We start from the raw sequence: 115343 nt of genomic DNA, 5'->3' as shown, positions 1-115343 counted from the left end.
CCGGTATCGCATCTCAACCTGCCGGGTTCCAACCGCCGCGTTGAATTCACCGGCTTCTGGCATGTTCCCACCCATGTGCAGCGCTGGCTGAAAGGCACCTTCCGCAGCGATGCGGCAAGGCAGGCGCATTTGCGGCTTCGCACCTGCGGCGGCGTGCGCATCTGGGTGAACGGCGTCGAACAGCTGCGCTTCGAACCCTTCATCCGTAATGTCGAAAGCAGCCGCGATATCACACTTGATCTGGCGGCCGGCGACAATGAGGTGCTGCTGCTCTGCGAAGATCTTGCGGAGCGCGACATCATCTGGTTCTTCGAGCTTGAGGTCATCGATGCCGTGCCGCTGACCGTGGTGCTGCCGGTCCCTCTCAATCGCGAGGAGACGAAACGTCTGGCCGCACTGGTGCGTGACGTGCACCCCGCCCGCGACGTATTTTCCGGCAGCGCCCTCGAGCTTGTCTTCGGCGCAGCACCCACGAGCGACTTGCCGGTGCATATCGCAGTCAAAAGCCATGGCCATGAGCGCGCCGCACTTGCGGATGTCGAGACCGTGCTGAAGGCCGGCCAATCCTCGTTGACGATCCCCGAGACGATTGGCATTGCCGACGGGTATCACGGCGTCAGGATCACCCTCGGATCGGGAGCCGGCACTGTCACCCGCGTCATCGACGCCGCCTTCATGCGCGATATCGCGCCGGAAGCGTCCGCTGGCGACATAAGCGCGCGAAAAAAGGCGGCCCTCTCCTTCAGCGCCCGTTTCGGCGCCTGGCGCATCGGACGCGCGCTCGCCATGGTCGCGACCGGCAGCGATGACATCAAGACGATCGGTGGCATCGTTGACGCGACGCTGCACTCCATCGACCGGCGCGAAGACTGCTCCGACTTCATCATGATCCCGCTGCTCTGGCTGGTGCGCGCCTATGGTGACCGGCTGCCGGCGGATATGCGGGCGCGCATCGATGCCTCGATCCTCGGCTATCGCTACTGGGTGGACGAGCCGGGCAATGACGTCATGTGGTTCTGGAGCGAAAACCACGTCCTCTGCTTCCATACCAGCCAGTTGCTCGCCGGCGACTATCTGCCGGACGCCACCTTCACCGCCTCTGGCCGTACTGGACGCGAACAGGCGGCGCTGGCGGCGGACCGGCTGGGGCGCTGGTTCGACAGCGTCGAGGCGCATGGCCTCGCGGAGTGGAATTCGGCCGCCTATTACCCCGTGGATTTCATCGGCCTGCTGGCCATCGAACATTGGGCAGGGCCGGAACTTGCCGCCCGCGCGCGCCACCAGCTTGATCTCATTTTCGAAATGATCGCGCTGCATACACTCGGCGGCGTTCCCTCGGGTTCTCAAGGGCGAGCCTATGACAAGGAGTTGCGCGCCGGGCCGCTGACGGAGCTGGCGCCCTTTGCCGAGGTCGCCTTCGGCAAGGGCTGGCTCAACAACGGCGTCGCCTCGCTACCGATGTTCTGTTGCGGTGATTACCTGCCGCCGGTGCATCTCGCCGCCCTTTCCCAGCTGACAAGCGGCCGCATGGTGGAGGCGCGGTATGCGCAGGGGCTGGAGCCCGGCAAGCTCGTGCTGTTCAAGAACGAAGCCGCCCAGCTTTCCACCGTTGTCGATCACAAAACCGGTCGCGGGGGGCACCAGCAGCATGTCATGGACATCAAGCTTGCCGGCCACCCGATGGCTCGGCTCTGGGTCAATCATCCCGGTGAAGACGATCCATGGGGTACACAGCGCCCTTCCTATTGGGCCGGCAGCGGCATCCTGCCACGCGTGGCGCAGCACCGCGATATCGCAATGCTGATTTTCGATACCGGGGATCACCGCAATGACTGGACCCATGCCTATCTCGGCCGCGACGGGCTGGACGAGGTGGTGATGCAGGGCAACTGGCTCATCACCCGTTCGGGCCGCGGTTTCGCGGCGCTTTACGCCACGAACGGACTTGAACCCGTCACCTCTGGCGCCACTGCCAACCGCGAGATCAGATCGCCCGGACGCCGGGCCGGCTGGATCGGCGTCATTGGCTGCGGCGACGGGCAGGCCTTCGGCGGTTTCCGCGAGAAAATCCTCGCCACGCAGGTGGCCTTCGATGCCGAAAGCCGGCTGCTCAAAGTCACGCCGCCCGGCGGGCCGGAACTCACTCTCAACTGGGACGGCAGCTTCACCATCGGCGGACAGGCCATGGCCTTTGACCATGACCAACCGCAACCGAAAATCACCTTCGACAGCGCCGATCCCACCTCGGACAGCACGTCACGCTCCTTTTACTCCTAAGCGGAATTCACAGATGACCCAGCCAAGCATGGAAAAAGACACTCTCAGAACGACCATCGACAATGTCGCCGCCGCCTTCAGCCGCCTCAAGGGCATTCAGGAAGGTCTGGTCAGCGACGGTTCCGATGGCAAGATCCAGTTCGACGAATGGGACTGGGAAGTGGGCGTGGGCCTTTACGGCTTCCTGCGCCGGGCGCTCGCCGCCAATGACCAGAAGGCATTGGACGACCTCGTGACATGGTACGGCTGGCAGATCGACCGTGGCCTGCCGCCGCGCCAGATCAACAGTTCCGCGCCGATGCTGCCGCTCGTCATCTTGACGGAACATGTCGACCGGCCGGATTTCCGCGCACTGGTGGAAGACTGGGCCGACTGGCTGGTGCATGAATTGCCCAAAACCGAAGATGGCGGCTTCCAGCATGTCGTCAAGGAGCGGCTGAATGAGGGCGAATTATGGGACGACACGCTGTTCATGGCCTGTCTGTTCCTCGCCCGCGCCGGTGTGGTCTGCAAACGGCAGGACTGGATCGACGAGGCCGTCTACCAGTTCATGATCCATGCGCGGTATCTCTCCGACCCCGTCACCGGGCTCTGGTATCACGGCTGGACCTTCAACGGCCGCCACAATTTCGCGGACGCCTTCTGGGCGCGCGGCAATTCCTGGATCACCGTCGCCATTCCCGAGCTCTTCGAGCTGGTGCCCACACTTGCCGGAAAGGACAAACGTTTCCTCGCCAATGTGCTTTCAAGCCAGGTTCGGTCGCTGAGAAAATATCAGCGCGAAGACGGCATGTTCCATACGCTGCTCGATGACCCGACCTCGCCGGTCGAAACATCGGCAACCGCCGGCATCGCCTATGGCATTCTGCGCGGCATCGAGGCCGGCATTCTCGGCGAGGAGAACCGGCCCCATGCGGAGCGCGCGCTGAAGGCGGTGCTCGGCAATATCGATGACGAAGGCGTCGTTCACGGGGTCTCCGACGGCACGCCGATGGGACACGACCTCGATTTCTACCGCCGCATCCCCAATCTGCCCACGCCCTATGGGCAGGCGCTGACGATGCTGCTTCTGATCGACGTTTTTTTGAAAAGGCCAAAGGCATCGTGACTATCATGAACACCAGTCAGGACATCACAGTTGCAGCAGGTGGCCTTGACGCCACGGCGGCGATTCAGCAGGCTATCGATGCCGTGTCATCAGCAGGCGGCGGGCGCGTGTCTCTCTCGGCCGGGCGTCATGTCAGCGCCGGTCTCCATCTCAAAAGCGGCGTGGAACTGCACCTCGCCGAAGATGCCGTGCTTGCGCCGGTTTCCGATTACGACGCTTACGCGCTGACCCGGGTTTCGGTGATTGCCGAAGACTCCGATCGCGGCATGATCATCGCGAACGGCGCAAGCAATATTGCCGTTACCGGTCCCGGCCGTATCGAGGCCGGCGGTGAAAACTTCATCATCGGCGATGACGCGGCCATGGGAACCTATGTCCCGGCGAAAAAACGCCCGCGCGTGATGGTGCTGGAAGCCTGCCGCAACGTGCGCCTCGAAAACCTGAACGTCAGCGCCTCACCCATGTGGACGCTGCATATGGTAAATTGCGAGGACCTCCATTTCCGCAATCTCCGCATCGAAAACGACCGCCGCCTGCCCAATACGGACGGCATCGTGCTGGACGCCTGCCGGCGCGCGCTGATAGAGGACTGCTTTATCTCAACTGCCGATGACGGCATCTGCCTCAAAACCAGCGCCGGGCCGGATGGCAAGGCGGTGGGGGTCTGCGCCGACATCACCGTGCGCGGCTGCACCGTCTCCAGCATGAGCTGCGCGCTGAAACTCGGCACGGAGTCCTTCGGTGATTTCACCAATGTGGTGTTCGAGGATTGCAAGGTCGTGCAGTCCAATCGCGGCATCGGTCTTTTCTCCCGCGATGGCGGCGCGATGCGCAACATCCGCTTTTCGCGGATCGAGACCGAGTGCCACGAGACACCGGGCGGATTCTGGGGCTCGGGCGAAGCGGTCACCGTCACCGTCGTCGACCGCCGTCCCGAACGGCAGGCCGGCCGGGTGGAAAACCTCGTGGTGGAAGATCTGGGCGGCTCCATGGAAGGGGCGATCAACCTCGTCTCCACCTCAAAGGCGGGCATTCATAATGTCAGGCTGGAGCGCATCACGCTTGCGCAGCAGCCCGGTAAGCTCGGCACCGGCCTGCAATATGACCTGCGCCCCACCAATGCCGACATAGCGCCAAGCGCCGAGGCGGCCGGCCGCGCCAATGCCTGGACACAGGATGCTGAGGGCCGGATTGTCGGCATGGAGGATTATCCCGGCGGCATGCCGGCGATCTATCTTTCCGGCGTTCACAGATTTTCGGCTGATAATGTCGCCATCAAAAGAGCGATGCCCTTGCCCGAGGGCTGGAATATCAAAGAGATCGTCGCGACGACGGGCTCTGATGAAGGGAGCATGTGATGGGAAGTCTGAAACTCGAAAACCTCAACAAGGCGTTCGGCGCCGTTCATGTGCTGCATGATATCGATCTTCAGATCGAAAACGGTGAATTCGTCGTTTTCGTCGGCCCCTCCGGCTGCGGAAAATCGACGCTGCTGCGCATCATCGCAGGGCTTGAGGACGTCTCCTCCGGCACCATCGGCATTGGCGGGCGCGATGTCAGCGCGTTGTCGCCGGCCGAGCGCAAGATCGCTATGGTGTTCCAGTCCTATGCGCTTTATCCACATATGAGCGTGCGCAAGAACCTTGCCTTCGGTCTGGAAAATCTGCGCTTCAAGCGGGCGGAAATCGAAAGCCGCATCAACGAGGCGGCGCGTATGCTCGCCATCGAGCCCTATCTCGACCGCAAGCCGAAACAGCTTTCCGGCGGCCAGCGCCAGCGTGTCGCCATCGGCCGCGCGATCGTGCGCGAGCCTGACATCTTTCTGTTCGACGAGCCGTTGTCGAACCTCGATGCGGCACTGCGCGTGCAGACCCGCGCCGAAATCACGCGGCTGCACCGCGATATCAAGACAACGATGATCTATGTCACCCACGATCAGGTGGAAGCCATGACCATGGCCGACAAGATCGTGGTGCTGCGTGCAGGACGCATCGAGCAGGTGGGCAGCCCGCTTGAGCTTTTCGACAATCCGCGCAACCTCTTCGTTGCCGGTTTCCTCGGTTCACCGCGCATGAACATGCTGAAGGGCACCATCACCAAGGGCGAGGACGGCAACATCGCCATCGACGCCGGCTACGGCGTGTCGCTCCCCTGCCTCGTCGACCCCGCAACCGTCAGTCCCGGACAGCCGGTTCTGGCGGGCATCCGCCCCTCGCATTTCGCCATCGCGGATGCCGGCCTGCCCTTCGAGGTGCAATATCACGAAAGCCTCGGCACCGAGACCTATCTCTACGGCAATCTTCAGGGTGAAAAAGAGCAGATCATCGTGCATCAGGCGGGCCATTTCGCGCCCGCCTCCGGCTCCGTTCTGAAGATCATGCCGGCACGGGAAAAGGTGCATGTCTTCGATCCCGCCACCGAACTGGCGCTGCCGCGCGCCGCGAGCGAAGGGAGAGGTTAGCATGGCCAATCCGACGCTTGCGAGACTGTCCGACCGTGCGCTCGATGCCGTGATGGCGATTGCCGAAGTGCCGCTCAACTTCATCGAGCGGCTGATCGGCAAAAGGCGCATGCCCTATATCTTTCTGATGCCGAACCTCGTTCTGTTCGGCATCTTCACCTTCCTGCCGATTGCGATTGCCGTCGGTTACGCCTTTACCGGCGGCACCGAACTTCTGATCTCCGACCGCCCCTTTGTCGGCCTGGAGAACTTCGGCAAGCTGCTGGATTGCCAGAGCTATATGGACCCCGGAAGCTGCCGGGAATCGCTTTTCTGGACGGCAATCTGGAACACGCTGTGGTTCGTCGCCTTCAATGTCGTCGCCACGCTGCTGGTGGCACTCATCACCGCGCTCATCCTCAACAGGGCGATCGCCGCGCGCGGTTTCTTCCGCGCCATGTTCTTTTACCCCGTGCTGCTGTCGCCCGTCGTCATCGGCCTCATCTGGAAATGGTTTCTGGACCGCAACGGCCTGCTCAACGCCTTCTTCCAGATGCTGGGCGTGCCGCCGGAAATCTTCCTGTTGGATGTCGGCTGGTCGCGCTTTTTCGTGGTCGTCGTTTCGGTCTGGTTCCATATGGGCTTTTATACGCTCATCCTGCTCGCCGGCCTTCAGGCCATCCCCAAGGACCTTTATGAAGCCGCGGCCATCGATGCCGCATCACCCCGGCGCACGCTGTTGCGCATCACCCTCCCGCTTCTCGGTCCCAACCTGCTCGTCGTGCTCATCCTCCTGATGATCCGCTCCGTGCAGATCTTCGACGAGGCATGGGTTCTGACCAATGGCGGTGGACCGGGCACGGCCAATACATTCGTCGTGCAATATATCTACCAGATGGCCTTCGGCAGCGATCTGAGGCTATTCGGCCTTGCATCCGCCGCATCGGTTCTCATGGGGCTTGTGCTTCTTGCGCTCACCCTCGTGCAGTTGCGCCTCGGCAAAAAGATGGAGTCCTGAGCATGTCCAACGCCGTCGCGTTCCTCACACGCACCCGCCGCCCCGGCCGGATCGGCCTCACCGATATCCTCTCCTGGGTCTGGCTCATCGGCGGCACGCTCGCCGTCCTCATTCCGGTCGTCTGGGCCGCCATGTCATCGCTGAAACCGGAAGCCGAAATTACCAGGTTTCCGCCGAGCCTTCTGCCGCGCGCCGCCGTGCAGGTGGAAGTGCAGGGTTACGACAAGCCGCTCAGCCTGTGGAAAGCCACCATCAATGACGTGGAGCGGGAAATGGCCATGGTCCGCCGCGTCGGCCTGAAAGCCCAGATGGTCGATCCGGCCAATCCCGGTCCGCCCGTCAGCGTCGATACCCGCGAAATAACGCCGGTTCAGAAACTGACCATCGCAACGGAGAACTTCACCGATCCCCTGACCCAGTTCAGCTTCCTGACCTTCCTCAAGAACTCTGTCTTCGTCACCTTCGTCGCAACGGTCCTGACGCTGATCGTCAACGCCATGGCGGCCTTTGCGCTCTCGAAATACCGTTTCCGCGGCGAAAAGGCGATCTTCGTGCTGATCATCTCCACCCTGATGATCCCGCTCACCGTCGTTATGGTGCCGGCCTATCTCGTCATCGTCGGCGTCGGCCTCGTCGACAATCTTTGGGGCGTCATCATCCCCACCGTCGCAACACCGACGGGCGTGTTCCTGCTCAGGCAATATATGCTGACCATCCCGGATGAGCTGATCGAGGCGGCGCGTGTGGATGCCGCCAGCGAATTCCGCATCTTCTGGCGCATCATCCTGCCGCTGACGGCACCCGCACTTGCGGTCCTCGCGATCTTCTCTGTGCTGTGGCGCTGGAATGACTTCCTCTGGCCGCTGATCGTTCTCAGCAGCCGCGAAAACTTCACGCTGCAGGTGGGCCTCAACGCCTTCCAGGGCGAGTTCTCGGTGCAATGGCACTATATTCTCGCCATGACCTTCCTCAGCCTGGCGCCCGTCACCGTCGTGTTCCTGTTCCTGCAGCGTTACATCACGACAGGCATTGCCGGCACGGGGATGAAGTAATCCCGGACATCACCTGGGGGGCGGCGCGATGCTGCCCCTCAACACCAGCCGACAACCAAGTTCCAGCCGATGCGCCGGACGTGTCGGATCGGCTGCCACCAGCCGCTGCTCCAGCAGCGCAAGGGCCGCACCGCCCAGCCGGTCGGCTGGCAACTGGATGGTGCTGAGCGGCGGCGCGCTGAAGGCCGCCGGCATGATATCGTCGAAACCCAGCACTGACACATCGTCCGGCACCCGGATTCCAGCCTCCGTCAGCGCCTTCAGGCAGCCGAGCGCCAGATTGTCGGCGGCACAGAAGATCGCCGTCGCTTTTCGAAGCGGGCGTTCCTCGGCCAATAGCCGGCGAATGGCGGCCTCGCCCCATTGCGGCTCATAGCTTTCCACCTCGACAACCATATCCGAAGGCACGGCAAGGCCCGCCGCGAGATAGGCGTCGCTATAACCGTCATAACGACGCCGGATCGTCGTGCGCCCCTTCCAGGTGATATGCAGGATATTGCGATGCCCGAGCGACAGCAGATGCTCGATGCCGAGCCGCGCACCAAAACGGTTTTCCGCCGTCACCGTATCGACGATCATCGCCGGGTCTTCGCCATTGATGAGCACCACCGGCCGCCCGAGCGCCGACAGCGCCTCGACCAGTTGCGGTCTGTCATCATTGAGAACCACGATCCCATCGACATTGTCGCCATCCGCTGCCGCCGCCACGGCAACCGGATCAATCCGGCTCGTTGTGCTGACATAGGGAACGATGCGAATGCCGCGCCGCTCGCATTCGCGCCGAAAACCGTTCAGCATCGTCCAGCTGACCATGTTGAGGTCGCTCTGCGGGGCGGCGTCATTGGTCATCGCCAGCAGCACGACACGCAGAGTGGCGATGGTCGCCTTCTGCCGGCGGTTTTCGAGATAACCGAGCGTGCGGGCCGCCTCCAGCACCCTCTCGCGAACCTGCGTGGTCAAGGGCGCGGTGCCATTAATGGCGTGCGAAGCCGTGCTCAGCGAAACATTCGCCTCCCGGGCCACGTCCTTAAGCGTCGTTTTCCTGTCCGCTTTCATATAGGGAGAATTCAACCACTCTTCTTCGCACAGTGCGGGCAGAAAGCCTGCGCCGCGCAGTCGATCTGAAGAATACCCGTGCCTGTTCGCTGCACTCTCGTTACCGGAAGACTACAGCAACATCTGTAAATGCGGAATTGATTTCTTTGGGTTTTTATCCCCGCCCATAAAGCGCCGCCCGCAGTGAACCGCGGGCGGCAAAGCGGTCAGAGCGCCCGGGAGATATGGTCTATGCTGTCCTTGACGACGACAGCAGGATCTTTCAGCTCGTGCACCTCCGTCGCAAAAGGCTCGAAGCTGTAAGGACCCTTGTAACCGGCAGCCTCCAGCGTCTTGATCTGCGCGATATTCTCCAGCCGGTCGTCGCCATCCACCAGAACACGGTGGGCGTCCAGCATGTCGGCGACGGAGACGGCGGGGTCGGTAACACCGGAAATGTGGACGAGGCCGGTGCGTTCGGGGAATAACTCGGTCTCGCCCGCAAGGTGATGGTGGAAGGTGTCATGCACCAGCTTATAGACATCGCCGCCGCCGGCCGCATCGATTGCCCTCACGGCCTCGGCCTTGGTGCGCAGCGAGGAGACCGGGAAGCCGAGCGGCTCGACAAGGCCGGTCAGGCCGCGTTCCTCGAGGATCAGCTTCATGGCCTTCAGCGCCGTGACTAGATTATCAAAAGAGACGGCCGTGCCGTCATTGAGCGGGCACATGACGAGCGCATTCGCGCCGCTTGCCGCCGCATAATCAGCCATGGCGACAGCCCGCGCAGGCAGGTCGCCCGACCAGACGTTAAAGGGATAAAGCGCGTTGATCGAGATGATCGTCACGCCGGCCTTTTCGGCCGCGGCCTTCACCGCAGCAGGGTCAACCGTTCCGACGATATCGGGCAGGTCGTTGCGGATTTCGACTTCAGCGAGACCGAGTTCGCGGGCGGTTGCGAAGAACTGCTCGAGGGAGAGCTTTGGCGCGGTAATGTGGTTGATGGCAAAACGCATGAAAGACCTCATTGGTAAAGTGCGGGACGGGCCGGCAGATCGATGGCGACGGCCGCCCCTTGTGTCTCCTGCGCGGCCACGCAGGCGTCGGAGCTGATGGCGGCCACGTAGCCGTCCCAGGAATTGGGGCCCGAGGCCGTCCCCTTTGCCGCCGCGTGGATGAAATCCTGCAATTCCACATCATAGCTGGCGATGAAGCGGTCTTTCCAGTCGGTCAGAATGTCGTTCTGCAGCCTGGCGCCAAGGCGCGTCTGCACCGACATTGGCTCCGGCAGGCTGGCAATGCCGTCCTCACCCACCACCTGGCACTGGATATCATAACCATAATGGCAATTGACGAAGATTTCGACGTCGATGATCGTGCCCTTGGCGGTTTCCAGAATGACGATCTGCGGGTCCTTCAGCTTCGCGTGGCTGCGGGCGGCGGAGCGGGGGAAGAGGACGCGAGCCGAAACATAGTCGTCGTCAAGCAGCCACCGCAACACGTCGATCTCGTGGATCATTGTGTCGTGGATCGCCATCGGCGTCACATATTGCTCCGGCACTGACGGGTTGCGGTGGGCGGCATGCACCATGATCGGCGCGCCGATCCTGTTGTCCACGGCCTGTTTCAACGCTACGTAACCGGCGTCGTAGCGGCGCATGAAGCCCACTTGAACCAGCCGTTTGCCATGCGCCACCTCGGCATCGACGATGCGTCTTGCGCCTTCGGCCGTCGTCGCCAGCGGCTTTTCGCAGAAGCACGGCTTGCCGGCGGCGATGGCGGCCAGCACATATTGTTCATGGGTCGCGCCCCATGAGGTGACGAGCACGGCCTCCACGTCAGGCGATGCGATCAGCTCCTCACCCGTGGCGAACAAGACGGCATCCGGGGCGATGTCATTTTTGACCGCCTCTGCCGAGGCGCGGTTGACGTCACTCAGCGCAACGATCTTGGCGCCGCCCAGAACCTTGTTGATACGGCGGGCGTGATCACGCCCGATTGCGCCGGTGCCGACGACACCAATTCTCACAGTCATCTGAAAAACCTCATTTCCAGTATTTGGCGACGTATCGCCGGGTTTCGCTGAGCATGAAACGCGCGCTTTCATCGACGCGGTCTTCCCAGGCAAAGACGCAGTTCGACAGCACGCCATCGAATTTCATGCCGGCAAGCGTCGCAAAGAAGGTCTCCCAGTCGATCTCGCCCTGGCCGAAATCGGTGTGCTGATGCACCCTCACCTTGGAGCCGGGGGGATTGACGATGTAACGCAGCTGCGACGACTTGTTATGGTCGTAGGTATCGGCAAGGCGCACATGCACCAGATGACCCTCGGTCGCGCGCAGGTTCGCCACCATGTCCGGCCCGTAAAAGAACGTGTGCGGTGCGATGAAGGAGGCCTTTACCGCCTTGGAATTGATGGTCTTGATGATGTCGATGGCCGGCGCGATCTCCTCGATCCAGTCTTCGGGATGGGCCTCCAGTGACAGCACCAGCCCTTCCCGCTCGAGGATCGGCACCAGAATATCCATGGCGCGGAAGAACTGCGCCTCGCAGGTTTCCGGGCGATGCAGGCCGGAACGGTCGTTGAGGCTGCGCTCCGGCGAGCCGCCACGGCCGAATTCCGAAACGAACATCGGGCATTCCATCTCAATGGCAATCTCGATGGCGCGTTTCCAGTTATCTATCGCCACGTCCCATTCGTCCGGATAGGGGCTTGCCCAGCGATACATCGGCTGCAGCGTGGCAAGGCCGACACCATGGTCCTTCAACGCCTTTTTGAATTCGGCGACCCGTTCGGGATAGACCTTCGGCCGTGTCCACCAGGAAAGGAAATCCGGGCGCGGCGAAAGTTCGACGTAATCATAACCGAGGTCTGCGACCTTGCGGCAGGTCTCAGACAAGGAGAGGTGCCGGAACATGTGGGGATCGAGCGTATGTTTCATGGCTATTTCCAGTGGAGTGATAAACGGACCGGGGCCGAGGCCCCGGGGCTTATTTCGCGTAAGCGGACATGTTTTCCGGGGTGACGAGTTCGAAAGGCACCCAGAGCGTCTTTTCCGTGCTTTGCCCGGCAGCGGCCTTCACCGCCGTCTGGACGGAGACCTCACCCTGCTTCGTCGCATTCTGGTAGACGGTGATATCGAGATCGCCGGCCTGCATGGCGGCAAGACCGTCCGGTGTGGCGTCGATGCCGGCAATGACGACATCCTTCATGGACACGCCCGCTGCTTTGAGCGCCTGCGCTGCACCTATCGCCATTTCATCATTATTGGCGATGACGGCATCGAACTGAATACCCGCCGTCAGCCAGGATGAAACGAGGTCCTGCGCCTGCGTGCGGCTCCAGTTCGCCGTCTGCTTTTCGAGGATTTCGATCTTGCATTCCGGTTTAGAAAATACCGTTTCGACATCCTTGGTACGCACCAGCGCCGCGTGATTTTCCAATGGCCCCATCAGGATGACGGCCTTGCCCTTGCCGCCCATCAGCTTGCAGGCGGCTTCGGCTTCCATGGTGCCGGAATCGAGTTCGTTGGAACCGACAAAGGCCGTGCCATCAGGCAGGCCGGTCTCCAGTTCGGCCGGCGGATGGTTCACATAAACCAACGGAATTTTCGCAGCAGAGGCGGCTTTGGTGATTGCGGCAGTCGCATCGCCATCCACGGCATTGACGATGATCGCATCGACACCATTGGCGATGAAATTCTGCACCTGATTGAGCTGCTTTGACGGATCAAGCTGGGCATCCTCAACCAGAAGCTCGATGTTTTTATCGCGCCCGGCCTCGGCCCTGATGCCGTTCAGCAGGATCGTCAGAAAGGGATTGTCGAAAGACGTCATCGAGACTGCGATGCGGGTTTCGGCAAGAGCCGGTGTCGCGAAAATGCAGAGTGCCGTCGCCATCAATAGTTTTTTCAAGGTTTCCTCCCACGGAAATCGCCGCTGGTTGCTTCATGTTGTGTCGCCGGAGCCGGCCATCCTGCCGGCTCCGGCGCGTCGGCCCGCCCGGCGGCACTCCCCGGGAGCGGAGAAGCAGCCTGGGCATGGCCATGGCTCAGTTCTTGGCCTGATAGTTCTTGAGGTTGTCAGGCGTCACCAGTTCGAAGGGCACGAAGACCTTCTTGTCGATGGTCTCGCCCTTGGCGAGTTTCAGCGCCGCGTCCAGCGCACCCTTGCCCTGGCCTGCGGCATTCTGGAAAACGCTCACATCCAGATCACCCGCCGCCATGGCGGCAAGCGCGTCCTGCGTGGCGTCGATGCCGGCGATGATGACACTATCCATCGACCGGCCTGCCGCCTTCAGCGACTGGATGGCGCCGATGGCCATCTCGTCATTGTTGGAAATGACGGCATCGAACTCGACGCCGGCTGAAAGCCAGTTTGTCATCAGATCCGAGCCCTGCGTGCGCGACCAGTTGGCGGACTGTTCCTCCACTAGCTTGATGAAGCTGCAATCGGGCGTCGCGACCACATCCTTGATATCCTGCGTGCGCATGCGCGCCGCCTGGTTGGAAAGCTCGCCCATCATCACCACGGCCTTGGCGTCCGTCTTGCCCGCTTGCTTCAAAAGCCGGCAGACTTCCTGCGTCTGCAGGGTGCCCGACTGCTTTTCATCGGAGGCGACGAAGGCCTGTTTGTCCGGCAGGCTGTCGAGATTGACCGGCTGGCGGTTGACATAGACAAGCGGAATGCCGGCAGCGGCAGCGGCCTGCGAAAGTGCTACGGTCGCGTCCGTATCGACCGGATTGACGATGATGGCGTCGACGCCGGCTGCGACGAAATTCTGCACCTGGCTCAGTTGCTTGCCGACATCGTTCTGCGCATCCTCAACCTGCAGCGAAACACCGTTCATACCCTTGGAATAATCGATCATGCCGTTGCGCAGTACCGTCAGGAAATTATCGTCGAACAGCGCCATCGAAACCCCGACGGTCTGGGCCGAAGCACCCGTTGCCAGCATGGCGGCGAAAGCTGCAATTGCGAAATGTCTTTTCATGTCGTTCTCCTCCAAAAACCTTTTGAAAAGAACCGGTTGCGCCCTCTCGCGCATTTCGCGCTGTCATGGCTTTCCGGCAAAAAGCTACCCCTTCGCCGCAAAGGAAAATCCGCGGCGTCAAGCAACCCTGAAATAATCTAGTGTCGTGAAGGTCGGCCTCCTGCCCGCTCCACAGGCGGCCAAGATTTCCTAGTCCGGGCGCGGCGTCAACGCGTCAACAGCACGCAAAACCATCAAGCATGATAGAAACAGGCGCCGGGTTTATGATGGAATCTATCAAACCATCACAGGCTCTCAGGAACCCATAAATGCGCGGGCACGAAACGCTGCCCCGGCGTTTCCGCCATGCCGTGTTCGATGGTGTGCACCATGGTGGTCAGAAGGTCAGTGCAGAGTTCGCGCAACGGGGTCTGGAAGACGCCGCTGATACGCCGTTCCAGCAGTGCCTGACGGGATTCGGGGGTGAGTTCGTTGACCAGACAGACGATGTCTTCCTGCCGGTTTTCCTGCTGCAGGGCCTCGATCACGCCCTCCATGCCGCCGCCAATGCAATAGATGCCGACGAGATCCCGGTGCTTGGCGATGGTGTCCATGACCAATTCATAGCTCAGCCGGCGTGTTTCCAGTGTGATCAACGCGTCCATCACCTCGAATTCCGGCGCATATTCGCGCATATAGCTGCGAAAGCCGGTTTCGCGCAGCGAATGGCCGTGGAAACGGTGACCGCCCAGCAGCAGAAGCACCTTGCCCTTGCCGCGCGCCAGCCGGGAGATCATCCACGCCGCCGTACGCCCGACCTTCATGTTGTTGGCACCGAGATAAGCTTCCCGCACACCCTGGGCAAAATCGGAAAGCAGCGAAAACGTCGGTATGCCCTTGGCCTTCAGGGCCTCGACGGCGGCCGTGACATCGTGATGGTCGGGCCCGGTTGCGGCCACAGCCTGCACGCGGCCCTTCATGCCGGTCAGCAGCCCTGCCAGCTCGCCCGGTTCGCCGGACTGGGCGAATTCGATGCGCAGGTTGAGATGGCGATCCCGGATGTTGCGCGCCGCAAGCTCCAGCTCGTCGGCAAAGGTCTGATAGAAGGCATGTCGTTCCTTGCGCAGGATGATGCCGAGACTATAGGACGGCATATCGGCCAGCATGCGCTGGCGAATGATGTTGGCGGCATGAAAACCGATCTTCTCCGCCGCCTCGAACACCCGCCGCGCGGTTTCCTCCCGCACCGGCAGGCGGCCGTTCAAAACCCGGTCGACGGTGGCGACGCTGACGCCGGCGGCTTTTGCGACATCTGTGATGGTCGGACGCTTCATGTTGGCTCCCGCAGGTGGAAAGATTTCCGTCATATCTCGCAAAACATGTCACGGATGATGATGGAATCCAACATAGCCAAGGCATATGGCGGGGAACGTCGTGGCGAAAATGCTGAGGCGGCGCTTCTTGGGTGGCACCTGCTTTACCATCCACCACGACTAATCCACCACGCCTCCCGCCTCATCCCTGTGCTTGTCACAGGGATCCAGCCAGCCCAAGTCCTTGGGCTGAGAGGGGTCTTTCCGCCGCGCATCGACTGGATTCCTGTGACAAGCATAGGAATGGGGTGGGCCAAGAGTGAGAAATCATCGCCAAGTGGCCTGAATAGCCACAACCACACGTATTGAAACTGTGGCAGTGGCATTGATAACGTTTTACATCAGTATCCGCACCGCCACACGAAGGCATTCGCCCCGTATCCCGATACCGAATGCCGCTTTTCCCGTCAGACCCGCTCCAGCGCCACGGCAATACCCTGCCCGACACCGATGCACATGGTGGCGAGCGCAAGCCGTTTGCCGCTCAGCGAGAGTTCGAGCGCCGCCGTGCCGGCAATGCGGGCACCTGACATGCCGAGCGGATGGCCGAGCGCGATCGCGCCGCCATTGGCATTCACCCGCTCATCGTCATCGGCAATACCGAGTTGGCGCAGTGTGGCAAGGCCCTGGCTGGCGAAGGCCTCGTTCAGTTCGATCACGTCGAGCTGTTCCTGATTCAAGCCGAGCCGTGCCAGAAGCTTGGCCGAGGCCGGCGCTGGGCCGATGCCCATGACGCGCGGCGGCACGCCGGCGGCGGCACCGCCGAGAATGCGGGCAATCGGTGTCAGACCGTATTTTCTCGCCGCTTCCGCTGAAGCGATGATGAGGGCGGCCGCGCCGTCATTGACGCCCGACGCGTTACCCGCCGTCACCGTTGCGCCATCGCGCTTGTTGACCGGCTTCAGCTTCGCCAGCGCTTCGAGACTGGTCGCGCGCGGATGTTCGTCTTTGGCGACAACAAGCGGGTCGCCCTTACGCTGCGGGATCGTCACCGGGACGATTTCCCTGGCGAGACGGCCGTTGGTCTGCGCATCCGCCGCCTTTTGCTGGCTGCGCACGGCAAATGCATCCTGATCCTCACGCGAGACCTGATAATCGACCGCGACATTGTCGCCCGTCTCCGGCATGGAATCGACGCCATATTGCGCCTTCATCAGCGGGTTGACGAAACGCCAGCCGATGGTGGTATCGTAGATTTCGGCATTGCGCGAAAAGGCGCTTTCGGCCTTCGGCAAAACGAAGGGCGCGCGGCTCATGCTTTCCACACCACCGGCAATCATCAGTTCCGCCTCGCCCGATTTGATGGCGCGCGCAGCCGCGATAACCGCATCCATGCCCGAGCCGCACAGCCGGTTGATGGTCGTCCCGGTCACGGAAACCGGCAGGCCGGCGAGCAGCAGCGACATGCGCGCGACGTTGCGGTTGTCCTCGCCCGCCTGGTTGGCGCAGCCGAAGATCACATCCTCGACGGCCTCCCAATCGACGGAAGCGTTGCGCTCCATCAGCGCCTTCAACGGCAGCGCGCCGAGATCGTCGGCCCGCACCGGGGACAACGCGCCACCGAAGCGGCCGATGGGCGTGCGGATATAATCGCAGATATAGGCTTCGGTCATCGATGTTTCCTCAAAGTTCCGGTGCGACGAGATCGGCAACCGTGCCCTCGACATGCAGCGGCGCGCCGGTCATGGCCTGCAATTCCTCAAATGTCATCGCCGGCAGTTTTTCGCGCAGCACGAAACGGCCGTCCACCACGTCGATCACCGCATGGCTGGTATAGATGCGGGTGATGCAGCCGACGCCGGTCAGCGGGAACGCGCATTTCTCAACCAGCTTCGGTTCGCCGTTCTTGGTAACATGTTCGGTGATGACGAAGACCTGTTTGGCGCCATGCACCAGATCCATGGCCCCGCCGACGGCCGGCACGCCCTTGGAACCGACGCGCCAATTGGCGAGATCGCCGTTCTGCGCCACCTGATAGGCCCCGAGGATCGCCACATCCAGATGCCCGCCGCGCACCATGGCGAAGCTGTCGGCATGGTGGAAGAAGGCCGCACCGGGCTTCAATGTCACGGCCTTTTTGCCGGCATTAATGAGGTTCCAGTCCTCTTCACCTTCCGGCGGGGCTTCGCCGAAATTCAGGATACCGTTTTCGGTGTGGAAGATCGCCTGACGGCCGGGCGGCTGGTAACGCGCCACCATTTCGGGAAAGCCGATGCCGAGATTGACGTAAGCGCCGTCCTCGATGTCCTGCGCCGCGCGCCAGGCGATCTGGGCGTTGGAAAGCTTGATGTCTTCGCGGGTGTCGATGGTTTGGGTCATGCGTAGGCTACTCCGGCGCGAATGAGGACTTCTTCCTGTTGCGGATCGGGGATTTCCACGACGCCGTTAACGAAAATGCCTGGCGTCACGACATGCTCCGGGTCGATCTCGCCGGCAGCGACGATCCTGGAGACCTGCGCGATGGTGGTCTTTGCGGCCATGCACATCAGCGGGTTAAAATTGCGACCCGCCTTGTTGTAGGTGAGGTTGCCATAGGTATCGCCAAGCTCAGCCTTGACGATGGCGAAATCCGCCTTCAGCCAGCGTTCCTGCACATAGGAGCGGCCGTCGAATTCTGCGATGACCTTGCCATTGGCCAATTCGGTGCCGAAGCCCGTCGGGGTGTAGAAGGCGGGAATGCCAGCACCGCCGGCGCGGATGCGCTCGGCGAGCGTGCCTTGCGGCACCAGTTCCAGCTCGATTTCGCCGGCCAGATACCGGTCTGTAAAGGCGCGCGGATCGGAGGAGCGCGGGAAGGAGCAGATCATCTTTTTGACCATGCCGGCGTCGATCATCGCGGCGATGCCAATGCGGCCATTGCCGGCATTGTTGTTGATAACAGTCAGGTTCTTCGGTCCCTTGTCGATCAGCGCGTGGATCAGCTCGATCGGCGCGCCGGAGCCACCAAAACCGCCGATCATGATCGTCGCACCGTCGCCGATGCTGGAAAGCGCCTCTTCGGCGCTCTTGATTGTCTTGTCCATTCTCAAAACCTCCATCCAGCCGAGCGGATGGACCTGCAAGGCTGCGTGGCGATGAGGTAAAGCCGAAATTGCCTCGACGGCAAGGATTTTGTGCGTTATATGATTTTTGTTCGTATATCGCACAAATGGAGCTTGAGCATGGCTGTCAGTGAAAGAGACATGATGGGCGGTCTCGCCAAGGGTTTGCGGGTCATCGAGGCCTTCAGCGCCGAGCGGCCGCGGCTTTCCATCTCTGACGCCGCCGAGATTGCCGGGCTGGACCGCGCAACGACGCGGCGTTGTCTGCTGACGCTTTCGGAGCTTGGTTATGCGGCCTATGACGGCAAGTTCTTCACCGTGACGCCCAAAGTGCTGCGGCTCGGCACCGGCTGTCTGGCCACAATGCCGCTGCCGAAGATCGTGCAGCCGCTGCTAGACCGCCTCTCGGAGGAGATCGGCCAGAGCACTTCCGTTTCTATTCTGGATGAGGCCGAAATCGTTTATGTGGCGCGTGCCGCCCAGCAGCGGGTGATGTCGATTGCGCTGATGCCGGGGTCACGCCTGCCTGCCTATTGCACCTCGATGGGCAGGGTTCTTCTTGCCGCACAACCGGCTGAGCGGCGGCGCGACATTCTCGAAGCCTCCCGGCTGGTCGCCCGCACGGAAAAAACCATCACCGATATGGACGCCCTGCTCGCCGAAATCGAGGTGACCGGCCATCGCGGTTATGCGCTGATCGATCAGGAAGTCGAAATCGGCCTTCGCTCCATCGCCGTGCCGCTGAAAACCGTGCGCGGCCAGACGGTCGCCGCGCTTAATGTCGGGCTTGCCGCCTCGGTCGCCTCGATGGAGGAACTGGTGGAGCGATATTTGCCGGCGCTTCTTGCCGTTCAGCGGGAACTGGCGAGAATGCTGGTCTGAGGCGGTGTCAACCGCGCGCCCGTATCGCCCATTTTGCGCTGCTCGGCGAGACGCCAGGCGCGCGGCGTCATGCCGGTCTCCCGCTTGAAGAAGCGGTTGAAATAAGCGGGATCGGCAAACCCAAGCCCTTCCGCAATCATCTGTACGCTGGAGACCGTGAAGATCAGCTCCTGCTGGGCGATCTCGATCTGACGTTTGGCGATCAGCCGTTGCAGGCTGAGGCCGGACACCGAACGGACCAGACGGTTGAGATGCGTCTCGGAAAGGCCGAGCTTCCCTGCATAAAACCCGGCTTTCTGCGGCTCGCGAATATGGCGGGCAATCAGCGACAGCAATCGTTCGAAACGCTGCTCGGCAAGGCCTTCGCCGCTCGTTTCCAGAAGCGGCCGCGCCGCCCGTGACAGAAGCGTGACGACGGTGGCGAGCTGGCCTTCGATCATCGCGTCGCGACCGATCTCGCGGGCCTCGTATTCCGCCGATATCCGTTCGAAACCACTGCGAAGGCCGTCTTTCTCGGCAAAATCCCGTAAACGTAGAAGCACCGGCTGCTGGAAATTCCGCAGCAACAACGCCTGCACCGATGCCGGCAGCGCGCCCGGCAGCATCGTGACGATCACTCCACCGATATCGCGTGAAAAGCGGAAGCCATGTTCGAAACCCGGTGGCACGATGATGGCGACCGGCGGGCGGATCGGCTCGATGCGGCCTTCCAGCAACGCATCGCCCTCACCACCGAAAATGTACAAGATCTGCAGAAAGGCGGAATGACGGTGCAGGCCGATTTCAAAGCGGTGCAGGCTGCTTCGCGAAAAAAGCGTCTCGCAATGAAAGCGAAATTCTGTGCCCTGCGTGGCTTCCTCTCCGTAAAGACCTTCATCGGCAGTCACCCGCATCTCACCATCACTCCTCCGTGCGATGGTCGGATTGTGCAATTTACAGACAGAAAAGTCCATTGAGCTTGTGGCCGGTCTTGGTCAATTTCTTGACCGGAGACAAGTTCGGGAGGACATCATGCGTACACAGGTCGTCATCATCGGCTCCGGCCCATCGGGGCTTCTGCTTGGCCAGCTTCTGGCGGGAGCGGGTGTCGAGACCGTCATTCTCGACCGGGTCAGCAAGGATTATATCCTCGGCCGCGTTCGCGCCGGCGTGCTGGAAGAAGGCACCGTGCAGCTGATGGAAAAGGTCGGCGCGGATAAGCGTTTGCACCGGGAAGGCCTGCCGCATGACGGTTTTTCGCTGACCTTCGATGGCCGCGACCACCGTATCGATCTGTTCGATCTGACCGCCGGCAAACGCGTGATGGTTTACGGCCAGACCGAGGTGACGCATGATCTGATGGATGTGCGCGAGGCGGCAAACCTCGTGACGATCTATGACGCCGGCAATGTCGAGCCGCATGATTTTGATGGCGCAGGCCCCTATGTCACCTATCAGAAAGATGGCGTAAACCACCGGATCGATTGTGATTTCATCGCCGGTTGCGATGGCTTCCACGGGGTCAGCCGCAAATCCGTGCCTGATGGAGCGATCAAGGAGTTCGAGAAGGTCTACCCCTTCGGCTGGCTCGGCATTCTGGCCGATGTGCCGCCGGTCAACCACGAACTCATCTACGCCAACCACCCGCGCGGCTTTGCTCTCTGTTCCATGCGCTCGCACACGCGCAGCCGGTATTACATTCAATGTTCGCTGGATGACCGGCCCGAGGACTGGAGCGACGAGCGCTTCTTTGATGAAATCCGCCGCCGCCTGCCGGAAAACCATGCGGATGCCATGGTCACCGGTCCATCCTTCGAAAAATCCATCGCGCCGCTTCGGTCCTTCGTCAGCGAGCCGATGCGGTTCGGACGACTGTTTCTGGCCGGAGACGCCGCCCATATCGTGCCGCCGACGGGCGCCAAGGGCCTCAATCTCGCCGCCAGCGATGTGCATTATCTGAGCGAGGCGCTGATCGAGTTTTATCGCGACAGATCTGAAGCCGGCATTGATGCCTATTCGCAAAAAGCGCTTTCCCGCGTCTGGAAGGCCGTGCGCTTCTCCTGGTGGATGACGACGATGATGCACCGTTTTCCCGATACGGGAGATTTCGGCCAGCGCATACAGGAAGCGGAACTGGACTACCTCGTGCAATCGCGCGCCGCTTCCACGGCGCTCGCGGAGAATTATGTGGGGCTTCCTTATTGAGCGTTTTGAGGAAAAGTGTGAAGCGGTTTTCCATCCTCGGCACAAGGCCGAGGATGACGTCGAGAGTGTATTCACCCTTCAGTCCTCCCATCAAACAGCTCACCGGCTGCCTCGCGAATAGCCTGCATCAAAAGCGACAGCGGCAGCGAGGGCTGCGTATCGGCCCTGACCGTCAGCCCCACCGGGCCGCTGGTATCGCCGGTCTCGACCGGCAGGATCGCCAGAATGCCATCCGCCACATCCGCTGCCACCACGCCCTCCGAGATGATCCAGATTGCATCGCTGGTGCGCAGGAAGGCGCGGCCGAAGGCATCCGAGACGGTTTCGATGCGGATCGGCAGAGCCGGAACGCCGTTGGCGATCAAAAACTGCTCAACGACAGGGCCAATGACGGATTGCCGCGTCGGCATCAGCACCGGATATTCATGCAGGTGGTCGAACACTGAAAGGCCGGGCGATAAAAGCGGATGGCCGGCGCGCACCACGAAGCGCACCTTTTCCGAATAGAGGTGCTCGAAGGAAAAACCCGCCATTTTCTGTGGCGCGGCGAGACGCCCGACGACGAGATCGAGATCACCGACACGCAGCTGCTCCAGAAGCACGGCGTTTTCGCCTGTCACGATCTTCACCGGGCTGCCGGTCTTCTCCGCCAGAAATCCGGACATCGCCTTCGGCATGATGCGGACGGAAACCGTGGGCAGAGCCCCAACCCGCACCGGTGGGCCGGCGCGCGCCGCTTCCTGCGATACCGAATCGACCGCCTGGCGCAGCGCCGTCATCGTCGCGCCGGCATGGCGCAGGAAGACCTCGCCGTAGCGGCTGATGCGAATGCCGCGCCCCTCCCGCTCCAGCAGCGACACGCCGAGGACGTCTTCCAGCTCGCGAATGGTCTTCGTCACCGCCGGCTGGCTGACATGCAGGATTTCCGCAGCGCGGATGACGCTTTTCTGTCGCGCCACTTCCACAAAGGTCTGCAGATGCCGGAACTTGATACGCTGATCGACCATCGCTCATATAATCCACAGGTTATGATTTCCATCAATAATGTCATTTTACTTAACCGGAACAGGCTTGCAATAGTCTTCGCAGGGAGGAGCATGCCATGCATTTTCTGCGCTGCGGCGAGACTGTGATCCATTATCGCGCCAAGGGATTGGACAGCGGCAAGCCTGTGATTGCCTTCATCAATTCGCTCGGCACCGATTTCCGCATCTGGGATGCGGTTATCGAGGCGCTCGGCGATGACTATGCCTATGTCCTGCACGACAAGCGCGGCCACGGCCTTTCCGATGTCGGGCGTGCTCCCTATTCGATTGACGATCACGCCGGTGATCTGATTGCGCTTCTCGATCATCTCGAGATCAAAAGCGCCGTCATCTGGGGCCTCTCGGTCGGTGGTCTCATTGCGCAGGGACTTTATGCGCGACGGCCCGATCTCGTCCGCGCTTTGCTGCTCAGCAATACCGCTCACAGGATCGGCACGACTGAGATGTGGAATGCCCGGATCGACAAGATCGCCGCCGATGGCCTCGCCTCGCTAGTCGATCCCGTCATGGAGCGCTGGTTCACGCCCGCCTTCCGCCAGCGTGAGAATGCCGCCTATGCCGGCGCGCGCAACATGCTCTCGCAACAGCCTGAAGCGGGTTATAGCGGCACCTGCGCCGCCATCCGTGATGCGGATTTTACCGAACAGGCCGGGCGTATCGCCGTGCCGGCGCTCTGTATTGCGGGTGATCAGGACGGTTCCACACCACCGGAACTGGTGCAATCGCTGGCGGGTCTCATCCCCAAGAGCCGTTTCGTCACCATCGCCGGCTGTGGCCACATTCCCTGCCTTGAACAGCCGCTGGTCTATGCACAGGCGGCCTCCATTTTTCTGAAGACCTTGCCGGAGCATTGACCGATGGCGGACCATATCGACAAGAACGAACGTTTCGAACAGGGCATGAAAACCCGCCGCGCGGTGCTGGGCGACGCCCATGTCAACCGCGCGCAGACCATGACGTCCGACTTCGACCAGCCTTTCCAGCAGCTCATCACCGAAGGTGCATGGGGCACGGTCTGGTCCGGCAACCACTTCACGAAGCGCGAACGCTCGATCGTCACCATCGCCCTGCTGGCGGCGCTGGGGCAGGATGAGGAACTGGCCATGCATGTGCGCGCCACCGTCAATACCGGCGCCACGGAAGCGGATATTCGCGAGGCGCTGCTGCATGTGGCGATCTATGCCGGCGTGCCCGCCGCCAACCACGCTTTCAAGATCGCCAAGCTTGCCCTGGTCAGCATGAAGACCGATAGTTCCACTGATAATTCTGGCAATGGGGAGGAGACGAAATGAGCAACCAACCGCCTGAAACCGGGCCGTTCTTCGCGCGCAACCGCGATATTCACCCGCTGGCCTATGCGCCCGGCTACAAGACGTCGATCCTTCGCTCACCGCAGCGCGCGCTGATTTCGCTTGAGGGCACCAAGAGCGAGATTACCGGCCCCGTTTTCGGCCATGGCGTGCTCAACCCGCTGGATAACGACCTCATCCTCAACTATGCCCGCCCCGGCGAAATGCCCGTCGGCCCGCGTATTCTGGTCCATGGCCGGGTGCTGGACGAGCGTGGCCGCGGCGTGGATGGCGCATTGGTGGAGTTCTGGCAGGCCAATGCCGGCGGCCGTTATCGTCACAAGAAGGAAAGTTATCTCGCCGCCATCGATCCGAATTTCGGCGGCGTCGGCCGCACGATTACGGATGAGAACGGCTACTACTGGTTCAAGACCATCCAGCCGGGCGCTTACCCCTGGCCAAACGGCGTCAATGACTGGCGCCCGGCCCATATCCATTTCTCGGTCTTCGGCCATGGCTTTGCCCAGCGGCTGATCACCCAGATGTATTTCGAAGGCGATCCGCTGATCTGGAAATGTCCGATCGTCAAGACCATTCCAGACGAGGATGCGATCAAAAGACTGATAGCGCCGCTGGACATGAATGCGGCGCTGCCGATGGATATGCTGGCCTATAAGTTCGATATCGTTCTGCGCGGCCGCCGCTCGACCCTTTTCGAAAACCGCATGGAGGGCAACTGACCATGGTTCAGCCGCTCAACTATTTCAAAGAGACCGCCTCGCAGACGGCAGGCCCCTATGTGCATATCGGCTGCACACCGAATTTCGTCGGCATCGAAGGCGTGTTCGAAAAGGATCTCGGCTCCGGTCCGCTTTATAACGACAAGGCCCGTGGCGAACGCATCAGCGTGCGCGGCACGGTCTATGACGGTGCGGGCATGGCGCTGAAGGACGCGCTGATCGAGATCTGGCAGGCCGATACCGACGGCTATTACAACAGCCCCAGCGAAACCCGCGGCAAGGCCGATCCGAACTTCATCGGCTGGGGCCGCTCGCCGGGCGACATGGATACGGGCGAATTCATTTTCGAGACGATCAAGCCGGGTACCGTGCCATTCCGCGATGGCCGCCCGATGGCGCCGCACATCACCTTCTGGATTGTTGCCCGCGGCATCAATATCGGCCTACAGACCCGCATGTATTTCCCGGAAGAACAGGAAGCCAATGCGGCCGACCCGGTTCTTGCCCGTGTCGAGCAGAAAAGCCGCATCGCCACGCTTGTCGCCCAAAAGGAGGAAGGCAACGTCTATCGTTTCGATATCCGCCTTCAGGGCGAAGGCGAAACCGTGTTTTTCGATATCTGAGCGAGACGGAAGATGAGCCTTTCCCCCTTCGAGCACCCGTTCCTGTCAGGCCTTTTCGGCGATAGCGAAATTGTCGAGCTGTTTTCGGCAAGGGCGGATATCGACGCCATGATCCGTTTCGAAACGGCGCTGGCGCAGGCGCAGGTGGGAACAGGCATCATCTCCGAGGACGTCGCGAAGGCAATCGTCTCGGGGCTTTCGGAGTTTGCCGCCGATATGACCGCCCTTCGCCATGGCGTCGCCAAAGACGGCGTGGTGGTGCCTGAACTCGTGCGGCAGATGCGGGCAGCCGTCGCCGGCAAGGCGGCGGAAAAGGTGCATTTCGGCGCAACCAGCCAGGATGTCATCGATACCAGCCTGATGCTGCGGCTGAAAATGGCGACGGAAATCATCGCCGCCCGGCTCGGCCGGCTCATCGATGCGCTCGGAGACATCGCCGCCCGCGATGGCCATAACGCGCTCACCGGTTATACCCGCATGCAGGCCGCCATCGGTATCACGGTGGCCGATCGCGCGGCGAGCTGGATCGCGCCGCTTGAGCGCCACCTGCTCAGGCTCGAAACCTTCGCGCAGAGCGGTTTTGCCCTGCAATTCGGCGGTGCCGCCGGAACGTTGGAAAAGCTCGGCGACAATGCCGGAGCCGTGCGGGCCGATCTCGCCATGCGGCTCGGCCTTGCCGACAAACAGCAATGGCAAAGCCAGCGCGACGGCATCGCCGAATTCGGCAATATTCTCTCGCTCGTGACAGGGACGCTGGGCAAGTTCGGGCAGGATATCGCGCTGATGGCCGAGATCGGTACGGAAATCCGTCTATCCGGCGGCGGCGGTTCTTCCGCCATGCCGCACAAGCAGAATCCGGTCAATGCCGAAACGCTGGCAGCGCTTGCCCGCTTTAATGCCGTGCAGATCTCCGCGCTGCACCAGTCGCTCGTGCATGAACAGGAACGGTCCGGCGCGGGCTGGATGCTGGAATGGCTGTCGCTTCCGCAAATGGTGACGGCAACGGGTGCCTCGCTGCTGATCGCCGAACGGCTGGCAGCGCAGATAGACAGGCTCGGTACGAACGGCAACTAGCCGCAGGCGGGTTCGTTTTGATCGCATGAAGGGGTTTCCGGCACTGCCAGACGGCGTGCCGGAGGCGGGTTGACCGCGCGTGGAAAGCGCTTGCGGTTTCACACCTTAGCCATTGATAAAAAACACTTTATTCTAAAATTCAAGAAACGAAAAAACAACGCGAAAGCTGTTTTTTAACCGGACATAATGCTTGACACAAAAATGAACTAACTGGTACAAACATTATGATTAACACCATACCGGCGAGGAAGGCTCAATGCCTGCGGCGGCAGGAGCACATAAAATGGAGGGCTTTGGCGCCGCAAGGTTCCAGAGCAATGCGGACAAGGCAAAAAGCCTGTCCGGACCCGAACGGGTTGGGAGGAAGAATGTCTTACAGTCTCGATTTTTCGGCGGTCATAGAGCGCCTGCCCGAGCTGCTTTTGGCCTGTCTTGCGACAATCGGCCTGGCGATTGCCGGCATGTCGCTCGCCACAGTCCTCGGCGTTCTGGGCGTCGTTGCCCGCCGTTCACGCTTCAAGCTGCTGCGCGGCCTCGTCATCGGTTTTGTGGAAGCCATCCGCAACACGCCGTTTCTGGTGCAGATATTCTTCATCTTCTTCGCCCTGCCGCAGATCGGCATCAAGCTCAACCCAACCGTGACCGCCATCATCGCGCTTGCTCTCAACGGCGGCGCCTATGCGATTGAAATCATTCGCGGCGGCGTCGATTCCATTCCCAAGGGCCAGGTGGAGGCGGGACTGGCGCTCGGCCTGCACCGCGCGCAGATTTTCCGCCATATTATCCTGAAGCCGGCGCTGCGGGCGGTTTATCCCTCGCTCACCAGCCAGTTCATCATGCTGACGCTGACCACCTCGGTCTGCACCTCGATCGCGGCTTACGAACTGACATCGGTGGCGCAGAAGATCGAGGCGGATACGTTCCGTTCCTTCGAGGTCTATTTCTCGATCACGCTGCTTTATCTGGTCATTTCCTCGCTGATGATGGGCATTTTCGCGCTCATCTCGCGCGCATCCTTCAGCTATCCGGTCAAGTGAGGAAAAGACAATGGCATCAATCGGTCCCAACGAACTCTTCTTCCTGATGCAAGGCCTGAAATGGACCCTTGCGCTGACCTTGATCGGCTTCATAGGCGGCGGTGTCTTCGGCCTTTGCGTGGCGCTGGCCCGCGTCGCGGACAGCCCGGCAATCCAGCGTGCGAGCATGGCTTTCATCGCCGTTTTCCAGGGCACGCCGCTCCTGATGCAGCTTTTCGTGGTTTATTACGGCGTGGCGCTTGCGGGCCTCAACGTCGATGCCTGGATCGCGGTCGCCATTGCCTTTACCCTGCATGCCAGCGCCTTCCTCGGCGAAATCTGGCGCGGCGGCATCCAGGCAGTGCCGAAGGGCCAGACCGAGGCTGCCAATGCGCTCGGCCTGCATTACGTGTCACGCATGAAGGACGTGGTTCTGCCGCAGGCCTTCAAGATTTCGCTGCCGGCCACCATCGGTTTCCTCGTGCAGCTCATCAAGGGCACCTCGCTTGCGGCAATCGTCGGCTTCGTCGAGCTGTCGCGCGCCGGCCAGATCGTCTCCAACCAGACGTTCCGTCCGCTCACCGTCTTCGCCATCGTCGGCATCATTTATTTCCTGATCTGCTGGCCGCTTTCCCTGTGGGGCGCCGGCGTTGAAAAGCGGCTGCAGGCCGCATCCCGCTAATCGTCAAAAATCATCTCATCAGCTTTGTAAGGAGGAGCAAAAGATGAAAACTACCAACATGAAATTCTCACGCCGCGCCCTGCTCGCGCTCGCCGCAGCAACCGTCGCCCTGCCCTTTGTCGCGCCGGTCGATGCTTCCGCCGCCACGGTGGAAGAAGCCAAGGCCAAGGGCAAGGTCGTCATCGGCATTCAGGGCGATAATTCGCCATGGGGCTTCGTCAATTCCAGCGGCGTGCAGGATGGTCTGGATGCCGATATCGGCAAGGCCTTTGCCGACTATCTCGGCGTGAAGGTGGAATTCGTGCCGCTCGCCGTGGCCAACCGCATCCCGGCACTTTTGACCGGCAAGGTCGACGTGCTTTTCGCCACCATGGCCATGACCGCAGAACGCGCCAAGAGCATCCAATACTCCAAGCCCTACGTCGGCAACGTGTTTTCCGTCTACGGTCCGAAAGACAAGAAGATCGCCGGTTTTGACGATCTGACCAGCCTCAACGTCGGCGTGCCGAAATCGAGCGCCATGGATACGGCCATCACCGCCGGCGCGGGTTCCAAGGCCAATATTCTGCGCTTCGACGATGACGCCGCCAATATTCAGGCGCTGATTTCCGGCCAGGTCGAAGCGGTTGGCGGCAACATGTTTTATGGCGACCGGCTAAACAAGGCGGCCGAAGGTAAATACGAGTCGAAGTTCGATCTGACGACGATGTATAACGGCGCCGGCACACGTCCTGGCGAAAAGGACTGGAACGAGACCATCAACGCCTTCCTCGACAAGATCAAGTCGGATGGCCAGCTCGCAAAGATCTACGACAAGTGGATGAAGCGAGATATTCCGGCCTTCCCGGAAAGCCTGCCGGACATTCCTTTCACCGTGAAGTGAAGGATTGGACGAGGCTGAGATTGGGAGGAGTAACCAATGGCAATCTTTGAGACAAAGACACGTTGGCGGACGGCCCTCGCAGTCGGATTGGCAGCGCTGCTGCCGATCCTGACACCCGCAGGGGCAGACGCCCGGACGCTGGAAGAGGCAAAATCCAGCGGCAAGATCGTGATCGGCATCCAAGGCGACAACGCGCCCTGGGGCTTCATCAATTCATCCGGTGTGCAGGAAGGCTACGATGCCGACCTGGCCAGGGGGTTTGCGGACTATCTTGGACTGAAAGTGGAGTTCGTGCCGCTTGCCGTCGCCAACCGCATTCCGTCGCTGCGCACCGGCAAGGTCGACGCCCTGTTCGCGTCGATGGGGATGACACCGGAACGTGCCAAGAACGTGCAATATGCACAGCCTTACGCGCATAACGTCATGTCGGTTTACGCCACCAAGGACAAGAAGATCGCCAATTTCGACGATCTGACCGGAATGACCGTCGGCGCACCGAAATCCAGCCCGATGGACACAGCCTTGACCGCCGGCGCGGGTACGAAAGCGAATATCCTTCGTTTCGATGACGACGCCGCCACCATTCAGGCGATCCTGTCGGGCCAGATCGAGGCGATCGGCGGCAACCAGTTTTATGGTGACCGCCTCGCGGCAGCCGGCGGCAAGGATTACGAGGTGAAGTTCGACCTCGTGACCCTCTACAACAGCGCCGCCACGCGCCCGGGTGAAAAGGACTGGAACGAAGCGCTCAACGCCTGGCTCGACAAGGCCAAGGCCAATGGCGACCTCGCAAAAGTCTATGCCAAATGGATGAAGCGCCCGGTTCCGGACTTCCCGGCCTCGCTTCCCGACATTCCCTACACCATCAACTAAACGCCGCTGCAAAGCATGAAGGAAAGTTCCATGTCGCAATCCTCCGCCGCACAGGCTCCGCTGATCGCCCTTGAAGGGGTTGGAAAGTGGTATGGAGCCTTCCATGCGCTTAAAGGCGTCAACATGACGGTTCGCAAAGGCGAAAAGATCGTTCTTTGCGGCCCGTCCGGTTCGGGCAAATCCACCCTCATCCGCTGCATCAACCATCTGGAGGAAATCCAGGAGGGCAAGATCACCGTCGAGGGCACCACGCTGTCGGATTCCAGCCGCGCCATCGATGCGGTTCGCCGCGAAGTGGGCATGGTGTTCCAGAGCTTCAATCTCTTCCCGCACAAGACCATCATGGAAAACTGTACCCTTGCCCCGATGCGGGTGAAGGGTCTCTCCAAGGCCGATGCGGAGGCGACGGCGCGCAAATATCTGGACCGCGTACGCATCCTCAACCAGGCCGACAAATACCCGGCACAGCTTTCCGGCGGCCAGCAGCAGCGTGCGGCCATCGCCCGGGCGCTATGCATGGAACCGAAAGCCATGCTGTTCGACGAGCCGACTTCGGCACTCGACCCGGAAATGGTGAAGGAAGTGCTCGACACCATGATCGGCCTTGCCCGCGACGGCATGACGATGATCTGCGTGACCCATGAAATGGGTTTCGCCCGCCAGGTGGCCGACCGCGTGGTCTTCATGTCGGAAGGCGAGATCATCGAGGAAGGCCCGCCGGAAGAATTCTTCCGCGATCCCAAGCACCAGCGCACGCGCACGTTCCTCGGCGAAATTCTCGCCCACCACTGAGGTTCGCGCGCTCTTAAGGCGGGCGGGATCGTCCCGCCTCTCCCACACCGTCCGATGAGCGACACCTGATCATGACAGAAAAAACCGCCTACAAGGTCGGCCTGATAGGCGCCGACATCCAGCTTTCCAAATCGCCCGCGCTGCATATGCGTGAGGGTGCGGCCCATGGCCTCGACTATTCCTACGAGCTTGTGGATGTCACCGCCCGCAAACTGCCGCAGAGTAGCCTTCCCGCTCTTCTCGACGAGCTGGAGGCGCGCGGTTTTGCCGGGACGAACATCACCCATCCTTTCAAGCAGGCCGTTATTCCGCATCTGCACGAACTCTCCGACGACGCCCGCATGTTGGGCGCGGTCAACACCGTTGTCTTCCGGGATGGACGCCGCATCGGCCACAATACCGACTGGTACGGTTTTTACGAAAGCTTCGTGCGCGGCCTGCCGGATGCAAAACGCGACCGGGCACTTCTGGTCGGCGCAGGTGGCGCCGGCGTTGCGGTGGCCCATGCCGCGTTGAAGCTCGATATTATCAGGCTGGATATCTTCGACCGGGATTTTCCAAGAGCCGAACGTCTCGCCGACGAGCTCAATGCCCGTTTTGGTGAAGGCCGCGCCTTCGCGGTGAAGGACCCGGCCGACTCGCTGCCCTTTGCCGATGGCCTGATCCATGCCACGCCGATGGGCATGCCCGCGCATCCCGGCATGCCGGTTGCGGCCGAGCTGATCGAACAAAAGCACTGGGTCGCCGATATCGTCTATATGCCGCTGGTGACCGAGCTTCTGGCGACTGCGGCCAGCAAGGGATGCCGAACCCTGCCCGGCGGCGGCATGACCGTGTTCCAGGCCGTCGGCGCATTTCGCCTCTTTTGCGGCCGCGAGCCGGATGCGAAACGCATGACGGCGCATTTCACAGAACTTTGCATGGCGGAGGGCGTGGCATGAGCCTTTTCACAATCCTCAATGGTCCGAACCTCAATTTGCTCGGCCAGCGCCAGCCGGAGATTTACGGCTACGAGACGCTCGCCGATGTCGAGGCCGATTGCCGTGCCATCGCTGAAGCCGCCGGCCACGAGCTGTTTTTTGCCCAGAGCAACCGGGAATATGAGCTGATCGACTGGATCCACGAAGCCCGCGGCAAGTCCGCGGGCATCGTCATCAATCCGGGCGCCTTTACCCATACGTCGGTGGCGATCCTCGATGCGCTGAACGCCTTCGAGGCGCCGGTAATCGAAGTCCATATTTCCAACATCCACAAACGCGAGGTCTTCCGGCACCATTCCTATGTGTCGACCCGTGCCGAAGGCGTGATCGCCGGTCTTGGCATCGAAGGTTATGGGGTGGCGCTACGCCACCTCATCAACCTTTTTTCCCGATCCTCGTAATATGCTCGGGCTTCAGCACATAGCGCAGCAACATCTCCGCCACATGTGCGGACAGCGCTTCCTGGCCGGCCTCACTGAAAAGCGTATCGCCAAAATTGAACGAAAAAGTTTCGGTGTTCGAGACGTTGTAAAAAGACAGTGCACTGATCTGCCAATGCAGTTCAAGAGCGTCCAGTCCCGGCCGGAACAGGCCGGTATCCTGCCCGCGCTTCAATATTCGCCGCATGATTTCGATGGCGGGCCGGTTGACGTTGCGGATCGCCTCCGAAACCCTGATGTGCCTGCCGTGGTGAATATTCTCCGTCATGACCATCCGGACGAAAGCGGGGTTGCGACGGTGATGCTCGAAGGTGAACCGACAGAGCTTTTCCAGTGCGGCAATTGGCTCCAGATCATCCAGCTCAAGGTTGCCTTCGCCGCCGCGCACCTGCGCATAGGCCTCCTCCAGGACGCGTTTGTAGAGGCCTTCCTTGTCGCCGAAATAATAATAGATCATGCGCTTGGACGTGCGCGTGCGCGCCGCGATCTCATCGATGCGCGCGCCGGAGAGGCCATTCTGCGAAAACTCATCCATGGCGACGGAAAGAATGTCGCGGCGAACTCCTTCCGGATCGCGCTTCGCCTGCCGGCTTTCTCGGGTTGCGTTCGAAGTCGCGCTTTTGGTCATCATCCATTCCATCGGTGCGGCGGCGGCCTGCGGTCACGCCCTGCTTATTAACCAATTAGTACATAAGGCTGAAAAGGAAGGCAATATGGCGAGCTATGACACAGGAAGACACGGCATGCCAATGCGCACATCCATCGCAACCGTGTCGATCAGCGGCGAGTTCCCCGAAAAGCTGGCGGCCATCGCCAAGGCCGGCTTTTCCGGCGTGGAGATTTTCGAGAATGATTTCCTGACCTATGACGCCTCCCCGCGCGAGGTGAAGGCGCTTGCCGCCGATCACGGGCTTGATATCACCCTCTTCCAGCCGTTCCGCGATTTCGAGGGCATGCCGGAACCGCACCGCGCCCGCGCCTTCGAGAGGGCTGAGCGGAAATTCGATATCATGGGCGAACTCGGCACCGATCTGATGCTGATCTGCTCGAATGTCTCTCAGGTCTCGCTCGGCGGCATCGACCGCGCTGCGGCCGATTTCCATGAGCTCGGTGAACTGGCCGCAAAACATGGCGTGCGCGTCGGTTACGAGGCACTGGCCTGGGGCCGCCATATCAGCGATCACCGCGATGCCTGGGAGGTGGTGCGCCGTGCCGATCACGCCAATGTCGGGATCATTCTCGACAGTTTCCACACGCTGTCGCGCAAGATCGACCCCAATTCGATCCGCTCCATTCCGGGCGACAAGATCTTCATCGTGCAGCTGGCCGATGCGCCGCTGATCGACATGGACCTGCTCTACTGGAGCCGCCATTTCCGCAACATGCCGGGTGAAGGCGATCTGCCTGTCGTGGACTTCATGCGCGCCGTGGCCGCGACGGGTTATAGCGGCCCGCTGTCGCTGGAAATCTTCAACGACCAGTTCCGCGGCGGCTCCGCCCGGCTACTTGCCGAAGATGGCCACCGCTCGCTGATCAACCTCATGGACCAGGTGCGGCGGCTCGAACCCGATATCCGCATCGACGTGCCTGCCATGCCGGAACGGGTTGAGACGCAGGGTGTGGAATTTGTCGAGTTCAGCACGGCACCGGAGGAAAAGGCCAATCTGGAGGTGCTGCTTGCCACGCTTGGTTTTGAAAAATCGGCGCAGCACCGCAACCGCGCGGTCGATCTTTATACGCAGGGCGATATCCGTATCGTCATCAATACCAGCGATGACGGCGACAGCTTCGCCGGTGCCTCCTATTCGATCCACGGTACCAATGCCTATGCCTTCGGGCTGAAGGTCGACGATGCCCAGGCGGCGCTGGCGCGGGCCGAAGCGCTCGGCGCGCCGACCTTTGCAGAACCTCGCAACACAGGCGAAGTCGCCGTTCCCGCCATTCAGGGCGTCGGCAATGGCGTCATCTATTTCCTCGATGCTTCACCGGCGCTCGCCTCCATCTGGGACAAGGAATTCGTGCCAACGCAGGGGCAGAAGGCGATGAGCGATGCCGGCCTGACGCGCGTCGATCATCTCGCGCAAACAACGCATTATGATGAAATGCTGACCTGGCTTCTGTTCTACACCTCGCTGTTTTCCTCCCGCCGCACCCCGATGATCGATGTGGTCGATCCCGGCGGGCTGGTGCGCAGTCAGGCGATTGAAAGCGTGCCGGCAGCGAATTTCCGCCTCACCATGAACGGTGCGGACAATCGCAAGACCTTCGCCGGCAAATTTCTGGCGGAGGGTTTCGGCAGCAGCATCCAGCACATCGCTTTTGCCACCGACGATATTTTCGCCACGGCCAAGGCAATGCAGGCGCGCGGTTTTCACGCCCTGCCGATCTCGCGCAATTATTACGACGATCTGGAAGCCCGCTTCGGGCTGGAGCCGGAATTTTCCGATGCCCTGCGAGAAGCAAGCATTCTTTATGACCGGGACGACAGCGGCGAATATTTCCAGATCTACAGCCGCACCTTCGGTGAGGGCTTCTTCTTCGAGGTCATCGAAAGGCGTGGCGCTTACGGCGGTTATGGCGCCATGAACGCCCCCTTCCGCATCGCCGCGCAACGACGCCTTGCGCCGCCGGTCGGCATGCCGAAGGAATAAGTCCCGGCACAGCAATTCGATCGGGCCGCAGCCGGCAGAAATGCCGCTGCGGCCCGTTTTCGTTCAAGGCAAGGTCGTTATTTCATAGTCGCGCGGAATGGCGGAGGTCGCCTTAAACCAGGCAGATGCCCGCGTCCGCTGCTGATGAAAATCAAAGGCAGGACGATCGGTAAAAAGCTCCTCCACCCGCCAGACCAGCGGATCGTCGGTCTGGGACACCTCGAAAGAAATGCAACCGGGTTCCGCTCTGGTCAGGCGAATATGGTCGGGAAGATGCTGCCGCACCAGTTCAACATCATCTTCTGACAAGCACCGTAGAAAACCGCTCAACCTGACCGCGCCTGCCTTGTTGTTCATGCCTGACATTCCATTCCTCGTCGCCCACGCCTCGGGCAGCGCTCTAGGCGCTCCCCCAATTGCAATGGAACGTGGATATCGCCACGCTCCTCAGCTTTGCAAACTATAAATTTATCCGTTTGCCTGCGCATAGGAAGACGGCCCTTAACGACAACGATTCTGCGACATAGGCATCTTTACGGAGCATTCGGTGCAAATCCGCGCTCAAAATCGATGCGCTTGCACATTTGTAGAGCAGTACACAAAAATTGTTCAACACTCTGGACATGATTGTTCTGTTTTGTTAGCTTTTTCGGCAAAACAAGGGTGGGGGAATAAAGTTTCATGCGCATCGTGGAATCGGCGGCCGACGCAAATTATCCTGATGAGACCTGCAAGGTCATCAGCCGCGCTTCCGTGGCATCGCGGGCTTTGAATTGCCCGGCGGCGTCCAGGGCGCCTTCCACCGGCAAAGCGGCCTGAAACATGCAGTCCCTCGTGACATCCCCGTCCTGTCCGCATGGTGCCGCCCGGCGCATGCCTGCCTGCGACCCTTTCCCCTTTTCCATTTCAGATGACTGCGCCAGAATTGCCGCGCAGGCCATGCCGGAGACGATGATATGATTGCCGCAAACGCAAACGCCCTCCTGTCCGTCGAAGGCCTGAGCGTCGAGTTTGGAGACAGCCGCGTCGTGGACGATATCTCCTTCCGCGTGGAACCCGGCCGCACCGTCGCGGTCGTTGGCGAATCCGGGTCGGGAAAATCGGTCACGTCGCTCTCCACCATGCGCCTTGCGGATATGATGGGCGCGACCTACCCCACCGGCAAAATCCTGTTTGAAGGCAAGGACTTGCTGAAGGCTTCGCAGAAAGAGATGCGCTCGATCCGCGGCAAGGAGATCGCCATGATCTTCCAGGAGCCGATGACCTCGCTCAACCCCGTCTTCACCATTGGCGACCAGATCTGCGAAGTGCTTGTTCTGCATGAGAAGCTGGGCAAGACGGCTGCGATGGAACAGGCAAAGCAACTGCTCGACATGGTGCGCCTGCCCGATGCGGCGGAGCTTCTGCACCGTTATCCGCACCAGCTTTCCGGCGGCATGCGCCAGCGCGTGATGATAGCCATGGCGCTCGCCTGCCGGCCGAAGCTTTTGATCGCCGACGAACCGACGACGGCGCTCGATGTGACCATTCAGGCGCAGATCCTCAACATCATGCGTGACCTGCAAAAGAAACTCGGCATGGGCATGGTCTTCATCACCCATGATATGGGCGTGGTGGCGGAAATGGCCGATGACGTCGTTGTCATGTGGAAGGGCAAGAAGGTCGAGGAAGGCCCGGTGAAGGATATCTTCGCCAACCCGCAGCACCCTTACACGCGGGCGCTTCTTTCCGCCGTTCCGCGCCTCGGCAGCATGGAGGGCGAAGCGTTTCCAAAGCGGCTGCCGCTCACCGTGTTGCAGGATGGCCAGCCGGTGGTGATCGGTGAAGAGCGCGTGCAGGACACCGCGAAATACGATCAGAAACCGCTTCTGTCGGTGAAGGACCTGTTCGTTCGCTTCGATATTCGCAAGAACCTGTTCGGCAAGGCGACGCACCGCCTGAGCGCGGTGCAGAAGGTCAGTTTCGACATCCATGCCGGCGAAACGCTGGCGCTGGTGGGCGAATCCGGTTCCGGCAAATCCACCATCGGCCGCACCATCCAGCAGCTGCAAACGGCCGTATCAGGCGAAATTGCCTTCAACGGCCGCAGCTATTCGCAGATGTCGGCGGCGGAACGCTTCCGCATGCGCCAGGAAGTGCAATATATCTTCCAGGACCCCTTCGCCTCTCTCGATCCGCGCAAGACGGTCGGCTTTTCCATTGCCGAGCCGATCAACACCCATGGTTTGATCAATGATCAGAAGGCCGTACGCCGGCGCGTGGATGAGTTGCTGGAACGCGTGGGCCTCAGCTCGGAACATGCCGCACGGTATCCGCACGAATTTTCTGGCGGCCAGCGGCAGCGCGTCTGCATTGCCCGTGCGCTTGCCTCCGATCCGAAGCTCATCATTGCAGACGAAGCGCTGTCGGCGCTCGACGTCTCCATTCAGGCCCAGATCATCAATCTGTTCATGGATTTGCAGGCCGAGCGCGGTCTCGCGTACCTGTTCATCAGCCATGACATGGCTGTCGTGGAAAAGATGAGCCATCGCGTCGCCGTGCTTTATCTCGGCCAGATCATGGAACTGGGCAGCCGCCAGCAGGTGTTCGAAACGCCGACGCATGATTATACCCGCCGCCTGCTTTCGGCCGTGCCGGTCGCCGATCCGACCATCGAGCGCCGCATCGCCATGATCGAGGGCGAAATACCCAATCCCGTGCGCCGTGTCGGTGATGAGCCGGCCATTCTCGCCCATGAGGAAATCAATCCGGGCCACTTCATCGCGAAGAGCGCCTGAATAACAACCAGAACCGCAACCATCTGAAGAGGAACAGGTAGATGAGAGTAATCAAGAAGGGGATGACGACAACGTTCGTCGCGCTTGCCATGGCCGCCACGGCCTTTACCGCCGCACCGGCTTTCGCCGCCGGCAAGATGACCATATCCAGCCCGCAGGATCCTGGCAGCTGGGATCCGATCGATACCTTCCTCGTGCAATGGGCGGCGGTTGCCACCAACATTTTCGACGGCCTGACCTATCGCGGCCCGGACCTGAAGCTGGCACCCGGCCTTGCCGAATCCTGGGAAGAGCTGGATGAAGGCAAGCGCATCCGCTTCAAGCTGCGCCAGAACGTCAAGTTCCACAATGGTGAGCCCTTCAACGCCGCCGCCGTCAAGTTCACCTTCGAGCGCCTTCTCGGCGAACAGGGTGCCAAAGGCCCGCAGCGCTCCAACTACGTCGCCATCGAAAGCGTCGATGTTATCGATGATTACACCGTCGACATGAAGCTGAAGGCGCCCGATCCGGTGCTGCTCACCAAGCTTGCCGGTTATGGCGGCATGATCGTTCCGCCTGCCTATATCAAGGAAAAGGGCGAGGACAATTTCAACCTCAACCCTGTCGGCACCGGCGCATTCAAATTCGTTTCCTATGCACCAAAAAACAACATCAAGCTCGAAGCCAACCCGGATTACTGGGGCGGCGCGCCAAAACTCTCCGAGCTTGAATATCGTTTCATCGCCGAGCCTTCGACCGCCGTTGCCGAACTTCAGGCCGGCCGCGTCGACCTCGTCATTCCGCCCACTATCCCGATCGGCATGATCCCGGTTATCGAAGGCGATTCCAAGCTTCAGATCGTCAGCGTTCCCGGCCCGACGGTCGATGCGCTGCGGTTCAACACGCGTGACGGCATCACCGCCGATCCGAAGGTGCGCAAGGCGATCATCATGGCCGTCGATCGCGGCACCATCGTCAAGTCGATCCTTGCCGGCCAGGCATCGGAGATCGCGAGCTTCCAGAGCGCGCTGTCCTTCGGTTACGACCCGGAACTGAAGCCGCTGCCTTACGACCCTGATGGTGCCAAGAAGCTGCTCGCGGAAGCCGGCGTAAAGCCGGGTGCGGCGTTACAGATCGATATTCGCGGCAATGACGCGACGATGAACGAAGTGGCGCAGGTCATTTCCAGCTATCTGTCCATGGTCGGCATCACCGCCACCATCAAGCCCTATGAGACCAACGTTCTGCTGAACGACATCATCCCGCAGGGCAAGACCGGCGCGATGTTCCAGCAGAAGTGGGGTGGCTGGACCTTCGATTACGACAATACGGCCTATTCCATGTACCACTCGGGTGAAAAGTGGAACCCCTATGACAAGGACGAGAAGCTGGACAAGCTGCTGGAATCGCAGCGTCCGCTGACCGACCGTGCCGAGCGCGAAAAGATCCTCAAGGAACTCGGCAGCTATACCGCCGAACGCGCGCTGGAAATCCCGCTTTACAACACCAATGCCATTTACGGCATCAACAAGCGGGTCAAGGGTTTCGTCGCACCGCCGGATAACCGCCTGAAGCTGACCGACGTCACCGTCGAATAATCAGGCTGATCCTCCCTAAAAGCGCCTTGCCAGCCATCCCGCGGGCAAGGCCGGGTCTCTCTTCCCGAGTTTCTCTTCAAGGTAAAAAACGTGGCCGGTTTCCTCATCAAGCGATTGCTGCAGGCGATTTTTGTCGTCATTGCCATCACCCTTCTCGTGTCTTTCGCCATCCGCCTCACCGGCGATCCGGCTGTCACCATGTTCCAGGGCGGCGGCAGCATGACGGAAGACGATCTGGCGCGCATCCGTGCAGCGCTTGGAACCGACCGGCCGTTCTTCGTACAATATTTCAGCTTCCTGAAGGGCCTCGTGACACTGGATTTCGGCCGCAGCTTTACCGGCAGCACGCCGGTCTCGCGTCTCATCGCCGATGCCCTGCCCGCCACGCTGCTGCTCGCCTTCATCTCCATGGCGGTGTCGATTGCGCTTTCCATTCCGCTCGGCATCAAGGCCGCGACCTCGCGCGGCAAGACGGCCGATCAGGTGATCCGTATCTTCTCGCTCATCGGCCTGTCCTTCCCGAATTTCTGGCTGGCCACCATGCTGGTGCTGCTGTTTTCCATCACGCTCGGCTGGCTGCCGCCCAGCGGCATGGGCGGCTTTGCAAGCTACATCATGCCCTCCGTCACCATGGGCGTTATTCTGACGGCGACCAATGTCCGCCTCGTTCGCACCGCCATGCTCGATACGCTACGCTCGCAATATGTCATGGTGGCGCGCGCCAAGGGCCTCAGCGAAAGCAAGGTTCTCTACAAACATGCGCTGCGCAATTGCGCCATTCCGCTCATCACCTATTTCGGCCTGCAATTTGGCGGGCTTCTCGGCGGCATCGTCGTCATCGAGCGCGTCTTCAACTGGCCGGGTCTCGGCACGCTGGCTTTCGATGCGGTCGGCGCGCGTGACTATCCCGTGCTTCAGGCCGTCATCACCGTGCTGTCGCTGATGATCGTCGGCATCAACCTTCTGGTCGATATCGCCTACGGGCTGGTCGATCCGCGCATTCGCACGGAGTAAGTGACGATGGCTGCCAAAACCTCGCGCCTGTCGCGCTTCGCCAATCTGGAATTCGTCCTCGGCGCGTTCCTCACGACAGTCATCTGCCTTGCCGTCGTCTTTTCCGACGTGCTGTTTCCCGGAGGGGCAGACAAGATCGACCTGATGGCCCGCCTTGCCAAGCCCTTTGCCAACGCCGCCCATCCGCTCGGCACCGATCCGCTCGGGCGCGACGTGCTGGCCCGCGTCGTCGCCGGCGGCAAGATTTCACTGCTGGTCGGTTTCACCTCGGTCATCGGCGCGGTCATCTTCGGCGTCGCTGTTGGCCTTGTCGCCGGTTATTATCGCGGCTTCTGGGATATGTTGGTCATGCGTTTTGCCGATATCCAGCTCGCCATGCCCTTCATTCTGCTCGCCATCACCTTCATCGCCATCGTCGGCGGCAGCCTCACCAACACCATCATCCTGCTGATCATCTCGCAATGGGTGCAATATGCCCGCCTCGTGCGCGGTTCGGTGCTGACCCTGCGCGAACGGGAATTCATTCTCTCCGCCCGCGCCATCGGCGTGAAGGACTGGCGTATCATCCTCCAGCACCTGCTGCCGAACCTCATCGGCCCGGTCATCGTGCTGATGACGCTCAATGTCGCCAACAACATCCTCTTGGAAAGCAGCCTGACCTTCCTCGGCCTCGGCGTTGATCCGACCATTCCGAGCTGGGGCGGCATGCTGGCGGATGGCCGCACTTATCTGCAAACGGCATGGTGGGTCAGCGTCTTCCCCGGCCTTGCCATTCTGCTCACCGTGCTTGGCCTCAACCTTCTCGGCGACTGGCTGCGCGACAGCCTTGACCCAACAGGCAGAACCTCGAGGTAACCCAGATGAGCCAGATTTTCGACCAGACCTTCGAGCGCACGCTGGATACGCTTCTCGCTCGCGCCACACCCGGCCAGTCTTTCGAGGCGTGGACTTTCGATGATGCCAAAAGCCGCCGCGAGGCCGAGGAGAGGCTGAAGAAAAAAGGCGTCAGCGCCCGCATCCGCAGCGCCTATAAACCGCTTCTCTTCACCTTTCTGGAAGAGATCAATCTGGATGGCATCGATGCCATCGAAGTGCGCTACCCCGTGCACGCGAACGCGCCCGCCAACCGTTTCCGGCTGGAGGCCTATCCGCTGGCGGCTCTGGTGGGCGATGCGACGATCGATTTCATCGCCCGCGGCGACGACGCCTTCCATTATGACGTGACGCTGAGCCGTAACGGCAAGCAGGAAACCCTGACGGTTCTGGCCCCAAACCGGGTTCATACCGATATCGTCGGCGAAACCAATGTCTCGCCAACCGGCTGGTTCCGGCCTGCCGGCGAGGCGGCGGGCGAGCGGCTAGAGACGGATTACGAGCAGCTTTTCGAAGCGGCGATCCATGCCGTCGCCGACCATAGCTGGGGCGATGAAGAACCCTATTTCGAAGAACTGAACATCCGCGTCGCTCATCCTGCCGAAGACATGGCCCTGCCCATCGGCGACGAGGTGATCAGCCTGCGCGAAGCGCTGCATGAGGATTTCTATTTCTCGCTGCTGGAATTCTTCCAGAAAAAATCCGGCCGCCCGCTGGGTGACCGCGGCCTGAAACCCGGCCAGATCGTACCCGAGATCGTCAAAGGCGAAGGTGAAATCTCCGTCCACATCGAGACCCGCCCGCTCACCACCGCCTTCCTGGATGGCGGCGAGCAGCCGATCGATGAAGCCCGCGAGCCCGTCGCCGCAGGCCAGCTCGCAAAGCTGCTTTCGCAGATCGGCGGCGAGGCCTTCGATGCCCGCTCCCGTTCCGGCCGCATCCTTGCCGCCCGTTACGTGGCCGGCAGCGATGCCGCCGTGATGGTGAGCGGTGGCCAGCACCCGAACGAGACGACAGGCATCGTCGGCGCCATCCGTGCCGCCCGCAAACTCGCTGAGCGCAAGGGCGCGCATTTCACCATCTCGCCGCTGGAAAACCCTGATGGCTACGCCCTGCACCAGCGGCTGCGCATCGACAATCCGCGTCATATGCACCATGCGGCGCGTTACACCGCTCTTGGCGACGACCTCGAATACCGCACGCCGGAAAATTCAGGCGCGCATCTGAACGAAAAGGAAATCCGCTTCAAGGCGCAGGAAGTCAGTGGCGCCAACCTGCATGTGAACCTGCACGGTTATCCCTCTCACGAGTGGACCCGGCCTCTATCCGGTTATGTGCCGCGCAATTTTGCCATGTGGACGTTGCCGAAGGGCTTCTTCCTCATCATCCGCCACCATGCGGACTGGGAAAGCCAGGCCGAAGCCCTGCTCGACAAGGTAACCCGCCATCTTGGCGCGATTCCCGGCCTGCTCGACTACAACAACCGCCAGATCGAACTGTATGAAATCCACGCCGGCGAAACCGGTTTCCGCATCATCAACGGCTTTCCGTGCCTGTCGTCCGTGGACGACCGCCACACCGTGCCGATGACGCTGATCACGGAATATCCCGATGAGACAATCTATGGCGACGATTTCATCACCGGCCACACCGCGCAGATGGAAACGGTTCTCTCGGCCTATGATGCCTGGCAGGAAATCCTGTCACCACAGGTCGCCTGATAGAGCCTGCCGGAAACGACGGGAACAAAAGCGGCGGGAAAAGGTGATAACAAGTCAAACCCGATCAAGCAGGAAACGGAGCGGTTTTGCATGGTAAGGACGTGAACCACAGGAGACCCCATGCCCGCTCTCGACAAGCTCATCTGGCAGATCGAAACCGATCTCAACAAGGACCTGACATTGACGGTCCTGTCCGATCGCTGCGCGATCAGCACACATCACATGTGCCGGTTGTTTCAGCTTTCCACCGGCCTGTCGATCATGTCCTATGTCCGCGCACGCCGTCTTTCCATGGCTGCGGATACCATCGCGCGGCACGATGGCGACATCCTCACCGCCGCGCTTGATGCGGGATACGGGTCCCATGAGGCGTTCACGCGAGCCTTTGCGAATTATTTCAATGCATTACCGAGCACTGTTCGCAAGGCCCGATCAACCTCGTCCCTTGATCTCATGGAGCCATTAAAAATGAAAAACGACATGTTCGTCGAAGTCCAGCCGCCGGAAATGCGCCGTGCCGACGCCTTTATGGTTGTGGGTCTCAGCACCCCGTGCTCGCTGGAGAATAACAGCACCATTCCCGCCCTCTGGCAGCGCTTCAATCTGCGCGAAAGTGAGGTCGAGGAGGTGGTATCCGGGGCTGCCTACGGAGTGTGCAGCGCCGCCGATGAAGCCGGCAACTGCACCTATCTCGCCGGCGTCAAGGCGCTGACGAAAACCCCGGGCATGGATTACATCGAGTTGCCCGCGCAATCCTATGCGGTCTTCACCCATAACGGCCACATCTCGGATCTTCCCCGAACGGTCTACACGATCTGGAACAAGGCGCTGCCCGAGGCCGGGCTGAAAACCGCCGACTCTCCCGATTTCGAACGTTATGACCAGCGCTTCAATCCTGAGACCGGGCGGGGAAGCGTGGAAATCTGGATACCCGTCATTGCCTGAAACAATGACCTGTGAAGACCATATGCTCCAGCTAGCGTGGGGCATATGGTGCATTGGCCGCCGCCGAACCGGAGGCGGTTCGCCTATTTTGCCGACGCAGTGGTGGCGAGCTTCTGGTCCCGCTGCTTCTGCAGCAGCTTCTTGCCCTTGCTGAGAATATGCAGGTTGGCTGCGTCGAGCTTGTTGTAACCCGCCTGAATAATATCGATATCGGCAACGTGGCCGATTGCTGCAAGCTTGTACATGACGTCGCCGACGGCCACGTCTATGCTGGGCGCCGGCGCGGAGACGGCATCCTTCACGGCTGCCTGCAGGTCTTCCGTTGTTCCGCCCATGGCGTGATAGAGCGTCAGCGCCTTGCGCAGGAATTCTTCGCGACGCTCGATCCTGTTGTTGAGCGTACTTTCCCCGACGCGATTGCGCATCAGCTCAACAGCTTTATTCTGATATTCGCCCATCAAGACACCAAATAAAGTTCCAAAATATGCTTGGCGAGACTACGAACAATCCCCTTAGAACTGGTTAAGGCATTGGTTTCGTCTCCACATCGGCACTATCCCGCGTCGAGTTTGCCCGAAGCTGTTCTCATGAGATGCCGAGACCGTCAGTGTTTTTTTGGCTGGCCGGATAGGCGCTTATCGCTCATAACGGTAAGCAGTAGAGCGAAATGCGGGCTCATTGATAACCGTCAGGTTATTTATCGTCCCCCTTATTTCATTTTACTTTGATATTCTTAATCATCAATCTGGCGGCCTGGATCGGTGGACGGGAGCCACGGATCAACTGGGAGGAAATCTATGAAATTACGGATCACCGCCGCAATCGTGGCCATCTGCTTCAGTTCCGCTGCTTATGCCGAGACCATCAAAGTCGGCGTGGTCGGTCCGTTCTCTGGCCCGTTTGCGTTGCAGGGCAAGAACTTCAAGGCCGGTATCGACGCCTGGTTTGCCCTTCACGGCAACAAGGTCGGCAATGACACGGTTGAGGTCGTCTATCGTGACGTTCCGCAGGCCGATCCGGCGCAATCCAAGGCGCTGGCGCAGGAACTGGTGGTGAAGGAACGGGTGCAATATCTCGCCGGCTTCTATTTCACCCCTGATGCCATGGCCGTCACGCCGCTTTTGAAGCAGGGCAATGTGCCGATGGTCGTCATGAATGCCGCCACCTCGGCCATCGTGACCAAGAGCCCCTATGTGGTGCGCACCTCTTTCACCACCTGGCAGACCTCTACGCCGATAGCCAAGGTGGCCTTTGATGGCGGCGTGAAAAAGGTCATTTCACTGGTCAGCGATTACGGCCCGGGCGTCGATGCCGAAAACGCTTTCAAGGCGGCCTTTACCGCCGCCGGCGGCGAGGTGGTGGAAACCATCCGCATGCCGCTTTCAACCAATGATTTCAGCCCCATCATGCAGCGGGTGAAAGATTCCGGCGCTCAAGGGGTTTTCGCCTTCCTGCCGTCAGGCCCGACCACGCTCGGTTTCGTCAAGGCCTTCAACGATAACGGCCTGAAATCATCAGGCGTCAAGCTCTTCGCTCCGGGTGACCTCACCCAGGAATCCGACCTGCCGGCGCTTGGCGAGGCCGCACTCGGCATGCAGACGACCTTCCATTACGCCGTCTCGCATGATTCGCCTGAGAACAAGACCTTCGTGGAGGCCGCCGCCAAGGCGATCGGCAATCCGAAGGAACTGTCCTTTCCCGCAGTCAGCGCTTTCGACGGCATGTATGTCATCAGCAAGATGATCGAGGCCACCGGCGGCAAACAGGATGCGGAAAAGGCAGTCGAGGCGGTGAAAGGTCTATCCTGGACAAGCCCGCGCGGCCCTGTCAGCATCGATCCGGAAAGCCGTCACATCACGCAGAACATATATCTGCGCGAAGTGGCCAAAGCGGATGACGGCACCTATTACAACAAGGAAGTCCAGACCTTCGAAAAGCAGGGTGATCCGGGTCTCGCCGCCGCGAAATAAAAGGCAGCATTAACGACGTTGTCGGGCCGCCAAGAGCGGCCCGTCTCCGGCCCGGATGGGCATCGCTGCACCGGGAGGAGTTTTTTCAGCATGCAGACGGTCTTCAGCATCCTCATCGATGCGCTTGCCTATGGCATGGTCCTGTTCATCATCTCCATCGGCCTTTCCGTCACAATGGGGCTGATGCGGGTGGTCAATCTGGCACACGGCGCGTTCGCGATGATCGGCGGTTATCTCGCGTCTTATGCCGCCCACGGCCTCGGCCTTGGTTATGCGATGGCGATCCTCGTTGCGATTGTCGGCACCATCGTCATCGCCATACCGCTCGAACGTTTCCTCTATCGCCGCATCTATGGCGCGCCAGAGCTGACGCAGGTGCTGATGACCATCGGCATCACCTTCTGCATCATCGGCATCGCCAATTACGTCTTCGGCCCCACATTGAAGACCATTCCTCTGCCGCAGCAGCTCGCCGGCCCCACCGATCTCGGCTTCCGCACCATCGCCACCCATCGCATCTTCGCCATTGCCTGCGGGCTGGCCGTGGCCGGCGCGCTGTGGTTCACCTTCGAAAAGACCGCCTTCGGTATCAAGCTGCGTGCCGCCGTCGATAATGCCGCCATGGCGGCGGCACTCGGCGTGCGCACGGAAATCATCTATGCCGTCAGCTTTGCCATCGCCGTCGGCCTTGCCGCGATGGGCGGCGTCATCGGCGCGGAACTGCTGCCGGTCGAACCCTATTACGCGCTGCGCTACATGGTCACCTTCCTCGTGGTGGTTTCGGTCGGCGGCGCGGGCTCCATACCCGGCGCGCTGATCGCCTGCCTGCTGCTCGGCGCGATCGATACGACCGGGCGGTATCTCGCCCCGGAATATGGCGAGTTCTTCTTTTATCTGGCGGTCATCGTGATCATCACCTTGTTCCCGCGCGGCCTTCTCGGAAGGGCGAAATGAGATGGCGGTGCTCATGAACGACGTGACTGAAACGGCAGAGATCCCGAAGGCGCGCTCGCCGCTGCGCACGCTCGCGGGGCCGCTCCTCATCATCACCGCCGCGATCATCGGCTACTTCCTGTTTCCGGATAATCTGGCGCTTCTGACCCGCATCATCGCCATTGCGCTTCTCGTGCTGTCGATCGATCTCGTCACTGGTTATTGCGGCGTCGCCACGCTTGGCCATGCCGCACTCTTCGGCGCGGGCGCTTATGCCGCCGGCATTGCCGCTGCCCATTTCGAGATCACCGACCCGCTTCTCATGACCGTAATCGGCGCAGCAGGCGGCGGTGTGGCCGGGCTGCTTTCCGGCACGGTGTTACTGCGCGCCCACGGCTTGCCGCAGCTGGTGCTTTCCATCGCCGTCATCCATTTGTTCCATGAGGCGGCCAACAAGGCATCGGGCTGGACAGGCGGCAGCGACGGTCTGTCAGGCGTGTCTCCTGACGCCCTGTTCGGCACCTTCGAATTCGACCTTTTCGGCCGCACCGCCTATGTTTACGGCGTCTGTCTGCTGCTCCTCGTTTTCATCGCCCTCAGGGTCGTGGTCAATTCGCCTTTCGGCATGTTGTGCCGCGGCGTCAAGCAGGACAGCATCCGCATTCAAGCCATGGGCGGCTCCGTCAATGGCACGGTTCTAAAGATGTTCGTGATATCAGGCATCGTCGCCGGCATTGGCGGCGCGCTGAACGCCATCTCCACCCAGGTCGTCGGGCTCGACAGTCTCAGCTTCACGCTTTCGGCCGAGGGGCTGGTCATGCTGGTTCTCGGCGGCGCGGGCTCGCTTTACGGCGCGCTGATCGGCACCGTCACCTTCATGTGGTTCGAGGATGTCGTTTCCGCGGCCAATCCGTTCCACTGGCTCACCATTGTCGGCCTGCTGCTGATCGCCGTCGTACTCTTCGCGCCGCGCGGGCTTTACGGCGCGGGTGAACAGATCATCGGGCGCCTGCGGGGAGATCGCAAATGAGCGCCATTTTCGAAGTCTCTGCCCTGCAGAAGAATTTCGGCGGCCTTGTCGTCACCAACAATGTCTCGCTGTCGCTTTCGCCGGGAGACCGCACCGTTCTGATCGGCCCCAATGGCGCCGGCAAGACGACCTTCGTCAATCTCGTCACCGGCAATATCAAACCCTCAGCCGGCACGGTGCGCATCGCCGGGGAGGACGTGACAAGCCTCAGCGCCAGCCAGCGGGTGAAGCGCGGCCTCGTGCGTTCCTTCCAGGTCACCCGGCTGTTTCAGGACATGACGCCCGAGGAACATGTGGCGCTCGCCATTCTCCAGCGCGAAGGCAAAACCGGCCGGATTTTCGGCCGTTACCGCGCCATGCCCTCGGTGATGAGCGAAGCCCGCGACATTCTCGGCACGCTCGGTCTTCTGGCGCTTGCCGAAACAAGGGTGCGCGAAATCGCTTACGGCCAGCAGCGGCTGATCGAGATCGCGCTTGCCATGGCGCTTCGCCCGAAAATCCTCCTGCTCGACGAACCGGCCGCCGGCGTGCCTTCCACGGAAACGGCGCGCATCGAACAGGCGCTAGACCGGCTGCCGGCCGATCTCGCGATCCTGATGATCGAGCACGATATGGATCTGGTCTTCCGTTTCGCCAGACGCGTCGTCGTTCTGGCGGCCGGCGCCGTCATCTTCGATGGCTCCCCTGAAGATGTCACCAGCAATGCGGAAGTCCGCCAAGCTTATCTCGGAAGTTACGCCAATGCCCGCAGCGCCGCTTGAAATCGCCAACCTCACCGCCGGTTATGGCCCGACAAGGGTGATCGAGGGCCTGTCGCTCTCCGTGCCATCGGGCTCGCGTTTTGCCGTGCTCGGCCGCAACGGCGTCGGCAAGACCAGCCTCTTCGCCACGCTGGCCGGCCAGACGAAACGTTTTGCCGGCGATATCCGCATTGGTGGACAGGACATCGCCGCTTTGCCGAGTGCTGCCCGCGCCAAGGCCGGCCTCGGTTACGTGCCGCAGACCCGCGATGTATTCCCCACCCTCACGGTGGAGGAAAACCTTTTCGTCGGCCTCAAGACCCGTCCGAAATCCGCGATCGAGGAAGCCTACACCCTGTTTCCGCGCCTGAAGGAGCGCCGCCGCAACCTCGGCTCGCAACTCTCTGGCGGCGAACAGCAGATGCTTTCCACCGCCCGCACCATTCTCGGCCAGCCGCGCGTGCTGCTTCTCGACGAACCGCTCGAAGGCCTCGCCCCCGTCATCTGCGAAGAACTGATGGCGGCCTTCTCGAAACTCGCGAAATCCGGCGAAATGACCATTCTTCTCATCGAACAGCGCATCCAGATGGCCATAGACTTTGCCGACCACGCCATCATCATGGAACGCGGCCGCATCGTCTGGGAAGGACCATCGAGCGAGCTTGCGGAGAACCCTGGTATCATCGACACCCATCTCGGGGTTGGCGGGCTGCACTGAACCATCTCACCCTCATTCGTCGGCTTCCAAAAAACCCAATGGAATAAAAATTCCATTGCGGCTAAAGTGCACACGATTTCAGTCTGCACGAAGGAATGACAATGACGGCAATCGAGGCGCCAGATTCGGTGAAGGCTTTTGAGGAGCGGTTGCTCCAGGTGGCGGAGGGCCTGCCGAAGCGGTTGCGGCAATGTGCCGATTATGTCGCCTCCAACCAGGATCGCATCGCTGTTTCCACCGTCGCCGAAATGGCCGAAGGGGCCGGCGTGCAGCCCTCGGCCTTTATGCGGTTTTGCCAGATCATGGGTTTTTCCGGCTTTTCGGAAATGCAGCGCCTGTTTCGTGAATCCTATGTCGGCGGCTGGCCGGATTATGCCACCCGGCTCGATCACCTGCGTGAAAAGGGCGATGAAAGCGCCTCCGGCCTGCTGGCGGAATTTGTCGAAGCCGGCCGTTCTTCGCTCGAAATGCTTTTGAAATCAGTCGATACGAAGCAGCTGGACGAGGCGGTTTCGGCTCTCTCCAAGGCGCGCACCGTGCATATTATGGGCCTGCGCCGCTCATTCCCCATTGCCAGCTATCTGGCCTATGCCTTCGAGAAGATGAAGGTGCCGGCCGTTTTGCACAGCGCCGTTGGCGGGCTCGGCAATATCAGCGCCATCTCCCGCGACGATGCGCTGATCGCCATCACCTTTTCCCCCTATTCCACTGAGACGCTGGAACTGGCAGAAAACGCCCGCGCCAACGGCATCCCGGTCGTGGCGCTTTCCGATTCTGCGGTCAATCCGCTCCGGAAATCCGGCGCAACGCTACTGACGGTGACGGAAATCGATTTCGGCGCATTCCGCTCGCTTTCGGCCACGCTCTGTCTCGCCATCACGCTGGCGGTTGCTGTGGGAACACGCAAGACGGCCTGAATATTTTTATTGAAAATGGAAAAAATAGAATTTATGATCCAAATCCATGAAACGGGCATTCCACGACTGTCCGTCTCGTGACGGGACAAGTGAGCGGAGGAGGCTCACCGGAGCGGGATGGCGATAGCTGGCGGCATGGTTGCCTGATCCGCTCGACACACATGAGGCAGACCGCGCCAGCGTGCGGTGCTAAGGAGGAAACCTTTTGAAAAAACTTGATCTTATCACGATCGGGCGCTCGTCTGTCGACCTATACGGTTCGCAGGTCGGCGGCCGTCTGGAGGACATGGCCTCCTTTGCCAAATATATTGGCGGCTCTCCCACCAATATCGCAGCGGGTGCTGCGCGCCTTGGATTGAACAGCGCCGTCATTACCCGCGTGGGTGATGAGCATATGGGCCGCTTCATCCGCGAGCAGCTGGTGCGCGAAGGCGTCGATGTGCGTGGCGTGAAGACAGACCCGGAGCGACTGACCGCGCTGGTTCTGCTCGGCATTCGTGACCAGAACCAGTTCCCGCTGATCTTCTATCGCGAGAACTGTGCCGACATGGCGCTCAGCGAAGACGATATCGACCCGGCCTTCATTGCCGACGCCGGCTGCATCTGCGCCACTGGAACGCATCTGTCGCATCCGAACACGGAAGCTGCCGTACTGAAGGCGCTGAAGCTCGCCCGTGAAAACGGTGCAAAGACCGCACTCGATATTGATTACCGTCCCAATCTCTGGGGTGTTGCCGGCCATGGCGATGGCGAAAGCCGTTTCGTCGAATCGCAGAAGGTCACTGCCAAGCTGCAATCCACCCTGCATCTCTTTGACCTGATCGTCGGCACGGAAGAGGAATTCCACATCGCCGGCGGCTCCACCGATACGCTGACCGCGCTCAACGCCGTCCGCAAGGTCTCGAATGCGACGCTGGTGTGCAAGCGCGGCCCGATGGGCGCTTCGGTCTTCACCGGCGATATTCCTGATAGCCTCGACGATGGAGAAACGGGCGAAGGTTTCCCGATCGAGGTCTTCAATGTTCTCGGTGCGGGCGATGGTTTCATGGCCGGGCTGTTCCGCGGCTGGCTGCGCGGCGAGGACTGGCCGACGACACTGAAATATGCCAATGCCTGCGGCGCTTTCGCGGTCTCCCGCCATGGCTGCACGCCTGCCTATCCGAGCTGGGAAGAGCTGCAATATTTCTTCAAGGCCGGCATTCGCAACAAGGCGCTGCGCAAGGACGAGGCGCTGGAGCAGGTGCACTGGTCCACCAACCGCAAGGGCGACTGGGACACGATGCGCGTCTTCGCCTTCGACCACCGCATGCAGCTGGAGGCCATCGCAGACGAACTTGGCGTGAAACACGAGCAGATCGGCGCCTTCAAGAAATTATGCCTTCAGGCCGCACAGAAAGTTTCCGGTGGCGAAGCGGGTTACGGCATTCTCTGCGACGGCCGTCTTGGCCGTGACGCCCTGTTTGCCGCCAGCGGTTCCGGCCTCTGGATCGGCCGTCCGGTGGAATGGCCCGGCTCGCGCCCGCTGACGCTGGAACCCGATCTCGGCAAGGATTTTGGCGGGCTTTCCGAATGGCCGCTTGAAAATGTCGTCAAGGTTCTGTGTTTCTATCACCCCGATGACACCGATGAGATGCGCGCCGCGCAGGAAGAGACCGTTATACGGCTGTTTGAAGCGGCACGCCGCAACCGGCTGGAAATGCTGCTTGAGGTCATACCCTCCAAGGTCGGCCCGACCGACGATCTGACCGCCGCCCGCATCATCGAGCGCTTTTACGAGATTGGCGTTTACCCCGACTGGTGGAAGCTGGAGCCGATGAAAACCACGGCGGCATGGAAAAATGCCTGCGACGCCGTGCATCGCAACGACCCTTACGTGCGGGGCATCGTCGTTCTCGGCCTCGACGCACCGCAGAGTGAGCTTGAAGAAAGCTTCCGCCTTGCGGCCGGTTTCGATCTGGTCAAAGGTTTCGCCGTTGGCCGCACCATTTTTGCCGACGCCGCCCGCGGCTGGCTCGGTGGCAAGATCACCGATGAGGAAGCGGTGAAGGACATGGCGCAGCGCTATACCAGCCTGTGCCGCATATGGGATGAGGCGCGCGCCAAAAAGGGAGAGGCAGCGTGAAGACAATCAGATTAACGGCTGCGCAGGCTATGGTTCGTTACCTCGCCGCGCAGATGAATGAACACGGCGAAACCTATATTGCCGGTGTCTGGGCGATTTTCGGCCATGGCAATGTCGCCGGCATCGGCGAAGCGCTTTATGGCATCCGTGACGAGTTGCCGACCTATCGCGGCCAGAACGAGCAATCCATGGCCCATGCGGCCATCGCCTATTCCAAGCAGCTGCGCCGCCGCCGTGCCATGGCGGTCACCTCTTCCATCGGCCCCGGTGCCGCCAACATGGTGACGGCAGCAGCGCTGGCGCATGTCAACCGCCTGCCGGTTCTGCTGATCCCCGGCGATGTCTTTGCCAATCGCGGCCCGGACCCCGTGCTGCAGCAGCTGGAAGATTTCGGCGACGGCACGATGACAGTGAATGACTGCTTCCGTCCGGTCAGCCGCTATTTCGACCGTATCATGCGCCCGGAACAGTTGCTGACGGCCCTGCCCCGCGCCATGCGCACCATGACGGACCCGGCCGATTGCGGCCCGGTAACGCTTGCCTTCTGCCAGGACGTGCAGGCCGAAGCCTATGACTATCCAGTCAGTTTCTTCGAAAAACGCATCTGGCGCCAGCGCCGCCCGGAACCTGACGTGGTGGAATTCGAAGAAGCGCTTGCCGCGCTGAAGGCCGCAAAGAACCCTGTCATCGTTGCCGGTGGCGGCGTGCATTTTGCAGGTGCGACGGAAACACTGAAGCGCTTTGCCGAAACCCACTCCATCCCCGTCGTTGAAACACAGGCCGGCAAATCGGCGCTTGCCTGGGATCACGATCTGAATTTCGGCCCGGTCGGTGTTACCGGCGCGGAAAGCGCCAATATCGTCAGCGAGAAGGCCGATCTTGTCTTCGGCGTCGGCACCCGCTTTCAGGATTTCACGACAGGTTCCTGGGCGCTGTTCAAGAACCCAAGCCGCAAGATCCTCGCGCTCAACGTCCAGCCCTATGACAGCGCCAAGCATGATGCGATCAGTCTGACGGCGGATGCGAAGATCGGGCTGGAAAAGCTCTCCGCCGCCCTCGGCAGCCACCGTTACGCGGCGCCGGATGCCGGCCTCAAGGCAGCATGGTTCGAAAAGGCCGATGCCGATACGGCGGCACCGGGCGAGGAGCATGTGAACAGCCTGCCCACCGACATGCAGGTCATCGGTGCTGTACAGCGCCAGTCGCGTGACAATACCGTCGTCATGTGCGCCGCAGGCACCATGCCGGGCGAGCTTCACCAGCTGTGGAAATCCAAGCTGCCGCTGTCCTATCATATGGAATATGGCTTCTCCTGCATGGGTTATGAGGTGGCTGGCGGCCTTGGCATCAAGATGGCGGAACCGGACCGCGACGTGATCGTCATGGTCGGCGACGGCTCCTACATGATGATGAATTCCGAGCTTGCGACATCGGTTGCCATGGGCGTCAAGATCACACTCGTCATCACCGACAACAGGGGCTACGGCTGTATCAACCGGCTGCAGATGGAAACCGGCGGCGCGGAGTTCAACAATCTCTACGCCCATACCAACGTCAACCCGATCGCCATCGATTTCGTGGCCCATGCCGGGTCGATGGGCGCGGATGCGCGCAAGGTTTCCACCATAACCGAGCTGGAAGAGGCGCTCGCCGCTGCCCGCGCTTCCAGCCGCACCACCGTCGTCGTCATCGATACAGACCCCTATCCGACCCCACAGGCCGGTGGTCACTGGTGGGATGTCGCGGTGCCTGAAGTTTCCGACCGCGCCGAAATCGGTCCGGCCCGCGCCCGTTATGAAAACCATGTCAAGGAAAGACAGTAAGATGATCCGTTACGGCACCAACCCGATTGCCTGGTCCAACGACGACGACCGCACGCTCGGCGCGCATATCAGCCTGGAGCAATGCCTAGATGAAACCGCGAAGATCGGTTTCGACGGTATCGAGAAGGGGCACAAGTTCCCGACTGACCCGGAAGGCCTGAAGGGCGTGCTTTCACCGCGCGGCCTCTCCTTCGTCTCCGGCTGGCATTCGCTGAACCTGCTGACGGACGACATCGAATCCGAAAAGAAGGCGATGCAGCCGGCGCTTGATCTCCTGAAAGCCATGGGCTCAAAGGTCATCATCGTCTGCGAGACCTCCAACGCCATCCACGGTGCCGATGACACGGCGCTGGTCGATCGTCCACGCCTTGCGGCCGAGGACTGGGCGAAGTTCGGCGCAGGTGTCGAGGCGCTTGCCGCCTTTGCCGCCGAACAGGGCATTACCCTCGTTTATCATCACCACATGGGAACGGTGGTCGAAAGCGAAGACGAGATCGACCTCTTGATGAAGCATACCGGGCCGAAGACGCATCTACTGCTCGATACCGGCCATTGCCTGTTCGGCGGCGGTGATCCCGTCCGCGTCGCGCAGAAATATATGGGCCGCGTCGGCCATATCCATGCCAAGAACGTGCGTCCGGTGATAGCCGATCAGGTGCGCAATGAGCGGCTTTCCTTCCTCGAAGGCGTTCGCCGCGGCGTCTTCACCGTGCCCGGCGACAGCGAAGGCGGCGTGAACTTCCCGCCGGTGCTGAAAGTGGCGGCCGAGCATGGTTACAGCGGCTGGCTGGTGATCGAGGCCGAACAGGACCCTGATGTGCGCAACCCGTTCGAATATCAGAGCCTCGGGCTGAAATCGCTGAAGGCTTTTGCGCGCGAGACGGGGCTGGACAAGGCTGAGGCTGCTTGAAGCCTCTTCTCCCTCATTCCTGTGCTGGTCACCGGGATGAGGGAAACGCGGGAATAGCCGCCCGATAAATCGAACGACTGACCAAAAAGGAACATCACCATGACCTCACTTCTGCGCAAGCCGGTCGCGACCAGCGGCAAGGTGCATGATATCACGCCCCAAAGCGCGGATTGGGGTTATGTCGGTTTCGGCCTCTACCGCCTGAAGCCCGGCGAGACGGCGACGGAAAACACCGGCGATACGGAAGTCATCCTCGTGCTTGTCGAAGGCAAGGCGACTATTTCCGCAGGCGGCAAAGATTTCGGTGAACTCGGCGACCGCATGAACGTCTTCGAGCGCAAGCCACCGCATTGCGTATATGTTCCGGCCGGCTCCGAATGGTCGCTGACCGCCACGACGGATTGCACCGTCGGCGTCTGTACCGCGCCGGGTGAAAAAGGCAGCCGCGAAGCGCAGCAGATCGGCCCCAATGGCGTGCAGCTGACGGAGCGCGGCAAGGGTGCCAATACACGGTATATCTTCCCCATCGCCATGGAAGAGCGCGATGTGGCAGACAGCCTGCTGGTGACCGAAGTCTTCACACCATCGGGCAACTGGTCGTCCTATCCGCCGCACCGGCATGATGAAGATAACTACCCCGATATGACCTATCTGGAAGAGACCTATTATCATCGCCTCAACCCGGCGCAGGGTTTCGGTTTCCAGCGCGTCTTCACCGAGGATGGCTCGCTGGACGAGACCATGGCCGTGTCTGACGGCGATGTCGTGCTGGTGCCCAAGGGCCACCACCCCTGCGGCGCGCCCTATGGTTACGAGATGTACTACCTGAACGTGATGGCGGGGCCGATGCGCAAATGGCGCTTCAAGAATCATCCCGATCACGACTGGATTTTCAGGCGGGATAATCCCTGAGACGCACGACGTCCCTCATTCCTGTGCTTGTCACAGGAATCCAGCCGGCGCGCATCTGCGCGGCGGGTAAAGACTCCTCTCAGCCCAAGGACTTGGGCTGGCTGGATCCCTGTGACAAGCACAGGGATGAGGGCCGTGCAACTTGGGAGCGCCCATTGCGATTCAGAGAAAACAGAAACACTAAGACATTGATTTTATTCTAATAATTTCGGAAGGAAAGACCATGGCCGCTCTTGGCGTGGGCCTTATTGGCACGGGTTACATGGGCAAATGCCACGCGCTGGCGTGGAACAACGTCACGAGTGTCTTCGGCGATGTGGAACGCCCACGGCTGGTGACGCTCGCGGAGGTCAACCCGGAGCTGGCGGCGAAGAAGGCCGCCAAATTCGGTTTCGCCCGTTCCACGGGCAACTGGCGCGACCTGCTGGCCGATCCCGAGATCGACGTCATCTCGGTCACCACGCCAAACGCCTTTCACCCGGAAATGGCCATTGCCGCCCTTGAGGCCGGCAAGCATGTCTGGTGTGAAAAGCCGATGGCGCCCGCCTTTGCCGACGCAGTGAAGATGCGCGATGCCGCCCGCCGGTCGGCCAAGGCGGCGGCGATGGGTTACAACTATATCCAGAACCCCGTCATCCGCCATATCCGCCGCCTGATCGATGAGGGCGCTATCGGCAACGTCTATCACGTCCGCGCCGAAATGGACGAGGACTTCATGGCCGATGCCACCCAGCCCTTCTACTGGAAGAGCGAGGCGTCCTCCGGTTATGGTGCGCTGGATGATTTTGCCGTGCACCCGCTGTCACTGCTTTATGCCCTGTTCGGCCACGCGCAAAGCGCCATCACGGACATGGTGAAACCTTACGAGACCCGCCCGCTTGCCGGCGGTGGCGAACGCGCGGTCGAGACCCACGATCTCGCCAGCGTTCTCCTGAAGCTCGAAGGCGGCATTTCCGCCGTGCTCATCGCCAACCGTTCCGCCTGGGGCCGCAAGGGGCGCATCGCCATCCAGATTTATGGCTCCACCGGCTCGATCCTGTTCGATCAGGAGCGGATGAACGAGTTCCAGCTCTACACCACGGACGGACGCCCGGAAGAACAGGGGTTCCGAACCATCCTCACCGCCCCCCATCACAAGCCCTATGACCGCTTCATCCCCGCCCCCGGCCACGGCCTCGGTTTCAACGACCTGAAGGTCATCGAATGCAGGGAGCTGATTGCGGCAATCGATGGCAACAAGGCCCATATCATCGATTTCGAGGAAGGGCTGAAGATCGAGCGCAGCATTCACGCCATGGCCCGGTCGTTTGCCGAAGGGCGATGGGTAAGGGCGGAGGAGATTGCGGAATAGGGACAGACAGGAGGCGAGCGCCAAGCTCACCTCTTTCGTCATGCGCGGGCCTGTCCCGAGCATCTGCAACCGATCGATTTAACGCGACGTGGTTGGATCCTCGGGACAAGCCCGAGGATGACGGGGGAAAGGCATCACCCCTTGACGGGCGTCTCCGGCACCGGTGTCAGCACCTTGCCATCCCTGAACCAGCCGAGAATATTGTCCGCCACAAGGTCGGCCATGGCGTTGCGCGTCGGAACCGAGGCGGAGGCGACATGCGGCAGCAGGGAGACATTCGGCAGGGCGAGGAAAGCTTCCGGCACCTTCGGCTCGGCATAAAACACGTCGAGACCGGCAGCACCCAAAGCACCGCTCTGCAACGCCTGCAGCAGCGCATCCTCATCGACGCTGGAGCCACGGCCGACATTGATGAACACGCCCTGCGCCCCAAGCGCCGCCAGGATGTCGGCATTGATCGCCTTGTGCGTCTCCGGCGTGCCGGGCACGATGCAGATCAGGATATCGACGGCCTCAGCCATCTCTTTCAGCGAACCGTAATAGGTGTAGGAGAGTTCGTCGCGCTTGCTGCGGGTATGGTAACCGATTTCCACCTTGAAGGGCTCGAGCCGCTTGGCGATTTCCTGGCCGATGCGGCCCATGCCGAAGAGACCGACCTTGCGGCCGCGCAACGAAAACGGCGATAGCGCAAACGGGCCTTCGCCAACCCATTTGCCATCACGCAGCCACGTCTCGGCCTGATAAAGACGGCGCACGGTGTTGATCAACAGCGCAATCGTCGTATCCGCCACTTCGTCATTCAGCACATCGGGCGTATTCGTCACCACGATGCCGCGCGTGGCGGCGTGTTTGGCGTCGACACCGTCATAACCCACGCCAAAATTGGCGATGATCTCGAGCTTCGGCAGTGCGTCGATCCACTTGGCGTTGACGACACCGGAAACGGCGATGGCATTGATGCGCTCGGCCGCACCCTCAGGCAGAACCGGCTCGGCACCGGCAGGCACTGCCACGATCTCAACCTTGCATTCAAGGCGCTCGAGAACGCGCGGGTTTATCTTGCCGGGAACGAGAACGACGGCCTTTTTGTCAGACATGAGCGGATATTCCTCCAGATAGCATTCCGATATCAGGAGCGGGCTTTGGGCGAACCACTCGCCATCCCACTCCTCTGGGCGACGATCTTTTCAAACAACGGCGGCCGTGAAAAGGGCAATAAGGGGATGTTATGGGGGCAGACGGAGGTTTCATGCCGATTTTTTGCGGCGTCCGCCACCGGCAAAAGGACCGGGTCCACGACTGTCCGGTTTAAATCGAAAAGGCGATGAGGAGGACGGAAACATATAGCTTCCGTCATTCCGGCCCTGAGCCGGAATCCAGCCGCCGCGCGTCCGCGCGGCGAGAAGAATCTTTTCAGCCCAATGAGTTGGGCTGGCTGGATACCGGCTCAAGGCCGGTATGACGGAGGAAGGAAACGTCGCCGGCGACTATGGGCAACGCGCAGTCAGCCGGCTCAGGGTCGGAATAACTGATGAAAGCGATATCGAGCTCACACCCGCGGCCGTACCGGCCCCGTCGACTGGCGGATGCGCATCTCCGGTTTGATGAGGTGAATGCCATCAGGCTCGTGACTGCCCGCCAGCCTGTCCAGCAGCGCGCGGGCCGCAAGACGCCCGACCTCGGCCTGGCCGTTGGAAACGGTGGTCAGCGCCGGGGTGGCGATGGCCGCTTCTTCCAGGTCGTCGTAGCCCGTCACGGAGATATCGACGCCCGGCACCAGTCCGGCGCGGGAAATGCCGTTCATGAGACCGATGGCGACGAGATCATTCCAGCAGACGGCGGCTGTAGGCTTCTGCGGCAGCGAGAGGAAATGCACCGCCGCTTCAAAGCCGCCCTGCTTGGAGCGCGGGCCGGGAATACGCAGGTTCGGATCGACCTCGATGCCCGCCTTGCGCAGTGCGTTGACGTAACCCTGATACCGGTCGCGGCCGGTCGATGTCTGGTCGGTGCCGCCGACCATGGCGATGGTGCGGTGGCCGAGGCTGATGAGGTGGTTGGTGGCCAGCGAAATGCCGTAGCTGTCATCGCCGCGATAGGTCGGCATGTCGACGCCGTCCATCGAACGGGCCACCAGAATGGCGGGCATGCCGTTTTCTTCAGCCAGCGTCATATCCTCGATCGGCGTGCCGATGGCCGGCGACATGATGATGCCATCCGAACCAAGCTGCAGCAGCGTTTCGATGAAGGTGCGCTGTTTTTCCACCGAATCATAATGGTTGGACAGGATGAAGGTCTGGCGGCTGCGGTCCAGCTCGCTTTCGATGGCTTTCAGGATTTCGCCGTAGAACGGGTTCATCACATCATGGAACACCACGCCGACAATGCCGGAGCGCGAGGTGCGCAGGCTGGCGGCGCGGCGGTTGTAGATATAACCCAGCGCCCGCGCCTGTTCCTTGATCTTGTCACGCGTATCGGAAGCGACCAACGGGCTGTCGCGCAATGCCAGCGAAATGGTGGCGGTCGAAAGACCAAGGCTCTCGGCAATCGTCGACAGTTTAACCTTTTGTGCCATGGCATTCCTCCCCAAACGCATGTCAGCGACGGACGTCCCTGTTTAAATCGCAATTAAACAATTTAAACAAAATCCGCAACCTGTTTAAGAATGCCCATAAAAACAGAGGGCGCGTTTAAAAATTTCAACAAATTATTGAAGATTGGCGTCGATTGCCTTGAGAAGTTTAACAACGTTGCGAATATCCTTGGCCGAAAGCCCCTCTATGGCCCTTGCCCCGCAATCGGCTATTGATGTGTTGATGTGGTCGACACTCTTCAGGCCCGCTTCCGTCAGCTTCACCAGTGTCACACGGCCGTCCTCATCGTCACCGCTGCGTTCCACGAAACCCTGGGCTTCCATGCGGCCGATGGTGCGCGTCATGGTTGGCGCCTTGACGCCGAGTTTCTGGGCGATCTGCCCGGGTGTCAGGCTGCCTTCCTGCGCCAGCGCCAGAATAACGCCGTCCTGGCCCGCATAAAGCCCGCTTTCCGAAAGACTATGGCTCAGCGCCGTGCGCATGGAGCGGGCGGCCTGGGTGATGGATTGCGCCAGTTCCTCCGGGTTGAAATTCTCATCCCTTTTTTTGGCGTCCTTTACCTTCTTGCTGCCCTTGTCCTTCTTGGCGCCCTTGTCCCTGTTCCCAGTTTTATCCTTGCTCATATGCGAGTGCCTTTTACCCTGTGGCGGAACCGATATATGTTGCTGGAAATCCTTACCGAATGCACGCGCGGACTGCCAGATGCCAAACTCATACACGCATTATCACGACGAAAACGTAACAGACCCTCATCTTCGCGCAACGGGCGCAATTTCTGTTCTGCCGCTCGGCGCGCACGAACAGCACGGCCCCCACCTGCCCTTCGAGACCGATACGCTGATTGCGGCGGGCATCGTCTCCCGCCTCGCCGCGGTTTTGCCGGCCCATCTGCCGGTCTCCTTCCTGCCGGTGGAGCCGGTCGGTTATTCCATCGAGCACATGGATGTGCCGGGCACGAAGACCCTGTGTTACGACGAGGCCATCGAGCGCTGGCTCGGCATCGCGGAGGCGGAATATGAAAAAGGCGTGCGCAAATTCGTGATGCTGAATGCCCATGGCGGCAATTCACCGCTGATGACCATCGTCGCCACTGAAGCCCGCGCCCGTTTCGGCATGCTGGCGGTCGCCACCAGCTGGACCCGTTTCGGGGTGCCGGCCGATATCGTGAAACCGCAGGACAAGGCAGTCGATATCCATGGCGGCGATATCGAAACATCCGTCATGCTGGCGCTTCATCCCGAACGGGTGGTGATGGAAAAGGCCGCCAATTTCCCCTCGCGCCAGAGCGATTTTTCACAGCGTTTCAGCCATCTGCGCGCCTATGGCCCGCACGCATTCGGCTGGCTGATGAGCGATTTAAACCCGGATGGCGTTGCCGGAAACGCCGCCGCCGCCTCAGCCGGAAAGGGCGAAAGGCTGATTTCCCACGCGGTCAACGGCCTTCTCGAACTGCTTGAAGATGTCCACGCTTTTGACATAACGTTATTTCATAACAAAATTTGAAAAACTCAACCGAAACCGGCCAGAATCCCTTTGAACTGCCCTGATATCGCGCCTATATGGACGACGACACTTATTCCTTAAGGCCGCGACAGGCCTTGCTCCACACGAGGTTTCCATGACCGAAACAGCACCAGCCAAGCCCATTCCAGTCACCGTCCTGACGGGATATCTCGGCGCCGGCAAGACGACGCTTCTCAACCGCATTCTCTCCGAGAACCACGGCAAGAAATACGCTGTCATCGTCAATGAATTCGGCGAGATCGGCATCGACAACGATCTGATCGTCGAATCCGACGAGGAAATCTACGAAATGAACAATGGCTGCGTGTGCTGCACGGTGCGCGGCGACCTCATCCGCGTCGTGGAAGGCCTGATGCGCCGTCCCGGCCGTTTCGACGGCATCATCGTCGAGACGACAGGCCTTGCCGATCCGGTGCCCGTCGCCCAGACCTTCTTCATGGATGACGACGTGCGCGCCAAGACCGAGCTTGATGCCGTCGTTGCCCTCGTTGACGCCAAGCACCTGCCGCTGCGCCTGAAGGACAGCCGCGAGGCTGAAGACCAGATCGCCTTTGCCGATGTCGTCGTCGTCAACAAGACCGACCTCGTGACGCCGGAAGAAGTCGCCCGCATCGAAGATATCGTGCGTGCCATCAATCCTTCCGCCCGCATCTACAAGACCACCCGTTCCGGCGTCGATCTCGCCCGGGTTCTCGATCAGGGCGCCTTCAACCTGGAACGTGCACTCGAAAACGATCCGCATTTCCTCGAGCACGGCCACGAGGATCATGCCTGCGGCCCCGATTGCGATCATCACCATCATGATCATGGGCACGATCACGGCCATGACCACCATCATCACGACCATGACCACGGGCATCATGACCATGCGCACGACCATGGCCACGATCACCACCACGGCGCGGTCTCGCCGATCCATGATGTGACAGTGCAGTCGGTTTCGCTGCGCGGCGGCGAAATGAACCCCGAGCGGTTCTTCCCGTGGATCCAGAAGGTCACCCAGACCGATGGCCCGAACATCCTGCGCCTCAAGGGCATCATCGCCTTCAAGGGCGATGCGGAACGTTACGTGGTGCAGGGCGTGCACATGATCATCGAGGGCGACCACCAGCGCCCGTGGAAGGAAGACGAAAAGCGCGAAAGCCGCCTCGTCTTCATCGGCCGCGAACTGGATCGCGAGAAGCTGGAAAACAGCTTCAAAGCCTGCCTCGCGACGGCCTGATCGTCTGGCCCCGTTACCCCGGCCTCGAGCCGGGGTGCGGCTGCGTCCGTCATCTGCCTGACGCGCGCTCTTCGACACCCTACACGACAGTTGAAAATCAGCGACACTCCGGCGCTCCGGGTTCACCCCCCTCTGTCCTGCCGGACATCTCCCCCTCAAGGAGGGAGATCGGCAAGACGATCTCTTGTCACCTCATTCTCGACCGTCGAGAGTTGCGAAACCTCGCCACGGAACGATCTCCCCCCTTGAGGGGGAGATGTCCGGCAGGACAGAGGGGGGTAAGCCCGGAGCGCTGGAGCGTCGATGATTTTTAACTGTCGTGTAGGGTGGTTCCTCGACCGCAGAGCGCTCTATCTCCTTGATTTCACGAATCGTGCAACCGTAAAAGCGGTTCCGCTTTTGCCGGAAATGCTCTAGAACCATGCCAGCCAGCGGGAACGACGCTCCCGCCAATTTCGAAACAGATATGAAAGACTGATGCCCCATGCCGACTGTTGCCCCGCTTGATATCGAAGGCCACGTGGTCTCGACCCATTTTCTCGGTGACATTCCGCTGTTTGCCACCGCCGCCGGCACCATTCACCGGCTGGATGGCGGCGAAAAGGTGACGGAGGCGCATGACGGGCTTCTGACCTGCATCCGTGATCCCTATAGCGCCACGCTGCTTTCCGGCGGCGAAGACGGGCGGGTGCTGCGCATCGGCCATGATGGCAGCATCAGCGAGATCGCCAATGTGCCGCGTAAATGGGTGGGCGTCGTTGCCGGCGGGCCGCAGAAGGCGGTCGCTTATGGTGTCGGCAAGTCCAGCTTCGTGCGGCTGTCGGACTGCACGGTCAAGGAATTCAAGGAAGAGCGTACGGTTGAGGCGATCGCCTTTGCGCCGAAGGGCCTGCGCATTGCCGTTGCCCGTTATAACGGCGTGACGCTGCATTGGGTGGCGACAGCAGGCGATCCCGTCGATCTGGAATGGAAGGGCGCCCATACCGGCGTCACCTTCTCGCCCGACGGCAAGTTCCTCGTCACCACCATGCAGGAAAACGCCCTGCATGGCTGGAAGATGGAAGCCACCAAGGGCGGCATGGAAGCCCGCCATATGCGCATGACGGGTTATCCCGCCAAGGTGAAGTCCATCTCATGGTCGGTGAAGGGCAAGTGGCTCGCCTCATCGGGCGCGCCGGCTGCCATCGTCTGGCCGTTCTCCGGTAAGGATGGCCCGATGGGCAAGGCCCCGGAAGAACTCGGCAGCCGCGCCAACATCATGGCCACCAATGTCGCCTTCCACCCGGTGGAAGACGTGCTCGCAATCGGCTTCATCGACGGCATGATCCTTGGCGTGCGGCTCGCGGACGGCAAGGAAGCCCTGCTGCGCCGCCCCGGCAAGGGCGCCATTACCAGCATGGACTGGAGCGCCACCGGCAATCTGCTCGCCTTCGCCTCGGAAGCGGGCGATTGCGGGATCATCGATATTTCGGCTTAAAGTGTGGTTGGCCGCGCAGCGGGCTGATTCCATTCCGCGACGTGCTCTCTTCCCTCATCCCTGTGCTTGTCACAGGGATCCAGCCAGCCTAAGTCCTTGGGCTGCAAGAACTTTTCCCGTCGCGCAGACGCGCGTCTGCTGGATGCCCGTGACTAGCACAGGAATGACGGGTGTCCGCGATGCCACGGCCACAGTCAATCCTCAGCAAAACCCTATTCACTCACCTGCCGTCGCGTCAGAAACAGCAGCAACAGCGCCGCACCCGCACCAACCGAAGCCAGCCGGATCGACGTGCCGAAGCTCGCATATTGCGACACAAACCCCATCAATGGCACCGCAAACAGGCCGGCAAGGAAGATGGAGTTCATGTAGAGCGCGGTTGCCCGCGCCGTGCGGCCGCGCGCAAAGCCCTGCACGAAGGTCAGGCAGGTGCCGGCGCACAACCCGTAATAGGCGCCTTCCATTGCCGCACCGAAAAGCATGGCCGGCAAAGTCTGAACCGAAGCGATGATGTTGAAAGCGATGATCGCCATCACCGCAGAGACGCCAAGCAGGATCCGGGCGCTGACCCGGCGCATGATCCTCGGCGCAAGCAGGATCAGCAGAACCTCCATGGCACATTTGACGCTGAGCGACAGGCCCGGCACGTAGTCCGGCAGGCCCACTTCGCGCACCAGAAACACAGGCAGGGCCGAGGCGCAGAGCGCGTGGGCGAAAGACATGCAGAAGCTGGCCGCCGCCGCCATCAACAGCGGCAGGTTGCGCCGCGTATCGGCATCACCGTCTGCCCGCCGTTCCATCGGACAGGTCTGGCCGCGCGGCACGATGGCGAGCGCCAGCCCGGCCCAGATGGCTGCCATCATCATGGCATTTATAAAAACCGCTTTCGCCCCGGCAAAATCGAGGATCAGGTAGGCCGCGGCCGGAAGCAGCATCCATGCCAGCGACACCATTGTGCGCAGGACGGCGTTATATGAAGGCGCATCCAGTGCATTTACCCGGCCATAGTAGCGACCATAACTGAAAATCAGGGTACTGGCGGCATTGGAAAGCCCCATGCCCGTTGCCGTCACCGCCACCAGCAATGCCAGGTGCCCGGAGGTGGCTGCCGCCGCTGCGACAAATGCACCGAACACAGAGAGCAGCAGCAATGGCCGCACCCGCACGCCGGCATCCACGCGCTCGCCATAGAAACGGCTGGCGATGATCGACGCCACCATCGCCGTCACGCTGTAGAGACCAAGCGTGGCCGGCGGGTGACCGAGCACCTGAATGATATAAAACCCGATAAACGGCACGACAGCCGCATTGGTGCTGCCGGCGATGAAAACCAGCAGCGCGATCAGATAGGCCTGACGATCAAAAGCGCCCGGCGACGTGCTTTTCTGTAACATGGGAATCGACTGGAGACTGGCAGCGGGAAGTGGATTGGGAGCCACCATCACATCAAAAGCGTGTGCTGTTCAAGCCCGGGCGGAAGGCGTTGTGTGTTTTCGTCCCCTGCGAAGCACGACACATGACGCGTGTGCTTCCCTTGGCGTTCCGGACGTCTCCCGGGAGCGGCGCGGGATCAGGTCGAAATTCGGTCCCAATTTCTGCTAGAGTCGGACCTTCGAGATTCGAAGGCAGGACAGACCGGATAATGAACAGACGACTATTGCTCCTTGCGGCTGGCCTGACCTCCATTCCCATTGCCGCTTCGGCGCATCCGCACATCTTTGCGGAAGCCCGCATGGAAATCGTCGAGGGGCCGAACGGCACCATTCAGGAAGTACGCAACATCTGGCGTTTCGACGAGATGTTCTCGGCAAGCGTGGTGATGGACTACGACAAGAACAGCGACCTGAAGCTGGACAAGGACGAGCTGGCCGAGATCGGCAATACGGTCAAGGAATCGCTTGCTGAATATTCCTATTACACCTTTATCACCGCCAACGGGAAACCGGTGGAATTCGGCAAGCCCGACGCCATTCATGTGGATTACAAGGATCAGCAGATCCTGATGTTCTTTTCCGTGAAGCCGGCTAAACCTCTATCCATCAAGGGCAAGCTCAGCTTCGGCGCCTGGGATCCGACCATGTATACGGCGATCGATTTTGCCAAGGACGGCGATATCGCCACCGAGGGCAAGGATCTGAATGCCTGCAAGCACCATATCGTGCGCCCCGATCCCGACGAGGTAATCTCGCAGAACCAGAGTTCGCTCACCGACGCCTTCTTCAACGATCCGACGGGCACCGACATGACAAAACTCTTCGCCACCCGGCTGGAGATATCATGCTGAGCCGCAGGGCAAGCCTTGCCGCCATCGCCATCGGCCTCATCGCGGCTGCCGGTGCGGCTCATGCGCAGTCACCGCTCGGCATCGGTTCGGCGGAGCCATCCTTTTCCCTCGGCGGGCCCTTTGCGCCGCTGATGCAGTGGATCAACGTGCACCAGCAGATGTTCTACCGGGCGCTGACCGGCGCGCTGAAGGCGATGCGTGAGGATAGCTGGGCGCTCGGTTCGCTGATCGGCCTTTCCTTTGCTTATGGCGTTTTCCATGCCGCCGGCCCCGGTCACGGCAAGGCGGTTATCTCTTCTTATATGATCGCCAATGAAACGCAGCTGAGACGCGGCATCCTGATTTCCTTCGTCTCCGCGCTCATTCAGGGTTTGATGGCCATTGGCCTTGTGGGTGCTGCCTGGCTGGTGCTGCGCGGCACCTCCATCACCATGACCAAGGCGACGCAGGCGATGGAGATCGCCAGCTTCGCCATGGTGGCGCTGTTCGGCGCCTGGCTCTTGGTGCGAAAGCTCTGGTCGCTTCGCATCCGGCGCGAACCGGTGCCCGTCTTCGCCACCGCGGGCGAGGCCCCGGCGGCCCGAACCAACGGCATGGGCACGGGCCTGCGGTTCCAGGGCAAGCCGGTCTTTGCGGATCATGATCATAACGGCACCGGCGATCTCTGCACCGCCTGCGGAAAGTCGCACGCACCCGATCCCATGCTCTTGAAGGGCAAAAATTTCAGCCTGCATGAAGCATGGTCGGCCATTATCGCGGTCGGCCTCAGGCCCTGTTCCGGCGCGATCATCGTCATGAGCTTTGCGCTTTTGAACGGGCTTTATCTCGGCGGTGTGCTTTCCGTGCTCGCCATGTCGCTCGGCACCGCCATCACGGTATCGGCTCTCGCCATCATGGCCGTTTCCGCCAAGGGGCTTGCCGTGCGCTTCGCCGGCCCCGGCAGCCGCAAGGCCGCCGGCATCAGCCACGCGATCGAGATCGCCGGCGCGCTTTTCGTGCTGATCATGGGGCTGCTGCTGCTCGGCGCGTCGCTTCAGTTCTAAAGCATTTCCAGTAAAACTGCGGAGCGGTTTTACGCCCGGAAAATACGATAAAACGAAGAAGTAGAGCACATTTTAGTGCCCTACCCGTCGCGGCGGCGCTGGTACCGCGCCCGCAGCCAGAACAGCAGGAAAAAACACAGCACCGCCACCGTGCCAAAACCGGCGGCGAGCCAGGGCGAATAATCACCCAGCCACAGCATGATCTTCGGCATGACGAAGAAGACCAGCCCAAAGCCGATGATGATGAGGGCGGCGGCGATAGCCGGCGACCAATCCTTCTTGCCGCTGGTCGGCTTTGCAGATGTCGGTTTCTCAGGCGCTGGCATTGGTCAGCTCCGCGCGTATATCCTCGAGCTTGCGCTTCTGGTTGCCATCAGAGGCAAAATTATCAGGTGAAAGCCAGGCTTCGAAGGCCTTGCCGATCAGCGGCCATTCACCGTCGATCATCGAAAACCAAGCCGTATCGCGGTTTTGCCCCTTCGAGACCATATGCTGGCGGAAGACACCCTCGAAGGTGAAGCCATACCGTTTCGCGGTGATCTTGGAGGGCTCGTTTTGATTGTGGCATTTCCACTCGTAACGGCGATACCCCAGATCCTCGAACACATGTCTCGCCATCAGATAATGGGCTTCCGTCGCGAGCGGCGAGCGTTTCATCTTCGCGCCATGGGCGACGGAACCGACCTCGACCACGCCATTGGCGGGATCGGGCCGCATGTAGCTCGCCATACCGACGACCTCGCCGGTGGCATTTTCGACAAAGATGAGCGTCACCCAGTTGAGCTTTTCGCCTGCACCGATGAGCCAGTCACCAAAGGCATCGGCATCGGGAAAGGCGCTTTGCGGGAAATATTTGAGCAGCGCATTCACGCCCTCGCCGCCAAGTGCTGTCCAGAGCTTTTCGAGATGTTTTTCGCGATCGAACTGCTCGGCGGTTACGTAACTGCCCTTCAGCACCACCGGCTTGGGCGCCGGACATCCTTTGAAATCACTCAGATCGCGCATTCTCTTCCCCATTTGCTGGGAGAAGGATTAGGGCAAGCGGGGCGGGATGACAACAGTGGATGTGGCGTTCTTGGTGGGTGGCGCTCACCCCCCTCTGCCCTGCCGGGCATCTCCCCCTCAAGGGGGGAGATCGACATGAGGCGGCCTCTCGGCCATCCTCAACGTTGCGAGTGAGCGAGCGTTACCTGCTGGCTGATCTCCCCCCTTGAGGGGGAGATGCCCGGCAGGGCAGAGGGGGGTGAACCCCAAACTCCGACTTACACCTTCGCCGCCACCACGGTCGCCTCAATATGATCCACCAGCGCATCCGGCAGCCCCAGACGCCCGGCGAGAAGGTCTAGATACCCCCGCTCCGCCCGCGTATCCGCCTCGATTGCAAGCCTTGAGGCCGTATAAAGCTCCACCTTCTGCTCTTCGGTGCGGGCAGCAGCCACCAGCGCATCGATATCGAGCGGATCGGCCAGTTCCTTTTCCAGGAACCGCTCGGCTTCCGTGTCGAGGCCGGAGATCTGCACCTTGTCCATGATATTGGCGCGCTCCTTCTCATCGATATGACCATCGGCCTTGGCGGCGGCGATCATCGCCTGGATGAGCTTCAGCGCAAAATCATTGGAAAGGGCTGGAGATTGCGGGTGAAAGGCGGAATCGGCCGGCGGGGCGAGAAGCTCCGGTTCGGGTTTCGGCGCGGCTTCAGGCGTCTGGCCGGATTTGTAGTTCTTGTAGGCGAGATAACCGAGGCCGGCGATGGCGGCGACACCGCCGATGGTGGCGACATTGCCCGCGAGCTTGCGACCGGTCTTGGTGCCGAAAATGGCGGCGGCAAGGGCACCGGCCTTCAGGGGATTGTTCTTGGCGATATCGGCGGCCTGCCCGGCTCTGTCACGGACGCTTCCCGAAAGGCCCGGCACCTGCGAGCCGAGGAATTGTTCAAGAAGCTTCTTGGCGTCGAACATCAAAATCTCCTGTAGAGGTCAAATCTACAGGGGAGATAGGAAGCCGTGGGCCGAATACAAATGTCAAACCCGCTCACGCCTTCGTGAACGGGTTTGACAGAGCTCATATCAGCTGCGCAAAATCAGCCGCGCAGCGCAGCCGCTTCGGCAGCAAGCTTGGTGATGCCTGCCCAGTCGCCGGTCGCCACCAGTTCGCGCGGGGCAACCCAGGAACCGCCGACGCAGACGACATTCGGCAGCGACAGGTAATCATTGGCATTCTTCAGCGATACGCTGCCGGTCGGGCAGAATACCGTTCCGGCGAGCGGCGAAGACAGCGCCTTGAGGTAAGGCGCACCGCCGGCCTGTTCGGCCGGGAAGAACTTCAGCACCTTGTAGCCCTCGTCGCGCAGCGCCATCACTTCGCTGGCCGTGGCGGCACCGGGAAGCAGCGGCACCCTGGAACCGCGCGCGGCTTCCAGCACGCTTTTATTGATGCCGGGGCTGACGATGAAGGTGGAGCCCGCTTCGGCCGCCGCTTCGAAATCCTTAGCGTTCAGGATGGTGCCGGCGCCGACATGGGCGCCTTCCACTTCCGCGGCAACCGCACGGATGGCATCGAGTGCCGCCGGCGTGCGCATGGTGATCTCGATTGCCTTCAGGCCGCCCGCGACCAAAGCGCGCGCCAGGGGAACGGCGGAAGCGGCATCATCCACGATCAGCACCGGCACGACCGGCTGCAGTTTGAGGATGGAGAGAAGTTTTTCGGAATCCTGGGCCAAGACGAGCCTCCTTGCGCGATTGAAACGATTGAAATCCCGTTTACCGATTAGCCTGCCCCGGCTTTGATGTCGAGGCATGGCGGGGCCATTTTTTATCCAGATACTTCAATCAATTCGCTTCTTCATGAAGCTCTCTTGCGATAATCTGACCCCCCAGTTTGCGGAGACAGCATGGCCAAGGAAATCGAACGGAAGTTTCTTGTTGCAGGCGGTGAATGGCGCGATGAGGTGACACATAGCATGGCTTTTCGGCAGGCATATGTCGCCTCGCTGGAAAATCGCTCGGTCCGGGTCAGGATCGTCGACGGGCGTGATGCCACACTGACCATCAAGATCGGCGCAAGCGCGCTTGTCCGCGATGAATATGAATATTCCATTCCCCTCAAAGACGCAGAAGAGCTGATGGCGAGCGCACCGGGCGTGGTGATCGAGAAGACGCGCCACACGGTGGACCATGGCGGCTTCACCTGGGAGGTGGATGTTTTCGAAGGACAATATCGCGGGCTGGTCGTGGCCGAAGTCGAGATGAATGACGAGAATGCCAATCCCGATCTGCCGTCCTGGCTGGGCAGGGAAGTCACCGGGGACAAGCGCTTCTCCAACCAGTCGCTTGCCATGGACTGTCCGAACGGAGACCTGTCGGATGCCCTTCAGAATTGATCCGAAAAAGCCCTTTGGCGATGAAATCCGCCGGGCCGGACTGGAACTGATCGACGATGCGGTCACCATCCTGCGCGACCAGCCGTCGGGATCGCATGAGGCGGTGCACGATGCCCGCAAGCGCTTCAAGCGGTTGCGGGCGCTCTATCGCCTGATCCGCAAGGTGGCGCCAGATTTCGCCCGCGAGGAAAATACGCGCTTCCGCGATATCGCCCGCTCGCTCGCCTTTGCGCGTGATGCGACGGCGCTGGTGGAAACCGCGGAATATCTCGAGGCCTTTGCGGCTTCCGATACGCAGGGCGAGGCATTGCGGTCGGTTACCGTGATGCTGCGCGAGCGCCGCGACGATGCCCTTGACCACGAAGCCGGTCTCGATGAGGCGATTGCGGCGGCCATTGCCGGCTGCGAAAAGGGACGCGAAAGGCTGGAGGACCTTTCCCTGCCTGATGACCTGAACAAGACCGCAAGACTGGTGAGAACCGGCTGGGCGAAACAGAGGGTCAAAGCGCGCAAGGCGCTCTCCTGTTGTCGCGAGCAGGCGGATGTCGAACATTTCCACGAATTGCGCAAGGCGGGCCAGACCTACTGGATGCATCTTGGCCTGATGCGCCGCCTCTGGCCGTCTGCCATGCGCGCCAAGCGCGCCGACACCAAGCGGCTGGTCGATATTCTCGGCCACGAGCATGATCTCTCCGTCCTCACCGCCGTCGCCGATCGGGAACCGGACCGTTTCGGCAATGGCGAACGGCTGGCCCTGCTGCTTGCTGCAATCATTGAACGGCAGCAGGCGCTGCGTGCCGAAGGCCTTGTACTGGCCGACGAGGTGTTTTCCGAATCCGCCCGCACGGAAAGCCGCATCGTCGGCCTGCTGTGGCGGCAGGCGGCGAAATAGGCTGAAGACGGCGGTGTTGGGAAAGGGCGTCATACCACACTCGGCGTCATCCTCGGGCTTGTCCCGAGGATCTGCAACGTGTCGGTTTACGTGACGTGGTTAGATCCTTGGGACAAGCCCAAGGATGACGGAAGCGGGGTGTTGCGGTCTCACCAATCCCGGGTTTGAGCATGAAGCGCCTGCCCTCTTTTTCATCCTTGGATCTGATATTTGACGATGTTCAAAATAGCGCGATCCGCTGATAAATATTGCTTTGCGTCCGCCGTCGCTGTATTTCAGCGCCCATGACCGACACGACCATTCTCCCCCGCCCGGAAGTCTCTGGTGATTTCCTTGTGGCAGCGCTTTATCATTTCGCCCGCCTGCCGCGGTTCGAGAGCCTGCGCGAGCAGCTGTTCGAACTCTGCCAGAAGAACGGCGTGAAGGGCACGCTGCTGCTCGCCGCCGAAGGCATTAACGGCACGATTGCCGGGCCGGATGCGGGCGTTCAGGCGGTGCTTTCCTTCCTGCGCGCCCAGCCGGAATTTGCAGCACTGGAGCACAAGGAAAGCCGTGCCTCGCACATGCCTTTCGTGCGCCTGAAGGTGAAGCTCAAGAAAGAGATCGTCACCATGGGCGTGCCGGACATCGATCCGAACCGCATCGTCGGTACCTATGTCGATCCGCGGGACTGGAACGCGCTGATTTCCGACCCTGATACCATCGTCATCGACACCCGCAATGATTACGAGACCGCCATCGGCGTCTTCAAGGGCGCGGTCGATCCGCAGACGAAAACCTTCCGTGAGTTTCCCGACTGGGTGAAGAACAATCCCGGCCTGCACAACAAGCCGAAGATCGCCATGTATTGCACCGGCGGCATCCGCTGCGAAAAGGCCACCGCATTCATGAAGGAACAGGGTTTCGACGAGGTCTACCACCTCAAGGGCGGCATCCTGAAATATCTGGAAGAGGTGCCGGAAGAAGAGAGCCTCTGGGAAGGCGCCTGTTTCGTGTTCGACGAGCGCGTCTCCGTGGTGCACGGCCTCGCCGAAGGCGACCACCAGCTCTGCCATGCCTGCCGCAACCCGATCACGCCGGACGTTCGCCTGTCGCCCAAATTCGAGGAAGGCGTGTCCTGCCCGAGCTGTTACGACGAGCGCAGTGAAGACGATCGCCAGCGGTTCCGCGACCGGCAGCAGCAGATCGAACTGGCAAAGACGCGCGGCGAGCGGCATCTGGGGCGGTAAGCCGGCTCGGCTATCGGACTGCATTTGCATTTGGATCGAGCGGGTACCGCATATTTCCTCTCCCCGCCGGGGAGAAGTCCGCGGCAGCGGGATGAGGGGGCAAGCTTTCCGAAATCCGGCAACCTAGCCCCCCTCATCCGCCCCTTCGGGCCACCTTCTCCCCGGCGGGAAGAAGAAATGAACCGCACCTTAGGTGATCAAGAATCGGTGGAAGTAATCAGCCTCACGCCCCCGCCCGAAGCGCAAATAGCGGTGCATCCTGCCCGTCCAGCATGGTGGTGATATCTTCGGCCGCAACCGGCTTCGAGAACAGGTAACCCTGCAGTTCATCACAGCCGCACAGATGCAGGATGGCCGCCTGTTCTTCCGTCTCGACGCCTTCGGCCGTCACCGGAATATCGAGCGATTTCGCCAGTGCCACGGTCGCCTGCAGCATTTCCAGCGAGCGGCCGCCCTTATCGAGCGCCATGATCAGCGAGCGGTCGATCTTCATGCGGTCGAAACCGAAGCGGCGCAGATAACCGACACTGGCAAAACCGGCGCCGAAATCATCGAGCGCTATGTGCAGGCCGAGCTGTTTCAGCTTGTCGATCGCCGCACTCGCCCGCTCCGGATGCTGGATGAAATAGCCTTCCGTCATCTCCAGCCGCAGCCTTTCGGACGGCGTCTGCGTCACATCGAGAATATCCGCCACATGGCCGGAAAAGGCCGGATTTCGGAACTGCACGGGGGAAATATTCACCGACAGCTTGATGGACGGCCATTGCCGGGCAGTCTCGCAGGCCTTGCGCAGCACCAGCAGGCCGAGCCGGTCGATCAGGCCGCTGGTCTCGGCGGCGGCAATGAAAATATCCGGCGGCACAAAACCATAGCCCGGCCGCTGCCAGCGGGCCAGTGCCTCCACGCCGGTGATGCAGCGCGTGGCGGCGCTGACAACCGGCTGGTAAACCACCTGTATCTCGTCATTCAGGATCGCGGAGCGCAGATCCGCTTCCAGCTGCAATTTTTCTTCGCGCAGCGCATCCATCTTCAGCTCATAGGAGACGTAACGCCCGCGTCCGTTCTCCTTGGCCTGGTACATGGCCATATCGGCACGGCGCAACAGTTCCTCGCCATTGATATCGCCGGCGCGGGAAACCGACGTGCCGATGCTGCAACCGATGCTCGCCACCCGTTCGCCGATGCTGAAAGGCTCGGTGAAGAGTTCGAGAAGCGCCAGACACAGCTTGCGGCCTTCCGACCAGACATCGTTGCCCTGAATGGCGATGGCGAATTCATCGCCGCCGAGCCGCGCCAGCACCGCGTCTTCCGGCACCAGCACCCGCAGCGCCGCCGCCACGCCCTTGATCAGCCGGTCGCCGGCGGCATGGCCATAGGAATCATTGATTTCCTTGAAGCCGTCGAGATCGAGATAGAGCAGCTTGATATCTGTCTTGTCGTGGCGGGCCTTGCCGACCATGCGGGTGAGGTGGGCAAACAGCCCGGCGCGGTTGTCGAGCCCGCTCAGCCGGTCGCGCAGCGCCTCTTCCCGCGCAGCAGCCTCATCCGCCTTCAGCCGGTCGAGCGTGGCCGAGCCGATGATGAGCAGCACCAGGAAAAACGTGCCGGCAATGCCGAGCGCGGTAAAGACCACCGGCCGCGCCTCATGGAAGCTGACATCCCCCGGCAGATGCGAACGCCAGACGAGCCGCGCCAGCACCTGCCCCAGCGGATTGACGATATCCACATGATTGGCGGCAGGCCCGTCGCCATATTGAAGTTCCAGCCCCTCGACGACGTAGTTGCGGGCGAGCTTGTCCACCGTCGCCTGTTTGAGGTGCCGGGCGAAGATCAGATAACGACGCTCAGTGCTATCCGTGGCGAGCGCGCCTGATTTGAGCCGAACAAGCGCGACACCGGCAGCGGCGACGCCGTCTTCGGTTTTGACGAAACCCGTCACCTGCGAGGTGATGCTTGGGCGCATGGCCTGCACCCGCTCGATCATCTCCTTCAGACCAGCGGCAAAATAGGTGTCATAAGTCCATTTCACCGGTTTGCCGTCCTGGTAAGCCATTCGGGTCTTGCCGTCTTCATCCAATACCACGGCGGTGTCGAAAAGATCGCTGTTGACCGTCATCTCGCCATAGTTGCTTGCCACCCAGTCGAAACGATCAGGGGCGTAGACATACTCGGCGGCATCGTCCCAGGCGGCGTAATCGTTCAGCGTCGCGCCCAGCTGATCACGGAAGGTGACGAGAGCGCCCGCCGTCGTCTCTCGCGAGCGGGCATTGTCGAGCAGGTTGGCTTTTTCCCGGACCTGGCTGAGGGCCGAGAGGACGAGCGCGGTGACGATGAGAAGCACCAGCGCGAAGGTGGACAATACGACGCCGACGGCCGTTCTGCGCCCGACCGGCAAATAGTCCCCAATGTTGCGCGGCGCAATCCGCATAAAATCCCCTTTGAAAGCATCATCTTGCGAAGGAAACATTCAAAAGGCGTTAAACCGCCCCGCAACGCCGCCCCCAAAAAACAACGGGTACAAAACGACAGTCCGGGCGACAGGCTGAAAAATCTTTCCCTGAAATGGCGGGGGTTTTTCAGGGAAAACCGGTTATCGCTGGTCTCCAAACAAAAAACCTCCCCCGCGAACGGGAGAGGTCCTCATTTCCACCATGCGGCAGTTTCTTACCAGGACGGGATGACCGTGCCGTTGTACTTTTCCAGAATGAAGGCCTTCACTTCCGGGCTGTGGTAGGATTCCACCAGCGTCTTAACCCAGGGCTTGTCCTTGTCCTGCGCACGAACGGCGATGACGTTCGCGTAAGGGGACTTTTCGCTTTCGATGGCGATGGCGTCCTTCTTCGGGTTGAGGCCCGCAGCTGTGGCGTAGTTGGTGTTGATGACCGAAGCGTCGGTGTCGTCAAGCGAGCGCGGCAGCTGGGCGGCGTCAAGTTCGACGATCTGGATGTTCTTCGGGTTTTCGGTGATGTCGGCAGGCGTTACCTTCAGGCCGGCCTCTTCCTTCACCTTCAGCACGCCCTTGGAGGCGAGAACCAGAAGCGCACGGCCGCCATTGGTCGGGTCGTTCGGAATGCCGATGGTTGCGCCGTCCTTCAGCTCGTCAAGGTTCTTCACCTTCTTGGAATAAACGCCCATCGGGGTGGTGATGGTGGTGCCGACGCTGACGAGATCGAACTTGCGGTCGGCGATCTGGTTGTCGAGGTAAGGCTGGTGCTGGAAGGAGTTGGCCTGCAGCTCGCCATCATTCAGCGCCTGGTTCGGCACGACATAGTCGGAGAATTCGATGATATCGATATCGAGGCCCTTGGCAGCCGCGATCTTCTTCACCTGTTCCATGATCTGCGCGTGTTCGGCGGGGGTAACGCCGATCTTGATGGTTTCCGCCAGCGCCTGACCGGCGGTGAAGAGAGCGGCGAGCGAAGCCGCGAGGATGAGTTTCTTCATGGGTGTCTCCTTGGGTTTGTTGTTCTTGGGTATCGGTTTTGAACGATCGGATCAGTTCTTCCGGGTCCGCTTGTCGAAGCTGCGCGCCAGCCGGTCGCCGGCGCTCTGCACCAGTTGCACCAGCACGATGAGCACCAGAACCACGGCCAGCATCACATCAGGCATGAAGCGCTGGTAACCGTAGCGGATGCCGAGGTCACCCAGCCCGCCGCCGCCGACCGCGCCGACCATGGCCGAATAACCGATGAGGCTGACGAGCGTCAGCGTGAGCGCCAGCGTGATGCCGGGCTTGGCTTCGGCGAGCAGCACCTTGGTGACGATCTGCAGCGGTGTCGCACCCATGGCGCGAGCGGCTTCGATCAGGCCCTTGTCCACCTCGCGGATTGCCGCTTCCACCAGCCTTGCAATGAAGGGCACGGTCGCAACCGTCAGCGGCACGATGGCCGCACTGGTGCCGATCGACGTGCCGGCGACGAGACGGGTGAACGGAATGATCGCCACGACAAGAATGATGAAGGGCGTTGAGCGCGCCGCATTAACGATGAGGCCGAGGATGCGGTTGGTCATCGGTGCTGGAAACAGTTCGCCCTTGCCGCTGGTGGCGAGGAACACACCCATGGGTACGCCAATGATGGAGCCGACAATGCCGGCCACCGCCACCATGTGCAGCGTCTGCCAGAGTCCCTTGAAGAGCAGGTTGAAGATCATATCAGGCGACATAACCGAGCACCTCCGTGTGAAGACCGGTTTCCGCATAAAAACGGTTGGCGCGGGCGGTGACCTCAGCCGAGGCGGGATAGGAGACAACGAGCGAACCGAAGGGCTGGCCGGAAATTTCCTCGATGGTGCCGGCGAGAATGTTTACGTCTGGGCCGATTTCGGCAACAAGCCGGGCGGTAAGTGGCTGGAAAGCCGTCTCGCCGAAAAAGACCAGACGCACCAGAACGCGGTCGCCGTCCGTGGCTTCCTGCTTCAGCCCCGAGGTGACCCAGTGCGGCAGCTTCACACCGACCGAGGAAGACAGCAGGCTGCGCGTCGTCTCATGTTTCGGCGCGGTGAAGATGTCGAAGGTCGTACCTTCCTCGACGATCAGGCCCCTGTCGATAACGGCGACCTGCGAGGCGATGGTCTTCACCACTTCCATCTCATGGGTGATGAGCAGCACGGTCAGACCGAGTTCGGCATTGATGCGCTTCAGCAGTTCGAGAATCGACTGCGTCGTTTCCGGATCGAGCGCCGAGGTCGCTTCGTCGGAGAGGAGCAGCTTCGGCTGGGTGGCAAGTGCGCGGGCAATTCCGACACGCTGCTTCTGGCCACCAGAGAGTTCCGCCGGATAACGTTTCGCCTTGTCGGAAAGCCCGACAAGATCGAGCAGCGGCGCGACGCGGGCCTCGATTTCCTTCTTGCCCAGGCCGGCGATTTCCAGCGGCAGCGCCACATTGTCGAAAGCGGTGCGCGACGACAAGAGGTTGAAGTGCTGGAAGATCATGCCGACGGACCGGCGCAGCGTGCGCAGGCTCTTTTCATCGAGTGCTGCAACATCGACGCCGTCGACGACCACACGGCCGGTCGAGGGCTTTTCAAGGCCGTTGGCGAGACGGATGAGCGTGGACTTGCCAGCGCCTGAGCGGCCGATGATGCAGGTGATCGAGCCTTTCGGCACGGTATAGTCGATACCGGCAAGGGCTGCGAAGCCCGGCTTGCCGTCGGCGCCGCCAAAGGTCTTGGTCACGCCTTCAAACGTGACCATCGGCTCCTTTGCCGCCCCTTCCGGGACCGCCTGTTCTGAACGCGCGGGCGAGGCCGCACTGGATGGAAAACTCATTGTGAACTCTGGGAATGCGTGACGGATCGGGTCTCAAAAAATCCTGTTGCGGTGCTGAACCGCTCTCTTCATGCAGCCTTCGGGCACATTCGATGACAGCTGATTTTCCGGGTCATTTCGTCAGGCTTTCACTCAGAAATGCCGGGGATCGGCAATTCGATGGCGCATACTTGCCCGCACACGCCACCTTTTAACAGGGATGTTTTTTCAATTATCTGAAAAGAGAGAAAAAATCTACCGCAAAGCCGCCTCGGCGGCCCTGCGGCAGTCAAGATTTCGCGACGATATGAAAATCACACGCGGCTGGTGAATTCCTCGAGCGGGCGGCGCACCTTTTTCAGGTTCACCAGCCAGTCGCCATCCGGCTGGCGATAACCAAGCGGCAGGATGGTGACGGAGCGCAGGCCCTTTTCACGCAGGCCGAGAATCTCGTCGAGCTTGGCGGGATCGAAACCTTCCATCGGGGTGGAATCCACACCCTCGAAAGCGGCCTGGGCCACGGCCATGCCGAAGCCGATATAGGCCTGACGCGCAGCATGTTCGAAATTCACCTGCTGGTCGCGCTGCGGATAGGTGGTCAGCAGCATCTGGCGATAGGCTTCCCAGCCTTCATTCTTGATGCCGCGTTCTTCATTGACCAGATCGAACATGTGGTTGATCCGCTCTTCGGTGTAGTTATCCCACGCCGCAAACACCAGCAGATGCGAACCTTCGGTGACCTGCGCCTGGTTCCAGGCGATCTCGCGGATCTTGGCGCGCACTTCAGGGTCGGTGACGACGATCACCTCGAAAGGCTGCAGGCCGCTGGAGGTCGGTGCAAGCCGCGCCGCCTCGACGATACGCTCGACCTTGTCTTCCGCGACTGTCTTGGAAGGATCCATTTTCTTGGTGGCATAACGCCAGTTGAGTTTTTCAATAAGCATGTTCGTTTTCCCTTGGGAGGACCAGCCCGCCCTGCCCTTGGGTGGCAGAACGGGCGCTACGCTTCGCAGCCTGCCTGACATAGGGGGCGGGATGACGGGTGCAAGCAGGCACCGCCAGGTAACCGGGAAAAAAGTTGGGAAAACTGATAATAAGGGGAGAGAACTTTCTGGCATGCCCCCTAGCATCCTCTCAACGTCATCCTCGGGCTTGTCCCGAGGATCTAACCATGTCGAATAAAATCAGTAGGTTGCAGATCCTCGGGACAAGCCCGAGGATGACGGTGGAGAGGTGTCACCCCTTCACCACACCATGGTTCCCCTTCGGAAAACGCGAAGCCAAAGCACTATACCACTTCCCGCTGTTCTTCAGCGTACGCACCTGCGTGTCATAATCCACATGCACGAGGCCGAAGCGCATGCGATAGCCCTCTGCCCATTCGAAATTATCCATCAGGCTCCAGGCGAAATATCCGCGCATCGGGTAACCGTCGCGGATGAGATCGGCGACGATGCCGAGATGTTCGGCGTAATAATCGAGCCGCGGCTGGTCATTCACCTCGCCGTTTTCGATGCCCATATTATAGCAGGCGCCGTTTTCGGTAATGTAGCATTCCGGCAGGTCGTAACGCTTGTAGAGTGTCTCCACCAGCGACTTGAGCGCCGGGGCGTAGACCTCCCAGCCGATATCGGTCTTCACCTCGCTGACCGCCGGAGCCGGCGTCGTGGCGGGGAATTCAGCACCCGGCGTCGCGTCGTCGGCAACGCGCATCGGCGTATAATAATTCAGGCCCCACCAGTCGAGCTTCTGGCTGATGATGGCGAGGTCTTCCGCCTCCACGACTGGCATGCGATCACCAAGCGCTTCCATCATCTCGGCCGGATATTCGCCCTTGAAGACCGGATCGAAAAACGCGCCATTGTGGAACTGGAACGCCCGTTCGGCAGCCTTGAGATCGGCCTCGCTGTTAGAAGCCGGAATGACGGAATGGGCGTTCAGCACCAGCCCCACCGGCACTTTTGGCGCTACATGGCGAGACGCCTCGACGCCGAAACCATGGGCGAGATTGATGTGGTGCATGGCCGCTAAGGCCGCCTCCATGTTGCGCTCGCCCGGCGCATGGATGCCGTAGAGATGGCTGAGCCACACCGCGCACCAGGGTTCGTTGAAGGTCGCCACCGCATCCAGCCGGTCGCCCAGACGGGCCATGACGGTTTTGGCGTAACGCTGGAAAGCATGGGCGGTGGAGCGCGAGGCCCAGCCGCCGTCGCCCATCAGGGTCAGCGGCAGATCCCAATGGTAAAGCGTCGCATAGGTCTTGATACCGCGCGCCTTGCAGCCATCAACCAGTCGGTCGTAAAAATCCAGACCCTTTTCGTTGATCGGTCCGAAACCGTCGGGAATGATGCGCGGCCAGGCGATGGAGAAACGATAGGCCTCGACACCCATCTCCTTGATGAGATCGAGGTCCTCTTCCCAGCGATTGTAATGATCGCAGGCGATATCGCCATTGTGACGCCCGAAGACATGGCCTGGCATGTTGCAGAAGGCATCCCAGATGGAGGGTTTGCGGCCATCTGCCTTGGTTGCACCCTCAATCTGGAACGAGGCGGTCGCGACGCCGAACAGGAAATCACCGGGGAAACGGGCTGCAAGCGTTTGGGGATCGGTCATCCGAGAGGCCTTTCTATCCATCGAGCGTGAAAAGATCAGCAGCGGTTTAGACCATGTCGCGTGCGAGGTACAGCCGGGCTGGCAGAATCTACAACGTTTCAGGATGCGCAGTTAACAAGTCCAAAGCGCTTTGCATGCACTAATGCCGCCGCAGCGGTTTAGCCGGCGGCGCAAGGCATCGGCCCGGCGAATGCGGGTGGAATGGGGAAGTGGTGGAAGTTTTTGCATTCGCCGGGCCGCCTTGTCAGGGCAGTGATAACGGCCCATGGGGACCGCGATAGCGGCCCATCGGTCACGGCCTTTTCACGGCATCTATCCGATCAGCCCTTCCCGCCTCTGGCCCGGCGGGATGCCTTTCAGAAACACGGTCTGCCAGAACCATGCTTGTCGATGCCGGCCTCCGGTTCGCAAAGGGCGCCGCGCGTATCGCCCTTCCGTTCCGGTTGCGGAAGGAATGATGCGGCCAAAGGGGATGATGGGGATGAGTGGGGAAGGATTTTTTCGGAAGTGACTGAAAAGGAAGGAGGGGTGGCGCGGAATTGTCCTCACCTTGGGGTGCTGATGGCGAACAGGCCCCCTCATCCGGCCCTTCGGGCCACCTTCTCCCCGGCGGGGAGAAGTGCCGGAGCGGAGCGAGGCGATGAGGGGGTGACGTTGCCGTCACCCCGACAATCACGTCAAACGTAACGATTGACCACGTTTTCGAGATATTCCTGACGACCGGGCTTCGGCTCAGGATTGATATCGTCGCGCTCGACCAGCGCTGCGATCTCTTCGAGCTTCAGCTCGCCGCGCAGCATCTTCTGGGCTTCCGGGGAATCCCACTTCGCGTAACGCTCGGAAAGCGGCTTCGACAGCGCGCCGTCCTCGATCATCTTCGCCGCCGCCTTCAGGCCACGGGCGCAGCAATCCATGCCGCCGATATGGCCGATCAGCAGATCCTGCGGATCGAGCGACTGGCGACGCAGCTTGGAATCGAAATTGGTGCCGCCATTCTTGAAACCGCCGCCGGCGAGAACATGGTAATAGGCAAGCGCCATTTCCGGCACGTTGTTGGGGAACTGGTCGGTATCCCAACCGGACTGGTAGTCGTTGCGGTTCATGTCGATGGAGCCGAAAATGCCGAAGGCATTGGCCATGGCCAGTTCATGCTCGAAGGAGTGGCCAGCGAGAATGGCGTGGCCCTGCTCGATATTGACCTTCACTTCCTTTTCGAGACCATTCTTCTGCAGGAAGGCATAGACGGTCGCGACGTCGTAATCATACTGGTGCTTGGTCGGCTCCTGCGGCTTCGGCTCGATCAGGATCGTGCCTTCGAAACCGATCTTGTATTTGTATTCCACCACCAGATTGAGGAAACGGCCGAGCTGGTCGAGTTCACGCGACAGATCGGTGTTGAGCAGGGTCTCGTAACCTTCACGACCGCCCCACAGCACGTAGTTGGCACCGCCGAGCGTCTTGGTGGCGTCCATGCAGGTCTTCACGGTTGCGGCGGAGAAGGCGAAGACATCCGGGTCCGGATTGGTCGCGGCACCCGACATGAAACGCCGGTTGGAGAAGAGGTTGGCCGTGCCCCACAGCAGCTTCACGCCGGTATCGGCCTGCTTCTGGGCGAAATAATCGACGATCTCGTTGAGGTTCTTGGTGTTCTCGGCGAAGTTTTTGCCTTCCGGGCGTACATCCGCATCGTGGAAGCAATAAAACGGCGAACCGAGCAGCGAGAAGAATTCGAAGGCCACGTCTGCCTTCAGCTTCGCAGCCTGCATCGTGTCTTCAAACCACGGGCGCTGGAAGGTCTGGCCGCCGAAGGGGTCACCGCCCGGCCAGGTGAAGGTGTGCCAGTAGGCAACCGCGAAACGCAGGTGATCTTCCATGCGCTTGCCACCGACGATCTCGTCGGGATTGTAATGGCGGAAGGCCAGCGGATTGGTGCTGTCGGGGCCTTCATATTTGATCTTGGCGATATCGCCGAAGAAGCCTGTGCTCATTGGGTGGTTCCTCCTCTTGGGGTGGGTTTGGGTGGTGTTTGAAAATTTCAACGTTGGAGGGTGTGGTTCACCCCCCTCTGCCCTGCCGGGCATCTCCCCCTCAAGGGGGGAGATCAGCAGGACGCTATATATCGCTCCATACTCAGCCTCGCATGAGGGCGGGAAGTAGCCGCTTGTCGATCTCCCCCCTTGAGGGGGAGATGTCCGGCAGGACAGAGGGGGGTAAACCGCACCCTCGACACCTCACTGCGAAAGCGCCCGAATAGCCGGATAAAGCGCATGATACCGCCGGTAAGCCTCTTCATAAGCATCGCCAAGCGCTGCCACCGGCTCAATCGTCCGCGCCGTCTCCGGCTGCGAGCAGACGGCCACCGGATCGGCCCCGGTCGCGGCAATCAGGCCGAGACGGGCCGCACCAAAGGCCGCACCGAAATCGCCCTCAGCCGGAATATCGACGGGAACGCCTAGCGAGGTGGCGATCGATGCCAGCCAATAGGCCGAACGCGAGCCGCCGCCGATGGCGGTGACGCGGGAGATGGACGTGCCGGCGGATTTCAGCGCTTCGAGATTATCCCGGATCGCGAAAGTCACGCCTTCCAGCACGGCCTGGGTCAGCGCCTTGCGGTCGCTTTCATGCGACAGGCCGATGAAGGACCCACGGATGGCAGCATCATTATGCGGCGTGCGTTCGCCGGAAAGATAAGGCGCGAAAGTGACGCCGGTCGGTGCGAGAAGCGTCTCGCCGAGTTCGCCGGTCAGATCGGCAGCGGATTGCCCGGTGAGGCGCGAATACCAGTTCAGCGCATCCGTGGCGGAGAGGATAACGCCCATCTGGTGCCAGGTGTTGGGCAGCGCATGGCAGAAGGCATGCACGGCGCTTTCCGGCTTCGGCAGATAGGAGGCATTGGCGGCGAAGAGGACGCCTGATGTGCCGAGCGACACGAAGGCATGGCCTTCCTTCACCGTGCCCATGCCGCAGGCCGACGCCGCATTGTCGCCGGCACCACCGGCGACGACGGCACGGCCGGAAATGCCCCATTCGGAAGCCAGCTCAGTGCGAAGAACGCCCGCCTCATCCGTGCCTTCCACAAGCGACGGCATGTGTTTTTCATCAAGCCCGGTGGCGGCAAGCAGCTCCGGGGACCATTTGCGCGCGCCGGTATCGAGCCAGGAGGTGCCTGCGGAATCCGACATTTCCGAGATGTATTCGCCCGTCAGCCATAGCCGCAGATAATCCTTCGGCAGCAATACCTTGGCGACTTTCGCGAAGATGTCTGGTTCGTTCTTCGCCACCCAGGCAAGCTTCGGCGCGGTAAAGCCGGGGAAGACGATATTGCCTGTGATCTTGCGGAAACGCGGATCGGCATCGAGCGCGGCGGCTTCGGCATGGGAGCGCGTGTCGTTCCACAGGATGCAGGGGCGCAGCACCTTGCCTTCGGCATCCACAAGCGTCGCGCCATGCATCTGGCCGGAAAGGCCGATGCCTTTCACGGCGGCAAGCTCTTTCGCAAACTTCTGCTTCAAGCCTGCAACGGCAGTTTTCGTCGCGGCAATCCAGTCCGCCGGGTTCTGCTCGGACCAGCCGTGGTGCGGGCGCGAAACATCAAGCGAGCCGTTGGCCGAGCCGATGATTTTCTGATCGCCGTCCATCAGCAGGGCTTTGACGCCTGACGTGCCAAGATCGAGACCGAGATACATGTATTTCTCCATTCCGGCGCTCCACGCGCCACTTCCAGCCTGTTTGCTCAGGGCAGATTGTCCCTGAGGAAGATGTCGATACGGATACGTTCCTGCGCGGCGATGACGGGCAGGCCATCGGCGCGCGCCTTCAACACGCGGATGGCGCTGCGCACCTCGTGGCCGGCATCCTGATTGAGCACGGCATCGAGCAGCCCTTCCCTCAGCGCATTGGCGGTGTTTTCCGTCAGCTCATGGGCGATGACCGAAAGCGCTCTTTCGCCATCCGCGGCCCCAAGCGCGCGGATGAGACCGCGATTACCGGCGCCGAGACTGTAGATGCCGGCGAGAGAATCATTGCCGATCGCCTCGCGCACCAGCGCCTCGACGGTGAGCGGATCGTCCCTGCCCTCCAGCACCGGCAGCAGCCGCACCTGCGGAAATTCGGTTTCGAGGACGGCGCGAAATCCTTCCAGACGTTCGCGGTGGTCACGCACCAGCATGGAGCCGGCAACAACCGCGACATCGCCGCCGTGCCCGGAGAGAAAACGCCCCATCAGGCTCGCCGCCGTGCGCCCGGCCGCAACGTTGTCCACGCCGGCATAATGATCTCGCCGCGAGCCGGAAAGGTCGGACACCAGTGTGACCGTAGCGATGCCATCTTCCGCCAGCCGGTCGGCGGCTTCGGCCACATCTTCGGAATCGGTGGCGACGAACGCGACGCCGGACGGTTTTTCCCGCCGCGCCACCTCGAGAGCTTCTGTGAGCGCTGCGGCATTAAAGGGCGGCACTTCGATCACGCGGATGGCCGTGCGCTCCAGATGCGAGCGGCCGGCTGCAGCCCGCACCTCGGCGCGCAAAGTCGCCATGAAGGAATTGTCATTGCCCGGCAGAATGAAGATCATCGAGTAGTTGCGGCCCTTGGCCAGATTGGCGGCGGCGATATCGCGCACATAACCAAGCTCGGCAATGGCCGCTTCCACCCTTGCACGGGTGGCGGCATGCACGCCGGGGCGCATGTTCAGCACCCGGTCGATGGTGGCGAGGCTGACGCCCGCACGCTCGGCGATATCGTGAACTGTCGGCTTCATGGCTCCTCCCTCCCCCTTGCATATCCAGCTTTACCGCCGCCGTAAATCGAAAAATGATGTACGTACCTCATATTTCAACAATGGGACTGCGGCTAATAGAGAGTACGCCGGTAATCCTGCTCCAGCTGCTCATCCATCTTCTGCATGTCATCCCCATTCGTCGGGGCGCCTGTCGTTTCATCCAGAATGATCTTGATAAGCGAGGGCATTTCCGACCGGGACTGGAAATGCGCCGGATCCCACAGATGGGAGCGCCGGAACGCCTTGGCGCAATGCATGAAAACCTCACCTACCCTGATGACGATCGCAAGTTTGGGAACGCGATCCGCAACGCTCATGAGCTTCAGCACTTGCGGATCCGTGCTCAGCGTCGCACGTCCGTTCACGCGCAATGTGTCATCGAAACCCGGCACGATAAACAGCAGCCCAACATTGGGGTTGGCGAGGATGTTGCTGAGGGTATCCAGGCGGTTATTGCCGGGCCGATCGGGGATCGCCAACGTGCGCGTGTCGAGAACCTTCACAAATCCGGCAGGATCGCCCCGCGGGCTGACATCGGCTTTGCCCTCCAGATTCTGGGTGCCGATGCACAGGAAAGGAGAACGCCTTATGAATTCCTGCGCATGTTCGCCAAGCCTGTCCTGACACTTCTGTATCGCCAGCGCATGTGTCGGTTCGAACAGCCCGCGAAGCGACTGCTCATCCGCAATGGTGAAATCTGGATTGAGTTCCAAGGCCATCTCTTCCTCCTGAACTGCCCGCCCATGCGGCCTGAACCCGGGTCAACCGTCCTCCCGGCCCCGTTTTCGTCCGCTCAAGCACTAATTGAGGTACGTACCTCAAAAATTGATATACATGGCTTGTCCGTTGTGATCAACAGCCTCTGGCGCTCGGACACGCGCTTTTTTTTTGCCAAAACAAAAAAGGGGCCGTCATTTCCGACGGCCCCAGCTCTGCGGTGGATGGGAGGGGATTTGGTTCAGTGCGCCGCGTCTGGTGGCGGCGCTGCCTTGGGTTTCTGGATCAGCACGGTCATGAAGATCAGGCTGCCGAACAGCAGCGTCAGCGCGAAGAACACATCCGCGAAGGCGAGCATCCAGGCCTGCTGCGAGACCATGCCGACCAGCTTCTTGATCGCGACGGAAGCACCGTCCAGCCCGTAGGAATCGTAGTTTGCACCGACATTGTTCAGCCACTCCAGCGCCTGTGGATTGGAATAGCTGACATGTTCCGCCAGCCGCACATAGTGATCGTCGGTGCGCTGCGACAGCAGGGTGTTGATGACGGCAAGGCCAACCGCGCCGCCGAGGTTACGGGTGAGGTTGAACAGACCGGATGCATTGCGGATACGGGCCGGCGGCAGCGTGCCGAGCGCGATGTTGTTGATAGGCACCATGCACATCATCAGCCCGAAACCGCGCAGGATCTGCGGGATCAGCAGCTCGTAGAAATCCCAGTCGGTCGTGACATAGGTCATGATCCACGTGCCGCAGCCGAAGCTGATGAAGCCGATGGCCATCATCACCCGCGGATCGAGCTTCGTGGAGACCTTGCCGGCGATCGGCGCGGTGAAGAACATGGCAAGACCGGAAACGAACATGGTCTCACCGATCATCAGCGCATCGTAACCGCGCACCCGGCCGAGATAGAGCGGGTAGAGATAGGTCAGCCCGTAAAGCCCTATGCCCATCACGAAGGAAAACAGCGAGCCGATGGAAAAATTTCGGTCCGCAAAGGCGCGGATGTCAACAACGGGGAAGTCCACCTTGAAGGCACGCCAGAAGAACACCACCGCACCGATGACCATGGCCACCGAACCGATGACGATATGCTCGTCGTTAAACCAGTCCTTGTTGTTGCCCTCTTCCAGCACGTATTCCAGAGAGCCGAGGAAGACGGCCATGGAGATCAGCCCCCACCAGTCGAACTTCTTCCAGAGCGAGGTTTCAGGCTTGTCGAAATCGATCAGGCTCCATGTCAAGATGGTGACGATGATGCCGGGAATGATGTTGACGAGGAACAGCCAGTGCCAGGAGAAGGCATTGGAAAGATAACCGCCGACCGTCGGACCGATGGTGGGCGCAAGCGTGGCGACGAGACCGATGATAGGCGAGACGACCGAACGCTTGGAGGGCGGGAAAATGGTGAAGGCGGCCGCAAAGACCGACGGGATCATGCCGCCGCCGATAAAGCCCTGGATCGCCCGGTAGACGATCATCTGGTCGATATTGGTGGCAGTGGCGCAGAGCGCGCTCGACAGGGTGAAACCCGCCGCGCAGGTGGCAAACAGCACGCGCGTGGACAGAATGCGCGCCAGCGTGCCCGACAGCGGGATCATGATGACTTCTGCTATCAGATAGGATGTCTGCACCCAGGCGATCTCGTCCGAGCCCGCGCCGAGGCCAGCCTGGATTTCCGCCAGCGAGGCGGAGACGATCTGAATGTCGAGAATGGACATGAACATGCCGAAGACCATCGCGAAGAACGCGATGAGCCTGCGCCTGTCCATCGGTGGATCGACGGGGATGGACGCCCCGCCCGTGCCGACAACCGTAGCCGCCATTATCTTGCCCTCAACGAAGCCTTACTTGGCCTGCGGGTTAACTTGCGCCGTTCTGGTGTTTTCAGGTGCCGTGCGGGTGTCGACATCAACAACGACACTGAGGCCCGCGCGCAGATTGTGCTTGGCAAGGTCTTCCTTGGAGAAGACGATGCGAACAGGCACGCGCTGGATGACCTTGGTGAAGTTGCCCGTCGCATTTTCCGGCGGCAGCATGGAGAAGACCGAGCCCGAGCCGGGCGAGATCGACTGGACCGTGCCTTCGATGGCCTCGTCGTCGAAGGCATCCACGTGGACGCGGACCTTCGAACCGGGCACAACGCGGGCAAGCTGCGTTTCCTTGAAATTGGCGTCGATATAAAGCTCGTTCATCGGCACCAGCGATGCCAGACGCTTGCCGACCGAGACGAGATCACCCGTCTGTACCGCAAGATTGCCGATGACGCCGTCATAAGGTGCCTTCAGAACCGTAAAGGCCAGGTCGCGGGCGGCCTTGTCCTTCGAAAGCTGCAGCGAACGGATGGTGCTTTCGGCTTCCTCGCGCTGGGCGCGCAGAAGCTCGACATTGGCTTTCGCAGAAGAGATCGCCGCCTCGCCGGCCACGACATTTGCCCTGGCCTGATCGAGTGCGACCTGCGCGTTATCGGATGCGGCAACCGTGCCGACGTCCTTTGCCTGCAATTCGGTGGCGCGCTTCTGGGTGATTTCGGCACCGCGAAGGGCGGCATCCAGCGCACCCTTCTGGGCGACGGCCTGTTCCTGCGCTGCCTCGCCGCCAATGATCTGCGCATCGATGCGCTTCAGCGACAGTTGTTCGGTGCGGATCTGTGCGTCGGCCTGTTCGAATGCGATGCGGTAGTCGCCATCGTCAAGCGTCACCAGCGGATCGCCCGCCTTGACTTCCTGGTTTTCGACGACGTTCACCTTGGCGACGTAACCGGCAACCTTCGGCGCGATGACCGCAATATCACCTTGTATATAGGCGTCATCGGTCGACACCATGAAGCGGCCGTCGATCCACCAGTTGTAACCGTACCAGCCGGCACCGACCAGAAGCGCAAGCGCGAAGATCGGCAGAAGCGGCGAACGCTTCTTCGCCTTCGGCGCAGCAACGGCGGGAGCCGGAGTCGCCTGCGGCGGTGCGTCAGCCGGCTTTGCCGGGGAGGTCTCGGCCTTGGCGGAAATATCCGCCTCTTCCGCATCGTTGACGGCGCGAACCGCGCTATTCTTCTGGGCCGACATGAGATTGTACCGTGATAGATTGAAGAAAGTTTTCGAACTGAACCGTTCGGTTCGATTGACATAATCTCTTTCCTGACACATATCAAGTGTTATCGAACTGATTGGTTCGACGTTCGGTTAATTTTTTTTACGTCATTCCAATGCTAAGGGGCATTAGCGATGGCAGGTGAAGACAGGGATATGGAGACGGAAACGGAAACGGTCTGTCCGGGCAACACCGCCGGGCGTTTTGCGGCGGGCGAAGACCCCGCCAAACGCGACCAGATTCTGGCGGGCGCGTGGCGCGTGTTCAAGCTCAAGGGCTTCGACGCCGCCAGCATGAACGACATCACCCGTGAAGCCGGCGTTTCCAAGGGTACGATCTATGTCTATTTCTCCAACAAGGAGGATTTGTTCGCGGCGTTGGTCGACCATCACCGGCAGGAATTTGCCACCTCCATGCGCAATATTCTGGCCGGCACCGAAGAGGTGCGCAAAGGCCTGGAACAGTTCGGCAAGGCTTTTGCCAACAAGATGATCTGCTCGGACATGATCCCCGCCATGCGCTCGGTGATCGGCGTCATCGACCGCATGCCCAAGCTCGCCCAGCGCTTTTTCATCGCCGCACCCAATAATGTCCGCACCGTGCTTCAGGATTTCATCGAGCACCATATCGCGCTCGGCCATCTGAAGGTGGATGACGTGGAACTGGCCGCGCGGCAATATATCGAGCTTTCCACCGGCACGTTCTTCAAGCTGCGCCTGTTCGGCGAGATCGACGGCCCGGTTCCGGAAGAGGAGCTGGACCGGGTGATCGCCAGCGCCATCAAGGTGTTCATGGCGGCCTACGGAACCGACAAGGTCTGAAATCATTCAGCAACGGGCGACCGGACCGGCAACGGCACGGGGCCTGATACGCGGTTTACGCGAAATTTCGATGAAATCCTGCCCATGACAGGCGGGGCCTCCTTGTTTCTCGCGTATTGCGCTATAAATTCCACGAACCGAATGTTTCGGGTGGCCTTGTTGCTGAAAGGAAAAATTCCCTGATGGAGTCCGTTCTCCCTCTTCTGTCCGACCCCGCTGCCTGGGTGGCGCTGGTCACCCTGATCGTCATGGAGGTCGTGCTTGGCATCGACAACCTGATCTTCATCTCGATCCTCACCAACAAGCTTCCGCCTGAACAGCGCGAAAAAGCCCGCAAGATCGGCATCGGACTTGCGCTCATCATGCGTCTCGGCCTGCTCGGCACTGTCGCCTGGATCGTGCAGCTCACCACGCCGGTCTTCGAAATCTTCGGCCATGCCTTCTCGTGGAAGGACATGATCCTCATCGCCGGCGGTCTCTTCCTGATGTGGAAGGCCACCAAGGAAATCCACCACAATGTCGATCCTGAAGACCACAAGGAAGACATGGTGGGCGGCCCGGTCGCGATGAATTTCGGCGCCGCCATCGGCCAGATCCTGCTGCTCGACCTCGTTTTCTCGGTGGACAGCATCATCACCGCCGTTGGCATGACACCGCATCTGCCGATCATGATCGTGGCCGTGGTCTTTGCCGTTGCCGTGATGCTGCTGGCCGCAACGCCACTCGCCAACTTCATCGAGCGCAACCCCACCATCGTCATGCTGGCGCTCGCCTTCCTGATGATGATCGGCACGACGCTGATCGCCGAAGGCATGGGCTTCCATGTGCCCAAGGGCTACGTCTATGCCGCCATGGCGTTTTCGGCGCTGGTGGAACTGCTCAACATGCTCGCCCGCAACGCCAGACAGCGCAAGAAAGCGCAGGCCGCCGGCAAACCGTATTGACAGCATTCCGTCATGCCGGACCCGATCCGGCATCCAGCCAGCCCAAGTCTTTGGGCTGGAAAGACTCTTCTCGCCGCGCAGACGCGCGTCGGCTGGATACCGGCTCAAGGCCGGTATTACGGAGGGGTAGAAATGACGATCTTACTCCGCGGAACCGCTTCACCCCGCCTTGCGTTCTTCGATATCATCACCGATAGAGTCCTCCCCCGGTGCCTCTCATTCGAAAGCATAAGCAAGCATGACGACAGAACAGATCCTCGCTTTCGTCGTGATCGCCGGCATGATGGTCGCGTTCATCTGGGACAGGTTCCGTTACGATGTCATCGCCTGCAGCGCATTGCTGGTGGCAGTGGCGCTTGGTGTGGTGCCCTTTAACAAGGCTTTCTCCGGCTTTTCCGACGATATCGTCATCATCGTCGGCAGTGCACTGATTGTCAGCTCGGCAGTCGCACGTTCCGGCATCGTCGATATGACGATCAAGAAATATTTCCCCGAGATGCGTTCCAAGAGTCTTCAGCTCGCTTTTCTGATGATCATGGTTGCCGTCATGTCGGCGTTCATCAAGAATATCGGCGCGCTCGCCATCATGATGCCGGTGGCTTTCCAGTTCGCGCGCAAGTCCGGCAGTCCCGTTTCCTATTACCTGATGCCCATGGCTTTTGCCGCTCTGCTGGGCGGTTTGATGACGCAGATCGGCACCTCGCCTAATATTGTCGTGTCGCGGTTGCGCGAAGAGATGACCGGACAGAGCTTCACAATGTTCGATTTCACCCCCGTGGGCGCCGCACTGACGGTGATCGGCATCATTTTCCTCACCTTCGGTTACCGCCTGCTGCCGGTGCGAAACCGCCAGCAGGCTTCGGTGGAGGACGTCCTCGACCAGTCGGCCTATACGGCGGAGGCAACGCTGCCGCCGGACAATATCTTCGTCGACAGACCGCTGCGCGAGCTTCTCAAGCAGGCGGATGGCGACGTGATCGCCAGCACGATCCTGCGGGGTCCAAGGCGCATTTCGCCTTTTCCGGATGTCAATCTCAAGGCGGGAGATACGGTGCTTCTGGAGGGAAGCCCCGAGGGTCTGGATCGCATCGTTTCTCAGTCAAAGCTGCTTTTGTCTGGCAGACCGTTGATGGAGAATGGCCAGAAAACCGTCGATCTCATTTCCATGGAAGCCGTCATCAGCAAGGAATCCGTTCTCAACGGCATTTCGGCACGGGAACTGGCGCTGTCCTATACGCGCGGCGTCAATCTTATTGCTGTCAGCCGCCGCGGCCAGCGCGTCAGCCAGAGGCTTTCCGAACTGACGCTTCAGGCCGGTGACGTCATCCTGCTGCAGGGAAGCCGCAAGAACCTGCCGCAGGTATTGCAGGAATTTTCGCTGCTGCCGCTCGCCCAGCGCGAAATCCTTCTCGGCGTGCAGCGCCGGGCGCTTTTGCCCGTCATCGTGCTGGCCGCCGCCATGCTGGCCGCCGGCAGCGGGCTGGTGCCGGTTTCGGTTGCCTTTTTCGCCGCCGCCTTTCTGATGATCGTTGTCGGCGCGATCCCGCTTGCCGAGGTCTATAAATCGATCGACGGGCCGATCCTCGTCATGCTCGCCGCCCTTATTCCCGTCAGCGATTCGCTTCGCACCAGCGGGGCGAGTGAACTGATCGCGGGCTGGCTCGGCAGTGCGGCGCAGGGGCTGCCGCCTTTCGCGGCGCTCGGCATGATCCTGCTCACCGCCATGGCTGTGACGCCCTTCCTCAATAATGCCGCCACCGTGCTGGTCATGGCCCCCATCGCCGCCGGTTTTGCCACCACGCTCGGTTTCCGCCCGGAGGCCTTCCTGATGGCGGTGGCAATCGGCGCCGGCTGCGATTTCCTCACCCCCATCGGCCACCAGTGCAACACGCTTGTCATGGGCCCGGGCGGGTATCGTTTCAGCGATTATCCGCGCCTTGGACTGCCGCTGTCGATCATGATCGTCATTGCCAGCATTCCCATGTTGCTTTACGTCTGGCCGGTGAACTGAGGCCGGGCGGCGAGACCGGCCAACCCCTCGGGACTCCATATTTCCTTGACGCCTGCGGCAGAATATGGCCTAAGCCGAAGCCGAACGGGAATATGAAAAAGGCACTTTCTTTTCGCCTTTCGACATGATGTCCTGCCGCATCCAAACGAAAACTCCGTGATATCAGGGTGAACCGTCCCGATGTCACTCCACGTCACGACGAGTGAATTTCATGACCACTTCCGGCGTTCGCGTCCGCATCGCACCTTCCCCCACCGGCGAGCCGCATGTCGGCACCGCTTACATCGCGCTGTTCAACTATCTCTTCGCCAAGAAACACGGCGGCGAGTTCATCCTGCGCATCGAGGATACCGACGCCACCCGCTCGACGCTGGAATATGAGCAGAAGGTTCTGGAGGCGCTGCGCTGGACCGGCCTCACCTGGTCGGAAGGCCCTGACGTCGGTGGCCCCTACGGTCCCTACCGCCAGTCCGAGCGCAAGCCGATGTACTGGCCCTACGCCGAAGAATTGCTGGAAAAAGGCCATGCCTTCCGCTGTTTCTGCACGCCCGAGCGGCTTGAGCAGATGCGCGAAGCGCAGCGCGCCGCTGGCAAGCCGCCAAAATATGACGGTCTCTGCCTCCACCTGAAGGCTGAAGAAGTGACCACCCGCGTCGCCGCCGGCGAAGCCAACGTCGTGCGCATGAAAATCCCGACCGAAGGTTCGTGCGATTTCCATGACGGCGTTTACGGCGATGTCTCGATCCCCTGGGATTCGGTTGACATGCAGGTGCTGATCAAGGCCGACGGCATGCCAACCTATCACATGGCAAACGTCATCGACGACCATCTGATGAAGATCACCCATGTGGCGCGCGGCGAAGAGTGGCTGGCTTCAGTGCCCAAGCACATCCTGCTTTACCGTTATTTCGGCTGGGACCAGCCGACGTTCATGCATCTTTCGCTGATGCGCAACGCCGACAAGTCGAAGCTTTCCAAGCGCAAGAACCCGACGTCGATCTCCTATTATTCCGCGCTCGGCTACCTGCCGGAAGCGCTGATGAACTTCCTCGGCCTGTTCTTCATCCAGATCGCCGAAGGCGAAGAGCTGCTGACCATGGAAGAGCTGGCCGCGAAGTTCGATCCGGAAGCGCTTTCAAAGGCTGGCGCCATCTTCGATATCCAGAAGCTGGACTGGCTGAACGGCCGCTGGCTGCGCGAAAAGCTCACGCCTGAGGACTTCATTGCCCGCACGCTGGAATGGGCGATGGAAAATTCCCGCCTGACCGAAGGCCTGAAGCTTGCCCAGAGCCGCATTTCCAAGCTCGGCGAATTGCCGAACCTCGCCGGCTTCCTGGTGTCGAGCGATGTTGGCCTGACACCGGCTTCGTTTGCCGGGTTGAAGAGCAAACCGGAGGAAATCCACGAAATCCTCACCACGGTTGCCGCCGACCTCGAAAAAATGCCGGATTGGAACGTTGAAGCCATCGAGGCCGAACTGCGCGACATTGCCGAACGCACGGGCAAGAAACTGCGCGTCGTCACCCCGCCGCTCTTCGTCGCCGTCTCCGGTTCCTCGCGCTCGCTGCCGCTGTTTGACAGCATGGCGCTGCTCGGCCGCTCCGTGGTGCGCCAGCGCCTGAAAGTGGCGATTGCCGTTGTGGCCACGATGGTTGGCAGCGGAAGCTGATAATTTGGTGTTGGCGGTCACGCCGGCATCCTGAAATATACCCCTCTGCTTGGGGTACCCCCCTCTGCCCTGCCGGGCATCTCCCCCTCAAGGGGGGAGATCGGGTGCCGCACCCGCTCGTTCCATGGGCAAGGTGTCCACCGCTTGTCGATCTCCCCCCTTGAGGGGGAGATGTCCGGCAGGACAGAGGGGGGTAGCCCCGAGCGCAAAGGGTAACCGCAACGAACAAGCCCGCTTAAGGCAAAAATCATGACCGACACCAAGACCGAAACCACCGCCCTCTCCTCCGACGCGACAGAAGTGCGCCGCCAGAAACTTGCGCTGCTGCGCGAGCAGATCGGCGACGTCTATCCGGCGCATTTCCACCGCACGCTGAGCAATGCCGAGCTTGCGGAAAAATATGCCGATATCGAAGCCGACGTTGAGACCGGCGATACGGTGACGGTGGCGGGTCGCGTTTATTCCTCGCGCAATTCCGGCATGTTCATGGATATCCATGACGCCTCGGGCAAGGTGCAGATCTTCTCCCACAAGGATACGACACCGGAAGCGGCGCGCAACCTGCTGCCGATGATCGATATTGGCGACATCATCGGCGTGACCGGCAAGGTGCGCCGCACCAAGCGTGGCGAGCTGACGATCAACGCCGAAGAAATCACCATGCTGACCAAGTCGCTGCTGCCCATGCCGGAAAAGTGGCATGGCGTCTCCGACATCGAGCTGCGTTACCGCAAGCGCCATCTCGATATTCTGGCGAACGAAGACTCCAAGCTGCGCTTCCTGCAACGCTCGAAAATCCTCTCCGGTATCCGCCGTTTCATGGAGGCCGAAGGCTTCCTCGAAGTGGAAACGCCGATGCTGCAGACCGTTTATGGCGGTGCGACGGCCGATCCGTTCAAGACCTTCCACAACACGCTGAAGATGGACATGTATCTGCGCATCGCGCCGGAATTGTTCCTGAAGCGCACGCTGGTATCAGGCCTTTCCGACAAGGTGTTCGAAATCAACCGCAACTTCCGCAACGAAGGCGTCTCCACAAGGCACAATCCTGAATTCACCATGATGGAGTGCTACTGGGCCTATGCCGATTACGAAGACATCATGGGTCTCGTGGAGCGGCTGTTCGAGACGCTGGCGATTGCTCTGCACGGCACGACCGAAGTGGAATTCCAGGGCCAGACGATCTCCTTCAAGGGTCCGTTCAAGCGCGTGCCGATGCCTGATGCCGTGAAGGAAGCGACCGGCATCGATTTCCTCGCCATCAAGACCGACGAAGAGGCCCGCGCTGCCGCCAAGGCCGCCGGTTTTGCCGTCGAGAAGGACTGGACCTGGGGCGAATGCCTTGCCTTCATCTTCGAAGAGAAGGTGGAAGCCACGCTGATCCAGCCGAGCCACGTCACGCATTTTCCGAAGGACATCTCGCCGTTTGCCAAGGAAGTGCCGGGCGAACCGCGCCTCGTCGAGCGTTTCGAGAGCTATTGCAACGCCTGGGAAGTGGGCAACGCCTTCTCGGAACTCAACGATCCCGAAGAACAGCGCCGCCGCATGGTGGAACAGCTGGAACAGGCGCACGCCCGCGGCGAGAAGGACAAGCAGCTGGACGACGAGTTCCTCGACGCCATCGACCAGGGCATGCCACCCGCCGGCGGCCTCGGCATCGGTGTCGATCGCCTGATCATGCTCTTGACCAACGCCCCGTCGATCCGCGACGTGATCCTCTTCCCGGCCCGCCGCAACAAGGCGGATTGAGAAGAGACGAAGAAAGGGAGCTTCGCGTGAGAAGCTCCCGATAACCTCGTTCGTTATGCCAATGACCGACCGTCCCTCATTCCTGTGCTCGTCACAGGAATCCAGTCGACGCACGTCTGCGTGGCGGGTAAGGACTCCTTACAGCCCAAGGACTTGGGCTGGCCTGGTCCCCGTGAAAAGCACAGGGATGAGGAAAGACACCAGTACCTTCCGGGATTGTGTGGCCTGCGCCGAATTCCGGCGCCCTTAATGCCCTGCCTTGGCCTTGTCGCCACTCGGTTCACCCGCCTCAGCCTTCTCCTCCGCCGCTTGCGCAGTCGTGGAGCCTTTTCCGAAGATCAATGATTTCAGATAGGACAGGCTGAAGATGCTGCCGCTGTCAGCTTCCGGTGTCGAGGTCAGAAGCTCGTCGGTGACGGGTTCGCCATGGGCTTCGGGAGACGGGGTTTCGCCGTTGGTTTCCGGGCTCGTTTCGCCATGGCCGCTCTCAGCCGGGGCGGCGCCGTGTTCGCCGCCGGCAGCGCCCTTGTTTTCGCCGTGACCTTTTGGTGCCTTGCCCTCGTGACCTTCAGAGCCGGCATCCAGGACCGGGGTGGCGCAATCGGCAGAATCGCTGAGGCTTGCGGCCATGGCTTCGGTATCTTCCAGTGGCAGATCGATGCGCAGGCCGTAAAACTGGCCGCTGCCATTGGCCGCGCCATCGTAATAAAAGGCGGAATAACGATGGGCGTTGGCGCCTTCGGGAATTTTTGCCGGATCGGGAATGAAGACCACCTGCGCGGCAATGGCGCGGCCGCGCATTTCCGAGCGCAGCTGCGGTCCGTTCTTGTCCAGCACGGAAACCTGCACCAGATCGGGTTTCTGTTTGTCGTAGACCGCTTTTGCAACACGAAGCGCGGTCTTCAGCCGCTCAGGGCCGTCTCCGCCTCCGGTGCGGATGAATTTGCGCACCCATAAGGCGCCGTTCTTGCGGATGTTGACCGTCTGGACTGCGTCGCAGGAAAGCCCGTTGCTGGAAGCATAGGATGGACCAAGCAGCCGATCGCTGCCGATGAACACGGCAGCAGAACCGGTCGCACCCGCCAAAAGCAGGATCCCGCCTCCAATCATAACGAGCTTGCGCGAAAACCGCATTCGTCCGAATACAGCTTTCACCCGCAACATCCTGACATCAAGTACCCCGCCTTAAGCCCTCGCCCCGGACCGTGGCTCGAAAGATGAGGAACACACGCGGGACAAGCCACGGACCACGCTGTCCGAGCCCTGCGATAGTGCCGCTTTCTCATTGAAAAAAGTTTAACCGGGCTGCCTCCGTCCGGCCAAAAACGCACCAATTTCGGACATTTCCGAAATCAGTTAAATTGAGAATGATTTGCAATAGCGTTGACATCTGTGATTCCATAACGGATGGTATTGCGAGTTAATCGCAACAGAAATTGGTGACAGACGTGAATCTCCATAAAATCCGCCATGCCCTATTTGCTTTTTCGCTTTTCCTGCCGGGTGTTGCCGTCGCGCAGGAAAAGCCGAAGGTGGTCACCACCTTCACCATCATCGCCGATATGGCGCGCAACGTGGCGGGTGATGCGGCGGATGTGGAGAGCATCACCAAGCCGGGTGCGGAAATTCACAATTACCAGCCGACACCGCGTGATATTCTCAAAGCCCGCAAGGCCGATCTGGTGCTGCGCAATGGCCTCAATCTGGAATTGTGGTTCGAGAAATTCCTGGCCAATCTTTCCGGCGTGCCTGATGTGACGGTGAGCGATGGTGTGCAACCCATGGCGATCAGCGGCGGCGCCTATCAGGGGAAACCCAATCCGCATGCCTGGATGTCGCCCGATAACGCCTTGATCTATGTGGAAAATATCCGCAAGGGCCTTGCGGAAATCGACCCTGCCCATGCCGATGTCTATACCGCCAATGCCAAGGCCTATTCGGACAAGATCAAGGCCACGGTGCAGCCGATCCGCGATGCGCTTTCCGTTCTGCCTGACAACAAGCGCTGGTTGGTAACGAGCGAAGGCGCCTTTTCTTATCTCGCCCGTGATTTCGGCCTGAAGGAACTGTTCCTGTGGCCGGTCAATGCCGATAGCCAGGGCACGCCGCAACAGGTTCGCGGCGTGATCGACGCCATGCGCGAACACAATATCCAGGTCATCTTCAGCGAAAGCACGGTTTCCGCCGATCCCGCAAAGCAGGTGGCCAAGGAAACCGGTGCGTCCTATGGCGGCATACTCTATGTGGATTCGCTGAGCGAGGCGGACGGCCCAGTTCCGACCTATCTGGACCTGCTGTGCGTGACCAGCGAAACCATCGCCAAGGGACTGTCTTCATGAGAATGGGCAGTAAAAAATCCGGCGGCGGCCTGACGGTTCAAAATGCGACAGTGACCTATCGCAACGGCCACACCGCATTAAGAAACGCCAGCTTTTCCATCCCCCGCGGAACGATCACTGCACTTGTCGGCATCAATGGCGCCGGCAAGTCCACAATTTTCAAGGCGATCATGGGTTTTGTGCCGCTGGCCGCCGGTTCCGTCTCGATTTTCGATCTGCCGGTGAAGAACGCGCTCAAGAAAAACCTCGTCGCCTACGTGCCGCAGGCAGAGGAGGTGGACTGGAGTTTTCCGGTGCTGGTGGAGGATGTGGTGATGATGGGCCGTTACGGCCACATGAATTTCCTGCGCATCCCGTCGAAACGCGATCACCAGATGGTCGAGGAGGCGCTGAAACGCGTCAACATGCTCGATTATCGCAAGAGGCAGATCGGCGAACTTTCCGGCGGGCAGAAGAAGCGGGTGTTTCTGGCCCGGGCGCTGGCGCAGGAAGGCCAGGTCATCCTGCTGGATGAGCCTTTCACCGGCGTGGACGTGACGACGGAAGAGCAGATCGTCGCGCTGCTGAAAGCGCTGCGTGACGAAGGCCGGGTCATGCTTGTCTCCACCCATAATCTCGGCAGCGTTCCGGAGTTCTGTGACCGCGCCGTGTTCGTCAAGGGCACGGTTCTGGCGTCCGGCAAGACGGCGGATACCTTCAACGAGGAGAACCTGCAAAAGGCCTTTGGCGGCAGCCTGCGCCACTTCGTGCTGGGCGGTGCGGAACTGCATGACGATGCCGATCCGCGCCGGGTGAAGGTGATTACCGATGACGAGCGTCCCTTCGTGATCTACGGCAAGAATGGCCAGAACGGGCATGAGGCACAGCCTCCGAAAGAAAAAACCGATGATAAACAGCCTTCTTGAGCCATTCACCTATGGCTATATGCTGAACGCCATCTGGGTCAGCGCGCTGGTGGGCGGTGTCTGCGGTTTTCTCTCCGCCTATCTGATGCTGAAGGGCTGGTCGCTGATCGGCGATGCGCTTTCCCATGCCATCGTCCCCGGTGTGGCCGGGGCCTATATGCTCGGCCTGCCCTTTTCGCTGGGTGCCTTTCTTTCCGGCGGGCTTGCAGCCGGTTCCATGCTGTTCCTGAACCAGAAGACTCGCCTCAAGGAAGACGCGATCATCGGCCTGATCTTCACCTCGTTTTTCGGGCTTGGCCTGTTCATGGTGTCGCTCTCGCCCACGTCGGTGAATATCCAGACCATCGTGCTCGGCAATATTCTGGCGATCACGGCGGAAGACACCATCCAGCTGGCACTGATCGGCGGCATCAGCCTCCTCGTGCTGGCGCTGAAATGGCGCGATTTCATGGTCGTATTCTTTGATGAGAACCATGCCCGCACCGTGGGGCTGAAACCGGAAGTGCTGAAGGTGATCTTCTTCACCCTGCTCGCCGCCTCCACGGTCGCCGCTTTGCAGACGGTCGGAGCCTTCCTCGTTGTCGCCATGGTGGTGACGCCGGGCGCCACCGCCTATCTCCTGACCGACCGTTTCGAACGGCTGATCCTGATGAGCCTGATCATCGGTGCGGCCACCAGCTTCGTTGGCGCCTATCTCAGCTATTTTCTCGATGGCGCCACCGGCGGTGTCATCGTCGTGCTGCAGACGGCGATCTTCCTTGCCGCCTTCGTTTTTGCGCCCAAGCACGGCCTGCTCGCGTCCCGCGCCAAGGCCCGCAAGGCACTGGAGGAAACGCCGTGAGCGACACTCTCGAACTCGCCATCCTGCCGTTTCAGCTGCCCTTCATGCAATATGCCTTCGTCATTACACTCATGATCGCGGTGCCGATGGCGATGCTGTCCTGTTTTCTGGTGCTGAAGGGCTGGTCGCTGATGGGGGATGCGGTCTCCCATGCCGTGCTGCCCGGCGTGGTGGTGGCCTATATCGCCGGAATACCGCTCTCCATCGGCGCTTTCATCGCCGGCATGATCTGTGCGCTCGGCACCGGTTTCATCAAGGAAAACAGCCGCATCAAGGAAGATACGGTGCTGGGCATCGTCTTTTCCGGCATGTTCGGGCTGGGGCTGGTGCTGTATGTGAAGGTGCAGAGCGACATGCATCTCGACCATATTCTCTTCGGCGACATGCTGGGCATTGCACCCAAAGACATGCTGGAGACGGGTCTGATCGCGCTTTTTGCCACGCTGTTCCTTGGCATCCTGCGCAAGGACCTCTTGGTCAACGCCTTTGATGCGCAGCATGCCAAAGCCATCGGCCTGCCGGTGCGCGTGCTGCATTATGGCCTGCTGATGATTCTGTCGCTCACCGTCGTCGGTGCATTGAAGGCAGTGGGCATCATCCTCTCGGTCGCCATGCTGGTGACACCAGGCGCAATCGCCTTCCTGCTGACCCGGCGGTTTTCCGCCATGATGCTGGCGGCCATTGCGGTGGCGGTTGCCTCATCGCTTTCGGGCATATGGGTGAGCTTCCTGATCGACAGTGCGCCGGCTCCCACCATCGTGATGTTCATGAGCCTTGCTTTCGTCGCCACCTTCATCCGCACCACCTGGAAGGCCCGGCGGACGGACGCGGCAAGGGAAACAGGCTTCTAGAGCATTTCCGGTGAAAGCCGGTTCACCTGAAATGCTCTATCTCTTTGCTTTTTTGCAGACGCAAAACCGCTAACGCACTTTTGCTGGACACGCTCGAGAACAACGATTTTTGCGGGCGTGTGGAACATTTTCGCCTTTTGCGCGTCATTTTGCTGAGCCTGTCGCGGGGCGGCGGGCTTGGCAAATTATGCAAAAGGGGAAGCGCCATGCTGAAGTGGGCTCTTATTTTCTTCGTTATTTCTTTGATCGCAGGCGTATTCGGCTTTACCGGCATTTCCGCGGCGGCGGCGGGCGTGGCCCGTATTCTGTTCTTCATCGCCGTGGTGATTTTCCTGGTCTTCCTCGTGCTTGCACTGATGGCCGGCAGCGCCATCGTCTGAACGAAAAAGGCGACCGGTTTTCACCGGTCGCCTTTTCTCTTTCCCATACCGATAATCAGCCCGTCCAGCCGCCATCGATCACATGAATCTGGCCGGTGGTGAAACCTGCCTCGTCGGAAGCGAGATAGGTGACGAGCGCTGCGATTTCTTCCGGTGTGGCGATGCGGCCCATCGGCTGGCGGGCGATGAAATCCGCCAACGCCTGTTCGTAATTGCCGGTGGCGCGCAGGCGGTCATGCAAGGACGGGCTATCGACCGTGCCGGGGCAAATGGCGTTGCAGCGAATGCCCTTGGTGACGAAATCGGCGGCGATGGCCTTGGTGAGACCCACCACGGCCGCCTTGGAAGCCGTATAGGCGAAACGGTTCGGCACGCCCTTCACGCTTGACGCAACCGATGACATGTTGACGATCGCGCCCTTGCCCTTTTCCAGCATGCCGGGCAGGAAGGCGCGGCAGGTGCGATACATCGCCTTGGCGTTGAGGTCGAAGGAGAAATCCCAGTCCTTCTCTTCACAATCGAGAATGGTGCCGGAATGGACGAAGCCGGCGCAGTTGAACAGCACGTCGGCATGGCCGATATCGGCTGCGAAATCCTCGACGCCATCACCGTCAAGCACGTTTAGAACCCGCGTTTCCGCACCCTTCAGGGTGGAAAGCGCCTGCTCGTTGATATCGGTGGCGATGACGCGCGCGCCGAGCGATATGAAACGCTCCGCCGTCGCCCGGCCGATACCCTGACCGGCGGCGGTGATCACCACTGTCCGGCCGTTAAAATCCTGCACCATGAATAGCCTCCCGCTAAAGCCGACCGCCAGCGTGGCCGAGCCGTTGAATTTCAGTGATCTCAAATATGGATCGACAATTCATATGTAAACGCGGTATTCATATGGCGTCAAGCAAACTTGCGCGGATGTGGGGTATCGGGCAACCATATTTTAAGGCACCCCCGCCCGGCACGCATCAGAAACACCATTGAGGCCAGATGACCGACGACGACAGCGAAAGATACCGCGCCCCCGCCCTCGACAAGGGCCTGGACATTCTCGAGCTTCTGGCCCGCACGGATGGCGGGCTGACGCAGATCGAGATCGCCAAGGCGATCGGCAAAAGCCCCAACGAACTGTACCGCATGCTGGACCGTCTGGTGCGCCGGGGTTACGTGCAGCGGCTCGACGGCGACCGGTTTTCGTTGACGCTGAAAATGTTCGGGCTGGCGCATTTCCATGCACCGATCCGCCGGCTCGTGTCCTTCGCCGCACCTGTGATGCGGGATTTCTCCGCAAGCGCCGAACAGGCCTGTCACCTTGCCGTTTATGACCGCGGCAGCGTCGTTGTCATCGCCCAGCAGGAATCCGCCACCTATTGGGCCATGTCCATGCGGGTCGGCGCGCAGATGAGCCTGTTCCACACCGGCTCCGGCCATGTGCTTCTGGCCTTCCAGACAGAGGCGCAGCGCGAGATCATGATGACCGAACAGGTGCGCGGCAGCGGCGAGACCGTGCCGGCGGACCTTGCCGAGCGGCTGCGGCAGGTGCGCAGCAACGGTTTTGAATCCATGGACAGCTTGCAGACGGCGGGCGTGCGCAACATTTCCGCCCCGATTCTGACGCTGGACGGCACCGCACTCGCCGTCATCACCTGCCCCTATATTACCACGCTCGGCGGCACGGCCCCGACGCGCGAGACTTGCGAACAGCTGATCCGCGATGCGGCAAAACGCATCTCAGAAGTGGTGACGGGAAACGTCTGAAGGGCACAAAAAAACGCGACCGGCAGGGGCCCGATCGCGTTTCAATTGACTGGAGATTATGTCTGGTAAACGCGAGGGGAACGCAGATGGTTCCCCCCTTTTTTTGTCAGGCGGCAGCGGCCGTCAGCTCCTTGCGGACCATCTCGCGCAGCGTAACCAGATCCTTGGCGAACAGGCGGATGCCTTCGGAAAGCTTCTCGGTTGCCATCGCGTCTTCGTTCATCGCCCAGCGGAACGCCTTTTCATCGAGCGACTGCAGCGCCTCGGCCTTGACATTGTCAGGCGAAAGCTTGCGCTCGAGCTTGCCATTGTCCTTGTCCAGCTCTTCGAGCAGCGCCGGGCTGATCGTCAGGCGGTCGCAACCGGCCAGCGCTTCGATTTCGCCAACATTGCGGAAGGAGGCGCCCATGACAACGGTGCCGATGCCATTCGCCTTGTAATAATTGTAGATGCTGCGCACCGAAACGACGCCCGGATCTGTCTCGGCAGTGTAGGTCTCGCCGGTCGATTTCTTGTACCAGTCGAGGATACGGCCGACGAAGGGCGAGATAAGGAAAGCCTTGGCTTCGGCGCAGGCAATCGCCTGTGCCTGCGAGAACAGCAGCGTCAGGTTGCAGTCGATGCCTTCGGACTGCAGAACTTCGGCAGCCTTGATGCCTTCCCATGTGGAGGCCAGCTTGATGAGGATGCGTTCACGCTCGATGCCGCGCTCCTTATAGGAGGCGATGATGTGGCGTGCCTTGGTGATGGAAGCCTGCGTGTCGAAGGACAGGTCGGCATCGACCTCGGTCGACACACGGCCGGGAACGAGACCGGCAAGAGCTGCACCGACGGAAATCGCCAGACGGTCGGCAACGGCGGCAACGACGGCGTCGGACTGGCCGCCCTGCTTCCTGCCCCAGGCGACAGCTTCCTTCACCGCATCGGCAAAGGCCGGCGTGCCGAGCGCTTTGAGAACGATGGTCGGGTTGGTGGTGCAATCCACCGGCTTCAGGCGTGCTACCGCCTCGATGTCGCCGGTATCGGCAACGACCGTGGTGATGGCGCGAAGTTGTTCGAGTTTGGACGTCATGGCGAATGATCCTTCATGATCTCTGGTAAACTTGCTCAGCCGTCTTTTCGTTCCCGCACCAGGGGTGCGCCCAAGGCCGAAATCACGGTTCTGTCCGGCTCCGACTATCGCAAGCGGCGCGGTCGAAAGTCAAGACATTTGCGCATCGCAATTGACATAAGTTTCATGCCTGCGATACTCGACCGCACATAAGGAATGGCGAAAACCGTGGCGAAACTGAGAAGAGAGACCCATACGACCTATTCGGAAGCGGCTTCGCTGAGGCTGCGCGCGGCATGGCTCTATTATAACCAGGGCATGACGCAGAAGGATGTCGCCGAAAGACTCGGGATCAGCCGTTCCACCGTCATCCGCCTGCTCGACGAGGCGATGAAACGCTCCGAAGTGCAGATCTGGATCAATGAGGGCATCGAGGATTTCGTCTCGCTGGCCGGCCAGCTGGAGGCAGCCTACGGACTTGATGAGGCCGTCATCATCCCCTCGCCCGGCCCGTCTCCCGCCGGCCCATCTACCGCCAGCCCATCTACCGCCAGCAAGACAAGCGCGGAAGGCACCGCCAAGGCCGTCGGCCTCGCCCTCGGGCAGTTCCTCTCCGAAGTGGTGCCGAACGGCGCCACCATCGGCGTCGGCTGGGGGCGCACCATGACTGCCTCGCTCTCCAGTTTCCGCCCGCCGCGGCGGGAAAACTGCAAGGTCGTCTCACTGCTCGGCGGTATCGTCGCCGTGCACCAGACCAATCCGCTTGATTACACCTGGCGGCTGGCAAGCGCGCTCGGGGCGGAATGTTACATGTTCCTCGCGCCGTTGCTGGTGGATTCCGTTGAGACCAAACGGGCGCTGATCGAAAAATGCGGGCTCGCGACGCTTTACGATCTCGCCGAAACACTCGATCTCGCCATCGTTTCCTGCGGCGATATCGGCCCGCATTCCACCTCGCTGTCGGAAGGTTTCATCTCCAGGGAGACGCTGCGCGAACTCGTCGATGCCGGCTGCGTCTGCGACACCATGTTCAACTTCATCGATGCCGAAGGCCGCTCTGTCGATCATCCGATCAATCAGCGTGCCATGGCGATCGATCTCGACACGCTGCGCAAGGCCAAACACATCGTGCTCGCCTCCGGCGGCGCCCACCGCGCCATCGCCATCCGCGCCACGATCAAGCGCATCGGCTGCAATACGCTGATCACCGACGAGGCGGCGGCGCGGGCTTTGATGGAACTGGTTTAAGCGTCGTCAGGCCATTCGCGGGCGGCGTGTTGCACGAACACAATGTCGACCTGTTCTTCCGTAACGCGGTACGCGACGATGTATGGAAGCCCGGGAACAACCAACTCTCTGGTCCCTTCGATTTCTCCGCTGCGCCCTAGATGAGGATTATCGGATAAAAGACGTGCCGTGGTCTGGTGAATTGCTCTAACGACTTTTGCCGCCGCGCGCGGATTGCGTTCGGCAATATAGACGCCTATGGCGTCAAGCTCCCGGAGATAACGGCGCGTCCAAATCAACCGCACGCGTTTCAGGCCTTGGCATATTTATTCAAAACGTCGTTAATCTCTTCTTCAGTGACAAACTCCCCTGCATCGGCCTCTGCCAAGCCCGCCCTCACGCCGCTCGTCCATTTCTCTTGCCAGGCCAGAGAACGTCCATGTGAAAGCGCATCTTCTATGATGCGGCTTGGTGTCGAATTCGAGCGCTCAGCCAAGATATCCAGCCGGCGTTTAATATCGTCGGAAAGTTCAATCGTGCTTTTCATGGGTCAAGAATAACCGATCCCAAGGAGATCGGCAAAGACAATTCAGACCCGATCACGCCTTCCCCGTTTCCCATCCCAGCATCGCCCGCTTGCGCGTCAGGCCCCAGTGATAACCCGTCAGAGCTCCGCTTTTGCCGACCGCACGGTGGCAGGGAACAACGAACGAGACCGGGTTTGCCCCGACTGCGGCTCCCACGGCGCGGGATGCGGTGGGCTGGCCGATATCGCAGGCAATGTTCGAATAGGTGACGGCGCGGCCCATCGGGATTTTCAGGAGGCTTTTCCAGACCCGCACCTGAAAATCCGTGCCGAGCAAAACCACACGCAGCGGCTTGTCCGCCGTCCACATGGCAGGTTCGAAGATGCGCGCGGCGTAGGGCGCGGTCGCTTCGCGATCCTCGACGTAATCCGCATTCGGCCAGCGGCCGGCCATATCCTCGAAACAGGCTCTTTCGTCGCCCGGATCGGCAAAGGCGCAGCCGGCAAGGCCGCGATCGGTGATCATGACCAGCGCAAGCCCGAAGGGCGAGGCGTGAAAGCCATAACGGATCGTCAGCCCGCCGCCTTTCGCCTTCCATTCGCCGGGCGACATGGCCTCATGGGTAACGAACAGATCATGCAGGCGGCCAGGCCCGGACATGCCGACCTCGATCGATGTTTCAAGCAGCGGCAGGTCCTCTTCGCGCAGCAGCCGCTTGGCATGATCGAGCGTCACGGCCTGCAGGAAGGCCTTGGGCGAAAGACCGGCCCAGCGGGTAAAAGTCTTCTGCAATTGCGTCGGCGACTGGCCGAGCCTGGCGGCGATGGCTTCGAGGGAGGGTTGTTCGCGATAATCCAGCGTCAAAAGCTCGATAACCCCGCGCACCGTATCGTAATCCGAGCCGATGGGGGTGATGTCTTCGTTCAGCATGATATTGGCGTTCATCGCATGTCTCCTAACGGGTAAGAGAAAACCACTAAAGCGCGCCGGTCTCCACCCGTTTCTTGCGCGGCATCACGATACACAAGGAATGTTCGTTAGCCGGAACACCCACTTACCCTCATTCCTTTGCTCGTCACAGAAATCCAGCGGACACGCGCCCGCGTGGCGAAGAACTCTTCTCAGCCCAAAGACTTGGGCTGGCTGGATCCCGGTGACGAGCACAGGGATGAAGGAAGGAGACCACCGCGCCTCGACACTTCCTGACCCACTCACATCCGCCGCCGCACCGTCGCCAGCGCACCGCCGAAGGCCTTGGCAAAGCTTTCGCGATCATCCGGGTTGAGGAACGAGCCGATATCGGTCGCCCGGCCCTCACCCGTCACATGCATGGAAACGATGCCGATCTCGTCATGCCGCCTCACCCGGAAGCGCGCCCAGAACGGATTGAAACGATATTCCACCATGCGCCCGGCGGGTGAGAATTTGCGGATCGACAGGTTGGTGCGCGACACGCTCACCTCTTCGCGTGCCTTCGCCGCCCGGTAATTGGCGCGGAAGGCGATATAAAGCAGCAGGAAATCCAACCCGAAAAACAGGCCGATAGGCCACGCACCTGTGGCGAGGAAAAAGCCGCCATAGATGAGGCAGGCAAATCCGGTGAGGATGAGAAGCAGCCGGAAACCCCTTCGGCCAAGCGAGCGGTGCGGAACGAGTTCCGCCGCGAAAATCGGCTGGTCGTTGAGCGTATCCACGTTGCTTTCCTTTGGCCGCGCTGGCTATAGATAGTGCATGACAGTCGCCAAGAAACGATCCAGCACCCAAACATTGAAAAAGTCAATTCCGGCGCAGCGGCGCAAACCCGTGCGGGTGAAAACGGCCTATTCGAAGGACGAACTCACCGAAATCTTCCGCCGTTTTTCCATCCAGCGGCCAGAGCCGAAAGGCGAGCTGGAACACACCAATCCCTTCACCCTGCTGGTAGCCGTGGCGCTTTCCGCGCAGGCGACCGATGTCGGTGTGAACCGGGCGACCCGCGCCCTGTTCAAGGTGGCGGATACGCCGGAAAAAATGCTGGCGCTCGGTGAGGAACAACTGATCGGCCATATCAAGACCATCGGCCTCTACCGCAACAAGGCAAAAAACGTCATCGCGCTATCGCAGATGCTGATCGACAATTTCGGCGGCGAGGTGCCAAAAACCCGCGAGGAGCTGGTGACCCTGCCGGGGGTCGGCAGGAAGACGGCCAATGTGGTGATGTCGATGGCCTTCGGCGTGCCGACGCTTGCAGTGGACACACATGTGTTCCGCATTGCCAACCGGCTCTGTCTTGCGCCCGGCAAAACCACTGACGAGGTAGAAGACCGGCTGGTCCGCATCATCCCCGAACAATATCTGTTCCATGCGCATCACTGGCTGATCCTGCATGGGCGTTATTGCTGCAAGGCGCGCAAGCCGGAATGCGAACGCTGCGTGATTGCCGATATCTGCAAATCGCCGGAAAAGACCTTCGATATTCCAGCCCCGCTGGTGGAACTACCCGCGCAGCTGTTCGGTGCCGCCGGCGGCGAATGAGGGATCGCGCCGGCTGACGGCCTTGTGCAGATGCACCATCAGCGAGGCGGCGAAAAGCGGCGTCAGCAGGTTCAGGAACGGCACCGCCAGGAATGCCGCAATCACCAGCCCGGCCATGAACACCGTGGTGCGGTGTTTCACCCGGAACAACCGGGCGTCAGCGGGCGAGCGGAAACGCATGGCCGCGAACTCGAAAAATTCCCGGCCGAGCAGATAACCGTTCACCAGAAAAAACGCGATGAGATTGACGCCCGGCACCAGCAGCAGCAAAAGTGCTACGAGGTTGCCGGCAATGACGACGCCGAAAAACTTGATCGATGACAGCACGGCTTCGCCGATCGGCATTGCCTTGCCGGGCGGGTCATCCGGGTAGTTCTGTTTCTCCACCACGTCGGCGACATCATCAAGAAACAGGCCGGCGATGACGGCCGTGACCGGCGAAATGAGCAACGCCAGCGCCAAGGCAAGCCCGATGCCGGCGAAAATGGCGAAAACAAAGCTCAGCCAGCCGGCCCAATCGGGCACGCCGGGGATAAGCGTATCGATCCAGGGCAAAGCGAAATAGATGAAGATGGAGCGGATGGCGAACCAAAGCGCCGCCAGCACCAGCAACGTCAGCCCCAGCACCTTCCAGAATACCGACCGGGTCTCGGCGGCAAAGAGATTGCCAAATGCCAACCGCGCCGCATCAAATATCATTCGGAACTCCCTTGACGCCTCTGGCGTTGAAACTCTTTCAACACCGAGATAGGCGCTGGCCGTTCACTCCGCAAGACAGGGCGTGACGCCCGCTGGGGGGAGTTAAACCGCAAATGGAATTTCCCTTGAATAAAAGATAGCTCTAAAATATAATAAACCATCTACGATAATTCGCATTCCGGTCCGGTGGAGGACATGGCCGGGAAAGCTCGTCTCCACCGTCAAATCGTGGTTCGCACGCTTGCACGGGCGCGCGAATGCATCACCGTTCAATAATTATAAAATAAAAGAGGCGTTGGTGGAAAAGCTGCTGTTGAACCTGACGCGCGCCATGAAGGCAGGCACCCCTTCCGAGCGCAAGATTGCCAAATATCTGATCGAACATCTGGACGAGTTGCCGTTTGAGACGGCACAGACGCTGGCCGCCAAGCTCAGCCTCAGCCCGATGACGGTCGGCCGTTTCCTGCGTTCTCTGGGATACCGGCAATTCAGCGATATCCGTGCCGACCTGCGCCACGCGGAAGAAACCGTCGGCGCAGACCAGCCGGTGACGGCCGAAGGCGGCGAACGGCATTCCAACCCGTTCTCACAGCTTCTGTCGCAGCAGATCCAGGCGATCCAGACCGCCTTCGACATGACCACCCAGACGATCTGGCGTCTTGCCATGAACGAGATCACCTCGGCGGACGATGTCTGTCTGGCGACCTCTCCGGAAGGGCTTGATGCCGGCCGGCATTTTTACGGGCGGCTTTTAGAGTGCCGGGGCCATATTCACTATCTCGGCAGCGACAATGCCGCCTATGTCGCCCTGTGGGATTACGACCCCGCGCGCACGTTGCTCGTCATCATGGATTGCGGCGGCAACCTGTTGCCCCTGCAGCGCCTGTCGACCACGGCCCGTAAGGGCGGTTACAGAACCCTTCTGATCACCACCCGTTTTTACGAATGGGGACCGGAAAGCGTCGATCTCTGTCTTGCCATGCCGCAGAGCCAGAATGGCGGCCAGGGCCTGCTGCAACTGGTCTCCCTGCTGGAATTCACCCTTTGCGCGCTGAGCGCCGGGGCGGACGACGCCGGCAAGGCCCGGGTGAAGAACCTAGCAGCCCTGAAGCGCTCACTGCGCAGCTGATTGCGCTTCAGGGCGACAGGATCGAGCGGCTACCACTTGTTTCTTCTCGCCGCCGGGGAGAAGAAACAGGCGGCAGCCGCCAGCCATAATTCCAATCTAATAAATCAAAGACTTTCCAGTTCCTGGCGATGCCGGTACATGGCGAGGAAACGGCGATAATCCCGCTCGTAATGCGCCGCCAGCGCCGGATTGCCCGAGATTTCCGCATTGCCCGGATACATGGCGGCCCCTGCCGCCGCCAGGCTCGCATGCACGCCCCCGGCCGTCGCCGCCGTCATCGCCGTGCCGAGCAGCACCGCATCGGCGGTCGCGGGAACCACGATGCGCTTGCCCGTCACATCGGCGTAAAGCTCCATCAACAGCGGGTTCTTCACATGCCCGCCGGTAACATGCAGCGTTTCCACCGCATAACCGAAACGCTCCATGGCATCGAGCACGTGGCGCGCGCCGAGCGCGATCGCGATCGCGGTGCGCCAATAAAGACGGCAGAGACTGTCGAAGGAGGTATCGAGCGTCAGCCCGCTGACGACGCCGACCGCATGCGGATCGGCAAGCGGCGAACGGTTGCCGTGGAAGTCAGGCAGAACATGCAGCCGGTCCGCAAAGGCCTCCCCCTCCAGTTCGCGCAATTCAGTGACGCGCGCAACGATGCGGGCATGCAACGCCGTATCCGGCTCGCCACCCGCCGCATGCATGCGCACGATATGGTCGAGCAGCGCGCCGGTAGCCGATTGCCCACCCTCCACCAGCCAGTGGCCAGGCAGCACCGCCTGCCAGTAGGGTCCCCACAGGCTGCGGCCGGGCATCGGCTGCGTGGACATGGCGACAAGGCAACTCGACGTGCCGGCGATCAGCGCGACATGTTTACCGACATCCTCGGCAAGGCATCCACCCAGAGCCCCGAGCGCACCGGCATAGGCATCGATCATGCCCGCCGCCACCTGGCAGCCGGTATCGAGACCAAGTTCTGCGGCGGCCTCGGGCGAAAGCGGGCCGATGGCGCCGCCCGGCATGACGGTAGTTTCAGGCAGGCCTGCCCGCTCCTTCAGGTCGTCCAGTCCGGCAAAGGCCAGATAATCCGCCTGCCAGCCGGGATGTTCCTGCGCCAGGAAGTTCCATTTCGCCGTCTGCGTGCAATTGGAGCGCTGTGCCGAGCCGGTCGCCTTCCAGGTCAGGAAATCCGCGAGATCGAAGGCGAAGGACATGCGCGACCAGCTTTGCGGCATATGCGTCTTCAGCCACATCAGCTTCGGCATCTGCATTTCCGGCGAGACGCTGTTGCCGGCGAAATCGAGCACCCGATGGCCCGAGGCCGTCAGCCGGTCGGCCTCGCCGATGGCGCGGTGGTCAAGCCAGACGATGGTGTCGAAACGGTCGTCATCGGTCGTGGAAACCGAAACCGGCTCCCCCCGCTCATCGCGGATGACCAGCGAGCAGGTGGCGTCAAAACCAATGGCGGCAATGCTTTGCGGCAGCACGCCGGCATCGGCAAGCGCCGCCTTCACGGCAATGCAGACGGCATTCCATATATCGGTGGAATCGTGCTCGGCGTGGTTTTCACGCGGCCGCTGCATGAGGATGGGATGAATGGAGCGCGCGAGCAGCCGGCCGGCTGGATCGAAAATCCCGGCCCGGGCGCTCGCCGTACCGACATCGACAGCGACGAGATTTTGACGCATCAAGACTGCAATTCCATCCCTGGCGGAGCGACCCGGCGGCGGCAGGCAAGATCAGCTTCAGCCTGCGTCACGTTCCACCTGGCCGTCAAAACCGCCCCTCCCCACATAGCTGCCGACAAGTTGGACCAAATCCGGCATCGCGTCAAACACGGCATCTGCCCCGAGACCAGCGATCTTTTCACGGAAGGCGGGGAAGCGCGCATGCGATCCGCCGGTGAAGGCAAAAACGCCCATGCCGGCCGCTTTTGCGGCGGCAATGCCGGCCGGGCTATCCTCGATCACGATGCACTGACGCGGCTCGACCCCCATAGAGCGCGCCGCATGCAGGAAGAGATCGGGGGCCGGCTTGCCGTTCCTCACCATGGTGGCGCTGAAGACATGCGGCTCGAATTTGTCGATCAGGCCCGTCAGCCCCAGCGAATAACGGATGCGCTCCGGCTGGCTGGAGGAGGCGACGCAGCGCTTCAGCGGCAGAAGCTCATCTAGCGTCTCGGCAATACCGTCGATCGGCTTCAATTCGGTGCGGAAGCGTTCGAACAGCGTCGCCCGCATATGGTCGAGAAAATCGATGTCGGTTTCGACACCGTACTCCTCGAACAGGGTCGTCGTCATGCTGGCGACGCTGCGGCCGAGAAAGCGCTCATAAGCCTCTTCCTCCCCCATCGTCACGCCGAGATGGGAGAGCATGTCGAGAAGCACCGCAATCGAGACCGGCTCGCTGTCGACGAGAACACCGTCGCAATCGAAAATCAGCAGAGGTCCGGTCCCGTCTCGCATCTCACGTCACTTTTCAGCCAGCTTGTCATCCAGATAAAGCTGCAAGGTCTTCGCCGTGCCTTCTTGCCACAGCGTCGTCAGTGCATGGGAGAAGCGTTTACGGAAAAGCGCCGATTCGGCAACCTCCCCGAAGATGTCGTCGAGGGCAAGGAAGGCCACCGGGTCATCCTTGGCCTTGATGGCGGCAGCCTGCAGTCGCTCGGCGCTAGCGTCGTTGAAGACTATTTCCTTGCCGCTGTCCGACGTGCCGTAGAAATAACGGCACCACAGGGCCGAAACCAGCGACAGCCCGACGATATCCTCGCCGCGCGACAGCCGATCTAAAGTGGAGGGCAGGATGAATTTCGGCTGGCGGTTGGAACCATCCTGCGCGAGGCGCGGAATGGTATCGCCAATCTTCGGGTTGAGGAAACGGCGCTCGATCAGCCCGAAATAGTCGTTGAGGTCGGTGTCAGGTACCGGCGGAATGACCGGGATGATCTCGTCTTTTTCGAGCTTGGCCAGAAACGCCCGGATCAGCGGATGCTCCATCGCCTCATGCACGAAATGAATGTCGAGCAGCGCTGCCGGATAGGCGATTGCCGCGTGGCCACCATTCAGGATGCGGATCTTCATGTGCTCGTAGGGCGCAACATCCTTGACGAACTGGACGCCCGCTTTCTCGAGCGCCGGACGGCCTGCGGGGAAATTATCCTCCATCACCCATTGCTTGAACTCTTCGCAGAAGACCGGCCAATTATCCTCGATGCCGAAATCGTCACGGGCGATATTGCGTTCACGCTCGCCGGTGGCGGGGGTGATGCGGTCGACCATGGAATTCGGAAAGGCGACATTTTCGCCGATCCAGTTGGCAAAGGCCGGGTCGGAGAGCGCTGCCAGCCCGACCACCGCGTTTTTCGTCACCTTGCCATTGTGGGGAATGTTGTCGCAGGACATGACGGTGAAGGGCTGCAGGTCCTTATCGCGCCGCGCCTTCAGCCCGGCAACGATGAAACCGAACACGGTTTTCGGAGCGGACGGGTTCTTGCCGTCTTCGGCAATGGCCGGATGCTGCGGATTGAAGGAGCCGGAGGCATCGATGAAATAACCGCCCTCGGTAATCGTCATCGAAACGATGCGGATTTTCGGATCGGCAAGCGTATCGATGATGGCCTGGGTATCGCCAACTTTCAGAATGTCGATCATCGGCCCGGTGACGCGCGCACCGGTGCGATTATTGTCCTGCTCGACGACAGTGGTCAGGAAATCCTGTGCGGCAAGTTTTTCGCGCATCGTGGCATCGGAAGGCAGAACGCCGGCGCCGATGATGGCGAAGTCGTGGTCCGCACCGGTGTTGAACAGGTCATCAAGATAGACCGCCTGATGGGCGCGGTGGAAATTGCCAACGCCGAAATGCACGATGCCGGCGGACAGATCGTTCCGGGAATAGGCCGGAACCGCCGCCGTTTTTTTCGCTTCATCAAGCGTGGCGAGGGAGAGTTTGCATGTCATGTCACGATCCTCGAAGGGGAAACGTTGGTCGTGCAGATCGCCCTCTTGCCGGGCAATCGGCCTGTCGGAGCACCGCCCGGCGCCATAAGACAATCAGGCGGCAGTGCTTTCGGAGTTGCCTCCCCCTAGATCGCGATGCCCTTGTCATCGAATCTGTGGATCTTGGTATCGTCAGGCGTGATGAAGACGGTATCGCCGTGTTTGCATTCGAATTCACCGTCGGTTCTGGCGGTGATGGGGCCGATGCCTGATACCTCGAGATGCAGGAAGGTATCCGATCCGAGATGTTCGGCAACGGTGACCTTGCCCTGCCACAGCCCGCTTTCCTTCGACAGCACCAGATGCTCCGGCCGCACGCCGGCAGTGGTGGCACCCTTTTGGCGGGCGAAGTCGCCGGTGATGAGGTTCATGCGCGGTGAGCCGATGAAGCCGGCGACGAAGAGGTTGCGCGGTGTCTTGTAAAGCTGCATCGGCGAGCCGACCTGCTCGATATTGCCGCGGTTCAGCACCACGATCTTGTCGGCCATGGTCATGGCCTCGACCTGATCGTGGGTGACATAGATCATCGTCGTCTTCAGCGTATTGTGCAGCTCGGAGATTTCCAGCCGCATGGTGCCGCGCAGCGCCGCATCGAGGTTGGAGAGCGGCTCGTCAAACAGGAACGCCTTCGGTTCGCGCACGATGGCGCGGCCGATGGCGACGCGCTGGCGCTGGCCGCCGGACAGCTGCGAGGGCCGGCGCTCGAGATAATCGGTGAGGTTGAGAATGCGGGCGGCGTCTTCGACCTTCTTGTCGATCACCGCCTTGTCGAGCTTGGCCATCTTCAGCGGGAAGGCGATGTTATTTCTGACACTCATATGCGGATAAAGCGCATAGGACTGGAACACCATGGCAAGGCCGCGCTCGGCCGGTGCCTTTTCGGTGGCGTCGTTGCCGTCGATGACGATTTTGCCGCCGGAGACGTCTTCCAGCCCGGCGATCAGCCGCAGAAGCGTCGACTTGCCGCAGCCAGAGGGGCCGACGAAGACGACGAATTCGCCGTCGTTGATATCGAGATCGATCGACGGGATGACTTTTGCCTCGCCGAAGAGCTTGGAC

At 60.7% G+C, this 115343-nt stretch carries 107 protein-coding genes (2 of these 107 running past the window's edge); 60 read left to right on the top strand and 47 right to left on the bottom strand.

All coding sequences use genetic code 11. The features are described 5' to 3' along the window. The 6 genes in view from ATU_RS21400 to ATU_RS21375 are tightly spaced (at most 13 nt apart) and all read left to right on the top strand, a layout consistent with a single transcriptional unit that may run on beyond the window. On the top strand, positions 1-2277 hold the 3' portion of the coding sequence (locus tag ATU_RS21400; RefSeq protein ID WP_010973963.1) for a hypothetical protein. It extends 246 nt beyond the left edge of the window; 2277 of the gene's 2523 nt are visible here — the last part of the coding sequence; its start codon lies beyond the left edge, outside the window; the stop codon is at positions 2275-2277. Positions 2278-2290: 13 nt separating this feature from the next. Then, complete coding sequence (gene bglB / locus ATU_RS21395) at positions 2291-3385, top strand: beta-galactosidase BglB (RefSeq protein WP_010973962.1); 1095 nt, start codon at positions 2291-2293, stop codon at positions 3383-3385. A gap of 5 nt (positions 3386-3390) precedes the next feature. Further along, complete coding sequence (gene pglB, locus ATU_RS21390; RefSeq protein ID WP_035257728.1) at positions 3391-4743, top strand: polygalacturonase PglB; 1353 nt, start codon at positions 3391-3393, stop codon at positions 4741-4743. Further along, a complete protein-coding gene (locus tag ATU_RS21385; protein ID WP_010973960.1) occupies positions 4743-5846 on the top strand; it encodes an ABC transporter ATP-binding protein in 1104 nt (367 codons plus the stop codon). Before pglB ends, ATU_RS21385 begins: the two co-directional genes overlap by 1 nt. A gap of 1 nt (position 5847) precedes the next feature. Next, positions 5848-6843, top strand: coding sequence for a carbohydrate ABC transporter permease (locus ATU_RS21380; RefSeq protein WP_006316520.1), 996 nt, complete (start codon positions 5848-5850; stop codon positions 6841-6843). A 2-nt stretch (positions 6844-6845) separates the two neighbouring features. After that, positions 6846-7895 (top strand): carbohydrate ABC transporter permease, encoded by a 1050-nt coding sequence (locus ATU_RS21375; protein ID WP_035257723.1) that lies wholly within the window; start codon positions 6846-6848, stop codon positions 7893-7895. 9 nt (positions 7896-7904) lie between these two features. Here the strand turns inward: ATU_RS21375 and ATU_RS21370 are convergent, their stop codons facing one another. The 10 genes from ATU_RS21370 to ATU_RS21325 all read right to left on the bottom strand — a co-directional run bounded on the left by ATU_RS21370 (position 7905) and on the right by ATU_RS21325 (position 18295). After that, the gene (locus ATU_RS21370) at positions 7905-8951 is read right to left on the bottom strand and encodes a LacI family DNA-binding transcriptional regulator (RefSeq protein WP_169539093.1); all 1047 of its coding nucleotides are present in this window, start codon (positions 8949-8951) and stop codon (positions 7905-7907) included. 206 nt (positions 8952-9157) lie between these two features. Further along, positions 9158-9943 (bottom strand): TIM barrel protein, encoded by a 786-nt coding sequence (locus ATU_RS21365; protein WP_010973957.1) that lies wholly within the window; start codon positions 9941-9943, stop codon positions 9158-9160. Positions 9944-9951: 8 nt separating this feature from the next. Continuing rightward, entirely contained in the window at positions 9952-10962 is a 1011-nt protein-coding gene (locus tag ATU_RS21360; RefSeq protein WP_010973956.1) for a Gfo/Idh/MocA family protein, read from the bottom strand. A gap of 10 nt (positions 10963-10972) precedes the next feature. After that, a complete protein-coding gene (locus ATU_RS21355; RefSeq protein ID WP_010973955.1) occupies positions 10973-11869 on the bottom strand; it encodes a sugar phosphate isomerase/epimerase family protein in 897 nt (298 codons plus the stop codon). A 49-nt stretch (positions 11870-11918) separates the two neighbouring features. Next, the gene (locus tag ATU_RS21350; RefSeq protein WP_035257721.1) at positions 11919-12827 is read right to left on the bottom strand and encodes a sugar ABC transporter substrate-binding protein; all 909 of its coding nucleotides are present in this window, start codon (positions 12825-12827) and stop codon (positions 11919-11921) included. 151 nt (positions 12828-12978) lie between these two features. Continuing rightward, positions 12979-13920, bottom strand: coding sequence for a sugar ABC transporter substrate-binding protein (locus tag ATU_RS21345; RefSeq protein WP_010973953.1), 942 nt, complete (start codon positions 13918-13920; stop codon positions 12979-12981). 284 nt (positions 13921-14204) lie between these two features. Next, on the bottom strand, positions 14205-15233 hold the full coding sequence (locus ATU_RS21340; RefSeq protein WP_010973952.1) for a LacI family DNA-binding transcriptional regulator: 1029 nt from the start codon (positions 15231-15233) through the stop codon (positions 14205-14207). A 446-nt stretch (positions 15234-15679) separates the two neighbouring features. Then, a complete protein-coding gene (gene pcaF, locus ATU_RS21335; protein ID WP_010973951.1) occupies positions 15680-16885 on the bottom strand; it encodes a 3-oxoadipyl-CoA thiolase in 1206 nt (401 codons plus the stop codon). Between the two features lie 10 nt (positions 16886-16895). Next, positions 16896-17591 (bottom strand): CoA transferase subunit B, encoded by a 696-nt coding sequence (locus ATU_RS21330; protein WP_010973950.1) that lies wholly within the window; start codon positions 17589-17591, stop codon positions 16896-16898. Then, positions 17588-18295: a 3-oxoacid CoA-transferase subunit A gene (locus ATU_RS21325; RefSeq protein ID WP_010973949.1), complete on the bottom strand. Its 708-nt coding sequence runs from the start codon at positions 18293-18295 to the stop codon at positions 17588-17590. Before ATU_RS21325 ends, ATU_RS21330 begins: the two co-directional genes overlap by 4 nt. A gap of 138 nt (positions 18296-18433) precedes the next feature. Here ATU_RS21325 and ATU_RS21320 point away from each other — a divergent pair, with 138 nt between their 5' ends. Further along, entirely contained in the window at positions 18434-19195 is a 762-nt protein-coding gene (locus ATU_RS21320) for an IclR family transcriptional regulator (protein WP_010973948.1), read from the top strand. Here ATU_RS21320 and ATU_RS21315 read toward each other — a convergent pair. Continuing rightward, a complete protein-coding gene (locus tag ATU_RS21315) occupies positions 19165-20088 on the bottom strand; it encodes a helix-turn-helix domain-containing protein (protein WP_010973947.1) in 924 nt (307 codons plus the stop codon). The two genes, ATU_RS21320 and ATU_RS21315, sit on opposite strands and share 31 nt — an antisense overlap. Before the next feature lie 118 nt (positions 20089-20206). Here ATU_RS21315 and pobA point away from each other — a divergent pair, with 118 nt between their 5' ends. Then, a complete protein-coding gene (gene pobA / locus ATU_RS21310) occupies positions 20207-21379 on the top strand; it encodes a 4-hydroxybenzoate 3-monooxygenase (RefSeq protein ID WP_010973946.1) in 1173 nt (390 codons plus the stop codon). Positions 21380-21450: 71 nt separating this feature from the next. Here the strand turns inward: pobA and pcaQ are convergent, their stop codons facing one another. Next, positions 21451-22386: a pca operon transcription factor PcaQ gene (pcaQ, locus tag ATU_RS21305; RefSeq protein ID WP_010973945.1), complete on the bottom strand. Its 936-nt coding sequence runs from the start codon at positions 22384-22386 to the stop codon at positions 21451-21453. Positions 22387-22481: 95 nt separating this feature from the next. On the opposite strand from pcaQ, the gene pcaD reads away from it, so the two are divergent. The 12 genes from pcaD (at position 22482) to aroQ (ending at position 31778) form a co-directional block, all read left to right on the top strand. Beyond that, positions 22482-23279: a 3-oxoadipate enol-lactonase gene (gene pcaD / locus ATU_RS21300; protein WP_010973944.1), complete on the top strand. Its 798-nt coding sequence runs from the start codon at positions 22482-22484 to the stop codon at positions 23277-23279. Between the two features lie 3 nt (positions 23280-23282). Then, on the top strand, positions 23283-23717 hold the full coding sequence (gene pcaC, locus ATU_RS21295; RefSeq protein ID WP_010973943.1) for a 4-carboxymuconolactone decarboxylase: 435 nt from the start codon (positions 23283-23285) through the stop codon (positions 23715-23717). After that, positions 23714-24454, top strand: a complete 741-nt coding sequence (gene pcaH / locus ATU_RS21290; RefSeq protein WP_010973942.1) for a protocatechuate 3,4-dioxygenase subunit beta — start codon at positions 23714-23716, stop codon at positions 24452-24454. The genes pcaC and pcaH overlap by 4 nt, the downstream gene beginning before the upstream one ends. Before the next feature lie 2 nt (positions 24455-24456). Then, positions 24457-25077 carry a protocatechuate 3,4-dioxygenase subunit alpha gene (pcaG, locus tag ATU_RS21285; RefSeq protein WP_010973941.1) on the top strand — a complete coding sequence of 207 codons (621 nt, stop codon included), beginning with the start codon at positions 24457-24459 and terminating at the stop codon, positions 25075-25077. 12 nt (positions 25078-25089) lie between these two features. After that, on the top strand, positions 25090-26151 hold the full coding sequence (locus ATU_RS21280) for a 3-carboxy-cis,cis-muconate cycloisomerase (RefSeq protein ID WP_010973940.1): 1062 nt from the start codon (positions 25090-25092) through the stop codon (positions 26149-26151). Between the two features lie 368 nt (positions 26152-26519). Then, a complete protein-coding gene (locus ATU_RS21275) occupies positions 26520-27188 on the top strand; it encodes an amino acid ABC transporter permease (RefSeq protein ID WP_010973939.1) in 669 nt (222 codons plus the stop codon). Between the two features lie 10 nt (positions 27189-27198). Continuing rightward, on the top strand, positions 27199-27849 hold the full coding sequence (locus tag ATU_RS21270; protein WP_006316552.1) for an amino acid ABC transporter permease: 651 nt from the start codon (positions 27199-27201) through the stop codon (positions 27847-27849). 43 nt (positions 27850-27892) lie between these two features. Then, positions 27893-28732 carry a transporter substrate-binding domain-containing protein gene (locus tag ATU_RS21265; protein WP_006316553.1) on the top strand — a complete coding sequence of 280 codons (840 nt, stop codon included), beginning with the start codon at positions 27893-27895 and terminating at the stop codon, positions 28730-28732. Between the two features lie 36 nt (positions 28733-28768). Continuing rightward, positions 28769-29605: a transporter substrate-binding domain-containing protein gene (locus ATU_RS21260; RefSeq protein WP_010973938.1), complete on the top strand. Its 837-nt coding sequence runs from the start codon at positions 28769-28771 to the stop codon at positions 29603-29605. A gap of 30 nt (positions 29606-29635) precedes the next feature. Next, complete coding sequence (locus ATU_RS21255; RefSeq protein ID WP_010973937.1) at positions 29636-30397, top strand: amino acid ABC transporter ATP-binding protein; 762 nt, start codon at positions 29636-29638, stop codon at positions 30395-30397. Positions 30398-30468: 71 nt separating this feature from the next. Then, entirely contained in the window at positions 30469-31338 is an 870-nt protein-coding gene (locus tag ATU_RS21250) for a shikimate dehydrogenase (protein ID WP_010973936.1), read from the top strand. Further along, positions 31335-31778, top strand: a complete 444-nt coding sequence (gene aroQ / locus ATU_RS21245) for a type II 3-dehydroquinate dehydratase (protein WP_010973935.1) — start codon at positions 31335-31337, stop codon at positions 31776-31778. The genes ATU_RS21250 and aroQ overlap by 4 nt, the downstream gene beginning before the upstream one ends. Here the strand turns inward: aroQ and ATU_RS21240 are convergent. Next, the gene (locus tag ATU_RS21240) at positions 31753-32445 is read right to left on the bottom strand and encodes a TetR/AcrR family transcriptional regulator (RefSeq protein ID WP_010973934.1); all 693 of its coding nucleotides are present in this window, start codon (positions 32443-32445) and stop codon (positions 31753-31755) included. The genes aroQ and ATU_RS21240 overlap by 26 nt on opposite strands. Positions 32446-32566: 121 nt before the next feature. On the opposite strand from ATU_RS21240, the gene ATU_RS21235 reads away from it, so the two are divergent. Then, the gene (locus ATU_RS21235; protein WP_010973933.1) at positions 32567-34468 is read left to right on the top strand and encodes a bifunctional sugar phosphate isomerase/epimerase/4-hydroxyphenylpyruvate dioxygenase family protein; all 1902 of its coding nucleotides are present in this window, start codon (positions 32567-32569) and stop codon (positions 34466-34468) included. Positions 34469-34531: 63 nt separating this feature from the next. Here the strand turns inward: ATU_RS21235 and ATU_RS21230 are convergent, their stop codons facing one another. Further along, positions 34532-34834: a putative quinol monooxygenase gene (locus tag ATU_RS21230; RefSeq protein ID WP_010973932.1), complete on the bottom strand. Its 303-nt coding sequence runs from the start codon at positions 34832-34834 to the stop codon at positions 34532-34534. 590 nt (positions 34835-35424) lie between these two features. Here ATU_RS21230 and ATU_RS21225 point away from each other — a divergent pair. From ATU_RS21225 to ATU_RS21200, 6 genes are all read left to right on the top strand, one after another. Further along, a complete protein-coding gene (locus ATU_RS21225; RefSeq protein WP_010973929.1) occupies positions 35425-37245 on the top strand; it encodes an ABC transporter ATP-binding protein in 1821 nt (606 codons plus the stop codon). A gap of 41 nt (positions 37246-37286) precedes the next feature. Next, positions 37287-38822, top strand: coding sequence for an ABC transporter substrate-binding protein (locus ATU_RS21220; RefSeq protein ID WP_010973928.1), 1536 nt, complete (start codon positions 37287-37289; stop codon positions 38820-38822). A 90-nt stretch (positions 38823-38912) separates the two neighbouring features. Beyond that, positions 38913-39836 (top strand): ABC transporter permease, encoded by a 924-nt coding sequence (locus ATU_RS21215; RefSeq protein WP_006316568.1) that lies wholly within the window; start codon positions 38913-38915, stop codon positions 39834-39836. Positions 39837-39842: 6 nt separating this feature from the next. Beyond that, complete coding sequence (locus tag ATU_RS21210) at positions 39843-40691, top strand: ABC transporter permease (RefSeq protein WP_010973926.1); 849 nt, start codon at positions 39843-39845, stop codon at positions 40689-40691. A 5-nt stretch (positions 40692-40696) separates the two neighbouring features. Further along, positions 40697-42430, top strand: coding sequence for a M14 family metallopeptidase (locus tag ATU_RS21205; protein WP_010973925.1), 1734 nt, complete (start codon positions 40697-40699; stop codon positions 42428-42430). Between the two features lie 120 nt (positions 42431-42550). Then, a complete protein-coding gene (locus ATU_RS21200) occupies positions 42551-43375 on the top strand; it encodes an AraC family transcriptional regulator (RefSeq protein ID WP_010973924.1) in 825 nt (274 codons plus the stop codon). An 83-nt stretch (positions 43376-43458) separates the two neighbouring features. Here the strand turns inward: ATU_RS21200 and ATU_RS21195 are convergent, their stop codons facing one another. Next, complete coding sequence (locus ATU_RS21195; protein ID WP_010973923.1) at positions 43459-43833, bottom strand: hypothetical protein; 375 nt, start codon at positions 43831-43833, stop codon at positions 43459-43461. Between the two features lie 339 nt (positions 43834-44172). Here ATU_RS21195 and ATU_RS21190 point away from each other — a divergent pair, with 339 nt between their 5' ends. The 11 genes from ATU_RS21190 (at position 44173) to ATU_RS21140 (ending at position 56801) form a co-directional block, all read left to right on the top strand. Beyond that, a complete protein-coding gene (locus ATU_RS21190) occupies positions 44173-45345 on the top strand; it encodes an ABC transporter substrate-binding protein (protein ID WP_010973922.1) in 1173 nt (390 codons plus the stop codon). Positions 45346-45435: 90 nt separating this feature from the next. Then, on the top strand, positions 45436-46299 hold the full coding sequence (locus ATU_RS21185; RefSeq protein ID WP_006316573.1) for a branched-chain amino acid ABC transporter permease: 864 nt from the start codon (positions 45436-45438) through the stop codon (positions 46297-46299). A 1-nt stretch (position 46300) separates the two neighbouring features. Then, complete coding sequence (locus tag ATU_RS21180; RefSeq protein ID WP_010973921.1) at positions 46301-47308, top strand: branched-chain amino acid ABC transporter permease; 1008 nt, start codon at positions 46301-46303, stop codon at positions 47306-47308. Beyond that, positions 47305-48069 carry an ABC transporter ATP-binding protein gene (locus ATU_RS21175; RefSeq protein ID WP_010973920.1) on the top strand — a complete coding sequence of 255 codons (765 nt, stop codon included), beginning with the start codon at positions 47305-47307 and terminating at the stop codon, positions 48067-48069. The genes ATU_RS21180 and ATU_RS21175 overlap by 4 nt, the downstream gene beginning before the upstream one ends. Further along, the gene (locus tag ATU_RS21170) at positions 48050-48766 is read left to right on the top strand and encodes an ABC transporter ATP-binding protein (protein ID WP_010973919.1); all 717 of its coding nucleotides are present in this window, start codon (positions 48050-48052) and stop codon (positions 48764-48766) included. The genes ATU_RS21175 and ATU_RS21170 overlap by 20 nt, the downstream gene beginning before the upstream one ends. A gap of 101 nt (positions 48767-48867) precedes the next feature. Then, positions 48868-49683, top strand: coding sequence for a MurR/RpiR family transcriptional regulator (locus tag ATU_RS21165; protein WP_010973918.1), 816 nt, complete (start codon positions 48868-48870; stop codon positions 49681-49683). A gap of 205 nt (positions 49684-49888) precedes the next feature. Continuing rightward, positions 49889-51805, top strand: coding sequence for a bifunctional 5-dehydro-2-deoxygluconokinase/5-dehydro-2-deoxyphosphogluconate aldolase (locus ATU_RS21160; RefSeq protein ID WP_035257707.1), 1917 nt, complete (start codon positions 49889-49891; stop codon positions 51803-51805). Continuing rightward, a complete protein-coding gene (gene iolD / locus ATU_RS21155) occupies positions 51802-53628 on the top strand; it encodes a 3D-(3,5/4)-trihydroxycyclohexane-1,2-dione acylhydrolase (decyclizing) (RefSeq protein ID WP_010973916.1) in 1827 nt (608 codons plus the stop codon). Before ATU_RS21160 ends, iolD begins: the two co-directional genes overlap by 4 nt. Position 53629: 1 nt before the next feature. After that, positions 53630-54538, top strand: coding sequence for a myo-inosose-2 dehydratase (gene iolE / locus ATU_RS21150; protein WP_010973915.1), 909 nt, complete (start codon positions 53630-53632; stop codon positions 54536-54538). A gap of 99 nt (positions 54539-54637) precedes the next feature. After that, positions 54638-55450 carry a 5-deoxy-glucuronate isomerase gene (gene iolB / locus ATU_RS21145; RefSeq protein ID WP_010973914.1) on the top strand — a complete coding sequence of 271 codons (813 nt, stop codon included), beginning with the start codon at positions 54638-54640 and terminating at the stop codon, positions 55448-55450. 223 nt (positions 55451-55673) lie between these two features. After that, the gene (locus ATU_RS21140) at positions 55674-56801 is read left to right on the top strand and encodes a Gfo/Idh/MocA family protein (protein ID WP_010973913.1); all 1128 of its coding nucleotides are present in this window, start codon (positions 55674-55676) and stop codon (positions 56799-56801) included. A gap of 134 nt (positions 56802-56935) precedes the next feature. On the opposite strand, the gene ATU_RS21135 is transcribed toward ATU_RS21140, so the two are convergent. The 3 genes from ATU_RS21135 to ATU_RS21125 all read right to left on the bottom strand — a co-directional run bounded on the left by ATU_RS21135 (position 56936) and on the right by ATU_RS21125 (position 60015). Beyond that, positions 56936-57898, bottom strand: coding sequence for a 2-hydroxyacid dehydrogenase (locus tag ATU_RS21135; protein WP_010973912.1), 963 nt, complete (start codon positions 57896-57898; stop codon positions 56936-56938). A 452-nt stretch (positions 57899-58350) separates the two neighbouring features. Further along, on the bottom strand, positions 58351-59373 hold the full coding sequence (locus ATU_RS21130) for a LacI family DNA-binding transcriptional regulator (RefSeq protein WP_004433466.1): 1023 nt from the start codon (positions 59371-59373) through the stop codon (positions 58351-58353). A gap of 132 nt (positions 59374-59505) precedes the next feature. Then, positions 59506-60015 carry a MarR family winged helix-turn-helix transcriptional regulator gene (locus tag ATU_RS21125; protein WP_010973910.1) on the bottom strand — a complete coding sequence of 170 codons (510 nt, stop codon included), beginning with the start codon at positions 60013-60015 and terminating at the stop codon, positions 59506-59508. Between the two features lie 79 nt (positions 60016-60094). Between ATU_RS21125 and ATU_RS21120 the strand changes: the two genes are divergently transcribed. From ATU_RS21120 to ATU_RS21110, 3 genes are all read left to right on the top strand, one after another. After that, positions 60095-60895 (top strand): creatininase family protein, encoded by an 801-nt coding sequence (locus ATU_RS21120; RefSeq protein ID WP_010973909.1) that lies wholly within the window; start codon positions 60095-60097, stop codon positions 60893-60895. Between the two features lie 115 nt (positions 60896-61010). After that, on the top strand, positions 61011-62138 hold the full coding sequence (locus tag ATU_RS21115; protein ID WP_010973908.1) for a CobW family GTP-binding protein: 1128 nt from the start codon (positions 61011-61013) through the stop codon (positions 62136-62138). A gap of 484 nt (positions 62139-62622) precedes the next feature. Further along, positions 62623-63615, top strand: coding sequence for a WD40 repeat domain-containing protein (locus ATU_RS21110; RefSeq protein WP_010973907.1), 993 nt, complete (start codon positions 62623-62625; stop codon positions 63613-63615). Positions 63616-63827: 212 nt separating this feature from the next. Here ATU_RS21110 and ATU_RS21105 read toward each other — a convergent pair whose 3' ends face one another. Then, complete coding sequence (locus ATU_RS21105) at positions 63828-65009, bottom strand: MFS transporter (RefSeq protein ID WP_035257777.1); 1182 nt, start codon at positions 65007-65009, stop codon at positions 63828-63830. Between the two features lie 248 nt (positions 65010-65257). Between ATU_RS21105 and ATU_RS21100 the strand changes: the two genes are divergently transcribed. Further along, positions 65258-65899, top strand: a complete 642-nt coding sequence (locus ATU_RS21100) for a DUF1007 family protein (RefSeq protein ID WP_035257702.1) — start codon at positions 65258-65260, stop codon at positions 65897-65899. Continuing rightward, positions 65893-66942: a nickel/cobalt transporter gene (locus tag ATU_RS21095; RefSeq protein WP_010973904.1), complete on the top strand. Its 1050-nt coding sequence runs from the start codon at positions 65893-65895 to the stop codon at positions 66940-66942. Before ATU_RS21100 ends, ATU_RS21095 begins: the two co-directional genes overlap by 7 nt. Before the next feature lie 80 nt (positions 66943-67022). Here the strand turns inward: ATU_RS21095 and ATU_RS21090 are convergent, their stop codons facing one another. From ATU_RS21090 to ATU_RS21075, 4 genes are all read right to left on the bottom strand, one after another. Then, positions 67023-67268: a hypothetical protein gene (locus tag ATU_RS21090; protein WP_010973903.1), complete on the bottom strand. Its 246-nt coding sequence runs from the start codon at positions 67266-67268 to the stop codon at positions 67023-67025. Next, a complete protein-coding gene (locus ATU_RS21085) occupies positions 67255-67947 on the bottom strand; it encodes a GNAT family N-acetyltransferase (protein ID WP_010973902.1) in 693 nt (230 codons plus the stop codon). The genes ATU_RS21090 and ATU_RS21085 overlap by 14 nt, the downstream gene beginning before the upstream one ends. 257 nt (positions 67948-68204) lie before the next feature. Then, the gene (locus ATU_RS21080; protein WP_010973901.1) at positions 68205-68900 is read right to left on the bottom strand and encodes a tellurite resistance TerB family protein; all 696 of its coding nucleotides are present in this window, start codon (positions 68898-68900) and stop codon (positions 68205-68207) included. Between the two features lie 122 nt (positions 68901-69022). Continuing rightward, a complete protein-coding gene (locus ATU_RS21075; RefSeq protein ID WP_010973900.1) occupies positions 69023-69661 on the bottom strand; it encodes a 2-dehydro-3-deoxy-phosphogluconate aldolase in 639 nt (212 codons plus the stop codon). Positions 69662-69832: 171 nt separating this feature from the next. On the opposite strand from ATU_RS21075, the gene ATU_RS21070 reads away from it, so the two are divergent. The 3 genes from ATU_RS21070 to trhO all read left to right on the top strand — a co-directional run bounded on the left by ATU_RS21070 (position 69833) and on the right by trhO (position 72442). After that, positions 69833-70321 (top strand): CYTH domain-containing protein, encoded by a 489-nt coding sequence (locus ATU_RS21070; protein WP_006316661.1) that lies wholly within the window; start codon positions 69833-69835, stop codon positions 70319-70321. Next, positions 70305-71213: a CHAD domain-containing protein gene (locus tag ATU_RS21065; RefSeq protein WP_010973899.1), complete on the top strand. Its 909-nt coding sequence runs from the start codon at positions 70305-70307 to the stop codon at positions 71211-71213. The genes ATU_RS21070 and ATU_RS21065 overlap by 17 nt, the downstream gene beginning before the upstream one ends. A 284-nt stretch (positions 71214-71497) precedes the next feature. Next, on the top strand, positions 71498-72442 hold the full coding sequence (trhO, locus tag ATU_RS21060) for an oxygen-dependent tRNA uridine(34) hydroxylase TrhO (protein ID WP_010973898.1): 945 nt from the start codon (positions 71498-71500) through the stop codon (positions 72440-72442). A 223-nt stretch (positions 72443-72665) separates the two neighbouring features. Here trhO and ATU_RS21055 read toward each other — a convergent pair whose 3' ends face one another. The 12 genes from ATU_RS21055 to ATU_RS21000 form a co-directional block, all read right to left on the bottom strand. Next, a complete protein-coding gene (locus ATU_RS21055; RefSeq protein WP_051883818.1) occupies positions 72666-74909 on the bottom strand; it encodes a bifunctional diguanylate cyclase/phosphodiesterase in 2244 nt (747 codons plus the stop codon). A gap of 197 nt (positions 74910-75106) precedes the next feature. Further along, the gene (locus ATU_RS21050) at positions 75107-75886 is read right to left on the bottom strand and encodes a MetQ/NlpA family ABC transporter substrate-binding protein (protein ID WP_006316668.1); all 780 of its coding nucleotides are present in this window, start codon (positions 75884-75886) and stop codon (positions 75107-75109) included. A 51-nt stretch (positions 75887-75937) separates the two neighbouring features. Beyond that, entirely contained in the window at positions 75938-76606 is a 669-nt protein-coding gene (locus ATU_RS21045) for a methionine ABC transporter permease (protein WP_010973896.1), read from the bottom strand. Beyond that, the gene (locus tag ATU_RS21040; protein WP_035257698.1) at positions 76596-77711 is read right to left on the bottom strand and encodes a methionine ABC transporter ATP-binding protein; all 1116 of its coding nucleotides are present in this window, start codon (positions 77709-77711) and stop codon (positions 76596-76598) included. The genes ATU_RS21045 and ATU_RS21040 overlap by 11 nt, the downstream gene beginning before the upstream one ends. 293 nt (positions 77712-78004) lie before the next feature. Further along, complete coding sequence (locus ATU_RS21035) at positions 78005-78634, bottom strand: NAD(P)H-dependent oxidoreductase (RefSeq protein WP_010973894.1); 630 nt, start codon at positions 78632-78634, stop codon at positions 78005-78007. A gap of 292 nt (positions 78635-78926) precedes the next feature. After that, entirely contained in the window at positions 78927-80306 is a 1380-nt protein-coding gene (locus ATU_RS21030) for a GH1 family beta-glucosidase (RefSeq protein ID WP_010973893.1), read from the bottom strand. 677 nt (positions 80307-80983) lie between these two features. Next, a complete protein-coding gene (gene xylA, locus ATU_RS21025; RefSeq protein ID WP_010973891.1) occupies positions 80984-82294 on the bottom strand; it encodes a xylose isomerase in 1311 nt (436 codons plus the stop codon). Between the two features lie 243 nt (positions 82295-82537). Continuing rightward, positions 82538-83992: a xylulokinase gene (xylB, locus tag ATU_RS21020; RefSeq protein ID WP_010973890.1), complete on the bottom strand. Its 1455-nt coding sequence runs from the start codon at positions 83990-83992 to the stop codon at positions 82538-82540. Positions 83993-84039: 47 nt separating this feature from the next. Beyond that, positions 84040-85062: a LacI family DNA-binding transcriptional regulator gene (locus tag ATU_RS21015; protein ID WP_010973889.1), complete on the bottom strand. Its 1023-nt coding sequence runs from the start codon at positions 85060-85062 to the stop codon at positions 84040-84042. A 92-nt stretch (positions 85063-85154) separates the two neighbouring features. Continuing rightward, complete coding sequence (locus tag ATU_RS21010; RefSeq protein ID WP_010973888.1) at positions 85155-85802, bottom strand: pyridoxamine 5'-phosphate oxidase family protein; 648 nt, start codon at positions 85800-85802, stop codon at positions 85155-85157. Between the two features lie 239 nt (positions 85803-86041). After that, on the bottom strand, positions 86042-87625 hold the full coding sequence (locus ATU_RS21005) for a DHA2 family efflux MFS transporter permease subunit (RefSeq protein ID WP_010973887.1): 1584 nt from the start codon (positions 87623-87625) through the stop codon (positions 86042-86044). Positions 87626-87646: 21 nt separating this feature from the next. Continuing rightward, a complete protein-coding gene (locus tag ATU_RS21000; protein WP_035257693.1) occupies positions 87647-88864 on the bottom strand; it encodes an HlyD family secretion protein in 1218 nt (405 codons plus the stop codon). A 159-nt stretch (positions 88865-89023) separates the two neighbouring features. Here ATU_RS21000 and ATU_RS20995 point away from each other — a divergent pair, with 159 nt between their 5' ends. The 5 genes from ATU_RS20995 (at position 89024) to lysS (ending at position 96083) form a co-directional block, all read left to right on the top strand. Beyond that, positions 89024-89710, top strand: a complete 687-nt coding sequence (locus tag ATU_RS20995; RefSeq protein WP_010973885.1) for a TetR/AcrR family transcriptional regulator — start codon at positions 89024-89026, stop codon at positions 89708-89710. Positions 89711-89892: 182 nt separating this feature from the next. After that, positions 89893-90654 (top strand): TerC family protein, encoded by a 762-nt coding sequence (locus ATU_RS20990; protein ID WP_010973884.1) that lies wholly within the window; start codon positions 89893-89895, stop codon positions 90652-90654. Between the two features lie 238 nt (positions 90655-90892). Continuing rightward, a complete protein-coding gene (locus tag ATU_RS20985; protein ID WP_010973883.1) occupies positions 90893-92665 on the top strand; it encodes an SLC13 family permease in 1773 nt (590 codons plus the stop codon). A 211-nt stretch (positions 92666-92876) separates the two neighbouring features. Continuing rightward, positions 92877-94334, top strand: a complete 1458-nt coding sequence (gene gltX, locus ATU_RS20980; protein WP_010973882.1) for a glutamate--tRNA ligase — start codon at positions 92877-92879, stop codon at positions 94332-94334. 249 nt (positions 94335-94583) lie between these two features. Beyond that, positions 94584-96083, top strand: coding sequence for a lysine--tRNA ligase (gene lysS, locus ATU_RS20975; protein ID WP_010973881.1), 1500 nt, complete (start codon positions 94584-94586; stop codon positions 96081-96083). Positions 96084-96329: 246 nt separating this feature from the next. Here lysS and ATU_RS20970 read toward each other — a convergent pair whose 3' ends face one another. Further along, positions 96330-97247 carry a hypothetical protein gene (locus ATU_RS20970; protein WP_236762319.1) on the bottom strand — a complete coding sequence of 306 codons (918 nt, stop codon included), beginning with the start codon at positions 97245-97247 and terminating at the stop codon, positions 96330-96332. A gap of 284 nt (positions 97248-97531) precedes the next feature. Here ATU_RS20970 and ATU_RS20965 point away from each other — a divergent pair, with 284 nt between their 5' ends. From ATU_RS20965 to ATU_RS20945, 5 genes are all read left to right on the top strand, one after another. Further along, the gene (locus tag ATU_RS20965) at positions 97532-98422 is read left to right on the top strand and encodes a metal ABC transporter substrate-binding protein (RefSeq protein ID WP_035257772.1); all 891 of its coding nucleotides are present in this window, start codon (positions 97532-97534) and stop codon (positions 98420-98422) included. Continuing rightward, entirely contained in the window at positions 98419-99327 is a 909-nt protein-coding gene (locus ATU_RS20960; protein ID WP_035257679.1) for a manganese/iron ABC transporter ATP-binding protein, read from the top strand. The genes ATU_RS20965 and ATU_RS20960 overlap by 4 nt, the downstream gene beginning before the upstream one ends. Next, positions 99308-100168 (top strand): metal ABC transporter permease, encoded by an 861-nt coding sequence (locus tag ATU_RS20955; RefSeq protein WP_010973877.1) that lies wholly within the window; start codon positions 99308-99310, stop codon positions 100166-100168. Before ATU_RS20960 ends, ATU_RS20955 begins: the two co-directional genes overlap by 20 nt. After that, the gene (locus ATU_RS20950; protein WP_010973876.1) at positions 100165-101019 is read left to right on the top strand and encodes a metal ABC transporter permease; all 855 of its coding nucleotides are present in this window, start codon (positions 100165-100167) and stop codon (positions 101017-101019) included. The genes ATU_RS20955 and ATU_RS20950 overlap by 4 nt, the downstream gene beginning before the upstream one ends. 206 nt (positions 101020-101225) lie before the next feature. Next, positions 101226-101399, top strand: coding sequence for a DUF1328 domain-containing protein (locus tag ATU_RS20945; protein ID WP_010973875.1), 174 nt, complete (start codon positions 101226-101228; stop codon positions 101397-101399). Positions 101400-101454: 55 nt separating this feature from the next. On the opposite strand, the gene ATU_RS20940 is transcribed toward ATU_RS20945, so the two are convergent. Further along, positions 101455-102186 carry an SDR family oxidoreductase gene (locus ATU_RS20940; protein ID WP_010973874.1) on the bottom strand — a complete coding sequence of 244 codons (732 nt, stop codon included), beginning with the start codon at positions 102184-102186 and terminating at the stop codon, positions 101455-101457. A gap of 197 nt (positions 102187-102383) precedes the next feature. On the opposite strand from ATU_RS20940, the gene ATU_RS20935 reads away from it, so the two are divergent. Continuing rightward, on the top strand, positions 102384-103151 hold the full coding sequence (locus tag ATU_RS20935; protein WP_010973873.1) for an IclR family transcriptional regulator: 768 nt from the start codon (positions 102384-102386) through the stop codon (positions 103149-103151). 106 nt (positions 103152-103257) lie between these two features. Here ATU_RS20935 and tal read toward each other — a convergent pair whose 3' ends face one another. Beyond that, positions 103258-104223, bottom strand: a complete 966-nt coding sequence (tal, locus tag ATU_RS20930; protein WP_006309875.1) for a transaldolase — start codon at positions 104221-104223, stop codon at positions 103258-103260. Positions 104224-104418: 195 nt separating this feature from the next. Here tal and ATU_RS20925 point away from each other — a divergent pair, with 195 nt between their 5' ends. Next, the gene (locus tag ATU_RS20925; RefSeq protein WP_010973872.1) at positions 104419-105450 is read left to right on the top strand and encodes a sugar-binding transcriptional regulator; all 1032 of its coding nucleotides are present in this window, start codon (positions 104419-104421) and stop codon (positions 105448-105450) included. Here ATU_RS20925 and ATU_RS20920 read toward each other — a convergent pair. The 4 genes from ATU_RS20920 to ATU_RS20905 form a co-directional block, all read right to left on the bottom strand. Continuing rightward, positions 105447-105734, bottom strand: a complete 288-nt coding sequence (locus ATU_RS20920; protein ID WP_010973871.1) for a type II toxin-antitoxin system RelE/ParE family toxin — start codon at positions 105732-105734, stop codon at positions 105447-105449. The genes ATU_RS20925 and ATU_RS20920 overlap by 4 nt on opposite strands. A 5-nt stretch (positions 105735-105739) precedes the next feature. Next, positions 105740-105976 carry a CopG family ribbon-helix-helix protein gene (locus tag ATU_RS20915; protein ID WP_010973870.1) on the bottom strand — a complete coding sequence of 79 codons (237 nt, stop codon included), beginning with the start codon at positions 105974-105976 and terminating at the stop codon, positions 105740-105742. Positions 105977-106028: 52 nt separating this feature from the next. Then, positions 106029-106901, bottom strand: a complete 873-nt coding sequence (locus ATU_RS20910; protein ID WP_010973869.1) for a methylated-DNA--[protein]-cysteine S-methyltransferase — start codon at positions 106899-106901, stop codon at positions 106029-106031. 266 nt (positions 106902-107167) lie between these two features. Further along, positions 107168-107650 (bottom strand): DUF2244 domain-containing protein, encoded by a 483-nt coding sequence (locus tag ATU_RS20905; protein ID WP_010973868.1) that lies wholly within the window; start codon positions 107648-107650, stop codon positions 107168-107170. 37 nt (positions 107651-107687) lie between these two features. Here ATU_RS20905 and nth point away from each other — a divergent pair, with 37 nt between their 5' ends. Beyond that, positions 107688-108470 carry an endonuclease III gene (gene nth, locus ATU_RS20900; RefSeq protein WP_010973867.1) on the top strand — a complete coding sequence of 261 codons (783 nt, stop codon included), beginning with the start codon at positions 107688-107690 and terminating at the stop codon, positions 108468-108470. On the opposite strand, the gene ATU_RS20895 is transcribed toward nth, so the two are convergent. Continuing rightward, positions 108432-109169, bottom strand: coding sequence for a sulfate transporter family protein (locus ATU_RS20895; RefSeq protein ID WP_010973866.1), 738 nt, complete (start codon positions 109167-109169; stop codon positions 108432-108434). The genes nth and ATU_RS20895 overlap by 39 nt on opposite strands. 295 nt (positions 109170-109464) lie before the next feature. On the opposite strand from ATU_RS20895, the gene ATU_RS20890 reads away from it, so the two are divergent. Continuing rightward, on the top strand, positions 109465-110298 hold the full coding sequence (locus tag ATU_RS20890) for a MurR/RpiR family transcriptional regulator (RefSeq protein WP_046033718.1): 834 nt from the start codon (positions 109465-109467) through the stop codon (positions 110296-110298). A 104-nt stretch (positions 110299-110402) separates the two neighbouring features. Here ATU_RS20890 and ATU_RS20885 read toward each other — a convergent pair whose 3' ends face one another. From ATU_RS20885 to ATU_RS20870, 4 genes are all read right to left on the bottom strand, one after another. Next, positions 110403-111977: an FGGY-family carbohydrate kinase gene (locus ATU_RS20885; protein ID WP_035257674.1), complete on the bottom strand. Its 1575-nt coding sequence runs from the start codon at positions 111975-111977 to the stop codon at positions 110403-110405. A gap of 57 nt (positions 111978-112034) precedes the next feature. After that, the gene (locus ATU_RS20880; RefSeq protein ID WP_010973863.1) at positions 112035-112754 is read right to left on the bottom strand and encodes an HAD family hydrolase; all 720 of its coding nucleotides are present in this window, start codon (positions 112752-112754) and stop codon (positions 112035-112037) included. A gap of 6 nt (positions 112755-112760) precedes the next feature. Beyond that, the gene (locus ATU_RS20875; protein WP_010973862.1) at positions 112761-114245 is read right to left on the bottom strand and encodes a mannitol dehydrogenase family protein; all 1485 of its coding nucleotides are present in this window, start codon (positions 114243-114245) and stop codon (positions 112761-112763) included. 125 nt (positions 114246-114370) lie between these two features. Beyond that, positions 114371-115343, bottom strand: partial view of an ABC transporter ATP-binding protein gene (locus ATU_RS20870; protein ID WP_010973861.1) — the 3' portion only. Its footprint extends 26 nt past the window's final position; the window shows 973 of its 999 coding nt (coding positions 27-999); its start codon lies off the right edge, out of view; it ends in the stop codon at positions 114371-114373.

The sequence above is a fragment of the Agrobacterium fabrum str. C58 genome, from assembly GCF_000092025.1.
Classification (GTDB): domain Bacteria; phylum Pseudomonadota; class Alphaproteobacteria; order Rhizobiales; family Rhizobiaceae; genus Agrobacterium; species Agrobacterium fabrum.
This window is presented reverse-complemented; position numbering and strand designations above follow the sequence as displayed.

Excerpts from the sequence above, each read along its gene's own strand:
- bglB (WP_010973962.1), top strand. The coding sequence starts at position 2,291 with ATGACCCAGCCAAGCATGGAAAAAGACACTCTCAGAACGACCATCGAC.
- pglB (WP_035257728.1), top strand. The coding sequence starts at position 3,391 with ATGAACACCAGTCAGGACATCACAGTTGCAGCAGGTGGCCTTGACGCC.
- ATU_RS21385 (WP_010973960.1), top strand. The coding sequence starts at position 4,743 with ATGGGAAGTCTGAAACTCGAAAACCTCAACAAGGCGTTCGGCGCCGTT.
- ATU_RS21380 (WP_006316520.1), top strand. The coding sequence starts at position 5,848 with ATGGCCAATCCGACGCTTGCGAGACTGTCCGACCGTGCGCTCGATGCC.
- ATU_RS21375 (WP_035257723.1), top strand. The coding sequence starts at position 6,846 with ATGTCCAACGCCGTCGCGTTCCTCACACGCACCCGCCGCCCCGGCCGG.
- ATU_RS21370 (WP_169539093.1), bottom strand. The coding sequence starts at position 8,951 with ATGAAAGCGGACAGGAAAACGACGCTTAAGGACGTGGCCCGGGAGGCG.
- ATU_RS21365 (WP_010973957.1), bottom strand. The coding sequence starts at position 9,943 with ATGCGTTTTGCCATCAACCACATTACCGCGCCAAAGCTCTCCCTCGAG.
- ATU_RS21360 (WP_010973956.1), bottom strand. The coding sequence starts at position 10,962 with ATGACTGTGAGAATTGGTGTCGTCGGCACCGGCGCAATCGGGCGTGAT.
- ATU_RS21355 (WP_010973955.1), bottom strand. The coding sequence starts at position 11,869 with ATGAAACATACGCTCGATCCCCACATGTTCCGGCACCTCTCCTTGTCT.
- ATU_RS21350 (WP_035257721.1), bottom strand. The coding sequence starts at position 12,827 with ATGGCGACGGCACTCTGCATTTTCGCGACACCGGCTCTTGCCGAAACC.
- ATU_RS21345 (WP_010973953.1), bottom strand. The coding sequence starts at position 13,920 with ATGAAAAGACATTTCGCAATTGCAGCTTTCGCCGCCATGCTGGCAACG.
- ATU_RS21340 (WP_010973952.1), bottom strand. The coding sequence starts at position 15,233 with ATGAAGCGTCCGACCATCACAGATGTCGCAAAAGCCGCCGGCGTCAGC.
- pcaF (WP_010973951.1), bottom strand. The coding sequence starts at position 16,885 with ATGACCGAAGCCTATATCTGCGATTATATCCGCACGCCCATCGGCCGC.
- ATU_RS21330 (WP_010973950.1), bottom strand. The coding sequence starts at position 17,591 with ATGACCCAAACCATCGACACCCGCGAAGACATCAAGCTTTCCAACGCC.
- ATU_RS21325 (WP_010973949.1), bottom strand. The coding sequence starts at position 18,295 with ATGGACAAGACAATCAAGAGCGCCGAAGAGGCGCTTTCCAGCATCGGC.
- ATU_RS21320 (WP_010973948.1), top strand. The coding sequence starts at position 18,434 with ATGGCTGTCAGTGAAAGAGACATGATGGGCGGTCTCGCCAAGGGTTTG.
- ATU_RS21315 (WP_010973947.1), bottom strand. The coding sequence starts at position 20,088 with ATGCGGGTGACTGCCGATGAAGGTCTTTACGGAGAGGAAGCCACGCAG.
- pobA (WP_010973946.1), top strand. The coding sequence starts at position 20,207 with ATGCGTACACAGGTCGTCATCATCGGCTCCGGCCCATCGGGGCTTCTG.
- pcaQ (WP_010973945.1), bottom strand. The coding sequence starts at position 22,386 with ATGGTCGATCAGCGTATCAAGTTCCGGCATCTGCAGACCTTTGTGGAA.
- pcaD (WP_010973944.1), top strand. The coding sequence starts at position 22,482 with ATGCATTTTCTGCGCTGCGGCGAGACTGTGATCCATTATCGCGCCAAG.
- pcaC (WP_010973943.1), top strand. The coding sequence starts at position 23,283 with ATGGCGGACCATATCGACAAGAACGAACGTTTCGAACAGGGCATGAAA.
- pcaH (WP_010973942.1), top strand. The coding sequence starts at position 23,714 with ATGAGCAACCAACCGCCTGAAACCGGGCCGTTCTTCGCGCGCAACCGC.
- pcaG (WP_010973941.1), top strand. The coding sequence starts at position 24,457 with ATGGTTCAGCCGCTCAACTATTTCAAAGAGACCGCCTCGCAGACGGCA.
- ATU_RS21280 (WP_010973940.1), top strand. The coding sequence starts at position 25,090 with ATGAGCCTTTCCCCCTTCGAGCACCCGTTCCTGTCAGGCCTTTTCGGC.
- ATU_RS21275 (WP_010973939.1), top strand. The coding sequence starts at position 26,520 with ATGTCTTACAGTCTCGATTTTTCGGCGGTCATAGAGCGCCTGCCCGAG.
- ATU_RS21270 (WP_006316552.1), top strand. The coding sequence starts at position 27,199 with ATGGCATCAATCGGTCCCAACGAACTCTTCTTCCTGATGCAAGGCCTG.
- ATU_RS21265 (WP_006316553.1), top strand. The coding sequence starts at position 27,893 with ATGAAAACTACCAACATGAAATTCTCACGCCGCGCCCTGCTCGCGCTC.
- ATU_RS21260 (WP_010973938.1), top strand. The coding sequence starts at position 28,769 with ATGGCAATCTTTGAGACAAAGACACGTTGGCGGACGGCCCTCGCAGTC.
- ATU_RS21255 (WP_010973937.1), top strand. The coding sequence starts at position 29,636 with ATGTCGCAATCCTCCGCCGCACAGGCTCCGCTGATCGCCCTTGAAGGG.
- ATU_RS21250 (WP_010973936.1), top strand. The coding sequence starts at position 30,469 with ATGACAGAAAAAACCGCCTACAAGGTCGGCCTGATAGGCGCCGACATC.
- aroQ (WP_010973935.1), top strand. The coding sequence starts at position 31,335 with ATGAGCCTTTTCACAATCCTCAATGGTCCGAACCTCAATTTGCTCGGC.
- ATU_RS21240 (WP_010973934.1), bottom strand. The coding sequence starts at position 32,445 with ATGACCAAAAGCGCGACTTCGAACGCAACCCGAGAAAGCCGGCAGGCG.
- ATU_RS21235 (WP_010973933.1), top strand. The coding sequence starts at position 32,567 with ATGCGCACATCCATCGCAACCGTGTCGATCAGCGGCGAGTTCCCCGAA.
- ATU_RS21230 (WP_010973932.1), bottom strand. The coding sequence starts at position 34,834 with ATGTCAGGCATGAACAACAAGGCAGGCGCGGTCAGGTTGAGCGGTTTT.
- ATU_RS21225 (WP_010973929.1), top strand. The coding sequence starts at position 35,425 with ATGATTGCCGCAAACGCAAACGCCCTCCTGTCCGTCGAAGGCCTGAGC.
- ATU_RS21220 (WP_010973928.1), top strand. The coding sequence starts at position 37,287 with ATGAGAGTAATCAAGAAGGGGATGACGACAACGTTCGTCGCGCTTGCC.
- ATU_RS21210 (WP_010973926.1), top strand. The coding sequence starts at position 39,843 with ATGGCTGCCAAAACCTCGCGCCTGTCGCGCTTCGCCAATCTGGAATTC.
- ATU_RS21205 (WP_010973925.1), top strand. The coding sequence starts at position 40,697 with ATGAGCCAGATTTTCGACCAGACCTTCGAGCGCACGCTGGATACGCTT.
- ATU_RS21200 (WP_010973924.1), top strand. The coding sequence starts at position 42,551 with ATGCCCGCTCTCGACAAGCTCATCTGGCAGATCGAAACCGATCTCAAC.
- ATU_RS21195 (WP_010973923.1), bottom strand. The coding sequence starts at position 43,833 with ATGGGCGAATATCAGAATAAAGCTGTTGAGCTGATGCGCAATCGCGTC.
- ATU_RS21190 (WP_010973922.1), top strand. The coding sequence starts at position 44,173 with ATGAAATTACGGATCACCGCCGCAATCGTGGCCATCTGCTTCAGTTCC.
- ATU_RS21185 (WP_006316573.1), top strand. The coding sequence starts at position 45,436 with ATGCAGACGGTCTTCAGCATCCTCATCGATGCGCTTGCCTATGGCATG.
- ATU_RS21180 (WP_010973921.1), top strand. The coding sequence starts at position 46,301 with ATGGCGGTGCTCATGAACGACGTGACTGAAACGGCAGAGATCCCGAAG.
- ATU_RS21175 (WP_010973920.1), top strand. The coding sequence starts at position 47,305 with ATGAGCGCCATTTTCGAAGTCTCTGCCCTGCAGAAGAATTTCGGCGGC.
- ATU_RS21170 (WP_010973919.1), top strand. The coding sequence starts at position 48,050 with ATGCCCGCAGCGCCGCTTGAAATCGCCAACCTCACCGCCGGTTATGGC.
- ATU_RS21165 (WP_010973918.1), top strand. The coding sequence starts at position 48,868 with ATGACGGCAATCGAGGCGCCAGATTCGGTGAAGGCTTTTGAGGAGCGG.
- iolE (WP_010973915.1), top strand. The coding sequence starts at position 53,630 with ATGATCCGTTACGGCACCAACCCGATTGCCTGGTCCAACGACGACGAC.
- iolB (WP_010973914.1), top strand. The coding sequence starts at position 54,638 with ATGACCTCACTTCTGCGCAAGCCGGTCGCGACCAGCGGCAAGGTGCAT.
- ATU_RS21140 (WP_010973913.1), top strand. The coding sequence starts at position 55,674 with ATGGCCGCTCTTGGCGTGGGCCTTATTGGCACGGGTTACATGGGCAAA.
- ATU_RS21135 (WP_010973912.1), bottom strand. The coding sequence starts at position 57,898 with ATGTCTGACAAAAAGGCCGTCGTTCTCGTTCCCGGCAAGATAAACCCG.
- ATU_RS21130 (WP_004433466.1), bottom strand. The coding sequence starts at position 59,373 with ATGGCACAAAAGGTTAAACTGTCGACGATTGCCGAGAGCCTTGGTCTT.
- ATU_RS21125 (WP_010973910.1), bottom strand. The coding sequence starts at position 60,015 with ATGAGCAAGGATAAAACTGGGAACAGGGACAAGGGCGCCAAGAAGGAC.
- ATU_RS21120 (WP_010973909.1), top strand. The coding sequence starts at position 60,095 with ATGCCAAACTCATACACGCATTATCACGACGAAAACGTAACAGACCCT.
- ATU_RS21115 (WP_010973908.1), top strand. The coding sequence starts at position 61,011 with ATGACCGAAACAGCACCAGCCAAGCCCATTCCAGTCACCGTCCTGACG.
- ATU_RS21110 (WP_010973907.1), top strand. The coding sequence starts at position 62,623 with ATGCCGACTGTTGCCCCGCTTGATATCGAAGGCCACGTGGTCTCGACC.
- ATU_RS21105 (WP_035257777.1), bottom strand. The coding sequence starts at position 65,009 with ATGTTACAGAAAAGCACGTCGCCGGGCGCTTTTGATCGTCAGGCCTAT.
- ATU_RS21100 (WP_035257702.1), top strand. The coding sequence starts at position 65,258 with ATGAACAGACGACTATTGCTCCTTGCGGCTGGCCTGACCTCCATTCCC.
- ATU_RS21095 (WP_010973904.1), top strand. The coding sequence starts at position 65,893 with ATGCTGAGCCGCAGGGCAAGCCTTGCCGCCATCGCCATCGGCCTCATC.
- ATU_RS21090 (WP_010973903.1), bottom strand. The coding sequence starts at position 67,268 with ATGCCAGCGCCTGAGAAACCGACATCTGCAAAGCCGACCAGCGGCAAG.
- ATU_RS21085 (WP_010973902.1), bottom strand. The coding sequence starts at position 67,947 with ATGCGCGATCTGAGTGATTTCAAAGGATGTCCGGCGCCCAAGCCGGTG.
- ATU_RS21080 (WP_010973901.1), bottom strand. The coding sequence starts at position 68,900 with ATGTTCGACGCCAAGAAGCTTCTTGAACAATTCCTCGGCTCGCAGGTG.
- ATU_RS21070 (WP_006316661.1), top strand. The coding sequence starts at position 69,833 with ATGGCCAAGGAAATCGAACGGAAGTTTCTTGTTGCAGGCGGTGAATGG.
- ATU_RS21065 (WP_010973899.1), top strand. The coding sequence starts at position 70,305 with ATGCCCTTCAGAATTGATCCGAAAAAGCCCTTTGGCGATGAAATCCGC.
- trhO (WP_010973898.1), top strand. The coding sequence starts at position 71,498 with ATGACCGACACGACCATTCTCCCCCGCCCGGAAGTCTCTGGTGATTTC.
- ATU_RS21055 (WP_051883818.1), bottom strand. The coding sequence starts at position 74,909 with ATGTTTCCTTCGCAAGATGATGCTTTCAAAGGGGATTTTATGCGGATT.
- ATU_RS21050 (WP_006316668.1), bottom strand. The coding sequence starts at position 75,886 with ATGAAGAAACTCATCCTCGCGGCTTCGCTCGCCGCTCTCTTCACCGCC.
- ATU_RS21045 (WP_010973896.1), bottom strand. The coding sequence starts at position 76,606 with ATGTCGCCTGATATGATCTTCAACCTGCTCTTCAAGGGACTCTGGCAG.
- ATU_RS21040 (WP_035257698.1), bottom strand. The coding sequence starts at position 77,711 with ATGAGTTTTCCATCCAGTGCGGCCTCGCCCGCGCGTTCAGAACAGGCG.
- ATU_RS21035 (WP_010973894.1), bottom strand. The coding sequence starts at position 78,634 with ATGCTTATTGAAAAACTCAACTGGCGTTATGCCACCAAGAAAATGGAT.
- ATU_RS21030 (WP_010973893.1), bottom strand. The coding sequence starts at position 80,306 with ATGACCGATCCCCAAACGCTTGCAGCCCGTTTCCCCGGTGATTTCCTG.
- xylA (WP_010973891.1), bottom strand. The coding sequence starts at position 82,294 with ATGAGCACAGGCTTCTTCGGCGATATCGCCAAGATCAAATATGAAGGC.
- xylB (WP_010973890.1), bottom strand. The coding sequence starts at position 83,992 with ATGTATCTCGGTCTCGATCTTGGCACGTCAGGCGTCAAAGCCCTGCTG.
- ATU_RS21015 (WP_010973889.1), bottom strand. The coding sequence starts at position 85,062 with ATGAAGCCGACAGTTCACGATATCGCCGAGCGTGCGGGCGTCAGCCTC.
- ATU_RS21010 (WP_010973888.1), bottom strand. The coding sequence starts at position 85,802 with ATGGCCTTGGAACTCAATCCAGATTTCACCATTGCGGATGAGCAGTCG.
- ATU_RS21005 (WP_010973887.1), bottom strand. The coding sequence starts at position 87,625 with ATGGCGGCTACGGTTGTCGGCACGGGCGGGGCGTCCATCCCCGTCGAT.
- ATU_RS21000 (WP_035257693.1), bottom strand. The coding sequence starts at position 88,864 with ATGTCGGCCCAGAAGAATAGCGCGGTTCGCGCCGTCAACGATGCGGAA.
- ATU_RS20995 (WP_010973885.1), top strand. The coding sequence starts at position 89,024 with ATGGCAGGTGAAGACAGGGATATGGAGACGGAAACGGAAACGGTCTGT.
- ATU_RS20990 (WP_010973884.1), top strand. The coding sequence starts at position 89,893 with ATGGAGTCCGTTCTCCCTCTTCTGTCCGACCCCGCTGCCTGGGTGGCG.
- ATU_RS20985 (WP_010973883.1), top strand. The coding sequence starts at position 90,893 with ATGACGACAGAACAGATCCTCGCTTTCGTCGTGATCGCCGGCATGATG.
- gltX (WP_010973882.1), top strand. The coding sequence starts at position 92,877 with ATGACCACTTCCGGCGTTCGCGTCCGCATCGCACCTTCCCCCACCGGC.
- lysS (WP_010973881.1), top strand. The coding sequence starts at position 94,584 with ATGACCGACACCAAGACCGAAACCACCGCCCTCTCCTCCGACGCGACA.
- ATU_RS20970 (WP_236762319.1), bottom strand. The coding sequence starts at position 97,247 with ATGTTGCGGGTGAAAGCTGTATTCGGACGAATGCGGTTTTCGCGCAAG.
- ATU_RS20960 (WP_035257679.1), top strand. The coding sequence starts at position 98,419 with ATGAGAATGGGCAGTAAAAAATCCGGCGGCGGCCTGACGGTTCAAAAT.
- ATU_RS20955 (WP_010973877.1), top strand. The coding sequence starts at position 99,308 with ATGATAAACAGCCTTCTTGAGCCATTCACCTATGGCTATATGCTGAAC.
- ATU_RS20945 (WP_010973875.1), top strand. The coding sequence starts at position 101,226 with ATGCTGAAGTGGGCTCTTATTTTCTTCGTTATTTCTTTGATCGCAGGC.
- ATU_RS20940 (WP_010973874.1), bottom strand. The coding sequence starts at position 102,186 with ATGGTGCAGGATTTTAACGGCCGGACAGTGGTGATCACCGCCGCCGGT.
- ATU_RS20935 (WP_010973873.1), top strand. The coding sequence starts at position 102,384 with ATGACCGACGACGACAGCGAAAGATACCGCGCCCCCGCCCTCGACAAG.
- tal (WP_006309875.1), bottom strand. The coding sequence starts at position 104,223 with ATGACGTCCAAACTCGAACAACTTCGCGCCATCACCACGGTCGTTGCC.
- ATU_RS20925 (WP_010973872.1), top strand. The coding sequence starts at position 104,419 with ATGGCGAAAACCGTGGCGAAACTGAGAAGAGAGACCCATACGACCTAT.
- ATU_RS20915 (WP_010973870.1), bottom strand. The coding sequence starts at position 105,976 with ATGAAAAGCACGATTGAACTTTCCGACGATATTAAACGCCGGCTGGAT.
- ATU_RS20910 (WP_010973869.1), bottom strand. The coding sequence starts at position 106,901 with ATGAACGCCAATATCATGCTGAACGAAGACATCACCCCCATCGGCTCG.
- nth (WP_010973867.1), top strand. The coding sequence starts at position 107,688 with ATGACAGTCGCCAAGAAACGATCCAGCACCCAAACATTGAAAAAGTCA.
- ATU_RS20895 (WP_010973866.1), bottom strand. The coding sequence starts at position 109,169 with ATGATATTTGATGCGGCGCGGTTGGCATTTGGCAATCTCTTTGCCGCC.
- ATU_RS20885 (WP_035257674.1), bottom strand. The coding sequence starts at position 111,977 with ATGCGTCAAAATCTCGTCGCTGTCGATGTCGGTACGGCGAGCGCCCGG.
- ATU_RS20880 (WP_010973863.1), bottom strand. The coding sequence starts at position 112,754 with ATGCGAGACGGGACCGGACCTCTGCTGATTTTCGATTGCGACGGTGTT.
- ATU_RS20875 (WP_010973862.1), bottom strand. The coding sequence starts at position 114,245 with ATGACATGCAAACTCTCCCTCGCCACGCTTGATGAAGCGAAAAAAACG.